The organism is Micromonospora sp. NRRL B-16802, assembly GCF_001279555.1.
Taxonomy (GTDB): domain Bacteria; phylum Actinomycetota; class Actinomycetes; order Mycobacteriales; family Micromonosporaceae; genus Micromonospora; species Micromonospora profundi.
Genome location: NZ_LGEB01000001.1, coordinates 285,435 through 398,206, shown reverse-complemented (window position 1 = coordinate 398,206; position 112,772 = coordinate 285,435). Strand labels below are relative to the sequence as shown.

The window sequence follows — 112,772 nt, the reverse complement described above, 5'->3', positions numbered from 1 at the left end:
GTCGGGGCGCTGGCTGGCACTGAGCAGATGCCGTTGCTGCTGCCCGTGCTGGTGACCGTGGTCGCCCTGGTCGCTGCGATGGCCACGACCGGGCCGCTGAACGCGCTGACCCTCGGCGAGGACGTCGCCCACGCGCTCGGTGCCCACGTGACGCGGATCCGGATCACCGTCCTGGTTCTCGTCACCGTGCTCACCGGTGTCGCTACCGCCGTCGCCGGGCCGATCGCGTTCGTCGGCCTCATGGTGCCGCACCTGGCGCGGCGGCTGGCGGTCGACTCGATTCCGTGGATCATGGCCTACTCGATGCTGCTCGGGCCGGTCCTGCTGCTCGTCGCCGATATCGGCTCCCGGATCCTGCTGCCCACCGGCGAGGTCCCGGTGTCGATCGTCACGGCGTTCCTGGGCGGCCCGGTGCTGATCTGGGCCGTCCGCCGCTACGGGGCGGCGGAGCTGTGAGCACACTGACGCTGCGGGCGGGCCCGGTCGTGGTCCAGGTCGAACGGCGTACGGCCGTCGTGTCGTCGCTGCTCGTCGTGGTCGCGGCAGGCCTCGCCCTACTGGGCCTCTGTCACGGGCAGGACTGGGCCACCCCGGCGGAGGTGTTCACAGCCCTGACCGGGGGCGGCGAATCGGGCTTCGTGATCAGGGAGTGGCGACTGCCCCGGGTGGCGGCCGCGCTGGTCTTCGGCGCTTCCCTGGGACTCGCCGGGGCGATCTTCCAGAACCTGACCCGCAACGCGTTGGGCAGCCCAGACGTCATCGGCCTCGACGCAGGCGCGTACACGGGTGCGCTGGTGGCGATCACGCTGCTGAACGGCACCGCCGGGCAACTCGCGGCGGGCTCGGTGGCGGGCGGGCTGCTGGCCGCCGCAGTCGTCTACCTGCTGTCGCTGGACTCCGGGCTCAGCGGCCTGCGATTGGTCGTCGTCGGGATCGCCGTCAACGCGATGCTCACCGCGTTCAATTCCTGGATCGTGCTGCGAGCCGAGATCGACGTGGCACTCGCCGCCACCGGGTGGAACGCCGGCTCACTCAACGGGGTCGACTGGGCCGAGGTCCGGTTGCCCTTCGCCGTCATCGGCGTGTTCGTGCTGCTGCTCCTCGTGATCTCCCACCCCGTACACCAGGCGGCGCTGGGCGACGAGATCGCCCGCACCAGCGGCGTACGGCTGGGTCGACTGCGGCTGCTGATGGTCCTGGCCGGCGTGGGCTGCACCGCCACCGTGACCGCGGTCGCCGGGCCGGTCGTGTTCGTCGCCCTCGCGGCGCCCCAGATCGGCCGGCGGCTGGCACGGGCCGCGGGCGTGCCCCTCGTGCCGGCGGCGCTGACGGGCGCGGTGCTGCTGCTCATCGCCGATCTCATCGCGCAACTGCTGCTGGCGCCGGTCGCCCTGCCGGTCGGTGTCGTCACCACGGCGATCGGCGGCTGCTATCTCATCTGGTTGTTGAGCATGGAGGTGAAACGACGGTGAGCAGCCGCCTGACCGCACAGGACGTCACGCTCAGCTACGGCGAACGGGTGGTGTCGACGCGAGTGAGCCTGGCCGTGCCGGACGGCTCGTTCACGGCCATCGTCGGACCCAACGCGTGCGGAAAGTCGACGTTGCTGAAGGCTTTCGTCCGACTGCTCACACCGTCGTCGGGAACGGTCCACCTCGACGGCCGGGACGTCGCCGACCACCGGCCGAAGCGGTTCGCCCGCCAGGTCGGGTTCCTGCCGCAGGGCCTGGTCGCCCCCGAGAACATCATCGTCCGACGGCTCGTCGCCCGGGGCCGTTACCCGCACCAGTCCCTGCTCGGCACGGGGTCGACCGCCGACGAGGACGCAGTCCGCTCGGCCATGGCCGTGGCCGGGGTCGCGGACCTTGCCGAGCGGCCCGTCGAGGAGCTGTCCGGAGGGCAGCGGCAACGGGTCTGGATCGCGATGGTGCTGGCGCAGGAGACGCCTTACCTGCTGCTCGACGAGCCCACCACGTTCCTCGACATCACCCACCAGTACGAACTGCTGGCGCTCTTCGCACGGCTGCGCGACGAGGGCCGCACGATCGTCGCGGTCCTGCACGACATCAACCAGGCGTGCCGCTTCGCCGATCACATCGTGGCGATGAAGGACGGCCGGGTCGTCACACAGGGGCCGCCCTCCGACGTGGTGGACGCGGCCCTCATGGGGGAGGTCTTCGGCCTGCCGAGCTTGGTGATGCCGAACCCGGCCACCGGCACGCCCATGGTGGTCCCGACCGTCTGAATCGGCGACCCCGTACCCCTGATCGCACCGGTCAACGGGCGGGAGTGGTTGCCCCGGGTTCAGCCGGGAATCGTGATCCGGCCGTTGAGCGCGGCGGCGGCGATGTCCGTACGGTGCTGCGAGCCGGCCAGCTCCACCCCGTCCACCAGCGCGTACGCCGCGTCCCGGGCGGCGGCCAGGTCGGTGCCGGTTGCCGTACCGCAGAGGACCCGGCCACCGGCGGACAGCAACGCGCCGTCGCTGGCCCGGCGGGTGGTCCCCGCGTGGATGATGCCCGGACGGTCCGCGCCGGTGATCACGTCACCGGTGCGCGGCGCCGCCGGGTAGCCCTGCGCGGCGACCACCACTGTGACCGCGGCGCCGTCCCGCCACCGGAGCGGCGGATGCGCGGCAAGCGTGCCGGTCGCCGCAGCGTGCAGCAGCCCGCCCAGCGGGGACTCCAGCAGCGCGAGCACCACCTGGGTCTCCGGGTCGCCGAAGCGGGCGTTGAACTCGATCACACGAGGGCCTGCGGCGGTGATCGCCAGCCCGACGTAGAGCAGACCGGCGAACGGCGTGCCCCGCCGGCGCATCTCGGCCAGGGTCGGGTGGACCACGTCGCGCATGACCTCGTCGACAAGGCCGGGCGGTGACCACGGCAGCGGTGCGTACGCGCCCATGCCGCCGGTGTTCGGGCCGGTGTCGCCGTCACCGATCCGCTTGAAGTCCTGTGCCGGCAGCAGCGGCAGAGCCGCCTCCCCGTCGGTGACCACGAAGAGGCTTACCTCCGGACCGTCGAGGAACTCCTCGACCACGACCCGGCCGCACTCCTGAGCGTGCGCCAGGGCGGCGGCCCGGTCATCGGTCACCACCACGCCCTTGCCGGCGGCGAGCCCGTCGTTCTTCACCACGTACGGTGCGCCGAACTCGTCAAGCGCGCGGCCGGTGCTCTCCGGGTCGGTGCAGGTGTACGCCCGCGCGGTGGGCACACCGGCGGCCGTCATCACGTCCTTGGCGAAGGTCTTGGAGCCCTCCAACTGGGCGGCCTCGCCCGAGGGGCCGAAAGCGGCGATGCCCTTGGCGCGTACCGCGTCGGCGACACCGGCGACCAGCGGCGCCTCCGGCCCGATCACCACCAGGTCAGCCGCGGTCTCCACGGCGAGCGCCGCCACCGCGGCCGGATCCGTCGCGGTCACCTCCCGCAGCTCAGCCACCTCAGCGATACCGGGGTTACCCGGTGCCGCGATCAGCGCGGAAACAGCCGGATCGGAAGCCAACCCGAGCGCGAGAGCGTGCTCCCGCCCACCACCACCCACCAAAAGAACGCGCACGCCCGAGATCCTACTGTCCCCCGCACCGACCTCTGTTGATCATGAGGTTGACGGGTTCCACGGTGATCCACCGGCCCGCCAACCTCATGATCAATGCAGACGATCTGTGCGGGATCAGGGCAGGAGGGGGTGGAGGAGGACGTTTTCTTCTCGGCCCGGGCCCACGCCCACCACGCTCACCCTGGTGTTGCAGAGTTCCTCTACCCGGGCGATGTAGCGGCGGGCGTTCTCCGGGAGGTCTTCGGCGGTGCGGGCCTTGGTGATGTCCTCCCACCAGCCGTCGAGCTCCTCGTACACCGGCTTGGCGTGGTGGAAGTCCGTCTGGCTCATCGGCATGTCGTCGACCCGTACGCCGTTGATCTCATAGCCGACGCAGATCGGCACCTTGGGCAGCCCGGTGAGCACGTCGAGCTTGGTGATGACCAGGTCGGTGACACCGTTGAGGCGGCACGCGTACCGGGCCACCACGGCGTCGAACCAGCCGCACCGGCGCTCCCGGCCAGTGGTGGTGCCGTACTCGCCGCCGACCTTGAGCAGGTGCTGGCCGTTCTCGTCGAAGATCTCGGTCGGGAAGGGCCCGGAGCCGACCCGGGTGGTGTACGCCTTGCTCACGGCGATCACCTTGTTGATCGCGGTGGGCGGGATGCCGGCGCCAACGCAGGCGCCGCCGGCGGTCGGGTTGGACGACGTCACGAAGGGGTACGTGCCGTGGTCCATGTCCAGCATGGTGGCCTGGGCGCCTTCCAGCAGCACCGTCTCGCCCCGGTCCAGGGCGTCCCAGAGCATGGCCCGGGTCTCGGCGATGTACGGCTTGAGTCGCTCCGCGTACTCCAGGTACTCCTCGACCGTGGCTTCCAGGTCGATCGCCTTGCGGTTGTAGACCTTGAACAGCATCTGGTTCTTCTCGCGCAGCGCGAGTTCCAGCTTCTTGCGCAGGATCCCCGGGTCGAGCAGGTCCTGGAGTCGGATGCCCATGCGGGCGACCTTGTCGCCGTACGCCGGGCCGATGCCCCGCCCGGTGGTGCCGATGCGGGACGAGCCGAGGTAACGCTCGACCACCCGGTCCAACGCCCGGTGGTGCGGCATGATGAGGTGCGCGTCACCCGAGATCCGCAGTCGGGACACGTCGACGCCGCGCTCGGCCAGGCCGTCGATCTCGGCGAGCAGCACCTTCGGATCGACCACCACACCGTTGCCGATGACGATCATCGCGTTCGGCGAGAGCGCACCGGACGGCATCAGGTGCAACGCGTACTTCTGGCCGTCCGGGGTGATCACCGTGTGGCCTGCGTTGTTGCCGCCGGAGTAGCGCACGACGTAGTCGACCCGCTCACCGAGCAGGTCGGTAACCTTGCCCTTGCCCTCGTCGCCCCACTGAGCGCCGAGGAGCACGATCGCTGGCATCTTTTCCGCCTCCAGAAGGCTCGGGTGCCAGGTGGCGACCGGTTGGCGAGCCCGGGGTGTCAGGTTAACAAGTAGTGACGGCGCGACCGGCAGGGGTCGCGGCGAGAGTCAGGAGGCCTCCGTGTACGACGTGGTGCTGCTCACCCTCGGTTCGGAGCGGGACGCTCCCGGGGGCTGCGGCAGCGGCGGAGCCTGCTGCGGTGGCACAACCGAAACCGGCGCACAATCACCAGCCGAAACCGAGGCCGGCACCGACTCGTGTGCCGACGCTCCGGCCGAGGCCGGGAATGGCAAGGGTGGGCAGGGCACCGCCGACGGGTGCTCCACGGATCGGCCGCGGGTGCCGGTGCTTGCCTGCGCGGACGCGCTGACCGCCCGAGGTGCCCGTGTGCAGACCGTCACGGCCCGCTCGGACGCCGAGATCGACGCGGTGCTGGCACAACTCGACGGTCCGGTCCGCCAGGACGGCCTCACCTGGCCCGATTCGGACAGCAAGACCCGGCTGGTCGTCGCCACGGCGAGCGACGCGCAGTTGCGCGCCGTCCTGCGCCGGATGGTTCGCCGGTACGCGCCACCGCCGAGCCGTCGCCCAGCGGACCTGCCCGGCGACCGGACGCTGCCCGACCTGCCGCCGGTTGCCGTACTCCCGCTCGACCCGGCCCGTGGTGGCACCCACCGTGACCTGGCCGCGCAGCTCGGGTTGCCCCGCGACCCGGCTGCCGTGGCCGTCGCCGTGCTGGACGGCACGCCACGCCGGCTGGACCTGCTGCGCAACGACGGCGGCTCGGTGACCCTGGACGGCGCCCTGCTCGGCGCCGCCGACGACGCGGGCCGTCCGCTGCACTGGCGGGCCCGGGTGGAGGTGGACGACGCCATCCTGTCCAACGGCGAGGAGCCGTTGCTGGCGTGCGCGATCGGCAACGCCGGCGGGTACGCGTCGCTCGACGACGTGACGTTGCTTCCCGCGCCGGACCCGGGCGACGGCCAGGTCGAGGTCGCGGTGGCCGTCCCGGTGGTCGTCCGCTCGACGTTCGGTCGCAAGCGGGTACGCCTGGAGGTGCGCCGGGCTCGCGGCCGGGCCGTGTCGGTGGTGCCCCGGGAGGGCAAGGTCCCCTACCTGGACGACGGTGTCGAGGGCGAGTTGACCCGCAAGCGTTCCTGGTGGATCGAGCCGGGCGCCTGGGCGGTCTGGGTGAGCTGACCCTGGCTGCGCCACGCGGCCGACGCGTGTCGATGGGCCTATCCTCGCAGGAGGACTGGGGAGGAACCGTAATGGACAAGAACGCCGACCGGGCTCAGGTGCCCGGCCAGCAGCCGGTGCCGGAGCGGGACATCGAACCACTCTGGCCTCCGGATCCCGCCGGCCGGGGCGCGGATGTGGTGCCACCGTGGGCGGCGGTCGCCGAAAAGCGGGGCGAACCGGCTCCCACGCCGCCGGCGGCCGTTACACCGCCTGTGGCCGCGCCACCGATCGGCCGCCCACCGGTCCCGGGGCAGCCCGGGGCCACGCCCCTGCCGCCACCGTCGCCGTCGGACTACCCGTCGCTGAGTGGCGCGGTGCCGCCGCCGACCGGCTGGGGAGCCGCCGGCCCGTCCGGCGCGGGTTCGGGCTGGGCTCCGGCGCAGCCGAGTTGGCCACCGGCAGAGCCGCCGGTGCCGCCCGTGTCGTCGACGCCGTCGTCGGGCTCACCGACGAACGCCGACACTCCGACGGGACCAGCAGCCACACATGTCGGCCCGCCGAACGGCGTGACCGTCAGCCCGACCGAAGCAGCGGGCACGGGCACGCCGGGTGCGAGCGACGCGGCGGGCACCAGCACGCCGAACGCGACCCACGCGGCGGGCACCGCGTTCGGGGCCCCGCAGCCCGGCGGCAGGGGTTCGGCGTCCGTTCCCGCCACGCCGGTCACGCCGGGCGGCGTCGACCTGGACCAGCCGTTCTCCCTGGACCGCCCCCCGGTGACCCCCACCGTTACGCCGGAAGCAACGACCGGACCCGCCGTCGCCGGGCCGACAACTCCCACGACAGGCGAACCGGCGGACGGTCCAGTGGCCGACGGCAAGCCGGCACCGCAGGCCGGATCAGGGAACGGTAGCGACGTCGGGGGGAACGGCACCGCCGTCGGGACGGCGCGGCCGGCCACCGAGTCGCCGTGGGCGTACCCGCCGCAGCGGCCTGCCAACTCGACCCCGTCGGCGCACGACGAGGCCACCACCGCGATACCTCCGATCCCCGCCCCGCCCGTCCCGCAGACACCACAGGCCGGTGGTCCGGCCGCCGGAGCTGGGCAGACGTACGCCGGTCAGGCCTACTCCGGTCAGGCGTACCCGATTCCCGGCCAGGTCGGCCCGGCGCCGGTCCCGCCGCCACCCGACCCGCAGCAGGCGGGCGCTGCGGCTGCGCCTCCGGGCCCCTTCCCGCCGTCACCGGGCTGGTATCCGCCGCCCTGGCAGCAGGGCACGGCTGCGGCTCCACCGCCGCCGCAGTCGTACCAGGAGACCGATCCGGTGGCCAGGGTCCCGGCCGCCGGCTACCAGGACGCCACCTGGACGCCGGAGACCACTGCGGCACCGACCGCCGAGGATTTCGCCCGGCGTCGGCAGGTCCGGCCCGCCGACCCGGTGGCCACAATGGGTGTACGAGCGGTGGTCAACAAGATCGGTCTGGTTCGGCTCTCGCCGGGGCGGCACGAGCAGGAACTGAAGCGGGACATCGAGATGGTGCGCCGCAACTTCGGCGGGCTGCGGCAGGTGACGGTCGTCAACCCGAAGGGCGGCGCCGGCAAGACGGTGGCCATCCTGCTGCTCGCCATGACGTTCGGTCAGAAGCGCGGCGGGTACGTGCTGGCCTGGGACAACAACGAGACCCAGGGCACCCTCGGGATGCGGGCCCAGCAGGATTTCCACTCCCGCACCGTGCGGGACATGCTGCGTGACCTCGGGCAGTTCCAGGGCGCGCACGGGCGGGTCGGTGACCTCTCGCAGTACGTCCGTTCGCAGGGCGAGGGGATGTTCGACGTGCTCGCGTCGGACGAGTCGGCGACCGGCGGCGAGATGCTCACGGCGGCGGCGTTCGCCGAGATCCGCGAGGTGGTCAGCCGGTTCTACAAGTTGATTTTCGTGGACACCGGGAACAACGTCCGGGCGCAGAACTGGCAGGCCTCGATGGATGCCACCGACCAGCTCGTGGTCACCATGTCCGCCCGTAACGACTCGGCCGAGACCGCCGCCCGGATGCTCGACCACCTGGAGCAGAGCGGCCGGCAGCGGCTGGTCCGGCAGGCGGTGACTGTCGTGTCGATGCCGCCGTCGCGCAAGGAGATCGACCTGCCGGCCATCCAGGAGCACTTCGCGGCGCGGACCCGGGCGGTGCTGCTCGCCCCGTACGAGCGGCTTATCGACAGCGGCGAGCCGATCCGGTACGGAGGGCTGTCCTCGGCCACCCGGGACGCCTGGCTGAAGATCGCCGCCGCGGTCGCCGAAGGGTTGTAGCCCACCGAAGGCCGGCCCGGTGTCGGGCCGGCCTTCGGACCTGTCAGTGGCTGGCCAGCGCGTCGGCCGCCGCCGGATCGCAGTCGCGCAGGAACTGGGCGCAGCGGGCCGCCTCGTCGGCCTCACCGATCTCGTCGGCGGCGCGGGACAGCACGTACAGGCAGCGGAGGAAGCCCCGGTTGGGCTCGTGCGACCACGGCACCGGGCCATGGCCCTTCCAGCCGCTGCGGCGCAATTGGTCGAGGCCACGGTGGTAGCCGGTGCGGGCGTACGCGTACGCCGTCACGACCTGGCCGGTCGCGAACGCCCGCGCACCGAGCTCGGCCCAGGCCGCGCTGTAGGTCGGGAATCGGGCTGCCACCTGGGCGAACGCCTCGTCGGTGCCGGCCTCCTCGGCGCCGGCCAGGGCGGCGTCGGCCTCGCCGTCCGCGGGTAGGAGGGTGGCCGGTGGCTCTGGCAAAAGGTTCTGCATCGCCCCATTCAACCCGCTGGACAGGGCGACGCGCGAGCGGGTCGGCCCACGTGTTCCGCTGAACGGCTGAGGAGTTGGTCACGCCTGAGGCCCATGCCGGCGACAGATATTTTCCGCTACAACTATTAGTCCGGAGCCTCCCCAGGAACCGGTTACGCAGGAGCCCGGTGGCCACCACCACCGGGCTCCTGTCGGTTCCACCCCGCCCGAGGTTTGGCCCGCAGCTGGCTGGGGGCAGGATGGCCGGGTGCCGACTCCACCTCCAGCGGACGTCATCGAGCCGCACCTGCACGCCAACGAGATCCAGACCCGGGACGAGTTCGACAGGCAACTGGCCACCGGCCGCCTCAGCGGGTTCACAGTGCAGGGGCTGCGCCTCGACCTCGCCCCGGCACCCGACCTGACCGGCGTCGAGGTCACCGGCACCCTCTTCGTGGGTTGCCGGTTCGCCTCCCGGGACGTCGGCGCCGACCTGGTCCGGCGTGGCGCGAACGTTGTCCCGCCGTTCTCCGGGTTGCCGTATCCGACCCAGCCGACGCATCTGTACGCGCCGGAGGAGTTGGCCGCCGGGTTCGCCGAAGGCGGCTTCGCCGGGATGTACGACACCCGGGTGTACGAGCACTACCGGGCGCACGGCGGCGCGCTGCCGGACGTGAAGGAGGCGCTCGGTCAGCGGCTGCACGACCACGGCGTCGACAATGCGCTCGCCGACGCCACCCGGGCCTGGCTGGCAGGGCACGGCCCGCAGTCGGTTGTGGGCATCATGGGCGGGCACGCGGTGCGGCGCGGCAGTCCCGCGTACCGGATGGCGGCGGTGCTGGGTTGGGAACTGGCCCGGGCCGACCGGCTGGTGGTGACCGGCGGCGGTCCCGGCGTGATGGAGGCGGCGAACCTCGGCGCCTACCTGGCGGACCGGCCGGCGACGGACCTGACGGCGGCGATCGACCTGCTGGCGACGGCCCCGGACTTCACCGACCACAAGCGGTACACGGCGGTGGCGTTGACGGTGCGCCAGCGATACGCGTGCCTGCCACGGCAGCGTTCCGACGGCACCGACGACGCGAGCTGGGCGCGGGCCGGCGGGCTGGCGATCCCCACCTGGTTGTACGGGCACGAACCGGCGAACCTGTTCGCCGGGCGGATCGCCAAGTACTTCTCCAACGCGATCCGGGAGGACACGATCCTGCGGCTCGCCCGAGGTGGCATCGTCTTCGCCCCGGGGCGGGCCGGCACTCTGCAGGAGGTGTTCCAGGCGGCCACCAAGACCTACTACGGCACCGACGGTGCCAGTGGCGCGTACGTCTTCCTGGACCGCGACTACTGGACCCGCGAGCTGCCGGTGGAGGCGTTGTTGCGTCCGCTGCTTGCCGCGTCCCCCTTCGGCGACCTGTCGTCGACGATCCACCTCACCGACGACGTACGTGAGGCCGTGCACCTGCTGACCGCCTGACGGCGACGGCCGGCTCCCCGAGGGAGAGCCGGCCGTCGGTAGGTACGTCGTTACTTGGCCATCGTGGTGCCGGTGGAGCGCAGGTGCTCGCACGCCTCGACGACCCGGGCCGCCAGGCCGGCCTCGGCGGCCTTGCCCCAGGTACGCGGGTCGTACTGCTTCTTGTTGCCGACCTCGCCGTCGATCTTCAGCACGCCGTCGTAGTTGCGGAGCATGTGGTCCGCGACGGGCCGGGTGAAGGCGTACTGGGTGTCGGTGTCGATGTTCATCTTCACCACGCCGTAGTCGAGCGCCTCGCGGATCTCGCTCAGCAGGGAGCCGGAGCCACCGTGGAAGACCAGGCTGAGGGGCTTGTCCTTGCCGTACTTGGCGCCGACGGCGTCCTGGATCTGCTTCAGGATCTCCGGACGGAGCTTGACGTTGCCCGGCTTGTAGACGCCGTGCACGTTGCCGAAGGTCAGCGCCGCCATGTAGCGGCCCTTCTCGCCGAGGCCGAGCGCCTCGACCATGGCCAGACCGTCATCGACCGTGGTGTAGAGCTTGTCGTTGATGGCGTTCTCGACGCCGTCCTCCTCGCCACCGACGACGCCGACCTCGATCTCAAGGACGATCTTGCCCTTGGCGGCCTCGTCGAGCAGTTGGGCGGCGATCTCCAGGTTCTCGGCGACCGGCACTGCCGAACCGTCCCACATGTGCGACTGGAACAGCGGCTCCTCACCGCGCTTCACCCGCTCCTGGGAGATGCCCATCAGCGGCCGGACGAACCCGTCCAGCTTGTCCTTCGGGCAGTGGTCGGTGTGCAGCGCGATGTTGACCGGGTACTTCTTGGCCACCTCGTGCGCGTACGCGGCGAACGCGACCGCGCCGGTGACCATGTCCTTGATCGAAGGACCGGAGAGGTATTCGGCGCCACCGGTGGAGACCTGGATGATGCCGTCGCTCTCCGCGTCGGCGAAGCCCTTGAGCGCCGCGTTCAGCGTCTGGGAGGAGGTCACGTTGATGGCGGGGTACGCGTACCGGCCAGCCTTGGCGCGGTCCAGCATCTCCGCGTAAGCCTCGGGGGAAGCGATGGGCATGTGATGTGCTCCTTACTTACCACTCTCGGCCGTGCTGGCCGCTGTTGTTCACGTGTGCGCCGGACCGCGCTGTCCTCCGTCCGGAAGTATCCCGTAGGCGAGGTGCGCGGGGCCAATCGACCCGGTGCCAGCCGTTCACCGCTCACCCAGGCTGTCCGGGACGATGACGCTGATCAGCCAGGTCACCACTGTCATCACGATCGCTCCCCAGAACGCCGCCCAGAAGCCGTCCACATGGAACGGCAGGTCGAGCCCTCGGGCGATCCGGTCGGTGAGCAGGAACAGCAGGGCGTTGACCACCAGCGCGAACAGGCCCAGGGTCAGCAGGTAGAACACGCAGCCGACGACCTTGATGACCGGCTTGAGCACCGCGTTGATCACACCGAAGATGAGCGCCACCACGATCAGTGTCAGCGCCGTGTTGCTGCCCGAGCGGCCATGCACGTCGACCCCGGGCACGATGAGCGTTGTCACCCACAGCGCGACAGCGGTGATCACCAGCCGGATGAGGAAGCCCACCGCCCCATCCTGGCATCGGGGCCCACCTCGACGGGTTGATTCCGCCGACTCGGCTTCCGCGCGCGCTGCCGGCGCAGCCCGTACGGTGGTGGGAGCCGTGCCCCGAGAACCTGGGAGGGACCAGCATGGGTCAGCCCGACGAGGACTTCGTCCCCGGCGACCACCTCGCAGCCGACGAACGCGACATCGAGGCCGAGCCGGCCGACGCCGTCGAGCAGGCGGCAGTGGTCGACCCCACCGACGTCGATTCGGAGCCGCACCGCGGCATGGAGGTCGGCGACTGGGACGCCATGGAACAGGCCCGGGTGGTCACCGGCGACGAGGACGACTACCGCTGATCCCGCCGCCAGCCGGCTGCCCGTTGCGGCAGAGGTGCTCAACCGTTCGGTTCGATAGACGAAGAACGATCACGCAGGGCCACCGTAGGGGCCGGTCGTCTAACTAGGTTGGACGGGCGCCACCTGTATCCCCCACGGGAGGACCCCCAATGCTCAAGCAATCGACCCGCTGGCTGGCCGCTGTCGGCGCCGCGGGCGCGTTGGTCGCCGCGGCCGCCACCCCGGCCGTGGGCGCGGCGGCCGCGATCGAGCCCTACTTCCAGGACGCCACACTGGCCGTCGGATCGACGGGAACCACCCGCAACCTGTTCCTGTACGCCGACGAGCCGACGGCCCTCACCGACGTCTCCGTGCGGTACGACTACCGCTCCCTCACCAACAAGATCACGGTGGCGCCTGACGACGGCCAGAAGTGCACGACCCCGGAGCCGGGCGTTCTCGTCTGCGCGGAGTCCGAGGATGTCTCCCTCTACGAGTTGCCACCCATTGGCAGTGGGCTCTACCGCGGCGTGACCAAGCGGGTGCGCATCACCACGACCGACGATGCGAAGGTCGGCGACTCCGGCGACGTGGCGGTCAGCTTCCAGGCGGCCGGCGGTCGGCAGGGCAGCTACACCTCGCGCGTCCGCGTCGGGGAAGGCGTCGACCTGGCCGGCGGGCCGTTCACCGAGCACGCCTCCAAGCCGGGTGGCAAGTTCACGGTGCCACTGGCCGTGGCCAACGTGGGCGACAAGGTCGTCAAGGGGTTCGCGGCGGTCTTCGATCTCGACTACTCGATCCGCACCAGGGACCGGTTCAGCAACTGCCTCTACTCCGGCGACCACCTGCTGTCCTGCCAGTTCGACGAGGAGATCCCCGTCGGCGAGGGCCTCGCCACCACGCTCGACTTCGAGCTGGCGAAGGACACCTACGCCCCGTCCAACCAATCCGGCTACGCCCAGTTCATGACCACTGCCGACTTCGAGGACCTGACCCGCGTCCGGGAAGCCGCTGGCGCACGGAGGGCCACGAGCGGCGGCGGCCCGAAGCTGACACTGGCCGAGGCGCCCAGCAGGATGCGGCAGGCCGACCAGACCGACGTCGGCCCGGGCTACGACTACACCGGGTGGACCATCAAGACCACCGGAAAGAACGGCATCGACCTCGCGGCGATCGGCGCCACGCTCAAGGGCAGAGCCGGCGACGTCGTCACGGCAACCGTCGGCTTCCGGAACAACGGGCCAGCCACGCTCGACGCGGTGAACGGGGACTTTGAGGCCCCCACCCACACGGCCGTCGAGCTGCCGCCCGGCACCAGCGCCGTCGAGGTTCCCGCTACCTGCGAACTGCAGCGGGGCACCCGGACGTACGTCTGCCCCTCGGAGATGCTGCTGGTGGCCGGCAGGACGTACACGATGGAGTTCCGGCTGCGCATTGACAAGGTCATCGCCAACGCCCGCGGTGCGGTGCAGGTGAACGCGCCCTGCGAGTGCCCGAGCGGCGGCATCTTCACCGGCGACACGAAGCCGGCGAACGACAAGGCCCCGATCGTGGTGAACGCGGGCCCGGGCGGCGGCGCGGGCGGCGGTGGCGGTGAGGATGACGGGGGCGCGCTGCCCATCACCGGCTCTCCCGTCGGCCTGCTGGCCGGCCTCGGCGGCCTGCTGCTCGTCGCCGGCGCGGGTGGCTACCTGCTCGCCCGACGCCGCAGCGCCCGTTTCGTCGCCTGATCGATCCCGCCTCACGTGGCCCCACCGTCCCAAGGACGGTGGGGCCACGTCGTGAACAGACCGAACGTAGCGATGACGCTGATCAACCGTTCGGTTGGTCTTGGCGGCCGGGCGGCGATCAGGGCAGCGGCGAACTTAATCACTTCTTAAGATCCACCCACCGTATCGATCCCCCTGTTGGAGGAATCCCCTTCATGCCCACCCACTCCACCCGGCGTTGGCTCGCCGGCCTGGGCGTAGTAGGCGCGTTCGTCGCCGCCTCCGCCAGCCCGGCCGTCGCCGCTCCCGCGGCCGAGTTCGAGCTCTACTTCGAGGACGTCACCGTCGCCGCCGATTCCTCTGGCGTCGTTCGGTCGCCGGCGCTGTACAGCAGCGAGTCCACGGTGCTCAACAAGGTCTCGGTTCGCTACGACTACCGCAGCCTCACCGGCAAGATCACGCTGGCTGGCGGGCTCGGCAACGACTGCGCCGCCGACGGCGAAGGCGTCCTGCTCTGCAATGAGTCCTTCCCGGTCAGCGTCGACGAGTTGTACGGCGGCTTCTTCGGCGAGGTCGTCATCGCGCCAACCGACAAGGCGGCAACCGGCGACGCCGGCGAGCTGAAGATCAGCCTCAAGGCCGCAGGCAAGGAAATCGCCAGCTACGCCTCCCGGATCCGGGTCGGCGAGGGCGTCGACCTGCAGGGCGGCCCGGACACCACCGCGACGGCGGCGCCTGGGGGCAAGTTCCAGGCTCCCTTGACGGTCATCAACGCCGGCACGACCGAGGTCGATGGTGTCGTGGCACTGTTCGACAGCGACTACGGCATCCGGACCAAGGAGCGGTTCGACAACTGCCTCTACGTCGATGACTTCCTCTTCGCCTGCTCGTTCGACGAGAAGATCCCCGTCGCCGGGCGTGCGACGGCGACCCTCAACTACGAGTTGGCCACCGACACCTACGCGCCGGGCCGCGAGTACAGCTACATCCGGTTCATGACCCCGGCCGACCTGGAGGATCTCCTCGGTATCCGCGAAGACGTCGGTGCCGAGAAGGCCCGTCGCGGCACCGGCAAGACGCTGTCGCTGAAGACGGTCTCCGCCCGTGCGGCCCGTGCCGCGCAGACCGACACCGACCCCAGCAACAACTTCAGTGGGCTGACGGTCAACGTCACCGGCAAGAACGGGGCCGACCTGGAGGCCATCGGTGCCACGCTCACCGGCAAGAAGGGTGCGGTTCTGAGCACCCCGCTCGGGTTCCGCAACAACGGGCCGGCAACGCTGGACTACATCCGCAGCGACTCCGCCGTGACGTACGTCGACGTGACGGTCCCGACCGGCACCACCGCCGTCGAGGTGCCGATGGAGTGTGCGCCGCGTACCGGCGACAACGCCGCGTGGGACAAGGCTGGCACCCCTGGTGCCGCGTCGTACCGGTGCTACCCGGGCCCGTTCGCGCCAGCCGGCGAGGAGTTGACCGGCGAGTTCAAGTTCCGGATCGACAAGGTCATCGCCAACGCCACGGGCACTGTGAAGGTCAATGTGCCGTGCGAGTGCGAGGGCGGCTTCTACGAGGACCTGAAGCCGGCCAACGACAGCGCCAAGATCCTGGTGAACGCGGCCAGCGGTCAGGGCGGCGGCGAAGGTGACGGGGGCGCGCTGCCGATCACCGGTCAGTCCACCGGCCTGATCGCGGGCCTCGGCGTCCTGCTGCTCGGCGTGGGCGTCGGTGGCTACCTGGTGGCGAAGCGCCGCCGGACCCGCTTCGTGGCCTGATCCATCCCGAACCACCCGGTGCCCCGCCGACCGCTTCCGGTCGGCGGGGCACCGGTCGTTTCGGCACCGTCGGGGAAAGATTCCGCAGGCGGGTGCCGGGGCCCGGTCCGGCGCACCCAGAAACGCGGACTTCGGTACCCTTTGTGGCCGTGGACACAGCCGAAAAGACCCGCGCTCTCACGGAGAGCGTCGCCCTGAACCCGCTCGACCCGAAGGATCTGCTGCAGACCTTCGGGCTGGTCGGTGTCTGGGTGATCCTCTTCGCCGAGACCGGGTTGCTTGTGGGCTTCTTCTTCCCCGGCGACTCGCTGCTCTTCCTCGCCGGGGTGGCCGCCTCGCCGGTGGCGGACGCCATCTTCGGCGGCGGCACGCGGCTCGCCCTGGCCGGTCTGCTGATCGGTGGGCCGATCTGCGCGATCGTCGGCGCGCAGCTGGGTCACTGGCTGGGCGCACGGTACGGCCGCCGGATGTTCGAGCGGCCCAACTCCCGGCTGTTCAAGAGGGAGTACGTCGAGAAGGCCGAGCACTACTTCAAGAAGTTCGGCCCGTCGAAGGCCGTGGTGCTGGCCCGCTTCATCCCGATCGTGCGGACCTTCCTCAACCCGGTCGCCGGTGCGCTCGGCATGCCGGCTCGGCAGTTCCTGCTGTGGAACGTGGTCGGCGCGGTGCTCTGGGTGGACGGCATCCTGTTGATCGGCTACCTGCTGGCCGACCGGATCTACAAAGCCATCGGCGACAAGATCGACCACTACATCCTGCCGGTGGTCGCCCTGATCATCGTGATCTCGGTGCTGCCGATCTTCTTCGAGTTCCTCCGGGACCGGCGGGCCCGCAGGCGCGGCGAAGCGGTAGCTGTGGTCGCGGCGGCAAGCGCTGCCGGTGCCGTGGAAGCGGTGCGCGAGACGTTCGACCACCACGAGCACCCGCGCACCGGCCGGGAGCACGGCCAGGAGCGCTGAGTCGGAGGTACGGCGACGGCCGGCCCCCTGGTGAGGGGGTCGGCCGTCGACCTGTCATGCCCCGCCTCCGGCGGTGCGCGACCGGGGACGAGCAGAAATCACACCGGTGGCGCCACCCCTGGCTCGCCGCCGGACATCGTCCCGGCGAGGGACGATGCGCAGTGCCTAATTCAGCGGGCCTTCTTGGTGGCCCGCTTACGCGGCGGGGTCAGCAGGTCGGCGATCGTCGCGATCGCACTCGGGACCAGCCGGTAGTACGCCCAGACACCGCGCTTCTCCCGCTCCAGCAAGCCGGCCTCGGTGAGGATACGCAGGTGGTGACTGACCGTCGGCTGAGAGAGGCCGAGCGGCGCCGTCAGGTCACAGACGCACGCCTCGCCCTCAGGGGCCGACTGGATCAGGCTGAGCAGCCGCAACCGGGCGGGATCGGCAAGGGCCTTGAGGACCCCTGCGAGACGCTCGGCATCAGCACGTTCGATCGGCTCACCGGCAAGCGGCGAGATCTGAGGCATAGTCATTTCGGCCAACGCAGTTCCCACGTATTCCATCCTTCCACCAGCAGCATCGATCCGCCTGCATATCAGCAGATCCGAATCGGCAAACTTTTACGCCACAAGGCCGAGGTCAGCCAACGTATAGGCCGCCTTGTACGGCAATCCGGCGGCTCGCACCGCGTCGCCGGCGCCTCGATCAACAATAACCGCCACGCCCACGACCTCGGCTCCGGCCTCGCGAAGCGCCTCGACAGCGGTCAACACACTTCCGCCCGTTGTGGACGTGTCCTCCACTGCCAACACCCGACGACCGGCCACCTCCGGTCCCTCGATCCGCCGCTGTAGACCGTGGGCCTTGCCCGCCTTGCGCACCACGAAGGCGTCCAGGGCACGGCCGGTCGGAGCGGCGGCGTGCAGCATCGAGAGCGCGACAGGGTCCGCGCCCAGGGTGAGCCCACCGACGGCCTCGTACTCCCAGTCGGCGGTGAGGTCGAGCATCACCCGGCCGACCAATGGAGCGGCCTGGTGATGGAGCGTGACACGCCGCAGATCGACGTACCAGTCTGCCTCGCGTCCAGAGGAGAGCACGACCCGGCCGTGGACAACAGCCAGGTCGGAAATGAATTTACGCAGGTCGTCGTGGTCCCCCATGGCGATAGAGGTTACTGCGCAAGTCTGAGCGCCGTGTGCGGGGTCCACCCTGATCAGGCCCCTGAGGGACCGATGACTGGCGATGTTCGACTACGCTCAGCAACTGGCCTGCGGTCAGCGTGGCGACGCCCGCCGATGGGGTGGACGACGCGGTTGGGTGCTGGCGGGTCAGCGCTCGTCGCGGCCGATCCGGCCCCGGGTGTCCCGGGCGACCGCCTCCAGGAGCCGACGCGGCGCGTGGCGCAGACCGGCGACAGCCACCTTGTATTTCCACGCCGGAACGCTTACCAACTTGCCTTTCCGCAGGTCACGCAGGGCTTCGTCGACGACATCCTCGGCCCGCAGCCACATCCACTCAGGCGTTTTCGACATGTCGATGCCGGCTCGTTGATGGAACTCGGTGCGGGTGTAGCCGGGGCAGAGGGCCATCACCCGGACGTCGAACGGGCGCGTCGACTGGCCGACGGACTCGCTGAAGTTGGTCACCCATGCCTTGCTGGCCGAGTATGTGGAGCCGGGCATCACCGCACCGAAGCCCGCCACGGAAGAGACATTTATCACTGCCCCGTCCCGCCTTTTGGTCATCGGACCCAGCGCCGCCAACGTCAAGCGCATGACCGCGTGCACGTTGAGCCGCAGCAGACGGGCCTCGTCCTCCGCAGTGGAGCGCAGGAACGGCTTGTTCAGGCTGATGCCGGCGTTGTTGACAAGCAGGTGCACGGGGCTTCCGGTGGTCAGCCGCTGCTCGACGATGGCGCAGCCGTCGTCGGTGGACAGGTCCGCCGAGAGCGTCTCCACCTCGCGGCCCTGCGGGGACCCCAACTCCGCGGCCAGCTCGGTCAGTCGACCCGCGTCGCGGGCGACAAGCACGAGGTGCCAACCGTCGGCTGCCAGGCGTCGAGCGAAGGCCGCGCCGATGCCAGCGGTGGCCCCGGTGACCAGGGCACGTCGCTCAACGGTCGTGGGGTCGGGCGTCACGGGCGGTCCTCACCTGGGCGGTACGGGGGCGCGGAGGGCTGGAACGGGGCGGGCAGGGAGCCCGGGTGCACGGACGGCGCCGAGCGGCGGTGTCGACCGAACCAGGCGTTCGCCGCCGGCAGGACCAACAGCGTTGCCACGACAAGGTAACCGAGGCCCTGTCCGGCCGAAAGCCCCGCGTTCAGCGGGATCCACCAGGACGGGTACGCGTCGCCGATCAGGCCCAGCAACTCGGTGGTGGCACGCTCGTCGGCGCCCAGCCGCAGCGGAGCCGAGCGCTCACCGACGAGGACCGCCACGCTGCAACAGCCGGCGAGCAGCCCGAGTCCGCAGACCACCCAGGTGGCCACCCGGGCACCGGGCCGACCGGTGAGCAACCAGAGGAACAGGCCCATGAGCACCAGGGCGGACAGCGCCGCCACAACCGCCGACAGCACCATCGACACGCGCAGCAGGGTCACCACGTCGTCGATCTGCCGCGTGGTGGCCGACGTGTCCCGGGCCGCCTGACGGAACGCGTCGACGGTTCCGCCCACCGTCGCCAGGCCGACCACGGCGTACGCGAGCGCGACGACCGCCATCACCAGCAGCACTGTCGCGGCCAGCAGGACCACGGCGGGCCGGCGGGCCGGTACCGATTCGGGGTACGACACGACGAATCCCTCCGGTAGGCATCGGGTTGCAACCTACTCGGAGGGATCGTCGGCGTCGTGCTTATCGGTCGGTCAACTCGTCGGGGGCGTCCCGGGGCGGTCGGCCGGCGGGGTGTCGTCCGGACGGTCCGTGCCGGGCGGTGCCGACGGCGGGGTGCCCGGCTGATCCGACCCGGACGCCTGGCCCGGAGTCGACGGGTAGCCCGGCTCGCCACTCGACGGATAACCCGGCTGACCCGGAGCCTGCGGGTAGCCCGGCTGACCGGACCCCTGCGGATAGCCAGGCTGGCCCGGAGCCTGCGGGTAGCCCGGCTGACCGGACGCCTGCGGGTAGCCCGGGTAGCTGGTTCCCGGGGTCGGCGGCTCCCAGCCCACGGCGGGCTTGCGGAAGAACTCGTTGGCCTTGGGCAGGGCCAGCAGGATCAGCGCCGCGAGCAGTGCTAGCAGGCTGACGATGCCGAGCAGGACGCTGACCGGCGTGATCCAGGACGGCAGAGCCTCGTCCAGACGTCGCTGGATCTCCTCGCCGCTCGGCATGTCACCGCTGGTGTCGCCGGTGGTGGTGAAGTTGCCCGCCACGCCGGTGAGCAGCGTGCCACCCACGCAGCAGACCATGATGCCGCCGACGATCCAGGTGGTGATCCGTGCGGCGTTGCGGCCCTGGTTGTTGAAGATGGCCAGGACGCCCAGCACGACCGCGAGCAGGAGCACGAGGATGCTGCTGCCGAGGCCGAAGGCGAAGAAGACATCCGCCACCTGGTCCGCGCCCTCGGCGGTACTGCCCGCGTACGCGTCGCGGAGCACGTCGCGCGACTTGCCGAGGGTGGAGAGGCTGAGGATGAGACTGATCACCTGGCACGCCAGGAACAGGAAAAGCAGATAGCTGGAAATCGTCACGACGGACGGCCGCTGGCGGGCCGGCGTGCTCTGGGAATCGACCACGATTCTCCTTCCCTTAAGATCGCGCCCACACCGTATCCACAACCAGCCACCCTGGCATGCCGGGCGGGTCACGCCGCGCCCGTGGGATACGCCTCAGCGCTCCCCGCCGGCCGGCCGGATCGCCAGGTCGGCGGGGTCGATCAGGTCGCCCCGGGCGACCCGCCAGCCCTCTTCGCCGTACGCCTCGAAGGAGAGCCGGGCGTTCGAACCGGACTGGTAGTCGTGGTAGCGCATCGTCCCGGCCGACGGCAGGCCGGTCTCCCCGATGGCTGTGTAGCGTGCCTGCCCGGTCTCGGCCCAGGTGTACCGCCGCCCGCCGAGGTCGATGGTCGGGGCGCCGGGGGTGACGGTCGCGCCCGGCTCGGCGGTCCAGAGCACCAGCTCCAGGTCGGCGCCGCCCGCACCCTCCACGGAGAGCCGCCGCGCGGGGCCTGAGTTGTCGTCGAGGAGGTACTGCACCCAACTCCAGTCCCCCTCGACGAGGCGGATGGTGCCGTTCACGACGTACTCTCGCTCGCCGATCCGCACGCGGTCGCCCACGGCCAGCCGGTGCCGGCCGCCACGCGGTGCGTCCGTGGCCCCGCCGCGCGCCGGCCGACCGTCCGGCGACGCGCCGCCGGGCCGGGTCGCGGCCCGCACGACGACCACCAGCACGACCACGACGAGTACGGCCACCACCGCTACCAGGTACGCAAGCGCCCCGTCCACGCGACCACCTCCCCAGGTACGTCGGCGCAGACGGTAACAACCGTCGGCACCCAAACGAGTCGCGTCGTGACCGAAAGCTCAGCTACCTTCGGCATCCGGCGTGTCTCCGGGAGTGGCCGGCGGCACTGTGGACGGCGTGGTGGGTGGTTCATCCGGCGTCCCGGGTGGCGTCGGGGTCAGGTGCGCGGCCGGGTCCGGGCAGATCAGGTATCCGGCCGGGACGTACTGGCCCGGTGGAAGGAAACCAGGCACGCCGGGGGCCTGCGCCACGATCGGCAGCGGCGGGTACGCGTAGCCGGCCGGAATGAACGGGGCTACTGCGTAACCGGAGGGCGGTGCCGCGTCGGCGGGCGCGGGTCGCGGCACGAACCACCCGGCGGCCGGCGGCAGCGCCAGCAGCAGGACGACGGCACCGATGAGGGCGAGAACGGCGAGCACGCTCAGGCCCGCCATCGGGAAGAACAGCTCGTCCAACGGGTCGGTGCCGGAGTAGAGCGTGTCGAGGAATTTCGACGTCTCCCACTCGTCGTCGAAGTCCGCCGACGACGGGGCCTCGATTTCCGGGGCGACCAGCATGGACACGAGGAACCCGGAGCAGCACTGGCCGAAGCAGACCAGCAGCTGGGCGCCGCTGGCGGCGAAGACGAGGATCCGTGCGATGTTCGAACCCCGGCGGAGCGGCCCGGCGGTGGCGGCGAGCCACCCCGCCAGCAGCACGGCCGGTACGCCGACGACCAGGGCCATCAGGACGTTGCCCTGGCGCTCGCTGGCCACCTCGGCCGGGTCGGCGTCGGGCACCAGCCGTGCGGCACGGGTGATCTGGCCATCGAAGTGCACTGCCTGGGCGACTGCCAACGCGGCGAGGCCGAGCAGGATCAGCGCCACGGCGAGTTGCAGCCAGAACGCGATGGTGACGGTGCCGGGGCGGGGCGGACGCGGCGCGGCGGCTGGCGGACTCATGGCTGGCAACGTACGGCGGAAGGCCGGGAATGGGCAGCACCGATCGGGCAGGCTCGATCGGCGAATGGATCATGCTGCGGTGAGTCGCTGGGTGGCGTAGTCGCCGACGGTGGAGCGCCCCATGACGCAGCCGACGAACGTGGTGAACTCGGTGGGGTCGTCCCGCAGCGACGTCCAGGCCGATCGGGCCGCCGCCGGGTCGATCCGCTCCAACAGTGTGGCCGCGTACACCCGGCCGGCAGGCGACCCCTTGTCCAACAGCCGGTCGATCTGCTGGCGTACCTCGTCGGGGTGTTCGCCGTGGGCGGCCTCGACCCGGAGGTACGCCTTGGTCACCGGCAGCAGCGTGCCGGCGAAGCCAGTGCCGCCGAAGGCGAGCGTGTCAGCCTTCATCAACTCGTCGATGGCCGCGTCGAGGTCCCGCTGCCAAGCCTTGCGCATCCCGAACATGCCCCCATCCTTTCCCCGCCGGGCCCCACTCCACCCTCCTGATCAAGAGGTTTGCGTCATCAGTGCAGAACGCCCGGCGAGTCAGTAGCCGCGCCACTCGGCTCGGGCGTAGTCAAGGACTCTGGGGTGCAACAACGTGGAGGCGGGCACGTCCAGGCGGGGACGATCGGCGGGGAAGGTCGCCGCCGACCTCAGCACCTCCGCGTCGAGGAACCGCAGCCGGGGCGCGTCGGCCGGCAACTCCAGCACCGGCGGGACGGTTCCCGGCGCCGCGAGCAGGAACCCCCAGTCACCGAAGGACGGAACGTCCACGTGGTAGGGCACCGTGGCGAAGCCGGCCTCCCGCAGCGACGCCTCGATCGACCAGTACGACCGGGGCGCGAAGTACGGCGAGCCGGACTGCACCACGAGCCGCCCCTGCTCGGCGAGCACCGACCGGATCAGCGTGTAGAACTCGACCGTGTAGAGCTTGGCGGTTGCCGTCTCGTCCGGGTCGGGCAGGTCGGCGACCACCACGTCGAAACGCTCGGCGGCGGTACGCAGCCAGCCGAAGGCGTCGGTGTTCAACACCCGTACCCGAGGGTCGTCGAGCGCGCCGCCGTTGAGCGCCCGCAGCTGCGGCTCGGTGCGGGCCAACGCCACCACCGCCGGATCGAGGTCGACCACTGTCACCCGGCGCACGTCCGGGTAACGCAGGATCTCGCGGACCGCGAGGCCGTCACCGGCACCGAGGACCAGCACCTCACCGCGCGACCCGCTCAACGCCGGATGCACGAGCGCCTCGTGGTAGCGGTACTCGTCGATCGAACTGAACTGGAGGTCGCCGTTGAGGAACAGGCGCAGGTCGGACTTGGCATGACCGGCCTCGCGCACCGACCGGGTCAGCACGATCTCCTGGTAACGGGATCGTTCGGCGTGCACCACCGGATCCCGGTAGAGCTGCTGCCGGCTGGTCACCTCGAAATCGGCGGCGGTGATCCACGCGTACCCCAGGCAGAGCGCGACCACGACGGAGCCGGCGCCGATGACGAGCCGGGCCCGGCGGCTCAGCTCCGCCCGGAACACGGTGCAGACCAGGGCGAGACCGGCCACCGCGTTCACCGCGCCGACCAGCAGGGCGCCCTTGAGCTGACCGAAGACCGGGATCAGCAGGAACGGGAAGGCGAGCCCGCCGAGCAACGCGCCCACGTAGTCGGCCGCGAACAGGTCAGCCACCGCACTGCCGGCGGCCTGCTCACGGATGCGCTGCAACATCACCATGAGCAGCGGGATCTCCGCGCCGATCAGCAGACCCAGCACGAAGGCGGTGCCGACGAGCGCGGGACCGTACAGGTCGAGCCAGGCGAAGGCGGCGTAGAGGCCGAGCACGGACAGGCCACCGAGCAGGGCGAGGGTCAACTCGATCACCGCGAACGCGGCGGCGGCCCGCGACTGCAACGGCTTGGCCGCCAGCGCCCCGACCCCCATCGCGAAGACCATCACGCCGAGCACTATCGACGCCTGCCCGACGGTGTCGCCGATCAGGTAGCTGCCGAGAGCGACCAGGGCCAGCTCGTAGACCAACCCGCAGGCCGCGCAGACGAAGACCGCGAGCAGCACGGCCGCGCGGGCGAACCGCCAGCGCGGCCGTGTCTCGGAACCACCGTCGACAGCCGCCGGCGCCTCGGTGCTCACGCCTGCCCTGGGTACGTCCGGCGGGCTTCGCCCGGTTGTGTTGCCCCGGTCATCAGATGATGGCGGCGGCGATGATCGCGCCGGTGGCCAGGTGCACCGCGGCCGACACCCACACGGCGGGGTGCGGCTCCGGGTCGACGAGCAGCTCACCCAGCCGGCCCGGGGTCACCGCGTCGAGCAGCAGGAACGCGGCGGCCATGATGACCAGGCCGACGATCCCGTACGCCGCCGCGCCGATCAGGCCGAGGGTGAAGTCGTTGTCGCTCGCCACGATCGCCGCGACCACGATGATGCCGACGCCCAGCAGGTTCGAGGTGAGCAGCAGCGCCGCGTTGCGGTTGCGCTCGGCCCAGATCAGTTCGTGAAGCTTGCCGGGGGTGGCCAGATCCACCAGCCCGTAGCCGACGCCCATCAGGACGACGCCGACCACCCCGAAGGCGAGGGTGACCAGCAGGTCGGTGACGAGATTCTGCATAGGAGTGCTCCAGGGTGAGGGGGTCGGTCGTCAGGCTTACTTGCCGCTGCCGGGGCCGCCGCCCCGGACGCTGCTGCCGCGTCCCCAGCCCCAGTACGACCCGACGGTCGAGTGGTAGCGGGGGTGTGCGGTTTTCATGTCTTCGAGCAGGATCACCGAGCCGGCGGCGAGCGGCAGGATCACCACCGAGTCGTCGTCGTAGCGCAGGTACACACCGCTGCCGTCGGTGTAGCGGTCGCTCGGCCGCCACTTGTCGGTCAGTTCCTTGGCGACCCGGGTCGGCGACTTCGACGAGGTGTACGCGATCGCTTCCCTGCCGATGTCCCGACTGGCCGCCCTGGTGTACTTGTCCTTCACGTAGCCGCGGGGCGAGAAGGTGCCGTTGACGATCGCGAAGCCGGCGACCAGCACGCCGACCACGGCGACCGCCATGCCCACCACGATCCAGCGTCGGTACGTCATCGCAGTGCCACCACCGTCTCGGTCAGGACCAGTTCGTTGGTCTGGGGGTATGCGTGCCAGGTACGCCAGCCGACCGACCCGTCCGGAGGATCGGTGCGTACAGCCAGCGCGGTGACCGCGTCCGGATCCCCGGGAAAGACCCCGACCAGGGCGTACGGGTCGGCGGCCAGGTCGGCGCGGAGCGCGGCGATACGGGCGTGCAGCTCACCGGCGGCGGGACGCAGCACGGTGGCGGTGAACCGGTAGCCGCCCGCCTCGTCGTGCAGGGAGCCAGGCAGGTGCGGTGGGCGACCGGGCAGGCAGGCGACCGTCTCGGTGAGCCCGTCACCACCTGCGGAGTCGGTGAGCACGACCTGGTGGGACGCGCCGAGCAGGCGCAGCCGCAGCCGGACGTCGCCGGGCAGTGTGAGGTCGCGGACGTGCAGCGCGGGACGCTCCGGGCCGCCGATTGCCAGGCTCAGGTCCGCCGCGCAGGTGTCCACATAAGGGGTGTCGAGGCTGACCAGCACGTCAGACCGCTCCCGGTCCGGCCTGCGGGTACACCATCACGTCAGCGCGGTGCAGTTGCTCGCCCCGGGCGACCTCCCAGCCGGCCTGCCCGTACGCCTCGAAGGAGAGCCGCTCGCCGCTCGAGGTCCGGTAGTCGTGGTAGCGGACGGTGCCGTTCGGGTCGAGTCCGGTGCTGCCGACGGCCGTGTAGCGGGCCTGGCCGGACTCCTCGGCGGCGTAGCGGCGGCCGGCGAAGTCGAGGGTGTGCGCACCCGGGGTGATCGTCGCGGCCGGCTCGGCGGTCCAGAGCACCAGCTCCAGGTCCGGGTCCTCCTCCACGGAGAGCCACCGCTTGTCACCGTCGACGGTGTCCAGCAGGTGCTCGGCCCAGCTCCAGCTGCCCTCGGCGAAGTACACCGAGCCGCGGACCGCGTACGACACGCGGCGGATCTCGACGATGTCGCCGGGCTTGAGCCTGCGCGGGTCGCCGCGAAGCGCGTCGCTGTCGGTGTCGCGGAACGGGTCCACGGGTGCCGCCGGCGGGGCCTGCTTGCGACTCTTGCGCAGAGCCACCAACGCCACCACTATGCCGGCGACTCCGACCAGACACCCAAGCGTCGTCACCACGTACGCCATGGCACCGTTCATGCCGACCACCTCCCCAAGTGCGTCGGCGCAGACGGTAACAACCCCGCGCACCTGGGGAAACTCAAGCACGAGCCGGTAATCGCCCGACTACCGAGCGTTCCATCAGGTGTCCCAGGTTCGGGGGACAGACGGAGCCGACCCCGCCGGCGGGGCGGGGTCGGCTCCGGGTGGGACGGCTCAGCCTGCGCTGACGGCCAACCCCTCCTTGCTGTCGGCGAGGTCGACCTTGACGGTGTCGCCGTCGCGGATGGTGCCGGAGAGCAGGGCCCTGGCGAGCTGGTCTCCGATCGCGGTCTGGACCAGGCGACGCAGCGGGCGAGCGCCGTAGATCGGGTCGTAGCCATGCTCGGCGAGCCACTGACGCGCGGGCTCGGTGATGTCCAGCCCCAACCGGCGGTCGGCGAGGCGGTTCCGCATCCGTTCGAGCTGGATGTCCACGATGGAGCGCAGATCCTCCCCGCGCAGCGCGGCGAAGACCACGATGTCGTCGAGACGGTTGAGGAACTCCGGCTTGAAGTGCGAGCGGACCACCGCGAGAACGCCCTCGCGGCGCTGCTCCTCGGCCAGCATCAGGTCGCTGATCACCGACGACCCGAGGTTGGAGGTGAGGATCAGGATCGCGTTGCGGAAGTCCACGGTGCGGCCCTGACCGTCGGTGAGCCGACCGTCGTCGAGGACCTGGAGCAGCACGTCGAAGACGTCCGGGTGGGCCTTCTCCACCTCGTCCAGCAGGATCACCGAGTACGGCCGGCGGCGCACCGCCTCGGTGAGCTGCCCGCCCTCCTCGTAGCCGACGTACCCGGGCGGGGCGCCGACCAGGCGGGCGACGGAGTGCTTCTCGCCGTACTCGCTCATGTCGATGCGGACCATCGCCCGCTCGTCGTCGAAGAGGAATTCGGCGAGCGCCTTGGCCAGCTCGGTCTTACCGACACCGGTCGGCCCGAGGAAGAGGAAGCTGCCGGTGGGGCGGTCGGGGTCGGCGACGCCGGCGCGTGCCCGGCGTACCGCGTCGGAGACCGCTCCGACGGCCTCGGCCTGGCCGACGACCCGGCTGCCCAGCGACTCCTCCATCCGGAGCAGCTTGGCCGTCTCACCTTCCAGCAGCCGGCCCGCGGGGATGCCGGTCCAGGAGGCGACGACTGCCGCGATGTCGTCCGCGCCGACCTCCTCCTTGAGCATCGCCCCGTCGGCCTGGAGCTGGGCGAGCTCCTCCTCGGCCTGCTTCAGCTCGACCTTGAGGGCGGGGATCCGGCCGTAGCGCAGCTCGGCGGCGCGCTCCAACTCGCCGTCCCGCTCCGCCCGCTCGGCCTCGCCGCCCAGGCGCTCCAGCTCCTCCTTGGCGGTGGACAGCTTGGTGATGTGACTCTTCTCGGTCTGCCAGCGCTCGGAGAGCACAGTGAGCTGCTCACGCTTGTCGGCCAACTCCTGACGCAGCCGGGCCAGCCGCTCGGCGGAAGCGGCATCCGGCTCCTTGGCCAGCGCCATCTCCTCGATCTCCAGCCGCCGGACCGCCCGCTCGATCTCGTCCACCTCGACCGGCCGGGAGTCGATCTCCATGCGGAGCCGGGACGCCGACTCGTCGACCAGGTCGATCGCCTTGTCGGGCAGGAACCGGTCGGTGATGTACCTGTCGGACAGCGACGCGGCGGCGACAAGCGCGGCATCGGTGATCCGGACGCCGTGGTGCACCTCGTAGCGCTCCTTGAGGCCACGCAGGATGCCGATGGTGTCCTCGATCGTCGGCTCGCCGACCAGCACCGGCTGGAAGCGGCGCTCCAACGCCGGGTCCTTCTCGATGTGCTCGCGGTACTCGTCAAGCGTGGTCGCACCGACCATCCGCAGTTCGCCGCGGGCCAGCATGGGCTTGAGCATGTTGCCGGCGTCCATCGAGCCCTCGCCCTTGCCGGCGCCGACGACCGTGTGCAGCTCGTCGAGGAACGTGATGACCTGCCCGTTGGAGTTCTTGATCTCCTCCAGGACGGACTTGAGCCGCTCCTCGAACTGGCCGCGGTACTGGGCGCCGGCGACCATGGCGCCGAGATCCAGCGATACCAACTTCTTGCCGCGCAGCGACTCGGGGACGTCGCCGGCCACGATCCGCTGGGCCAGGCCCTCCACGATCGCGGTCTTGCCGACACCGGGCTCGCCGATCAGCACCGGGTTGTTCTTGGTACGCCGGGAGAGCACCTGGATGACCCGGCGGATCTCCGAGTCCCGGCCGATGACCGGATCGATCTTGCCGTCCCGTGCGCTGGCCGTCAGGTCGACGCCGTACTTGGCGAGGGCCTGGTAGGTCTGCTCGGGGTCAGCGGTGGTGACCCGACGGTCGCCACCCCGGACGGTCGGGAACGCGGCGACAAGGGTCTCCTCGGTGACGCCTGCCGACTTCAGCGCGCTGGCCACCGCGCCACCGACCCGGGCGAGGCCGGCGAGCAGGTGCTCGGTGGAGGTGTACTCGTCGCCCAGCGGACGGGCGATCTGCTCGGCGGCGCCGATGGCGTTGACGAACTCCCGGGCCAGGGTGGGCTCGGCGAGGCTGGAGCCGCGTGCGGCCGGCAGGCCGTCGACAGCGCGCTGGGCTGCCCGACGCAGCTCGGCGGGGTCGGCCCCGACGGCGCGCAGCAGGCCGGTGGCTGTCGAACCGTCGGTGTCCAGCAGCGACAGCAGCAGGTGCCAGGGCTCGACGGTGGCGTGGCCGCGCTGGTTCGCGAGTGCGACGGCGCCGGTGATGGTCTCGCGGCTCTTGGTGGTGAGGCGTTCGGCGTTCATGGGCTCCCCCGGATCGGCGTTGTCCATTGGGTTGGACACAACCAGAGTTGAGCGTATTCCACTCAACCTTACCGCTGTGACACCCATCACTCGCGGCGACGCCACCGCCAGTCAGGGCCTTCGATTGCCGAGGGGTCACTCATCTCCGGATCTGCCGCCTGTTCCGGAAGCTGTAGCCTTGCCCGGTGCGAGTACGTGTCGAGCAAACCGCCCTGCCGGGCATCGGCGTGCGTCATGATCTGGTGACGGAGTCTGGACGCCGCCTGGGAGTCGTTTCCCACCGGAACGGCCGCCGTGATCTTGTCCTCTACGATCCGGACGATCCCGATTCCTGCCAGTCGGACATCCCGCTCACCGACGACGAGGCGGAGGCGTTGGCCGACATCCTCGGTGCGTCGCTGATGCTCGGCCAACTGTCCGGGCTGCGCGAGCAGGCCGCCGGTCTGCTCACCGAGCAGATCGCCATCCCGGCCGGCTCGCGGTACGTCAACCGGATGCTCGGTGACACCAAGGCACGCACCCGCACCAGCGCCTCCATCGTGGCGGTGCTGCGCGACGGTGAAGTCAACGTCTCACCGCTTCCCACCTTCCGCTTCGCAGCCGGCGATGTGGTGGTCGTCGTCGGGACCCGCAAAGGGCTCGACGGCGTGTCCGCCATCCTCGCCGACAGTGACCCGGACGGCTGAGGCGGATGCACGATTCCACAACCCTTCTCATCGAAGTCGGCGCGCTGCTCCTCCTCCTCGGGATCCTCGGGCGGCTCAGCCGCAGGGTGGGCCTGTCACCCATCCCGCTCTACCTGCTCGCCGGGCTCGCCTTCGGCCACGGCGGGCTGCTGCCGCTCGGCGCCAGCGAGGAGTTCTTCGCTGTCGGCGCCGAGATCGGCGTCATCCTGCTGCTGGTCATGCTCGGCCTGGAGTACTCGGCCAACGAACTCGTCGGCAACCTCCGCTCGGCTGCCCCGGCCGGCCTGATCGACGGCGTACTCAACGCGCTGCCCGGTGCGGCGTTCGCCCTGCTGCTCGGCTGGGACTGGGTGGCCGCCCTGGTGCTCGGCGGCATCACCTGGGTCTCCTCGTCCGGGGTGATCGCCAAGGTCCTCGGCGATCTGGGCCGGCTCGGTAACCGGGAGACACCGGTGATCCTCTCGGTGCTCGTCATCGAGGACCTGGCGATGGCTCTCTACCTGCCGCTGGTCACCGCCGTACTCGCCGGCACGGGCCTGATCGGCGGCGGCATAGCCCTCGCCGTCGCGGTGGGCACCGTCCTGGTGGTGCTTGTCCTCGCCATCCGGTACGGCCACCTGATCTCGGCCGCGCTGTCGGCGAAGGACCCGGAGGCGCTGCTGCTCGGCGTACTCGGTCTGACCCTGCTGGTCGCGGGCATCGCGGCGAAGCTCCAGGTGTCCGCGGCGGTCGGCGCGTTCCTGGTCGGCATCGCGCTCTCCGGGCCGGTGGCGCACCACGCCACCGAGATGCTGTCGCCGCTGCGGGACCTGTTCGCCGCAGTGTTCTTCGTCTTCTTCGGCCTGGTCACCGACCCACGGGACATCCCACCGGTGCTGCTGCCGGCGCTCGCGTTGGCCGTGATCACGATGGCGACGAAGACGCTCACCGGATACCTCGCGGCCCGCCGGGTCGGCATCGGCGAGCCGGGTCGCTGGCGGGCCGGCCTGGCACTCGTACCCCGTGGGGAGTTCTCCATCGTCATCGCCGGGCTGGCGGTGGCGGCCGGCAGCGTCGAGCCGCGGCTGGCCGCGCTGGCCACGGCGTACGTCCTGATCACCGTGGTGACCGGTCCGATGCTGGCCCGACTGCCGGACTTCCAGTGGTTCAAACGGTGGCTACGCAGCCGCGCGCTCATCCAACGAAGCGCGCCGATCCCCGTCCCCGACTGACCTCGCCGCCGCCGCTGTCGTGCCGTCGACAAGCACGACAGCGGCGGCGACGGTCAGCGGATCTTCCGTTCAGACCAGCACAGCCAACGGTTGCCGAATTGCGCCCCTGCGGGTACTACCGCAGCAACCGGCGGGCAGGTTACCGTTTCGCCCCAGCAGCCACGGTCCGCAGGTGGCCAGTGCCGACGCGGGCGAGAGCGGAAGGTTGGCCGGTGAGCGTGCAGGAGTCGACGTTCCACGGCTTTGCCAACCCCGTCGATCCGACTCCGGCGGAGTTGCGAGCCTGGGCATTCCAGCCCGATTCGGTGCCGCTTGCTTCCATGCCGCCCGACTGGGACCTCCTCGTCTCCGGCGACCGGCTGGTGCTGACGCTCTTCGACCTGGCCATGGACCCGACCTGCCCGGCTCGACGCTTCGCGCTGCACTGCCTCTACATCTACGCCGCCGACGGCATCCGGACGAAATTCCGCGCCCACCCCAAGCGGCGCTTCCGCAAGCTGGTCGAGCAGGCCGAACGCGACGGCGACGAGTTGATGAGAATCTGGGCGCACAACGGCCGGGTACTCCTCGCCCGACCGGACCTGTTCGTCTACCGGGACTGGTGCGAAGGCGGCCTGGTCCGCGAGAACCGCCGCCTCGGCTGACAGTCCGGCCCCACGCCCTGGAACTCGGACGAGGCGCGACCGCCGGCCGAACAGGCGATGAGCGACGGGCCGGGACCCCCCGTGGGTCCCGGCCCGCACATCGTTACCGGTCAGTCGTGCTTCCGGCCGGGTTCAGGCCGAACACGGTCGCCGGAGTCAGCGCGGCCACCGTGGTCAGTGCGCTCGCCGTGGTCAGCGCGCTCGCCGTGGTCGGCCTCGTCGGCGCGGTCACCGTGGTCGGCGAACCGCCCTTCGACGATCCGGTCCCGGAAGCTGCCCTCGGTCACCTTGTCGAACTTCGCGCGGACGGTGTCGGCCAACTGTTCCAACCGGTCTTCCGTCTGCTCCGCCAGCTTCTTCGTCGGCCCCGCCATCGTTCTCCCCTCATCGCGCCGATAGGCCCGAATTGAGGCGGTAGGACCCGTATTGACAGGCTAACGGAAAGGGTCCGGCCCGCGCCGAAAAATCGACACGGGCCGGGAGCCGGGAACGACGAAGGTGAGCTACGGGTCAGCGGTCCGGCGTACGGCGGGGACGCCACACCACAAGCGCCGTGGACGTGCGGTTGGTCGGCACCAGGTCACGGCCCGGGAAGCGGGCCAGCGACTCCAGCTCGGCCACCCGGCGGTACGCGGCGTCCAACTCCGCCTCCAGCCGGGCCACCCGCTGCTGCGCCTGCTCCAGCAGCCGTTCCAGCCCGATGATCCGCTTGACGCCGGCAAGGTTGATCCCGTCGTCCTGACTGAGCCGCTGCACCTCGCGCAACAGCACCACGTCCCGAACGCTGTACCGGCGTCCGCCGCCAGCGGCCCGGCCCGGCTGCACCAGCCCCAGCCGGTCGTACTGGCGCAGGGTCTGTGGGTGCATCCCCGCCATCCGTGCCGCGACCGAGATCATGAGCACCTTGGCCTCGTAGGCCGGGTCACCCGAACCGAGGAACTCGCCCGACATCCCGCTCACCTCCGCGTCCATCCCACCGGACTAACTGACCCGACGCACCCGGGCGTCGAGATGTTCCCGCGCCGCCGCCGGACTCTGCTCGGCGAACGCCTCAAGTGCCGTGCGCGCCTCGTCGGACAGGCGGGCCGGCACCACCACCTCCAGCGTGACCAGCAGGTCGCCGGCCTGCCCGTCACGGCGGACCACACCCTTGCCCCGGGCCCGCAGCACCCGCCCGCTGGGCGTACCCGGCGGAACCCGCAGGGTCACCGCACCGTCGAGCGTGGGCACCCGCAGGTCCGTGCCCAGCACGGCCTCCGCGAAGGTCACCGGCACGGTCAGAGTCAGGTCGTCTCCGGTACGCCCGAACAGCTCGTCCGGTCGAACCTTGACGTGCACGAACAGGTCACCAGCCGGTCCGCCGCGCTCACCTGGCTCACCGCGCCCGGCAAGCCGGATGCGCTGGCCGTCGGCCACTCCGGCAGGGAAGCGCACGTTAAGCGTGCGGGTCTTTGTGACACCGCCGCTGCCGTGGCACTCCGGGCACTTCTCCTCCACGACCGTGCCGACGCCCTGACAGTTGCGGCACGGCTCGGAGAAGCTGAACGACCCCTGGTCCCGAGTCGTCACGCCAGCGCCGTGGCACACCGGGCAGGTACGCGGCTGGGTGCCGGGCTTGGCACCGTTGCCGTGGCAGGTGTCGCAGACGCCCGGGGCGCGCAACGTCAGCGGCAGGGTCACCCCGCGGACCGCGTCGCCGAAGTCCAGCGCCACCTCGGTCTCCACGTCCCGGCCGCGGGCCGGACCACGCGCAGTTGCCTGCCCGCCCGCCTGCCCGCCGGAGAAGATCGAGCTGAACAGATCCTGGAAGCCGGCACCGCCGAAGCGACGGTCACCGCCACCGCCCGCACCGCCACCGAACAGGTCGGACACGTCGAACGGCACGCCGCCCGGCTGGCCGGAGCCACGGGCGTTGCGCCGGAACGCGCCCGAGCCGAACAGCGAGCGCATCTCGTCGTACTCCCGGCGACGGCCGGCGTCCGACAACACGTTGTACGCCTCGGACACGGCCTTGAACCGCTCCTCGGCCTTCGGGTCGCCCGGGTTGTGATCCGGATGCGATTCCCGGGCCAGCTTGCGGTACGCCTTCTTGATGTCATCCGCGGAGGCGGCCTTGTCCACGCCGAGCACGGCGTAGAAGTCCTTCTCGAGCCAGTCCTTCGAACTCACCGGTCCACCTCCTTTCGACCGTCGTGGCCCGGCCGTCCCGCCCACCGCTGCGCGGGGGACGGGACGGCCCGGTCACTGTCTCGCACTATTCCGGATCCGCGACCGCTACCAGCGCGGGGCGCAGCAGCCGCTCACCGAGCTGGTAGCCGCGGCGCATGACCTGCACGCAGGTCGGCTCGCTGACGTCGGCCGAGGTCTGGTGCGCGACCGCCTCGTGCCGGGTCGGGTCGAACGGGTCGCCCTGCTCGCCGAAGGCGGCCAGGCCGAACTTGCCCAGCGCGGTGGTGAGCTGCTCCGCCACTGAGCCGAACGGCCCGACCAGGTCGCCGTGCTCCCTCGCCCGGTCGAGGTCGTCGAGGATCGGCAGCAGCGCGGCCAGCACAGAGCCGGTCGCCTGCTCCTGCACCAGGCTGCGGTCCCGGTCGACCCGCTTGCGGTAGTTGGCGTACTCCGCCGACACCCGCTGCACGTCCCTGGTCCGCTCCTCCAACTCGGCCCGGAGCGCCTCCAGCTCGGCACCGAGTGACGTCCCGGTGCCGCCGCCGTCGACGGGCTGCGCCGGGGCGTCCACCACCGGCGGACCGGACGGCGTCGACCCTTCGACAGAGGTCGCCTCGATCTCGATCTCGTCGACCACTACCTCGGCATCCTCGACGAGGCCCTCGGCCGAGACGTCGCTCCCCGCGTCGGTGGCGGTGCCCTCCGGCTCCGTCGTGTCGGTGAGCTTGCGGTTGTTGCGGATGACCACCCGCTCCTCGTCACCGGTGGCTGGCTCCGTGGGCGCGGAGCCACCTCGCGTCGACCCGGCGTCGTCCGGGTCGGCGGCTCGTGACTTCTGCGTCATGCGGCTACCTCATCCCTTCGCCGTGGATACGTGCCGGAGGCCGACGGTCACTTCTTGCCGTCCTCGTCCACGATTTCCGCGTCGACCACGTCGTCGGGACCGCCGGCAGCACCCGCCTGCGGGCCGGTCGCACCGGGACCTGCCGCACCCGGGCCGGCCTCGCCGCCGGGCTGCTGGCCCTGCTCGGACTGCTGCGCGTAGAGCAACGAGCCGGCCTGCTGGGAGACCTGCGCCAGGCGCCCGTGCGCCGACTTGATCTTCTCGATGTCCTGACCGCCGAGGGCACCACGCAGCTCGCCGAGCGCCTCGTTGAGCTGCTCCCGGTTCTCGCTGGGCAGCTTGTCGCCACTCTCGGCGAGGAACTTCTCGGTCTGCCACTGGAGCGCCTCGGCCACGTTGCGGGTCTCGGCGTCGTCGCGGCGGCGCTTGTCCTCCTCCGCGTGCTCCTCGGCGTCCCGGCGCATCCGCTCGATGTCGTCCTTCGGCAGCGAGGAGCCGCCGGTGATCGTCATCTTCTGTTCCTTGCCAGTGCCCAGGTCCTTGGCGTGCACGTTGACGATGCCGTTGGCGTCGATGTCGAAGGTGACCTCGATCTGCGGCACGCCGCGCGGCGCCGGCGGAAGGCCGGTCAGCTCGAAGGTGCCGAGCTTCTTGTTGTAGGACGCGATCTCCCGCTCACCCTGGAACACCTGGATGAGCACCGACGGCTGGTTGTCGTCCGCAGTGGTGAACACCTCGGAGCGCTTGGTCGGGATTGTGGTGTTGCGCTCGATCAGCTTGGTGAAGATGCCGCCCTTGGTCTCGATGCCCAGGCTCAGCGGGGTCACGTCGAGCAGCAGGACGTCCTTGACCTCGCCCTTGAGCACGCCGGCCTGCAGAGCGGCGCCGACGGCAACGACCTCGTCCGGGTTGACGCCCTTGTTGGGGTCGCGACCGGTGAGCTGCTTGACCAGGTCGGTGACGGCCGGCATCCGGGTGGAGCCGCCGACCAGGATCACGTGGTCGACGTCGGAGACCTTGATCCCGGCGTCCTTCACGGCCTGCTCGAACGGGCCCTTGCAGCGGTCCAGCAGGTCCTGCGTCATCCGCTGGAACTCGGCGCGGCTGAGCGTCACGTCCAGGTGCAGCGGGCCGGCCGCGCCAGCGGTGATGTACGGCAGGTTGATGTTGGTGGTGGTGGCGGCGGACAGCTCGATCTTGGCCTTCTCGGCGGCCTCACGGAGCCGCTGGAGCGCCATCTTGTCCTGGCCCAGGTCGATGCCGTGCTCGCCGCGGAACGTCTTGACCAGGTGGTCGATGATCCGCTGGTCCCAGTCGTCCCCACCGAGCTGGTTGTCACCGCTTGTGGACTTGACCTCGACAACGCCCTCGGCCAGTTCGAGCAGCGACACGTCGAAGGTGCCGCCGCCGAGGTCGAAGACCAGGACGGTCTGCTCCTTGGAGCCCTTGTCCAGCCCGTACGCCAGGGCGGCCGCGGTCGGCTCGTTGACGATCCGCAGCACGTTGAAGCCGGCGATCTCACCGGCCTCCTTGGTCGACTGGCGCTGGCCGTCGTTGAAGTAGGCCGGGACGGTGATCACCGCGTCGGTGATCTGCTCACCCAGGTACGCCTCGGCGTCCCGCTTGAGCTTCATGAGCGTCCGGGCCGAGATCTCCTGCGGGGTGTACTTCTTGCCGTCGATGTCGACGGACCAGTTGGTGCCGATCTCCCGCTTGACCGAACGAATCGTCCGGTCCGGGTTGGTCACCGCCTGGCGCTTCGCGACCTCACCGACGAGCACCTCGCCGTTACGGGCGAACGCGACGATCGACGGGGTCGTCCGCGAGCCCTCAGCGTTGGCGATGACGGTGGGCTCACCGCCCTCGAGAACGCTGACGCAGGAGTTCGTCGTGCCGAGGTCGATACCGACCGCACGTGCCATCTTCGCTTCCTCGCTTCGTAAGGTTGTGCAGGTGGCGGGTGTTGCCCGCGACTGCCTGGCGGGCGCCGCCCGCAGCGGGCCCCACCACAAGTTGAGTGAACTTGACTCAATAGTGCCACGCGTTGGCGAATCGTCAAGTCGAGTTGAGCCGACCCGACGCAACCCAGACGTTATTACCGTCCGGTTGTCTTCCCTTGCATCGGTCGGGCACGCTTTAGCGGTGACGACGCACGGCGATTCCGCCACCCGTTCCGGCGCGCCCGCCGTCGCAGCCCGCACCGGCCCGCCGGACGCCGCGGAGGAGCCGCCCGCCACCACCGGGGACGACAGCCTCCCCGGCGCGCTGACGGGCCTCCGGGCCGCGATCGGTGCCGCCCGGTATCCCCTCGCGCTGCCCTCCGCCAACTCCGCCCGGCACACCGCCACGGCCCTCACCGACCAGCTCGACGACTACCTGCTGCCCCGGCTCGCCCGCCTGGACGCCCCTCTGCTCGTGGTGGTCGGCGGCTCCACCGGCGCGGGCAAGTCGACGCTTGTCAACAGCCTGGTGAAGGCCCGCGTCAGCGCCGCCGGTGTGCTCCGGCCCACCACCCGCTCGCCGGTGCTGGTCTGCAACCCGGCCGACGCCACCTGGTTCCGGCAGGGTGACCTGCTGCCCGGGCTGACCCGCACCACTGAGCCCAGCGAAGACCCCCGCGCCCTGCACCTGGTCACCGCCCCGGCCCTGCCGCCCGGCCTGGCCTTCCTCGACGCACCCGACATCGACTCGGTCGTCGACGCCAACCGGGCGCTCGCGAGCCAACTGCTCGCCGCCGCCGACCTCTGGCTCTTCGTCACCACCGCCGCCCGGTACGCCGACGCGGTGCCCTGGGAACTGCTGCGCAGCGCGCGGGCCCGGGGCGCGGTGATCGCCATGGTGCTGGACCGGGTGCCCGCCGAGGCCAGCGATGAGATCGCCGCGCACCTGACCGAAATGCTCGCCGAGCAGGATCTGGGCCGGGCACCTCTCTTCGTCCTCCCGGAGACCTGGGTCGACGGCCAGGGGCTGCTCCCGGAGGGCGTCACCGCGCCGCTCGCCGACTGGTTCGCCCGGCTGGCCGCCGACGCCGACGCCCGCGCCGCCGTGGTCCGGCAGACCCTGGACGGCGCGCTGGCCGCCCTGCACCCCGCCGTCGAGGAGCTGGCCGACGCCGCCGACGAGCAGGTCGCCGCCGCCGACGGTCTGGACGAGCGCGTCCGGGGCGCCTACCGGGGCGCCGAGCGGACTGTCGAGCAGGGCCTGCGGGACGGCCGGCTGCTCCGCGGCGAGGTGCTCGCCCGCTGGCAGGAGTTCGTCGGCACCGGCGAGTTCTTCCGCACGCTCGAAGCACGGATCGGTCGAATACGGGACCGGCTGGTGGCCGCCGTCACCGGTCGGCCTGCCCCCGCCGCCGAGCTGCGCAACGCCATCGAGTCGCAGCTCGTCACACTGCTGCGCGGGGTGGCGTCCGAGGCCGCCGAGGCCGCGTACACCGGGTGGAAGGCGCATCCGGCGGGCACCGACCTGCTTGAGCCGGGGCTCGCCCACCCGAGCGACGACCTGCCCGAACGCGCCGAGCGGATGGTCCGGGACTGGCAGCGCGGCGTGCTGGAACTCGTCCGGGTCGAGGGCGGCGACAAGCGGTTCGTGGCGCGCACCGCCGCGTACGCGGTCAACGCCACAGGGCTGGCCGTGATGATCGCCGTGTTCGCCTCCACCGCGTTCATTCCCACCGGGTTGGAGCTGGCCACCGGGGCCGGCACGACCGTCGCCGCCCAGGCCGTACTCCAGGCGATCTTCGGCGACCAGGCGGTGCGTACCCTTGCCGCGAAGGCCCGCACCGACCTGCTGGCCCGGGTACGGGCGCTGCTGGACACGGAGGCCGACCGCTTCCTGGCCCGCACCGCCGAAGCCCGGCCCGCCGCGGCGGCCGGTGACGAACTGCGCCGCGCCGCCGGCCAGGTCGAACTGGCCCGGCACCGCAGCGGCCTGGCCACAGGCAGCGACCTGCCGGCGGGCGGCGACGAGGAGGACTCCCGGTGACGAACATCGCCGGCCGGGTACGCGAGGCGTTCCGGGGTGACCAGCGCATCGACCCGGATGCGTTGATCGCCCGCGTCGACGCGGTACGCCGGTTCCTGACCGCCGTCGACGGCCTGCTGCCCGACGCCGATCTGGTGCCCGCGCACACCCTCGTCGAACGGGCCGGCACCCGGCTCGCGCTGTCCCGCGACCACACAGTTGTCGCCCTCGCAGGCGCCACCGGCAGCGGCAAGTCCAGTCTCTTCAATGCCCTGGCCCAACTGGAACTCTCGCCGGTAGGGGTCCGCCGGCCGACCACCGGCGTCACCCATGCCTGCGTGTGGGGTCCGCTGGAGGGCGCCAACCGGCTGCTCGACTGGACTGGTGTGCTGCCTCGGCACCGCTTCGTCCGCGAGAGCGCCCTCGACGGGGACGACGAGACGGCCCTGCACGGGCTGATCCTGCTCGACCTGCCCGACTTCGACTCGGTGCAGCGGTCCCACCGGCTGGAGGTGGACCGGCTGCTCGGCCTGGTCGACCAGGTGGTCTGGGTGGTCGACCCGCAGAAGTACGCCGACCGGGTGATCCACGACAGCTACCTGCGCGAGTTCCACAGGCACCGCGACGTCACCCTCGTCGTGCTCAACCAGGCCGACCGGTTGCCCCCGGCCGAGCTGCCTCGGGTCCTGGACGACCTGCGCCGGCTGCTCGACAGCGACGGGCTGACCGGAGTTCCACTGCTTGCCACCACCGCCATCGACCCGGCCGGGATGGTCGGGCTGCGCAACGCCCTGGAGCGGACCGTCGCCGAGCGGCAGGCCGCCCTGCGCCGGCTGGCCGGCGACGTCGACTCGGTGGTCGCCGGGCTCGACGAACTGGTCGGCTCGGCGCGACGCCCGGCCGGGCCGGACGACGCGGCCGTCGCCGGACTGAACCGGGCGCTGGCCGGCGCGGCAGGTGTGCCGGCGGTGGCCGAGGCGGTCGAGCAGGCGTACCGGCACCGGGCCGGCGCGGCCACCGGCTGGCCCGTGGTACGAGGCTGGCGTCGGCTCCGGCCCGACCCGCTGCGGCGCCTGCACCTACCCGGCCCGACCGGCGACCAGGCCGACCCGGCGGAGAGCCTTGTCGCGGCGACCTCGGTCCCGGACCCGACCGCCGCCCAACGCTCGGCGCTCGGCCTGGCGATCCGCGCGGTGGCCGACCGGGCCGCCGCCCACCTGCCCGCCGCCTGGCCGTCAGTTGTCACCGCGGCCGCCCGGTCCCGCCTGAACGACCTGCCCGACGCGCTGGACCGCGCCATCGCCAGCGCCGACCTCGGCCTGGACCGGCGGCCGCTCTGGTGGCGGGTCGTCGGCGCTGTGCAGTGGCTTGTCACCCTCGCCGCCGTGGTCGGGCTGGGCTGGCTGGTGCTCGGGTACGCGCTGCGGGTGCTCGGCCTGCCAGCGTTGGACAACCCGATGGTCGGCCAGGTGCCGCTGCCCACCCTGCTGCTGCTCGGCGGGCTGCTGGCCGGGCTTCTGGTGGCGGCGCTGACCCGCCCGGTGACCCGCTGGGCGGCCCGACGGGCACGCGGTCGGGCGCAGCAGCGACTGACGGTGAAGGTGGCCGACGTGGGGCACGAGTACGTGCTCGTTCCGGTGCGGACCGTGCTCGCCTCGTACGAGCAGGCACGGGAGGCGCTGGGGGACGCCGCCCACCGTTGACGCATCGCTACCGCTCTGCACAGCCCCTCCGGCGGCGTAGGGTCGGAGCATGGCCACGCCTCAGACCCCCTACGACGCGGTGCTGCACGCCGCACGCGACGTGACCAAGCTGGAGTCCGCCCTCGACGCCGAGATGCTCGGCAGTGCCCTGCTGGGCAGTGTCTACGCGATCGCGGAGACCGACCGCGACACCGCCGTACGGGAATTCGTGACCGGGTTCCTCGCCGCCACCGCCCGCCGCCGGATCGCGTCGGCGACCACCATCCGGCAGGTCTTCGCCATCCTCGTCCCGAACGCCGAGGGCGCCGAGCGGGTCCGTCCCGGCAGCCAGGCGCCCGCCTGGTCGGGTCAGCTCGGCCGGGTCCACCTCACCGGCAGCTGGGCGTACGGCGACGTGTACGGCGACCAGACCTCCTACCTCGCCACCTTCGCGTACGACGACGCGGCAGGCGGCCCGGAGCACGCGCTTGTGGCCCTCGTCGACCACAACATCGGGGTCACCAAGGACATCTTCGTCGGCGGGCCGGCGGAGCGGATCCTGGACCAGGTCCGGCAGATGTGCGCCGAGGACGAGCTGACCTGGTTCCGCACCGAGGACCCGTCCCGGCTGCGGGGCGAGGTGGCCCGCCATCTCTCGGTCACCGACGACCTGAGCGAGCTGCCCGGTGAAGGCTCGCTCGCCACCGACCGCGCGCTGGTGGGCGCCCGGCTGGCGATGCTGCCCACTGCCGCCGCCCCGACCAGCCCGGCGGAGGTCGAGCCGCTGTCCGCCGCCGAGCGCACCGACCTGGTCCGGCGTTTCCTTGCCGCTCCGGAGGCCGCGCGGTTCGGCCTCGACACCGTCGACGGCCCGGAGCTCGCCTCGCTGCACTTCTGCCTGAGCCTGCTGCTGGACCACTCGGCGACCTTCCCGGACGCCGACCCGATGCGGTGGAGCCCTGCGGTGTCCGGGCTCTTCCTGCTCGACTGGGTGCACCGCCGTGCCGTGCTCGACATGGACGACGCGGCCATGCTGCCCCGGGTGCTCCGCGCCTGGGCCCGGTACGCGTCACGCCAGCGCGGGCTGCCCGAGGCCGCCGCGACACGCACCGACGAGGCGATCGAGGAGATGGTGCCGGAGTTCGCGCGGCTCTACTCGACCGGCGAGCGGCGCAGCCCGGCCACGGCTGCGGTAGCCCAGCTGATGGCAGACGGCGTGGATCCGGACGACCCGGCCGCGCTCGACGCCTGGATCGAGGCGAACCGCCACCGCCTGGCCGACGACGGCGCCTGACGGCGCCAGCGCCGGGCGGGAGATTTCGCGCCGGGCGGCGTGAGCGTCTGACGACGCCGGGCGGCGTGTGCGTTCTGATGGGCGCCGGGCGGCGTGTGCGTCTGATGGGCGCCGGGCGGCACGGGGCTTGACGGCTCCGGGCCGGCCAGCGCGGGTTCCCGCACGCCCTGCCTCCGCACGGCTCGATACACGCAGCGGCAGGTTCGCTCAGCGCAGCAGACCGAAGGCGAGAGCGGCGATCAGCGCGCCGACCACGCCTCCGGCAAGCACCTGCGGCACGGTGTGGTCGCGCAGTCGCACCCGGGACCAGCCGACCACCGCGAGCAGCGGTGCGGCGACGAGGAAGCCGCGTCCGAAGGTCATCGCCAGGATGACCAGCGTGCCGGCCGCCACCGCCGAGTGGATCGACATCTTCCACCAGTGGCTCACCGACACCGCGACCACCAACCCCACCAGCCCGGCCACCGCCAGCGCCAGCAGCGGCCGTGGCGCACCGAGCACTGTGAGCAGGACGAGCCCTGCCGTGACCGAGCCGAGGCCGACCAGCAGCGGTACCCGCCGCTGCTCCCGACGGCCGATGTGGTGGTCGGTGAACCGGCCCCGGCGCACCCCGCCGAGGATGTAGGCGAACGGGATGCCGGTGACGAAGAGCGTGGCGAGCAGGCCCCACGCCAGGCCGCGGCCACCGCCCGGGGAGCTGTGCCAGCTCACCGCGATCATCAGCAGCGACACCAGCACAGCCGGCGCGGTCAGCTCGGTGACCAGTCGGGCGATCCGCAGCCCCGGGCCGGGCCGGACGGCGACCGGGCGGGGCTCCGCACCGCCGCCCACGCCACCCCCTCCGGTACGTGCCTACCGTGGACCGTCGCCGCCCGTGTCGGTGGCGCCTGATCGTCACCGTACCGCTGCTGGAGCGGTGGGATGCCTCGGTCCGGCCGGCTAGGAGCCGACCGTAGGCGGCGGCGCGGTCCGGGTGAGCCGGGCGCCCGACGTCAGGGAGGGCCGGGAAGCCGGCGCTGTGGGGGCGACGGTCCGGAAAGCCGGCACCGTGGGAGTGGCGGTCCGGGAGGCCGAAGCCGTGGGAGTGGCGGTCCGGGTAGGCGGCCCGGCGGGAGGTGTGCACGGCGGTGTGCCGGCCGGCACGCTGTAGGTGCTCGTCGGGACGGCCGTGGGCGTCACCGGGTCCGTGGCCGTGGGCGTCACCGGGTCCGTGGCCGTGGGCGTCACCGGGTCGGTCGCGGTAGGCGTTACCGGGTCGGTCGGCGTCGGGCTCGGCGTGGGTGTCGGGGTCGGGTCGGGGTCCGGCGGCCCGGTGGGCGACGGCACCGGCGACGGACTGGGCGGGCGCGCGGCCGGTGGGGTGCTCCGGGTCGCACGCGGTACCGGCGGCGCGGGGGCGGCCCGGTGTGCGGGCACCCTGTCGTCGGCCGTCGGCCCGGACCTTGACTCGTCCGCTGCGGGTCGGGGAGCCGCGGGCAGCCAGCCAGGGGTCGTCGTCGGATTGGCGCCGGGCGTGCCCGGTGGTGGGAGCGCCGGCTGGGCGGTCATCGGCATCGGGATGACCACCGGCCCGACCGACGGCGTCGGGATGAACGGTGTGCCGCTGTCCGGTAGGGCGGTGCTGCCCTGGGTGGCCGAGCCCGCGCTGATCGCGGCGAGGATGGGCATTGACGCGGTGCCGACGAGTAGCGCGACGGTGAGCAGGTAGCCCCGGGAAGGGCCGCCGATGCCTGGTGCGCGGTGCGCCCCGACCACCCGGCGGTATCCACCAGCGGCCCGGTGTCGGCCGAGCAGCGGTACACCGGCACCGTCACCTGGCTCGTCCACCGCGCCCCCTTGTCGTTCGTCGCTGTCGTTCGTCGCTGTCGTTCGCTGCTGTCGTTCGCTGCTGTCGTTCGTCGCTGCGGGAGAACAGGCGTCGTCGCCCGGAAGCCGGCAAACCACCCGATCAACGCGATCCTGTGGCAATCAGCCTGACTTAGTTACCGTCCGTCAGCTAGTCCCCACCGCGTGTCGACACGCAGCACTGACCGAACGGTGACGAATCATCGCCGGATCGCCCGGTGGACGCGCTACGGCACGATGAAGACAAACGGCAGCAAACCGTAGACGTTCGGAATGCGGGGCAGGCGTACTGTGGGCGCGCTCACCTGCTCTGCGAATATGGAGCACGACGGCAACGCAGCCGTGACCGCCGCGCACCCTCGCGGCAGGCGCGGCCCGGCGCCGGCGCTCCCGAACCGGGTTCAGCCAAGAATCCGGCTCACGCCGCGCGGCAACCCCCACCGGGGCTAGGCGCGGCCGCCAGGAACCGGCCCGGCAGCAGCCGGGCAGGCGCACGAGTTGCGCGGCCGGGTGACCCCCCGGTGCCGCCGCAGACACGACAGGGAGACACCGATGGCAAAGGGCGACCCCGGGGGTACCCCCACCCGCGGCAGGCGGGCTGCACCCCGCTCCAAGAAGCGCGCGACCGGCGATCCGGACCTGGTACAACTGCTCACCCCCGAAGGCGAACGGATCGACAGCGTCATCGGGCCGGACGGCATCGAGTACCGCGTCGACTTCACCGACGAGGAGTACCGCGGGCTCTACCGCGACCTGGTGCTGGTCCGCAAGCTGGACGCCGAGGCCACCGCGTTGCAGCGGCAGGGCGAGCTGGGCATCTGGGCCAGCCTGCTCGGCCAGGAGGCGGCCCAGGTCGGCTCCGGGCGGGCTCTGCGTACGCAGGACATGGCCTTCCCGACCTACCGGGAGCACGGCGTCCTCTACTGCCGGGGCATCGACCCGATCATGCCGCTCGGCCTGTTCCGCGGCGTCGACCAAGGCGGCTGGGACCCGAACGAGTTCAAGTTCAACATGTACACGATCGTGATCGGGGCGCAGACCCTGCACGCCACCGGTTACGCCATGGGCATCACCATGGACGGCAAGACCGGCACCGAGGACGGCGAAGCAGTGATCGCCTACTTCGGCGACGGGGCCACCAGCCAGGGTGACGTCAACGAGGCGTTCGTCTGGGCCGGCGTGTTCAACGCGCCGATGGTCTTCTTCTGCCAGAACAACCAGTACGCGATCTCCGAGCCGCTGGAGCGGCAGACCCGCATCCCCCTCTACCAGCGGGCCGCCGGCTTCGGCTTCCCCGGCATCCGGGTGGACGGCAACGACGTGCTCGCCACGTACGCGGTCACCCGCACGGCGCTGGACAACGCCCGGCACGGGCAGGGTCCGAGCCTGATCGAGGCGTACACCTACCGGATGGGCGCGCACACCACCTCCGACGACCCGACGCGTTACCGGATCGCCAGCGAGGTCGAGGCGTGGCAGGCCAAGGACCCGATCGCCCGGGTACGGGCGTTCCTGGAGAAGCAGCAGATCGCCGACGCCGCCTTCTTCACCGAGGTCGACGAGCAGGCCCGCCGCGAGTCGGTGCACCTGCGCGAGCGTGTGCTGGCCATGCCCAACCCGGAGCCGGTGACGATGTTCGACCACGTCTACCCCAACGGGTCTCCGCTGCTGGACGAGCAGCGTGCGCAGTTCAGCCGCTACATGGAGTCGTTCGAGGGGAGCGCGCACTGATGGCCACGGAGACGCTCACCCTCGGAAAGGCCCTCAACACCGGTCTGCGCCGCGCCCTGGAGAACGACCCCAAGGTCATCATCATGGGCGAGGACGTCGGCAAGCTCGGCGGCGTCTTCCGGATCACCGACGGGCTCCAGAAGGACTTCGGCGACCAGCGGGTGATCGACACCCCGCTCGCCGAGTCGGGCATCATCGGCACCGCCGTCGGCCTGGCCATCCGTGGCTACCGGCCGATCTGCGAGATCCAGTTCGACGGCTTCGTCTACCCCGCGTACGACCAGATCGTGTCGCAGGTGGCAAAGATGCACTACCGCTCGCGAGGCAAGCTCAGCATCCCCATGGTCATCCGCATTCCGTTCGGCGGCGGCATCGGCGCTGTCGAGCACCACTCCGAGTCGCCGGAGGCGTACTTCGCGCACACCGCCGGCCTGAAGGTGGTGTCCTGCTCCAACCCGCAGGACGCGTACGTGATGATCCAGCAGGCTGTCGCCTCGGACGACCCGATCGTCTTCCTGGAGCCCAAGCGGCGCTACTGGGAGAAGGGCCAGGTCGACCTGGACGCGCCGCTGTCCGAGGCGTACCCCCTGCACTCGGCCCGCGTGGTGCGGCCCGGCAGCGACGTGACAGTGCTGGCCTACGGGCCGATGGTGCGGACGTGCCTGGAGGCGGCGACCGTCGCCGCCGAGGACGGCCGGGAGCTTGAGGTCATCGACCTGCGGTCACTGTCCCCGCTGGACCTGACGGCCGCGTACGAGTCGGTGAAGCGCACCGGCCGCGCGGTGGTGGTGCACGAGGCGCCGTCGAACATCGGCCTCGGTGCCGAGTTGGCAGCCCGGATCACCGAGGAGTGCTTCTACTCCCTGGAGTCGCCGGTGCTGCGGGTCACGGGCTTCGACATCCCCTACCCGGCGGCCCGGGTGGAGGAGGAGTTCCTGCCCGACCTGGACCGGGTGCTCGACGCCGTCGACCGCACGTTCGGATGGTGAGCGCCATGTCCCGGATCAAGGAATTCAACCTGCCCGACCTGGGTGAGGGGTTGACCGAGGGCGAGATCCTGACCTGGCTCGTCAAGGTCGGCGACACCATCGAGCTGAACCAGCCGATCGTCGAGGTCGAGACCGCCAAGGCCGCAGTGGAGATCCCGGCGAAGTGGGCCGGGCAGGTGCAGGCGATCTTCCACCCGGAGGGCACCACTGTCGAGGTCGGCAGCCCGATCATCGCCATCGACACCGACCCGGGCGCGGGCCCGCTGGAGGCGCCGTCGACCACGGCGACCCCCACGGGCGACCTGCCCACCCCGTCGGCGGCCTCCCTGGCCGCGGTCGAGGTGGCGCCGGCGGAGGGCATGGTCGAACCCGGCCTGATCGGCGGCCCCGCCCCGGGCGGACGCACGGCGGTCCTGGTCGGCTACGGCCCCCGAACGACAACAGCAAAACGCCGCCCCCGCAAAGCCCTGCCCCCCACCCCGGCCCCGGCCCCCACCGCGGTCGATCATGGAGTTGTGGTGGGTGACAAACCCGCTGCTATCCCCATGATTCCGGCACCACAAGTCCATGATCGACGCGATGAGGTGAGTGGCGGCGGGCTTGTGCTTGCCAAGCCTCCTGTTCGCAAGCTCGCCAAGGACCTTGGCGTCGACCTGCGCGCGCTCACCGGTTCGGGGCCGCTCGGCTCGATCACCCGGGAGGACGTACAGCAGGCGGCGAGCGGTGCCACCACGGCCGCCGAGCCGGTCGCCGTCACGTCGGTGGCGACGAGCGCCGCGAGCTTCGGCGCCGACCGCGAGCAGCGCATCCCGGTCAAGGGGGTACGCAAGCTCACCGCCGAGAACATGTCCCGCTCGGCGTTCACGGCCCCGCACGTGACTGAGTTCCTGACCGTCGACGTGACCCGGGCCATGAAGGCGCTGGACCGGCTGCGTGGCCGGCGGGAGTGGCGCGACGTACGGGTCTCGCCGTTGTTGCTCGTGGCGAAGGCCGTGCTGCTGGCCGTGCAGCGGCACCCGATGGTCAACTCGACCTGGGCCGGCGACGAGATCGTGGTCAAGGAGTACGTCAACCTCGGTATCGCGGCAGCCACCGAGCGCGGCCTGATCGTGCCGAACGTGAAGGACGCCGGCCGGCTCTCGCTCCGCGAGTTGGCGGACGCGCTGAACGAGCTGGTGCAGACGGCGAAGTCCGGCCGCACCTCGCCGGCGGCCATGTCCGGCGGCACCCTGACCATCACCAACGTCGGCGTGTTCGGGGTGGACACAGGTACGCCGATCCTGCCTCCGGGCGAGTCGGCGATCCTGGCCTTCGGCGCCGTACGGGAGATGCCCTGGGTGCACAAGGGCAAGGTCAAGGCGCGTCAGGTCACCACTCTGGGGCTGAGCTTCGACCACCGGATCATCGACGGTGAGTTGGGCTCGAAGTTCCTGCGCGACGTGGGCGACTTCCTCACCGATCCGGAGGCGGCGCTGCTCGCCTGGACCTGACAGGTTCGAACGCCAGGCCACACGGCCGGTGTGCCACGGGTTAACGCCCGGCACACCGGCCGTGTCCGTTGAGCGACGAAACAGTCGGCCAGGCGCCCACTCCACCTTCGATCGTTAGGCAGGTGTCTCAGCTCACCTAACAATCGATGGATTTCCGCCTCGGCATGCGGTTAAATAGACGCATCAGGGGCCGACAATCGAATAAGCCAGGGGGACCCACCAATGAGCATGATCGAGCGAATCCGCAACCACCGCGTCGCCACCCGCCGCGCCCGTGCCATCGAGCACGCGCTGCGTTCGGCCAACTCGCCGTCGGTTCGTGACGAACTCCTCGTCATCGCCCAGCGTCACGTGAGCTGACGCTCCACGACATTCCGCACCCTCCTCCAGATCGATGGCCCACCCGGTTCCGGGTGGGCCATCGGCGTTCCACCACTACCTGGACCGGGATTCCGCCCTGCCGCAGCGCCCGGTACCGTGGGCTTCGGTCGCCGCCGGCCGGCACTGCCGACGCCGGTCCGATAGAAGCTGCTCGACACCGACCGGCAACGCGGAGTGACGACAGGTGCTCCTTGGACACCTCGTGCGGGCACCGGATACCGTGCGGGGAGCCGGCACGGCGGTACGCCGGTGACGCCGGCTGCCATGCCGAGGAGACCGATCGGTGCCGGCGGCCGACATGTGATGGAGGAGGCGCACCCATGACGTCCGAGGGCCCGCACCGCCCCGGCCAGGAGCCGGACGAGGTGTCACAGGGCGCCGGACCGGCGCCGTACGGCGACCGCCCGGCGCAGCCGGACAACGGCTACAACGCCGCCGGCCCCGATCTGGGCTGGGCGCCGCCGCCACCAGCGCGGCCCAACCCGCCCGCACCCGCGTGGGCGACCCAGTCCCCCGAGCAGCAGGCGAACCCCGCCTGGGGTGCCGCCGCCGCTCCACAGTCCAGCGACCCCCCACAGCCCGCCTGGGCCACCGGCGGTGGCGCCCCCGAGCAGGGGCAGCCCGCCCAGTGGACGGCTCCGCAGCAGGGCTGGACACCACCCGAGCAGGCCGCACCCGCGAGCGCGCCCGAGCAGCCCGAGTGGGCGCCGGCCCAGCCTGCCGCGCGAGGTGCCGCGCAGGTGCCGGCCACGACCGCCTGGCCAGCCCAGGAAGACCCGGCCCGCTCCGGCGGCTGGAGCACCGAGACCCCGCCGGACGACGCGTCCGGTTCCGGCGGCTGGGGCGGTGCCGCGCAGGCCAGCCCGCCCGCCGGCGACTGGCGCGGCGCCCAGCCCGGGCAGCCCGCCGGTTGGTCCGGAAGCAGCGCGCAGCAGGACGACCAGTCCGGTTCCGGCGGCTGGGCCGTGGGTGCCGCCGCAAGCCGGGACGACCAGCCGGTGTGGACGCCGGCCGAGCAGGCGCCCCAGACCTGGGGTCAGCCCACCGAGCAGGCCGAGCAGCCGGCCCCCGCCTGGGGGCAGGCCGAGCCGGCAGGCGCCCGTGGTGCGGCCCAACCGCCGACGACCAACTGGCCCGGTCAGGACGACCCGGCCCGCTCCGGCGGATGGGCGGCACAGCAGCAACAACAGGCGCAGCCGGGTGGATGGGGCGACGGCACCGACGTACGCCAGGACGAGCCGGCACAGCCGGCGGCCTGGGGTGGCGCCGAAGGTCGTCAGCAACAGCCCGACTGGGTGCTCTCGGCCCAGGGTCAGCCGGCCGAGCGGCAGGAACCGGCGGGTTGGCAACAGGCGGAGCAGGCCAGCCCTCCGGCCGCCCGAGCCAGCGCCAGCGTGCCCGGCAACGACGCGACGCCTGGCTGGGCCGCCGCCGACCCGGGCAATGCCGCGCAGGGTGGTGCCGCTGTCCCGCAGGTCCAGCCGTGGGCGCCTGGTGAGGTGTGGGGTCGCGCCGAGGCGGAAGCCTCCGCGCAGTCCCGCGGTGGCCGGGGCGACGACGCGCCGGTCTACCAGCCCGCCCCGGCGCCGGGGATCTCACCGGCCAACGCGGTCCCCCTGCCGCCGCAGGAGCAGCGCGTGCCAGGTGCGAGCCTGGCTGCCGCCCCGCCGGCCGACTACGCGCCCCCGGCCCAGTACCCGCCGATCCCCGAGCAGCCGGCGTACGCCGAGCGCGACACCCCGGACGCCGCCGCGCAGTACGACGCGGAGCCGGCCGGGTGGGGTCGCGCCGAGGATGCTCCCGCCGCTGGTGCCATGGTTCCCGCTCCGCGTACCTCTCCCGAGGCCGGAGCGGGTCGTGCCGCCGTACCGGTGTCGGACGCCGGATCGGCGGGCGGCGCAGCGGCCCGTGCCACGGCGAGCGCCTCGGTGCCCCTGGCGAGTCGGGTGATGCCACCGGCGGACCAGGCCATGCGACCGGCCAGCACGTCCGCGCCACAGCCCCGGGTGTACGGCCGCCCGGCCCAGGCCGATCCGGAGAACGAGCCGGACCAGTCGGCGCCGGAGGCGTTCCAGGCCGACCCGGGCTCCGAGCGCCCGAGCACGCCCGACTGGCGCAACGACTCCGACCGGCCGAGCACCCCGGACTGGCAGAACGGCCCGGAGCGTCAGTCCCCACCGGACTGGCAGAACGGCGCGGAGCGATCGGGTTTCCCCGGATGGGGCGGCGAGCCGCCGTCCGAGCAGCGCTTCGACGACCGGGACCGCTCGTCGGCGCCCGGCGGTTTCGGCGAGTCTCCTTCGGCCGCCGCCGCGCCACCGGCCTTCCCGCCGGGGGTTCCGTCCTTCGTCGACGCTCCCGGCACCAACCGGCCGGTGAACGGGGTCAAGCCGCAGTCCGGCACCGAGCGCCCGGGTGACCGCTTCGGTGGTCCGGGGGCTGCCACCGGCAGCGCCGCGGTCAACGGCGCCTCCGGCTTCGGCGGGCAGGGTTTTGGCGGTGGGCCGACCACCGAGCCTGCGCCGGGTGCGCAGTTCCCTGCCTTCCCGGCACCGCCGCAGCAGTCCGCGCCCGCCTGGGGCCAGGCGGACGGCGGATCGGACCAGGGTCGGTTCGACGCGTTCAAGCCGGACGCCGACGAGCCCAAAGCGGAGCCGCCGACGCCGAAGGTCCGCAACGGGCGGGTGCTCGCTGCGGTGCTGGTCGCGGCGGTGCTCATCCTGGCGGTGCCGCTCGGCCTGCTGATGCTGCTGGGCAAGTTCGGCGGCAACGACAACTCGCCTGCCTTCGACCCGGCGGTCGGCACCTGCGTGAAGCAGGCCGGCCAGGCCGCGTCGGCGGTGGACTGCGGCGAGGCGGACGCCTTCACGATCGTGTCCAAGGTGGACACGAAGGACAAGTGCGCCGACCCGGCCCAGCCCCACGTGGTGCTGCCCGGTGACGGCGCCAACCGAGTGCTCTGCCTCAAGCCGGCCACGAAGTAGACCGACGGACGGCGGGGTCACGGGCAACCGTGGCCCCGCCGCCGTCGTTCGTCCCCGGCTGGTTGCCCCGAATCGCCCCCGCTGGCCTGCGGGGTGCCGGTGGTCAGGCACCATGAAGACATGAGCGCACGAGTACGGGCCCCCGAACTGCGCGGTCGGGGCTGGCTGAACACCGGTGGACGCGATCTCAAGCTCGCCGACCTGCGCGGCAAGATCGTCCTTGCTGATTTCTGGACGTTCTGCTGCATCAACTGCCTGCACGTGCTCGACGAGCTGCGGCCGCTGGAGGAGAAGTACGGCGACGTACTCGTGGTGATCGGCGTGCACTCGCCGAAGTTCGAGCACGAGAAGGACGCCGACGCCCTGGCCGCCGCCGTGGAGCGGTACGGGGTGCATCACCCCGTCCTCGACGACCCCGAGCTGGACATGTGGCAGCAGTACGCCGCACGGGCCTGGCCGACGCTGTCGGTGATCGACCCCGAGGGTTACGTGGTGGCCACCATGGCCGGCGAGGGGCACGCCGAAGGGTTGGCCCGCCTCATCGACGAACTGATCGCCACCCACGAGGCCAAGGGCACCCTGCACCGGGGCGACGGCCCGTACGTCCCGCCGCCGGCGCCGGAGACGACGCTGCGCTTCCCGGGCAAGGCGGTGCTGCTGGACGGCGGCAACCTGCTGGTCTCCGACTCGGCGCGGCACTCCCTGGTCGAGTTGGCCCCGGACGGCGAGACACTGGTCCGCCGGGTCGGCTCGGGCGACAGGGGCAGGGCCGACGGGCCGGCCGACGCGGCGACCTTCTCCGAGCCGCAGGGGCTCTGCCTCCTGCCCCGGCACGTCGCCGAGGTGGCCGGCTACGACCTGGTGGTGGCTGACACGGTCAACCACCTGCTGCGCGGCGTACGGCTGGCGTCCGGTGAGGTGGTCACCGTGGCCGGCAGCGGCCGGCAGTGGCGGGCCTCGGTCGACGACCACGCGCACGACGCGCTCGCCGTGGATCTGTCCTCCCCGTGGGACCTGGCCTGGTACGACGACAAGTTGATCATTGCAATGGCCGGCATCCACCAGCTCTGGTGGTTCGACCCGATCAAGCGGACCGCCGGCATGTACGCGGGCACCACAGTCGAGGCGCTGCGCGACGGCCCGCTGACCGAGGCGTGGATGGCGCAGCCGTCAGGGCTCTCCGTGTCGGCCGACGGTGCCCGCTTGTGGATCGCCGACAGCGAGACCAGCGCGGTCCGGTACGTCGAGAACGGGGTGCTGGGCACCGCCGTCGGGCAGGGCCTGTTCGACTTCGGCCACGTGGACGGGCCGGCGGAGTCGGCGTTGCTCCAGCACCCGCTCGGGGTGTGCGCGCTGCCGGACGGCTCGGTGCTGATCGCCGACACGTACAACGGTGCCGTGCGCCGCTTCGACCCGGCCACGTCCCAGGTGTCAACGGTCGCCGACGGGCTGGCCGAGCCGAGCGACCTCGTGCTCACCCCGGCCGGTGAGGTGCTTGTGGTGGAGTCCGCCGGGCACCGGCTGACCCGGTTGGCCCCGGGTGCGCTGTCGGCGGCCGGCGCGAGCACCGTCGACGGGCCCCGGCACCGCACCGAACGCAAGCCGACCGATGTCGCGGCAGGAGCTGTCACCCTCGACATCGTCTTCACTCCCGCGCCGGGGCAGAAGCTCGACGAGACGTACGGGCCGTCGACCCGGCTGGTGGTCTCCGCGTCCCCGCCGGAGCTGCTGCTGGACGGTGGCGGCACGGGCACGGAACTGTCCCGCCGACTGGTGCTCAACGGCGAGGTCACCGCCGGGGTGTTGCAGGTGACCGCGCAGGCGGCGACGTGCGACGCGGACGTCGAGCACGCGGCCTGCCACCTGACCCGGCAGGACTGGGGCGTACCGGTCCGGGTGGTCGACGGTGCCGCTTCCCGGCTTCCGCTGGTGCTGCGCGGCCTGGACGCCTAGCTGCTCGACGGCTAGCTGTTAGGAAGGGCCCCTTGTTATGCAAAATCCGATAACAAGGTGCCCTTCCTTTCACGCGAACGGGGCGAGCGGGATTCCCGCGTCGATCAGGGCGGCCCGGACGAGTTCGGTGGCGGAGACCGCGCCCGGCGTGTCGCCGTGTACGCAGATCGACTCCATCGCGCAGGGGATGACTGTGCCGTCGACAGCCACGACGGTCCGTTCGGTGGCCATCCGTACGACCCGGGCGGCCACCTCCTCCGGATCGTTGATCACCGCGCCGGGGGTGCCGCGAGGCACCAGCGACCCGTTGGGCAGGTAGCCGCGGTCGGCGAACGCCTCGGCTACCACCGGCAGACCCGCGCCGACAGCGAGCTGGGCGAGCACCGAGCCGGGCATGCAGAGGACGGGCAGTTCGGGGTCGTAGCCGCAGATCGCGGCGACCACGGCCGCGGCCTGGGATTCGTCGGTGGCCGCCGCGTGGTACAGCGCGCCGTGTGGCTTGAGGTAGCGGACGCGGGTGCGGAAGATCCGGCAGAACGCGTCGAGCGCCCCCAACTGATAGGTCACCTCGTCGCGCAGTTCGGCGAAGTCGTACGCGATGCGCCGCCGGCCGAAGCCGGCCAGGTCCCGGTAGCCGACCTGCGCGCCCACTGCCACGCCGTGCCGTGCCGCGACCTCGCAGACCCGCCGCATGGTGGACGGATCGCCGCCGTGGAAGCCGCAGGCGACGTTGGCGGAGGTCACGAGGCCCAGTAGGGCGTCGTCGTCGCCGAGCCGCCAGATGCCGAATCCTTCGCCCAGGTCAGCGTTGAGGTCCATGGAATCTGACGGTAGTACCTGGCCGTGCCTGCGCGAGCGGGGTCACGTCGGTGACCACCCCGATGACCGGGTATCCGCCGGTGGTCGGATGGTCGGCGAGGAAGATCAGGGGTTGGCCGTCGGCCGGCACCTGCACCGCGCCGAGCACGATGCCCTCGCTTGGCAACTCGCCGGTGACCGCGCGGGGCAGCGGCGCGCCGGCGAGTCGCGCGCCGACCCGGTTGCTGACCGGGCTCACGGTGTACGCGGTGCCGAGCAGCCGGTCGAGCGCGGCGGGGGTGAACCAGTCGTCGCGTGGGCCGAGGCGCACGGTAAGGGTCAGGTCTGGTGCGGGTGCCGGGCCGACGGTCACGTCCACGGGTGCGGGTTCCCCGAGCGGCACACCGACGGGCAGCCGGTCGCCGTCGCGCAGCGGGGCGGGACCGAGTCCGGAGAGGGTGTCGGTGGCCCGGCTGCCCAGCACCGCTGGCACGTCGATCCCGCCCGCCACGGCCAGCCAACTCCGTACGCCCCGACGGGCCGGCCCGATCGTCAGCACCGTTCCCGCCGGCAGGGCGAGAGGGCGTCCGGTGTCTCCGGGGCGCTCTCCGGCGCGGACGGCAACCTCGGCGCCGGTGATAGCCACGGTGGTGGCCCGGGTCAGTCGGACCGTGCAGCCGGTCAGGGTGATCTCCAGGCCGGCGGCTTCCTCGGGGTTGCCGACCAGCCGGTTGGCGAGCCGCAGGGCGGTCGGGTCGAGAGCACCGGAGCGAGGTACGCCGAGGTGCGCCCAGCCCGGCCGACCCAGGTCCTGCACGGTGGTGAGTGCGCCGGCCCGGAGCACCTCGATCTCGGTGATGTGGGTCATGCCGCCGCCAGCCGGACCGAGGTGCCGGGGCTGAGCCGGGCCGGCGGGTCGTCGTGCACGTCGAAGAGGGTCAGGTCGGTCCGGCCGACGAGCAGCCAACCGCCGGGGGACGCGCTTGGGTAGATACCGGCGTACGGGCCGGCGAGAGCCACGGAGCCGGCCGGAACCCGGGGACGGGGGGTGGACAGCCGGGGCAGCGCCAGTTCGGCGGGGAGCCCGGTCAGGTAGGGAAACCCGGGAGCGAAGCCGCAGAAGGCCACCCGGAACCGGGTGCCGGTCAGGCGGCGCAGCACTGTCGGCACGTCGACCGACCACTGTTCGGCGACGACGGCCAGGTCCGGCCCGTCGAACTCGACCGGAACGACAACCTCGGCACCACCGGACGGGTCGCCGTCGGGCCGGTCTCCGCCGGGCTGGTCGCCGCTGGGCCGATCCGTGGCGGTGCTGGCCGTGGCGGTGCTGGCCGTGGCGGCGACCGTTGCCGCCCACCTGGCCAGCAGGGCGGCCGTGGCTGCGGGGTCGCGCAGGCCGTCGAGCAGGAGGGTGCTGGCCGCCGGCACGATCTCGACGGCATCCAGGTCGCCCTGCTCGCGGCGACGCCACAACTCGGCCCGCCATGCCTCCACGAGAGTTGCTTCCCCGAGGGCTGCGGCGGGGACAGGGGCGGGCGGGAGGGCCGGGGCGGTGCAATCGAGCAGCAGGGCGTGTTCCCCGACGGGTCGGATCCGCATCGGCCCATCCTCGCCGACGCCCTGCCGGGGAGGAATTCATCGGGACGGTGCCTGGCGTCACCGAGCGTTACTACTTGCAGGTAACCTACGGTGGCGTAACCTGATCTGGTGACCACCTCCGCCCCGCTTCGCCTGAAGCCGGTCGACATCGGCAAACCCCGGATGCGCGGCTGGCTGCACACGTACGCCTTCTTCGTCGCCGTTGCCAGCGGCATCGTGCTCTGCTCGATCGCCGCCACCCGACCAGGGTGGGCGCCGCTGGTGAGCTGCGTCATCTACAGCCTGACGGTCTGCGGCCTCTTCGGCACCAGCGCGCTCTACCACCGTCGCGTGTGGTCGGAGCGCGGCTACCAGCTGATGCGCCGGATGGACCACTCGATGATCTTCGTGTTCATCGCGGGGACGTACACGCCGCTCTGCGTCATGCTGCTCGAACCGCGACAGGCGACCGTGATGCTGTCCCTGGTCTGGGGTGGCGCGCTGGCCGGCGTGGCGGTCAAGATGGCCTGGCCGCACGCACCGCGCTGGGTCTCCGCGCCGCTCTACCTGGCGCTCGGCTGGGTGGCGGTGGCCATGCTTCCCGAGATCCTGCGCGGCGGCGGCGTCACCGCGCTGGTGCTGCTGATCGTCGGCGGCGTCATGTACAGCGTCGGCGCGGTCTTCTACGCGCTGCGCCGCCCCAACCCGTGGCCCAGCGTCTTCGGCCACCACGAGTTCTTCCACGCCTGCACGCTGCTCGCGGCGCTGTGCCACCACATCGCGATCTACTTCGCGCTGTTCGCCTGACCCACGAGCGGGCCGGCGCGAGGCGCAGCTCGGTCACGGTCGACTCGGGTCCCTTGAAATCGGGGTATCCGACGCGGTGGGACACCGCGATTTGCAGGAAGGCGAGTCGATCACCTGCATCGGCGCCTGATCTGCGGACTTAGGGCGCACACACGCGAGCCGGGGCCCCGCGACGCTGCGGGACCCCGGAGTTCGCGGGCGAGGATCAGACCGGGCGACCCGGCCGGCGCACCTCGCGGTACTCCTCGACGACCCGGTCGTCCTGCACCGGCACCACCCGGTCGGCCACCACGCGGTCCTGGCGGACGGGTGCGGCGACCACCGTGCGGCGGCGGCTGTTCCAGAAGTAGAGGGTGACGAGCAGGCCGGCGACACCGGCCAGCATGAGCACCCAGCCGACCACGGCCAGGTCCAGCCAGCCCAGATCGGCCTCCACGGCGAATGCGAAGATCGCGCCCAATGCGATCAGGAAAATGCTGCCACCAATGCCCATGTCTCGCTCCTCGGCTCTAACCTGGCGTACGGCCCGTCGCGGCCGTTGGTAGGGGTCGCGGCATCCATCGACTTACCCCGGCGGGGAGATCGCCAATCGGGCAAGCTGGTGGCATGACGGACAGCCGAGTCGAGACGCGGACACTTGTGCTGCTCCGGCACGCGAAGGCCGAGGCGGGCGCCGAGGGCACGGACGACAACGACCGTCCACTCAGCGCACGCGGGGAGGCCGACGCGGCGGCGGCCGGCGCCTGGCTGGCCCGGCACGATCTGCTGCCCGACGTGGTGATCTGTTCGACCACCCGGCGTACCCGGCAGACCTGGCACGGGGTCGCGATGGGGATGACCGGTGCGCCGCCGGAGGGCGGGCCGACCGGCCCTCGGCCGACAGTCCGTTATGAGCCCGGCGCGTACGACGCCCACCCCGAGGAGCTGTTGGCGCTGGTCCGCACCGCAGATCCGTCGGCCCGAAGCGTGCTGCTGGTCGCCCACAACCCGGGTGTCTCGTTGTTGTCGGCGTTCCTCGACCCGGACGGGGCGGCCGACGAGGGCCTGCGGACAGCCGAGCTGGTGGTGCACCGCAGCACGCTCGCCTGGCCGGAGTTGGCGCGCGCCGGAGCACCGATCGTCGAACGGCACACCGCACGCGACTGAACCACCCGCCGAATGTCGACGGGTGGTTCAGGGCGTACTCGGGTCAGGAAGGTGGCGCGGTCGGCGGCGGCGGGTCGGGCGGCGGCGGCATCATCGCCGTCGGATGAGACAGCCGGTTCTCCTCCACGATGAGGGTCCGGGCCCGCTTGCGCCGGTCCTGCCAGAACCACAGCGTGGTGAGCAGCACGGCAAGCCCGGCCAGGATGAACACCCAGCCGACTGCGCGTAGGTCGATCCACCAGACATTGGCTCTGATCGCGAAAGTCATGATCGCGCCGAGCGCGATGAGAAATATGCCGCTTCCTACACCCATGTGCGCTGCACTCCCCCGTGCGGTGGCTCTGGGCGTTCCCTTTCCTGGTCACGCGCCGGTTACCCGCCAGGGGGCCGGCCTACCCGGCGCGGCTCGATCAATCGACGTACCCCGGCGGCCGGCACGGCCGGTCCGACATTCGCCGCGGCCGTGCGTCCGGGGACGACAACGGCCGGCAGGGCACTTGCCCCGCCGGCCGTTGTCGGTTCCGGGTGGTGCGGCCCGGAAACCGTCAAGCGTGCCGTGGCACGGTCAGAAGGCCTCCTCCGGGAGGTCCATGATGTCGAGGTCGGTGCCCTCGATGATCCGCCGGTCGGCGCCGATGCGCGGCAGCACCTCGCGGGCGAAGAACCGAGCGGCGGCCACCTTGCCGGTGTAGAACGCCTTGTCGCTGGCGGAGACGTCTCCGGCCAGCGCCTTGAGCGCGACGTCGGCCTGCTTCTGGAGCAGCCAGCCGACCACCAGGTCGCCGATCGCCAGCAGGAACCGCCGGCTGCTCAGCCCGACCTTGTAGAGCGCGCGGGTTTCGCCGCCCTGCGCCTCGCCCAGCCAGCCGGTCATGACGCCGAGGATGTTCTGGACCTCGCCGAGCGCCTTGCCGAGCGCCTGCCGCTCCTCCTTGAGCTGGCCGTTGCCCGCCTCGGAGGAGATGAACTCCTGGATCTCGCTGGCGACCGCCATGAGCGCCTTGCCGTTGTCCCGCACGATCTTGCGGAAGATCAGGTCGAGGCTCTGGATGGCGGTGGTGCCCTCGTACAGGGTGTCGATCTTGGCGTCCCGGACGTACTGCTCCAGGGGGTAGTCCTGGAGGAAGCCGGAACCACCGAAGGTCTGCAGGGCCTCGTGCCCGAGCAGCTCGTACGCCCGCTCCGAGCCGACGCCCTTGACAAGCGGCAGCAGCAGGTCGTTAACCCGCTTGGCCAGCTTGGTGGCCTTCTCGTCGCCGGCCGCCTCGGCGATGGCGACCTTGTCCTGCCAGGTGGCGGTGTAGAGAACAAGAGCGCGAAGACCCTCGGCGTACGACTTCTGCAGCAGCAGCGAGCGCCGGACGTCCGGGTGGTGGGTGATGGTGACCCGGGGAGCGGTCTTGTCGGTCTGCTGGACCAGGTCGGCGCCCTGCACCCGGTTCTTCGCGTACTCCAGGGCGTTGAGGTAGCCGGTGGAGAGGGTGGCGATGGCCTTGGTGCCGACGAGCATCCGGGCGTACTCGATGATCATGAACATCTGCCGGATGCCGTCGTGCTTGTCGCCAAGCAGCCAGCCCTTGGCCGGTACGCCATGCTCGCCGAAGGTCAGCTCGCAGGTGTTGGAGACCTTCAGGCCCATCTTGTGCTCGACGTTCGTGGCGTAGACGCCGTTGCGCTCGCCCAACTCGCCGGTGGTCTCGTCGAAGTGGAACTTCGGCACCACGAAGAGCGACAGACCCTTGGTGCCGGGGCCGCCGTGGCCCTCCACGCCCACCGGGCGGGCGAGCACGTAGTGCACGATGTTGTCGCTCAGGTCGTGCTCACCCGAGGTGATGAAGCGCTTGACGCCCTCGATGTGCCACGAGCCGTCGGGCTGCTGGATGGCGCGGGCGCGGCCGGCGCCGACGTCCGAGCCGGCGTCCGGCTCGGTGAGCACCATCGTGGAGCCCCACTGCTTGTCGATGAAGAGCTTGGCCCACCGCTTCTGCTGCTCGGTGCCCTCGACCTCCAGGACGTGCGCGAAAGACGGGCCGGAGGCGTACATCCAGATGGGGGCGTTCGAGCCGAGCACCAGCTCGGCGAGGGCCCACCAGAGGGCGCGCGGCGCGGTGGTGCCGCCCAGGTGCGGCGGCAGGTCCAGGCGCCAGAACTCGGAGTCCATGAATGCCTGGTAGGACCTCTTGAACGACGCCGGCAGCGGCGCGGTGTGCGTGGCCGGGTCGAACACCGGCGGGTTGCGGTCGCTGTCCGTGTAGCTGGCGGCCAGGTCCTCGCGGGCGAGCCGGTCGAGCTCCGCGAGGAAGGTGCGGGCGGTGTCGGCGTCGAGCTCCGAGTACGGCGCCTGGCCGAACGCCTGGTCCGCCCCGAAGACCTCGAAGAGGTTGAACTCAAGGTCCCGCAGGTTGCTCTTGTAGTGGGTCATGCTCACTGGCCCCGCTTCCGGACAGGTGTTACCGATCAGTAACTCACACTGTATTACTCGCGGGTAGGCAGCGACAAGCCGATCTCCGAAGTGACAGCGATTACACACTTTGCTGTGGCAACGGCCGGCTCAGCTCTCGGCGGCGCCGACCTCCCAGCTCGGCACGGCCGACGCCACACCTGTGGGCGTGCCCGCGTACTCCATGAGCACCAGAGCGATGTCGTCGTCCAGCCGGCCATGCACCCACTCGACGAGGGCCGTCTCCAGCGAGGCGAGCCCGTCCGCGACCGTGCCGTGGCCGAGCAGCCGCCACGCCCGGTCGGCGGTGGGGAAGAATTCGCCGTCCCGCCGGGCCTCACCGAGGCCGTCGGTGAACAGCAACAGCCGATCACCGGGCTCCAGGCGCTCCACGCGAGGGCGGACCACAGGCATGAACCCGAGTGGAGGTGCCGGTGCCGGCGGCTCCAGCGGGATCACCGCGCCCCTGCGCAACAACAGCGGCGGCGGGTGGCCGCAGTTGACGATGGTGAGCGTGCCACCCCGCTCCTCCACCAGAGCGGCGGTCACGAAGTCCTCGTCGCCGACGTTGCGGGCCACCGCCCGGTCCAGGTCGGCGACGACGGCGCGCAGGTCGGCCCGCTCGTACGCCACGTGCCGGTAGGAGCCGAGGACGATGCTTGCCAGCCGGACCGCGTCGAGCCCCTTGCCGCGTACGTCGCCGATGATCATGCGTACGCCGTAGGGCGTGTCGATCGCCTCGTACAGGTCGCCGCCGATCTCGGCCGTGGCGGTGGAGGAGATGTAGCGGCCGGCGACCGACAGCGTGCCCACCTGCGGGCCGAGCGGACGCAGCACCGCCTGCTGGGCCACCGAGGCGAGCTTGGTCAACTCGCCGATCTGCTCAGCCTGCCGCTGCCGTACAGACGCCACCGCCACCGCCAGCCCGGTCGCGAGCGCCACCCCGACAACGTTGACCGAGGTGACCAGCAACATCTTCGGATCGACGAGGGCGAAGCCCACCCCGGTCAGCGTCGCCACGGCGCCGACGCCGAGCACCACCCGCCAGGACGCCAGAGCGGCAGCCAGCAGCGGAACCGTCATCAGGATGGCGATGTAGTGCGCCCGCCGACCGTCGGCCAACTCCACAGCCGAGACGATCACGAGCAGAGTAAGGGCCGCGCCGAGGCCGGCGCGGGATCCGGGGCTCAGCGGGCGGTGGCCCGACTGGAGGAGTCGTGTGCGTACGAGGGACAGCATGCCTGATCCACGTGAGCCCGTGTATGAACCTGGCCCGTCGTCTGAGGAGGTTCTGTCCGGCCGGCGCAGGTGTCCGACCGGATCGGCCTCGTCAACTCCACTCAGCCGAGCACCTCGTACCGCACCGTGAACGCGCCGACGTCCAGCGAGGCGATGGTGGCGAAGGCCGCGCGGGACAGGTCGAGGCAACGGCCGTCGATGAACGGGCCACGGTCGTTGATCCGCACCACCACCGACTTGCCGCTGCTCGGGTTGGTCACGCGGACCTTCGTGTTGAACGGCAGCGTCTTGTGCGCCGCCGTCAGCTCGCTCGGGTTGAACGACTCGCCGTTGGCCGTGAGCTGCCCGTCGGAGTAGAAGGACGCGCCGCACGAACCGCTCTGCAGCACCTTGGCGGCCGGTGTGGTCTTCTTCGCGGTCGCGCTCGGCTTCGGCGTACTCGTGCGGGCCTTGGCCCGGGAGGCGGCCTGCGGCGAGCGGCTCGCCGACGGACTCGCGGACGCGCTCGGGGAGGCGCTGGCGCTCGCGCTCGGGGAGGCGCTCGGGGAACTGGTGGCCGGGCTGCTGGGGACGGTGGTCGGCGTGAGGTCGAGAGCCACCTGCTCCGATCCCGTGGAGCCGGAGGTCAGCTGGACGGCACCGAAGGTGCCGCCGACGGCGACAGCGACGCCGACCGCCGCGGTGGCCACGATGCCCGCGGGGGAGGAGAACATGCGGGTACGGGAGTGCCTACCAGCCACGGCCCGGTCCTTTCGTCGACTGAACAAACCGGGTCGGACCGTAACGAGAGAAGCACTTCCGAAGTCAACGTGATCATAGTGCTATGCCCGTATTTGCACGGGTACGTGTAGCCGATCATCCGAGCCCGCATGGGTCGACCAGCCCAGGTGCCGACCCTACGAACGCGCGTACCGCAGGATGGACCGATGCCCGGTGAGCTGACCGAACGCCTCGTCGACAGGTTCCGGTGGATCGACCCGGGGCCGGCCACCAGCCACCTCGTCAGCGACATCTCCGGTTGGTGGCGTGACCCGGCGGTGCTCGCCGAACTCGGTCCGGCCCTGGTCGCGCCGTACCGGGCCGCCCGGCCGACAGTGGTGCTCGCCCCGGCGGTCACCGGACTGCTTCTCGGCCCGCTGGCCGCCACCGCCCTCGGGGTCGGGTTCGTGGCCGCACACAAGGCCGACGACGGGCGCCTACCGCCCGGGCCGCTCACCTGGGCGAAGAGTCCGCCGGACTACCGGGGCCGGCAGGTCGACCTGGCCGTCCGCGACCGGCACCTCGGCCCCGGTGACCGGGTCCTGGTTGTGGACGACTGGGTACGCACCGGCGCGCAACTCCACGCCCTCTACGACATCTGCGCGGCGCGCGGCGCCGAGGTGCTGGGCACGGCCGTGGCCGTCGTCGACTGCCCGCCCGAGGTCGCGGCCGAACTACGGATCACCGGCCTGTTGGCCGGCAACGACCTGCCGGCTTGACCTCAACCGCACTTCATCTTCGACGATCGACCGATGGGCGACGGGATCCTCGACGAAGCGTACGAACGGCTGCACCGCACCGGCCCCGAATACGAGGGCTGGCTCTCCAACCACGGACCGATGGCCGTCGAGGCGCTGGCCCGGCACGGGTACCCGCAACACGTGCACCGCTGGCTCGACGACTACCTCACCCGCCTCGACGAGCTGCCCCGAGGGCTACGTCCCATCGACGACTGGCGGGCGGCGCTCGGCGACCCGAAGCGAGCCGGTGACTGGCTGGCGTACTTCGACCGGCAACTGCGCGAACACCCGTGGCGGGACGTCCTCGGCACCTGGTGGCCCCGGCTGCTGCCCGGCATCGCCGCCGGCGCCACCCACGGCGTGATCCGCGTCGGGCACGCCGTCCGCGCCCTCGACACGAACGACGCGAACCCCCGGCGGCTCACCGAACTCGGCCAGGCCCTCGGCTACTGGGCGGCCCGCTGGCAGCCCGTCCCCGGCACCGACCGCCTGCTCGACCGGGCCACGCCGGACCGGGCCGGCACCGTCGACGCGCGAGGACCGGACACCGCCGACCTCGACGTGGCCGCCGCGCTGGCCGGGCTGCCCCGGATCGACGATCAGACCGGGGGCATCCGGGGACGGCTCGGGCAGCTTCCGGGCGTACCCCACTGGGAGGCGGCAGTCGCGGCACTGCGCCCCGCACGGACCCCGGCCGAGGCGGAGCGGGGCCTCACCACGCTGGTGCACCGCGCCGGCTTGGACTACCTGCGCTTCGGGCACGCCGCGCCGGTCATGCTGGTGCACGCGGTCACGGCACCGACCGCGGTACTGCGTACCCTGCCCGCCCTCGACCGGGCGCTCTGGGCGCCGAGCCTCGCCGCCGCCTGGGCCGCGACGGCGGCAGTGACCTCGGTGTACGCGCCGACCGACGGGATCACGCCGCCGACCTCGACCGCCGCAACCCCGGCGGAGGTCTTCGCCCGCGCGGCCCGCAACGGCGACGCCCACGTGGTCAAGCTGGCCGATGCGGTGCTGGACGCGTACGCGGCCACCGGCGACGAACGGCTGCTCGCCGCCGCCGGCTACGCGGGGCATCTGATCTGACCGTGGCCCGGCGAATTGCGACGACGACGGCACAGCACTCGCCTAGCCTCGGCAGGATGTGGCCTCGGATCGGTGAACTGCGCGCCCTCGCCCTCGGCACCCCCGGCGAACTGCGGACGACCCTGAACACCCTCGTGCTCGCCGGCGTGAAGACCGCCACGGCCGGCCGGCTGGCCGAGTACGCCGACGAGGGCGAGGAGTTGGAGCACGTCGGCGAACGGCTGGCCCTGGTCGACGACAACGACATGCTTGTCGGCGTCGTGGAGATCACCGGCGTCGAGGTGGTCCGCTTCGCCGACGTACCGTGGGATTTTGCCCGTGCCGAAGGCGAGGGTGACCGCTCGATCGAGGAGTGGCGAGCCGGGCACGCGACCTACTGGGCGCGGCTCGGCACCCCCGTGGACGACGACACCCCGATCGTCTGCCTACGCCTGCGACTGGTGTCCGGCGGCGAGGGCGGCGTGGCCAGTGGCGACCTCAGCACCTGACGGCGGCTCAACCGCGTAGCTGAGGCAGCAGCCGGGTCGCCACGTCCACAAGGACGGCCTCGTCGCCGGCGTACCAGCTGCTCTCGCGCGGCCAGTGCGTCACCACGTCGGTGAAGCCCAACCCGGCGGCCCGGCCGACCTGGTCGGCGAAGAACTGCGCGCTGCTCAGGGAGAACACGGGGGCCGCGTCCATCGAGAGATAGCGGTCCAGGGTCGCGGGGTCGCGGCCGGCCTCGTCCAACGTCCGGTCCATCCGCGCGGACAGCGCCGACACGGTGCCCCACCAACCCTCCACGTCGTCGGCGTCGGTGCCGGTGGTCACCCAACCCTGACCGAACCGGGCCACCAGCCGCATCGACCGCGGCCCGTTCGCGGCGACCACGAACGGCACCCGAGGCTGCTGCACGCAGCCGGGGTTGTTGCGGGCGTCCACCGCCGAGAACCAGTCCCCACGCCAGGTGGTGCCGTCCTCCCGCAGGATCAGGTCGAGCAGTTCGGTGAACTCGGCGAACCTGTCGACCCGCTGCCGCGGCGGCAACGTCTCGCCGCCCAGCACCGCCGAGTCGAAGCCGATGCCGCCCGCGCCCAGGCCAAGCAGCAGCCGGCCGTCCGCGATGTCGTCCGCCGTGGTGATCTGCCGTGCGAACGCGGCCGGGTGCCGGAAGTTCGGCGACGCGACGAGCGTGCCAAGCCGGATCTGGGAGGTCACCGTGGCGGCGGCCGTCAGCGTGGCCATCGAGTCGAACCACGGGCCGTCCACCAGATCACGCCAACCCAGGTGGTCGTACGTCCAGGCGTGGTCGAAGCCCCACTCGTCGGCCTGCCGCCAGCGGCGCTGCGCCTCGGACCAGCGCTGGTCGGGCAGGATCACGATGCCAATTCGCATGATCGCCAGCCTAGTTCGCCTCCCCGGTGCCGCGGCGGTCGACGAGCGTCCGGTCAGTAGTGGTCCTCGATCGGCCGCCGGGCCTCGGCGAACAGGGCCGGGCCGTCGTACCGGACCGGCGCCGGAGCCGGCGTGGGCGGCTTGACGCTCTCGAACTGCTCGGCGGACAGGGCGAACACGACCCGGCCCAGGCCGGACCGGTCGATGGCGGTGGCGCACATCGGGCACGGCTGGCAACTTGTGTACATGGTGGTGCCGGCGGCTACATCCGCATCGAGTTCCCGAGCCGCCCAGCGGGCCAGCTTCAGCTCCGGGTGGGCGGTGATGTCGGCCTCGGACACCACAGTGTTGTGGTCCTCGACCAGGACGTCACCGTCCGGGCCGACAAGCAGCGAACCGAACGGTCGTTCGCCGGCCGCGCCGGCCCGGTTGGCGATGTCGATCGCTCGCCGGAGGAACCTCTCGTCGTCGGGCGTCATCGGTCCTCCATGGATCGTTGCTCGGTAATGGTGTGGCGCACTGCCGCGACGTACGCCAACGCTATCGAGGCCGAGCCCGCACTGTGCACGGGACATCGCTGGTGATGATTGACTCGTCGGCAGCCACCGAGCAGATGAGGCCGTAAGGCTCAGTGCGAGCACGAGCTTCTGGGACCTACCCTCCGGGGCATGTCCGTCGATCCTCTCGCCGCCCGCGCGCCCTTGGGGCGGCGCGCACGCACCTGTGTCGCGGCGGTGATCGTGCTGGCGGCGGTCGTGCCGGCACTTCTCGTCCGCGCGCTGATCGAGGTCCGGTACGGCGACGGTCCGGTGGCCGATTTCAGTTTCCTCGTGGTACCGGCGGTGTTGACTGCCTGGCTCGCCCCGTACGCCTCCTACCGGCGACGTGACGCCCTTCTCTGGCTGATCGGGCCCGGTGCGTGGATCTTCGCGGTGATCGCCTGGCGGGTGGCGTACGCCCCGTACCGCGACTGGCGGCCCCGCCCGGAGGAGGTGCCCCGGATGCACTGGCTGAAGGGTCCGGAGCACGCCGGCCTGTGGTACGCGACGAAGGCTGAGAGCACCTCGGCATAGGATCCTGTGGTCCACATCACATCGGCGCGCTGTCGGGTGATGCCTGTTGGCTCCGACCCTTCGCCGAGCAGGTGCCCGCACGGGTGTCTCCGATGAAGGGATCGATGCGAGATGACAAAGGTGACCGCACAACTGTCGGTGTCGCTGGACGGCTTCTATGCCGGCCCCCGCTTCGACGGCGACGGTGACTGGATGGAGTCGGCCGAGAGCGCCGCCTTCTTCCGCGTCACCCGGTGGGCGACAGAGGCGTCGGCGTGGCGCGAACGACAGGGCTTCGCCGGCGGCGAGCAGGACGTCAACTCCGAGGTGATCGCCGAGTCGTTCGGGGCCGCCGGGGCGTACGTGATGGGCCGTCGGATGGCCGACGGGGGTGAGATCCCCTGGGGTGACGAGCCCCCGTTCCGCGCGCCGGTCTTCGTCGTCACCCACCGCCCGCGCCAGACCTTGCTGCGCGCGGGCGGCACCAGCTTCACCTACGTCACCGATGGAGTCGCCAGCGCCGTCGAGCAGGCGCGCGCCGCAGCCGGCGGCAAGGACGTCGCCGTTGCCGGCGGCGGCAGCCTCGTACGGCAGGTACTCAAGGCCGGCCTGCTCGACGAGTTGGAGCTGCACGTCGTACCCGTCGTGGTCGGCACCGGCCTGCGGCTGTTCGACGCGGACCTCGACCTCGCCGACAAGGAGGCGATCGAACTGACGCCGACCCGCGTCATCCCCACGCCGCAGGTCACCCACATCCGGTACGCGGTGCGCGGCCGGGCCCCGCTCGTACTCGACGATCGGGGACGCGGCGGCGGCCCGACGGTGACGCAGTGACCCGCCGTGACGCGGTGACCCGTCGGTGATGCGGTGACCGTCGGCGATCGGGCTTCTAGAGGCGGGACAGCACGAGCATGCGATTGCCGTCGGGGTCCGTGACCCGGGCGGACCGCTCACCCCACGGCTGGTCGACGGGCGCCTCGGTGACGGTCGCGCCGCCGGTACGCAGTGCCTCCACGGCCGAGTCGCAGTCGTCGGCGTACACGCACAACTCCCAACGGCGCGAGAGCGCGGGATCACCGGCGTGCGGGTCGGCGGCCAGGCCCAACTCGCTGCTGCCCAACCGGAGGGCCACGAACTCCGGCTCGCCGTCCTCGGGAAAACGATAGGTCAGCTCGAAGCCGACCACATCCCGGTAGAACGCGATCAGTCGTGGCAGGTCTGTCGTCGTCACGATGGGGAACGCCTCGGTGAACACGCGCGACCACCTCCTGACCGGACACTAACCGGTACGAGCGGGGTCGCAGGCCGCCCGACGGCCGGGTCATGGCCGCCGCTGAATTTCGTTGGAGGCTAGAGGATCGGGTGCACATTCCCTTGGATCTCGAGCAACCCGTCGTCGACGAAGCAGATCCTGCCGGGGAACGGGTCGGACAGCCTTCCGTCCGGGGAGAATGCCCAGCACGTGTCGGTCTTCGCTCCGGTGAAGTCGCGGGTCGCACCCGAGAGTCCTATCCAGCCGGAGGACACGTCGACGTTGCCGACACGGATCGTGACAGCCTCGGGGATCTTGACGGTCCGACCGGTTCCGGGATTCCACAGGGCGGCTCCGGAGTCGACATCGAGCAGTGCCCAAACGTCGGGTGTCCGTTGCTCCCCGCTGACCAGCTGCACCTTGCGGGTGCCAGGGGGAGGTGCGATGCGGCTGCTCCGCCCCGTCGTGACGTCGATCCCGACGACCTCGGCACGATCGGTGGGAGTGAAAACCGTCGAGCCGCTGCCGTCGACGTGCCAGGGCTGCTCCACCGACGTCGACCAGAGGGGCCGACCGTCGGCCGGCGAGCGTCCGGCGAGCTTCTTGCCGTCCGCTTGCAGCAGCACCTCACCCACGATCCGGGCCGCCACCGAGCAGTCGACGTCGGCGATGGTGGTGCGCCCCTCTACCAGGTCGATCAACTCGACGTTCCCTTTGCGCTTCTCATCCCTGACGAGAAGCACGTGCGACTGCTCACGTGCTGGTGAGAAGCGGTCGACGGGGCCGAGGTCGCACTCCATAACGGCCCGGCCGCTCTGCCGCCAGAGCGTCGCTCCAGTGGCGAGGTCGAGAGCCGTCGCCTCGGCTCCGTCCCTGGCAGCGACGACCAGAACCTTCCCGTCGTGCGCGATGCCACGACCCGCCACCGTTGACCGCCAGATCTCACGACCTGTGGCCGGGTCGACGCCGATCGAGCCGTCTTTCGTGCCGATGACGACCAGGCGGTCGTCGACGAGCAGCGGTGTCGCATCAGGTCCTTCATGCGCCCAGGCAACCGCCCCGGTCTCGGCGTGTCGGGCGGTGCCACCAATGATGATCAGGTCACCCGTCCTGGCTGACTCGCCATTCGGTCTCTGCGCGTCAGCGGGCATCTTCCACCGCGGCGGCGACTGCGGGAAGCCGGTGACGGCCACGACGGCGCCGGCGACGATGACGACGGCCGCCCCCGTGCTCAACGCGATCCTTGAGGCGGTGCCACGTGCCACCAGTGCGACGGTCCAGACGACACCGACCACCACGGCGGCGACACCGATTCCGTACGCGAGGTGACCCCATCTCCAAGCGATCGTCGCCATGATCAGGCCTGCGCCCGCAAGCACGACGAGGCTGGCGCCAGCGGTGTAGTGGCGAGGACGGTTCACATCATCAGCGTATGCGAATGGATCAGGGGTGCCGATCGACGGATCCTGGCGGCGACGTCGAGTTGCTTCCGTCGAGGACCTGGGCATCATGCTCGGGCAAGAGATCGGCGTGCCGGCTCTGCTGCCTCTCGCGGTAAAAGTCCTGCTCCGCGACCCTGTGGCCGAGGGCGACCACTACCCGGGCGGCGACCTGCTCTCCAGTGTTTCTGTGGCCCACTGCGGTCCCGACGGCCACTGGCGGTACGTCATCGACAACCCGTTTGGCACTGCCGAGCCGGCGATTAACCACGGTGAGCGACAGGACGCGTAAGTCCTGCCCCTGGTGCCAGCGGTGCCGCTGACCGCAGCCGCCGCGTGCTCGTGGCCCGACATGGTGGGTACCCCAACGATATGGGAATTGTCGATGAACGGCGGGCCGCTGTGGAGGCCGAGGCGGGGTTTCGAGGGCGCTCCCGGGCTCGTTCAGCGGCGGATACGCTGAACGACAAGGGCCAGCACGTATGCCAATCCGGCGATCGCACCGAGTGCCGCGTAGGGCATCCCGTCCTGTCCCCGCGCGATCTCAACAACGAACCCGATCAACACCGCGCATGTCAACGTCACACCGGAAAATACGGTCGCGTCTTTGTCGATCTGGTTGATGCGTTCGTCTCGGCGCTCAAGCAGGCCCGTGACCGTCTCGCTCTTGCGGCTCAAGACGAGGAGCGCCACCGCGAGGGCCAGCATGATACCGAAGCCCTGGAGGCCGAACCTGCGGTCACCGCCAATCCACCCCGCCACGAAATAGGTCAGACCACACAGGACCGCGAAGCCCGGGATTCCCCACCTGCTCCATGACCCCGTCTTACGGATCGTCCTGTCACTGCTCGACATGAAAGACCTCCTCCACAGACGTCTCGAAGAAGCGCGCCAACCCGATCGCGAGCGGAAGGGAAGGCAGGTACTTCCCTGTCTCGATGGAGTTGATCGTTTGCCGCGATACTCCCATCGCCGTCGCAAGCTCGCCCTGCGACAGGCCACGACGCGTCCGCAGCGCCCGTACCGTGTTGCGCATGTGTCAAGGATGCTTGTCAGGCTTGCCGCTGTCAAGCAAGCTTTACAAGCAGGGGACGCTGAGCGCGACTTCCAGACACGGCCCAAGGGCCCGCCTCCGTTACGCCACCGCCGGGAGGCCGACAAGGGCATCGCCGACGCGATCGACAAGGCGGTCAAGGCTGCCCGGCGCAAGGCGAACAAGCGCAAGGTCAAGTGTGTTGCCGAGGGCTACGGACCGGCCGCCGAGGCGAGCCAATGGCCCATCCCTGTTTCAGCAAGACCTAGAACCACGGAAACCCTGGTGGGACGTCTGTCCTGACCAGGGCTTCTGTGTGTGGAGCGGGTGACGGGAATCGAACCCGCACTGTCAGCTTGGGAAGCTGATGTTCTGCCATTGAACTACACCCGCGAGCGGCACCACTGTACCCGAGTCGCCCAGCCGGTGCACCCAGGCACCCCCGAGCGCCGGCCGGCGACCCCGCCCTGCAAGAAGTTTCCTCACGGCAACATATAGCCGTTCTCAAATGCATCGATGGGTTGTAACGTCAGCCACACGTTCTCAGCCCTGGCGTGACACACCCCCTGCCGCGCCGCCAGAAAGAGGTGGGCCCATGGGACCCCGTCCCAACCTGCTGACCCGGCGTGCCGCCGGTGTCGCATCGACAACCCTCGCGCTGCTGCTCAGCACCGCTGCGGTGGGTGTCGTTCCGGCCGCTTCGGCCTTCTCGGCGGCGCCCGACGGCGCCTGCGTGGAGCAGGCCGACAGCCACGCCGACGCCCGGATGAAGCCCGGTGGCGCAGCCAAGCACGACCCGAACGAGTTGACCGTCAACCAGGTCCGCGAGCGGGAAGCCGACATGGCTGCGGCGCTGCGGGAGCGCGCCAACTATCGGACAGGTGCTGGCGCTACGGCGCTGGCCACCGTCACCATCCCGGTGGTGGTGCACGTGATCCAGGAGAACACCACCCGCGCGGGCGGCAACATCCCGGACTCGATGATCACCTCGCAGATCAATGTCCTCAACCAGGCGTACGCCGGTGCGACGGGCGGCGCGGTCACCGCGTTCGCCTTCCGGCTCGACAGGATCAACCGGGTGACGAACCCGTCGTGGTACCCGATCGTGCAGGGCTCGTCGGCGGAGCGGTCGATGAAGTCCTCGCTGCGGACCGGCGGCAAGAACACGCTCAACATCTACCTCGGCGAGTTGAGCAACAACCTGCTGGGCTGGGCGACCTTCCCGCAGCGCAACCTGAGCAGCATGGACGGCGTGGTCGTGCTGAGCGAGTCGCTGCCGGGCGGCACCTCGACCAACTACAACCAGGGCGACACCGGCACCCACGAGGTGGGGCACTGGCTGAACCTCTACCACACCTTCCAGGGCGGCTGCGGCGGCTCGGGTGACAGCGTCAGCGACACCCCGGCCGAGGCTTCGCCGGCCTACCAGTGCCCGACCGGGCGGAACACCTGCTCGGCGACCGGGCTGGACCCGATCACCAACTTCATGGACTACACCTACGACTCGTGCATGTACCAGTTCACCCCGGGCCAGGCCAGCCGCATGCTGACCGCCTGGAACGCGTACCGCGCGGCGTAGCTGTCCCGCGTACACCTGGTGCCGGCTCCGCCACGACGGAGCCGGCACCAGCGTTTCTGGGCCGTGGTCAGGCGGCGGCCGTCGTGCACTTGACGTCGCGGCTGAGGCGGGTCGGGCGAGCCTGGGGTACGCCGAGCGGCGCGGCCGCCGGGGCTCGCGGGTCGAGCCAGACCCGAACGGCCGGACGGCTCGGCGGGAGACCAGGAATGCCGGTGATCTGGTGCTCACGGCGGGTCAGCATCGCCACGTCGACGGTGAACTCGAAGAGCCGCCAGTCGACCTGCGGCTCGGCTCGGGCGGTCTGCGCCAGCCGGGCCACCCGGGCCGGGTCGGTAACCGGCGAGGCGTGCCCCGCCACGTACGCCTCGTCGTCGCTCTCCTCCGGTGGGAACGAGTGCAGGGCGTAACGGCCGTCGCGTTCGAGATCGCGGCGCTTCGGCGAGTCGATGATGAAGCAGAACAGGCCCTCGTCGGTGATGACCGGGGACACCGGATGGACGCGGGGACCGCCGTCGGCGCGGACCGTGGCCAGATAGCCGAAGCCCGGCCCGTACTGCTGCAGGAGAACGCGGATCCCGTCGGCGAGGCGGGGCTCGTCGGCGGCAAAATCGGACCAGGAAGCCATGAGGGCATTCTATCGAACAAATGTACGAGAGGCGACCTCGACACGCTGGTCACCGGCTGCCTCGCTATGGTGGTCCGATGCTGCTCTCCGACCGCGACCTGGTCACCGAGATCAAGGCCGGCACGCTGGGCCTGGAGCCTTTCGAGCCCACTCTGGTTCAACCGTCCAGCATCGACGTAAGACTCGACAGGCTGTTCCGGGTCTTCAACAACCACCTCTACACGCACATCGATCCGGCCATGCAGCAGGACGACCTGACCTCGGTGGTCGAGGTGCCCGACGGCGAGCCGTTCGTGCTGCACCCGGGCGAGTTCGTACTTGCCTCGACGCTTGAGGTGATCTCCCTCGGCGAGCAGCTCGCCGGCCGTCTGGAGGGCAAGTCCAGCCTGGGCCGTCTCGGACTGCTCACCCACTCCACCGCCGGCTTCATCGACCCGGGTTTCTCCGGTCACGTGACGCTGGAGCTGTCAAACGTGGCGAACCTGCCGATCACCCTCTGGCCGGGCATGAAGATCGGGCAGCTGTGCATCTTCCGGCTCTCCTCGCCGGCCGAGCACCCGTACGGCTCGGTGGTCTACGGCTCGCGCTACCAGGGCCAGCGGGGGCCGACGCCGAGCCGCTCCTGGCAGAACTGGCGCGCCTGGCCGACCCGTTGAGCCGCACGCCCGTCCGGTGTTAGTAAGGGGCCCCTTCTCTACACGAGGCGTTAGGAAGGGGCCCCTCCTTACACCTCAGCCGGGACGGCCGTAACTGTGGATCGGGCCGTCGTCGACCTTCTTCATCTTGACGGGTTGACCGGCCTGGGAGGCGTGCACCACCCAGCCGTCACCGACGTACATGCCCACGTGGTGGATGTCGCTGTAGTAGAAGACCAGGTCACCGGGGCGGAGGTCGGCGCGGCTGACGTCCTTTGTCACCCGGCTCTGCTGCGCGGCGTTGTGCGGCAGTGACACGCCGGCCTTGGCCCACGCGGCAAGCATCAGCCCCGAGCAGTCGTACGAGTTCGGGCCCTCGGCGCCCCACACGTAGGGCTTGCCGATCTGGGCGCAGGCGAACTTGACCGCCGTGCCCGCCCCGCCTCCGGGGTAGCTGGCCGGGCAGGGCGCCGGACGCAGCGGACCCCCGCCGCCGTTGCCGTACACCTTGAGGCGCAGCTTCTGTAGCTTGTCGATCTCGGCGTTGATCTGCTTCTTCTTCGCCGCCAACTGCGCCTCGGTCAGGGTCAGCTCGGCGACCAACTCGTCCAGCGGCGCCTTCTGCCGGGCCAACTCGTCGCGCAGGTCGGCCACCTGCTTCACGTCCTGCTGCTGGTTGTGGGCGAACCGGTCGAGCATTTCGAGCTGGCCGACCATCTCGCTTGGCGAGCGGCTGCCGAGCATCGCGTTGACAGTGGAGACGTTCTCACCCATGTACGCGCGGACGGCCAGGGCGCTGACCTTGTCCATGGCGGCGTCGACCTGGCGCTCCAGCGGGGCGATCCTGGCGGCCAGCGCGCTTGCCTGCTTACGCTTGGCGGCCAGCTCGGTGCGGGTGGAGTTGTGCCGTTCGATGATCGGTTCGAGCTTGTTCCAGTCGGCGTCGATCTGGCGTTCGATCTCGGCGACGGACGGGTCCGCGTGCGCGGCCGTGGCGCTGCCGGTCAGGACGACGGCGACGCCGACCATGGCGGCGAGAGCTGTGGTGAAGCGGGACCAGCGTTGACGCGGCACGATCGACAGGGGGTCGGCTGAGGCCGACCGCTCGGACGACGGCCGCGGGGCATGGAGTGCCACCGGGGTTCCGTACTCCTTCTTCCTGACCGCCTACCGGGTTAGCTGACGGGTTCGGGCGGGAAGTCGACGCCCTACCGCACGATCTGCGGATTCACCCCGAGGGAACCTGGGTCCCCGGCTCACTCGTCGAGCGACTCGGCGGTGCCGGTCCGTTACCGCCCGGGATGGGCAGACCTGCTACCGGGCCGACGATTGACCAGAGTAGAGATGACCGTTACCGATCCGCAACCCGTGCGGCAGTGACACTCCGTGGCGATTCTGCGGGGTCACGGACCGTGCGCGAAGGTTTTTTTCTGCCTGTATCCGAATATGGAAAGGTATTGACGGGAGCTCCCGGCCGGCGGGAGGGTGACCTCACAGTTACCCACGCAATCTAGGGGGTTCGATGCACCGTCCAACCCTGCCGTCCCGTCGGCGCACATTGCTGGTCACCGCCGTGGTCGCCGTGACCGTGGTGCCACTGCCCGCCGGTCCGGTCGCCGCCGCACCAACGGCCGACCGCCAGCAGCAGTACGCTGCCGCAGCGAGCGAGTACGGCGTACCGACCGACGTGCTGCTCGGGGTCTCCTATCTGGAGTCCCGCTGGGACAGCAACGCCGGCACGCCCAGCACCAGCGGCGGCTACGGCCCGATGCACCTGACCGACGCCCGGCACGTGACCGCCCTGCCCGGGCGCGGGCACCACGACACCGGCACCGAGGACCCGCGCGGCGACGACTCGCGTACCGCGCTGGCACCCCGCGAAGCCTCGGAGCCCGCGCCGCCCAGCGCCGCCCTGCAAACGGTCGACGCCGCCGCCGCGCTGACCGGCGTGGCCCCGGAGTCGCTGCGCACCGACCCGAACGCGAACATCCGGGGCGGGGCGGCGCTGCTGGCGTCGTACCAGCGGGAGCTTGGCGCACCGATCGGCACCGGCACCGACCCGGCTGCCTGGTACGGCGCGGTTGCCCGTTACGCAGGCGCGGACAGCGCCGACGCCGCGGCGGCCTTCGCCGACGAGGTCTTCACCACCATCGGCGCCGGCGAGTCCCGGGTGACCGACGACGGCCAGCGGGTCACCCTGCCGGCCCGCACGGTACGGCCGGATCGAACCTGGCTGGACCGGCTGGGCCTGCGCAAGCTCGCCCGCCCGGACGGGCTGGAGTGCCCCCGCACCATCTCCTGTGAGTGGATCCCGGCGCCGTACGAGGCGTTCGGCGACGGGGACTACGGCAACCACGACCTCTCCGACCGGCCCAAGCGGCAGAAGATCGAGTACATCGTCATCCACGACACCGAGGCGAGCTGGGCCACCACCCTGAAGCTCGTCCAAGATCCGACCTACGTGAGCTGGCACTACTCGCTGCGCTCGGTGGACGGGCACATCGCCCAGCACGTCAAGACCAAGGACGTCGCCTGGCACGCCGGCAACTGGTACGTCAACGCCAAGTCGATCGGGCTCGAACACGAGGGCTTCGCGGCGCAGGGCACCTGGTACACCGAGGCGATGTACCGGACGTCCGCGAAGCTCGTCCGGCACCTCGCGCTGCGACTTGGCATCCCGCTGGACCGTCAGCACATCATCGGCCACGACAACGTGCCCGGCACCACCGCGGCGACAGTGCGCGGGATGCACTGGGACCCGGGCCCGTACTGGGACTGGACGCACTACTTCGACCTGCTGCACGCGCCGCGACTCGACACCGGCACCCCGGCCACCGGCCTGGTCCGGATCGACCCGGACTACGCCACCAACAGGCCGGCGTTCGTCGGCTGCGTCACGCCAGGCGTTCCGTGCCCGTCGCGCGGTTCGTCGTCGGTGGTGCTGCGCTCCGCGCCGTCGGCCGACGCGCCGCTTGTCAACGACATCGCGCTGCGCCCCGACGGCACCCCGAACACGATGGAGGTGTCCGACCACGGCGCCCGGGCCTCCGCCGGCCAGACGTACGCGCTGGCCGGTCGGCAGGGCGACTGGACGGCCATCTGGTACCTCGGGCAACGGGCCTGGTTCCACAACCCGGCCTCCGCACCCACCGCCACCTGGACCGTGGGGATGGTGGTCACCCCCAAGCCCGGCCGCGCCACCATTCCGGTGTACGGGCGGGCGTACCCGGAGCAGGCCGCCTACCCCGCCGGGGTGCCCTACCAGGCGATCTCGCCGTTGCAGTACACATTGGCCGCCGGCCAGCGGTACGCCGTCGGCGCGGTGCTGCCCGGCGAGTACTACCGGGCCAGCACCTTCGACGGCTCGTCACCCGGCGACTGGACGGTGATCCGCGGCGACAACAGGTACGTGCAGATCCAGTTCGGCCACCGCATCATGTACGTAAACCTGGCCGACGTGCAGGTGCTGCCGTCCCCGGTGGGCGCACCCCGCTGACCCACTGACGAAGATGGCGACGGCCCCCGGTCGGTGACCGGGGGCCGTCGTCGTACGTGCTGTGGATCAGGGTCTGCGGAACCCGGCCACAGGCATGTGGTTGATGCTGGCCACCTGCACCGGTTTACCGGCGCGTGGGGCGTGCACCATCTGGTCGTTGCCCAGATAAAGGCCGACATGGTGCAGGTCGCTGAAGAAGAAGACCAGGTCACCGGGGCGTGCGTCGGCCCGCGAGATGGCCTTGCCCTCGTTCCACTGGTTGCCGGTGTGGTGGGTGAGGCTGACCCCGGCCGCCTTGTACGCGTACTGGGTCAGACCCGAGCAGTCGAACGAGTTCGGGCCGGTGGCACCCCAGACGTACGGCTTGCCGATCTTGCCGCAGGCCGTCTTGATCGCGATACGGGCCTTCTCGCTGACCACACCGTTGATGGTCGGGCAGCCCGCGGTCTTGACAGTGGTCTTCGGCAGCGACGCCTCGAGCTTCTTGATCTCGGCGTCGATCTGCTTCTTCTTGGCCGCCAGGTCGTTCTGCTGCTTGGTCTGGGTGGCGATCAGCGCGTCGAGCTTCTCTTTCTCGCCGTCGTACTTGGCCCGGACGGCCAGCACGCCCTCGACCTCCTTGCGCTCCCGCGCGGCGAGCCGGTCGAGGATGGTGAGCTGCTCGGTGAGCGTGTCCGGCTTGGCGCTGATCAGCAGCGCGCCGATCTCCTGCGACGGGCCCGACATGTAGTAGCGGGAGGCGAGGTCACCGACCCGGTTGAGCGCCAGCTCACTCTGCAGGGCCAGGGGCTCGATCTTCTTCTGGAGGTCGGCCGACTTCTTGCGGTTGACCTTCAGCTGCGCCCGCACCTTGTTGTACTGCTCGATTGTGGGCTCCAACTGCTCCCACTTCTTGTCGATCTGCGCCTCGATCTCGTCGACAGTGGGCTCGGCCTGCGCCGGGGCGGCGAGCATGCCGGCACCGACGGCCGCCGCGGCGACCAGCACGAGCAGACGACGGGCGACCCGGCGTAGACCGCCCGGTCGAACGGGCGACCCCGGGGCGTGACGATGAGGGGGCATGGTTGCCACCGGCATCGACTCCTTTGCAACCGACCGTCGGGCGCCTCGCGTGAGGGAAGGGCCGAGGCAGACGACCCACAGCGGTCGGTGCCCAACATTAGGGAAGCGCCGGACCGGAATCAAGGCGGGCCTCGTCACCATCACTGTCGCGCAACCACTTGCACACCAAGGGTATTGCTTCATTAGCCAACGATTGCGGTCAATACGTCGTCGAGCGTGACCACGCCGAGCGGGCGCCGGCCGTCGCTGACCAGCACCATGTGCCGCCGTTCGCGGCGCATGGCCAGCAGCAGATCAGCAAGCGTACGCTCCGGCGGCACCACGGCCAGCGGCCGGTACACCTCCGCCGGCACCGCCGCCCGGCGCCCCTGCCCGGCGTACCCGAGGACGTCCTTGACGTGCACGAAGCCCAGCACACGGCGGGTTGAGCGCTGCACCACGGGAAACCGGGAGCGGCCGGTCCGGGTCGCCAGCACCTCCAACGACGCGGGCGACACGTCCTCGGCCACCGTCACCACCGTCGACCATGGCTGCAACGCGTCCGCAGCGGTCCGTGAGTGCAGGGCCAGGGCACCGGTGATCCGGGCGTGCTCCTCGGCGTCGAGCAGTCCCTCGGTACGCGCCTGCGACACCAGCCCGGCCAACTCCTCGGCGGTGAACACCGTCTTCACGGCCTCGCTCGCCTCGATCCGCCAGAGCGCCAACACCTGGCGGGCCGCCCACTTCATCGCCAGCAGCAGCGGCTTGGTGGCCACACAGAACGCCAGCATCGCCGGGCCGAGCCACAGCGCTGACACCTCCGGGCCGGCCAGCGTGATGTTCTTCGGCACCATCTCGCCGACCACCGTGTGCAGGAAGACCACGAGGCCCAGCGCCAGCACGAACGCCACCGGGTGCACCGCCCGCTCGGGCATCCCGACGGCCTGCAACGGCGACTCCAGCAGGTGCGCCAACGCCGGCTCCGCTATCGCGCCGAGACCCAGTGAGCAGACAGTGATGCCGAGCTGCGCGCCAGCGATCATCAGCGGGATCTGGTTCATCGCGGACAACGCCAAGCGAGCCCGCTTCGACCCGACGGCCAACGGCTCGATCACCGTCCGCCGGGACGCGATGAGCGCGAACTCGCTGCCCACGAAGAACCCGTTGCCGACCAGCAGCAGCACTGTCACCAGCAGCTCAGCCATCGTTCTCCGGCTCCGCCGGGCGCAACACCCGGACCTGCTCGATCCGGTGTCGCTCCACCTCCACCACCGTGAACTCCCAGCCGCCCTCGGCGATCGTCTCGCCGGCCAACGGGATGTGCCCGAGCCGGGCCAGCAGGAACCCGGCCAACGTCTCGTACGGGCCCTCAGGCAGCCGGAAGCCCGTCTGTTCGGCCAGCTCGTCGGAGCGCAGCACGCCGTCGACGAGCACAGTGCGCTCCCCACCCGGCACGGTCAGCCGTACCGGACCGGGCTCGTCCACACTGGCCGGATCGAACTCGTCGGCGATCTCACCGACCAGCTCCTCGACCAGGTCCTCGATCGTCACCACACCGTCGGTGCCGCCGTACTCGTCGACGACGATGGCCAGGTCGGCCCCGGCGGCCTTCAACGCCGCGAGCACGCCGTCCAGGTCCAGGCTCTCCGGCACGAACACCGGCTCACGGGCCACCGACCCGACAGCTGTCGACGCCCGGGCCGACAGCGGTACGCCCAGCGCGTCCGGCACACCCGCTACGCCGATGACGAGGTCAAGCGTCTCCTCGTACACCGGGAAGCGGGTCCGTCCGGTCCGCCGTGACTCCTCCAGCAGCTCGGCGACCGTAGCTGTGGCGCGCAACGCGACCACGTCGACCCGAGGGGTCATCGCCTCGGCGGCCCGCTTGTCGCCGAAGCGGATGGTCCGGCGCAGCAGCATCGCTGTGTCCGGCGGCAGCGCGCCCGCCCGGGCCGAGATGGCGGCCAGCAGACCCAGTTCCTCCGGAGAACGGGCACTCGCCAACTCCTCCTGCGGCTCGACCCCGAGCGCCCGGACCAGCCCGTTCGCCGAGCCGTTCAGGCCGCGGATCAACCACCCGAAGGCCCGGGAGAACGCGTGCATCGGCCCGGCGGTGGCCAGCGCCGCCGGCATCGGACGGGCCAGCGCCGCGTTCTTGGGCACCAACTCGCCGAACAGCATGGAGATGAGCGTGGCAAGGGCAAGAGCGAGGTAAGGGGTGAATCGCTCGGTGCTGTCACCGGCGACGGGACGCAGCAACGGAGTGAAGATCCGGGCCAGGGCCGGCTCGGCCAGGTAGCCGGTCAGCAGCGCGGTGATGGTGATTCCGAGCTGCGCGCCGGACAGCTGGAACGACAGCTCACGCAGCGCGACGCGTACCGTCCGGGCCGCCTCGTCACCAGCGGCGGCCCGCCGGTCGATCTCGGCCCGATCGACGGTGACCAGGGCGAACTCGGCCGCCACGAAGAACGCGTTGCCGACGGTCAGCAGCACGAAACCGATAAGCGGCAGCAGCGCTAGAACAAGAAGTCCGTCGATGCGCGTGATTGTGGCACGGGAGTGCCCGCGGCGGGTCCCCGCTAGCGTGGTGGCATGGACAGTCTGCTGCTCACCGACGAACTGGTCCTGCTCGCGTACGACGACGACGGCGCCAACCGGCTCGGACGCCCACACCTCGACTACGGCCTCGCCGGTGCGGTGTTGCTGGAACTGGCGCTCGCCGGCCGGGTGGAGGTGACGGACAAGCACCTCGTGGTGACCGATCCCGCCCCGACCGGCGTGCCGCTACTGGACGACGCCCTGGCCATGCTGGCCGCCGCCGGGCGGCCCCGCAAGCCGAAGAACTGGATCGGCAAGCTGGCCAAGGGCCTTCCGGAGCGGGTCCTCGACGGGCTGGTGGACACCGGGGTGCTGCGCCGGGAGTCCGACAAGGTGCTGCTGATCTTCCCGCGTACCCGCTATCCCTCGCCGACCGGCGCCCAGCCGGCGGTGGAGACGGAGGCCCGGGAGCGGATGGCGGCGGCGCTGACCGGCAACGGCCCGGTCGACGCCCGGACGGCGGCGCTGCTCACGCTGACCCGGGCGGTCGGCCTGGACCGCAAGCTCTTCCGCGAGCTGCCGAAGGAGCGGGTGAAGGCCCGGATGGACGAGATCTCCGCGGGCGACTGGGCCTCGGCCGCCGCCAAGAAGGCCATCGACGAGATGCAGGCCGCGCTGATGGTCGCGACCACCGCGGCCATCGTCACCACAACTACCAGCTGAACGAGCGGCGGCGGCACCGCAGGGTGCCGCCGCCGTCGTGGTCCAGCTTCCGCCGGGGGTACGCCTCAGCCTGCGGTCGGCACGACCTCCGGCTCACCGGCCGGGGTCTCCGGCTTGACCGAGCGCAGCAGGACGGTAGCCACGTCGATCACCTCGACCTGCTCGCCGGCGCCCTTGCCGTTGACGCCGTCGCTGAGCATCGTCGAGCAGAAGGGACAACCGACGGCGACCGTCTTCGCCCCGGTGGCCATGGCCTCCTCGACGCGGTCCACGTTGATCCGCTTGCCGATCTTCTCCTCCATCCACATCCGGGCGCCACCGGCGCCGCAGCAGAAGGAGCGCTCGCTGTTGCGCGGCATCTCGGCGATCTCGCCTTCGATGGCGTCACCGAGAACCTCACGGGGAGCCGCGAAGATGCGGTTGTGCCGACCCAGGTAGCAGGGGTCGTGGTAGGTGACGCCGCCGTCGACAGGCTGCACCGGGGTGAGCTTGCCGGTGGACACCAGGTGGGCCAGCAGCTGGGTGTGGTGGACCACCTCGAACTCGCCGCCGAGCTGGCCGTACTCGTTGCCCAGTGTGTTGAAGCAGTGCGGGCAGGTCGCGACGATCTTGCGCTTGGCCTTCTCGCGGCCCTCGAACGCCTCGTTCAGCGTCTCCACGTTCTGCTGGGCGAGCATCTGGAAGACGAACTCGTTGCCGATCCGTCGCGCCGGGTCGCCGGAGCAGGTTTCGCCCTCGCCGAGGATCGCGAACTTCACGCCCGCCTCGTTGAGCAGGGTCGCCACTGCCCGCGTGGTCTTCTTGGCCCGGTCCTCGAAGGCGCCGGCGCAGCCGACCCAGAACAGGTACTCGAAGTCGTCGACCTCACCCACCCGGGGCACCTCGAAGTCGAGACCCTTGGTCCAGTCCTCGCGGGTGTTCTGCGGGGCGCCCCACGGGTTGCCCTTGTTCTCCAGGTTGCGCAGCATCACGCCGGCCTCGGACGGGAAGCTCGACTCGATCAGCACCTGGTAGCGACGCATGTCGACGATGTGGTCCACGTGCTCGATGTCCACCGGGCACTGCTCGACGCAGGCGCCGCAGGTGGTGCACGACCACAGCACGTCCGGGTCGATGACCCCGCCCTCCTCGGCGGTGCCGATCAACGGCTTGTCGCCCTCGGCCAGGGCCAGGACGTCCAGGTGGGCGAGCTGCGCCTGGGTGGCCTTCTCCTCGCCGGTGAGGTCCTTGCCGCCGCCGGCCAGCAGGTAGGGCGCCTTGGCGTACGCGTGGTCGCGCAGGCTCAGCACGAGCAGCTTGGGCGACAGGGGCTTGCCGGTGTTCCAGGCCGGGCACTGCGACTGGCAGCGACCGCACTCGGTGCAGGTGCTGAAGTCCAGCAGGCCCTTCCAGGTGAACTGCTCGACCTGGGCGACGCCGAACTGGTCCTTCTCCGGGTCGGCCTCCTCGAAGTCGAGCGGCTTGCCCTGGCTCGTCATCGGGCGCAGCGCGCCGAGGCCGGAACCGGCAGGCTTGGCCGGCTCACGCTTGAAGAAGATGTTGGGGAAAGCCAGGAACCGGTGCCAGGCGACACCCATCGTGACGTTCAGCGAGATGACGATCAGCCAGGTCATCGAGATCATGATCTTGATGGCCGCGGCGACGCTGACGCCGTCCTGCCAGTCGGGGAGCACCGCGCCGACCGCGTGGCTGACCGGTGTGGCCCAGAACGGGAACTCGAAGTGGTCCGTGGCGACCTTGAAGCCGCGGATCACGAACCCGAAGACCAGGACCAGCAGCACGACCCACTCGACGAAGTAGCCCTGCCACATCGTGGAGCCGGTGAACCGGGACCGGCCGCCCGGCCGGTTGGGTCGGTTGCGCAGCCGGATCGCCATCAGCACCACGATGCCGACCAGGCCCAGCACGCCGATGACCTCGGTGACCAGGCCGAAGATCGTCCAGTTCCCGATGATCGGCAGACCGCCGTCGGTGGTGGCGACCTCGAAGTACGCCTCCAACACGAGCAGCGACAGCACGATGAAGCCGACCATCACGAACCAGTGGGCCGCGCCCACCACACCCCACTTGAACATCCGGGTGTGGCCGGCGGTCTCCACAAGCATGGTCTTGGTGCGGGCACCCTTGTCGCCGAACCGCTCCGGAGCGGGTTGCCCCAGCCGGATGACGGCCGTCATCTTCATGACCGCACGCACCGCCAGCCACACCGCCACGGCGGTGATGCCGGCCGCGAGGATCGTGGTGACGATCTGGACGCTGCCCATCGAGTTGGCCTCCCCGGTGTGCTTGCGGTCGAGCAGTTCAGCGACCGGGGGCCGGTGTCAGGACGAAGCCGGCGTCGCGCCGCTGCCGTACCTGCGACCGGACCGGTCGATGACCTCGCTCCGCTCGGTCATGCAGTGCAGCCTACGCGCAAGGTTACCCAGCAGTAACGTGAGTCATCTCGCAGTAGGCCACGCCGCCTGCGGACACCATAGGGTGCCCGACCACCGCCTGCCGGACAGGGGCGCGTCGGGGTGACCTGATCGTCTGCGAAAACGCAGCGACGAGCCGGCTCAGCGCCAGCGGGAGAGCAGCGCCAACGAGGCGACCATCGCGCCGAAGCCGACGGCGAGGTTCCAGTACTGCCACGAGGCGACCGGGTACTGCTGCTCGGACAGGTAGTAGACCACCAGCCAGCCGATGCCCGCGACGATCAGAGCGACAGCCGTGATCGGCAGCCACACCGGGCTAGGCTTGCGCGTCGACGCCGCAGTCGTCGGACGGACATCCGTCGGCGGCGTGTACACCTTCTTCTTACGGACCTGAGACTTGGGCACGACGCTCTCCAGAGGGGTGACGACCTCGTCCGGCCTGACAACCGGGCGCGGAGGCGACGGTTCATGGCCAATAATGTTCGACAGCTAGCGTAGTCCCGATCGGCCGCTTGGACCACGAATGGGGTCAGGCCGATGCGCGGAGTGACCGAAAAATGCGGGACTGTTCGCATCCCCGGCCCAGCCGGCGCGGGCCGGTCCCCGACACGCGGAAGGAACGCTCGGTGGAGTACACATCCGGCGGGGCCTCCTGGCAGAAGGTCCTCCGACGGGCCGTCGTCGGGCTGCTGCCCCGGCGGCAACGGCAACGTCGGTCCGGCTGGTCGATCGGCGTACCGCTGATCGCTGCCGCGGCGGGGCTGCTCTTCACCACCACCGCGACCACTGCCGGCGGCACCGCACTGCGGGAGGACCGGCGCCCCCAGCTCAACCAGCTCATCGAGGAACGCCGGGAGCAGGTAGTGGCTAGCGAGCGCCGAGCAGCCACGCTGCGCAACGAGGTCGAGGACCGTACGAACACACTTGCCGGCTCCGACGCCCCGATCCAGGCCCAGCAGACCCGCGCCCAGCGCAGCCTCCAGTCGGCCGGGTTCACCGCGCTCACCGGCACCGGCGTCACCGTCGAGCTGAACGACGCGCCCCAGCACAACGACGAGGCTCACTCGGACGCCAGCAACGACGACCTTGTGGTGCACCAGGGTGACGTACAGGCGGTGGTCAACGCGCTGTGGGCCGGCGGAGCGGAGGCCATGTCAATCATGAACGTCCGCGTGCTCGCCACCAGCGCGGTACGCTGCGTCGGTAACACCCTGCTGCTGCACGGGCGGGTGTACTCCCCACCGTTCAAGATCGTAGCAATCGGCGATCCCGCTGCCCTCCAGCAGGCCCTCGCCAGCTCTGAGGGAGTCCGGTTGTTCAAGGACGCGGTCGACGACTACCAGCTCGGCTACAAGGAGTCCGTCTCCACGGTGACGGTCCCGGCCTTCGAGGACTCCACCGCCCTGCGCTCGGCGACGGTGCCCCGATGAGCGGCCCGGACGAGCGGCGCGACGGGCGACACCGCGACCAGGCCGACGAACCGACCGACTTTCTGCCCAAGGTCAACCGACCCGCGACTCCCGGCCGACCCGAGGCGACTCCCGACCGACCTGCGGCTCCCGGCCTCCCTGAGCCCACTCCCCGCCGCCCTGACGCGGCTGCCGGTCGACCTGGGCCGCCTCCCGCTCGGCCGAGTCCGGCCGGCAACTGGCCCGAACCGGTGCTGCCCACCCGCCCCGGCGCGACCCGTCCACCGACCGCTCCCCGGCCGCCGGAAGCCGGCCCGACGGGCCCCTCGGACCGCCCCGCCGTAGCCGCACCGCCGCCCTGGCCCGGTGCCGCAGCGGCCAGCACCAGCCCGCACAGCGGGCCTACTGGCCCCGGCCCACGCGGCGCGCCCACCGGCCCCGGCCCGCACGGCGGGTCCACCGGTCCCGGCCCGCATGGCGGCGGGTCCACCGCGCCCGGCCCGTACGGCGGATCCGGCCGTCCCACTGCCGGTGCTGACCGGCCGAGCGCTTCCGCCGACCCAGGGCCGGTCCGGCCGACAGGTCCCATCCGCCCGCCTGCACCGGGCGTCGCGCCGACCAGCCCGCCGGCCGCCAGCGGCCCGTCCGGCGTACCCACCGGGCTGGCTCCTGCCGGCGGCGGGCCGGCTCTGTCCGGCGGCGGTCCGAGCCGGGCCGTGGGCGACGAGCCGACCGCGTACCTTCCGAAGGTCGGCCCCCGATCCCCCCGCCCGACCGGGTCTCCGGGGAGCGCACCTCAGGCCGGGTCCGGTCGCGGCCCGGACCCCGCCGCCGACCCGGGCGCCACCGCGCTCATCCCCGCCGTGTCCGCAAGGCCCACGCCCCGGCCCCCGGCCATGGATTCCACGGCGCTGATGGGCGCGGTGCCCCGCACCCCGACCACCGACGACCCGGCCGGTACGGACGACGGCCCCGCCGAGCCGCCCCGCCCTCGCCGCGGCGAACGGGTGGTCCAGCTCCGGCCGCACCAGACCGGCGAGGGCTACAAGAGCGTCTACTCGGAACTCACCCGCCCGTCGCTCGGGTCCCGGATCCGTACCGGCATCCGGGTCACCGGCGAGGTACTGATCACCTTCGGCCTCGTGGTGCTGCTCTTCGCCGGCTACGAGATCTGGGGCAAGTCGGCCATCGTCGACGCCCACCAGAACGACCTCAGCAACGAGCTCGCCCAGGTGTGGGCCCCTACCGACGACCCGACTGTCGCTCCGTCCGCCGGCCCGAGCGCCAAGCCGTCCCCTCCGGTCCGCGGCAAGCCGCTCGCCGGCCTCTACATCCCCAAGCTCGACAAGAGCTGGGTGGTGGTCGAAGGTGTCACCCAGGCCGACATCAGGTACGCCCCGGGCCACTATCCGGCCAGCGCGCTGCCCGGCCAGGTCGGCAACTTCTCCGTCGCCGGCCACCGCAACCGGGCCACGTTCTGGCGGCTGGACGAGCTGAACGAGGGCGACGCGATTGTCGTCGAGGGCAAGACCGAGTGGTACGTCTATCTGGTTTCGCAGTCCCGGATCGTCAAGCCGACGCAGGTCGAGGTGGTGGCTCCGGTGCCCGGCGATCCGGACAAGAAGCCGACCAAGCGGATGCTCACGCTCACCACCTGCAATCCGAAGTTCGACAACTACCAGCGCCTGATCGTCCACGCCGAACTGGACCGTACCCAACCCAAGACGGCGGGCCGTCCCGCCGAGCTGGGGGGCTGACCGATGTACGCGTTCATCTGGCGCAAGCTCCCCTTCGGCCTGGTCGGCAAGCTGACCGGCTCGGTGCTGCTGGTGGCCGCCACTGTGGCCCTGCTCTGGTTCGTGGCCTTCCCCTGGGCCGAGCCGCTGCTGCCCTTCGACGACGTGCAGGTCGAGTCCGGCGTGCCTGCGGAGACGGGCGGCGAGGACGCGGTGACCGGGGAGACCCCGGCCGGCGACGAGCACGACCTGCCGTACGACACCGAGCAGAACAATCCCGCGCCGTCCTCCCCGAGCAGGTGATCATGCGCGTCCTGGTGATCGACAACTACGACTCGTTCGTCTTCAACCTCGTGCAATATCTGGGCCAGCTCGGCGTGGACTGCGAGGTCCGCCGCAACGACGAGATCGACGTGGCCGAGGTCGGCCGGGTGGGCGCGGCGGGCATCCTGCTCTCACCCGGGCCGGGCAGCCCTGATCGCGCCGGCATCTGCCTTGACGTCATCCGGGAGTACGCGGGCGAGCTGCCGATCTTCGGCGTCTGCCTCGGTCACCAGGCCATCGGCGAGGCGTTCGGTGCGACAGTGACCCGGGCCCCCGAGCTGCTGCACGGCAAGACCTCCGACGTACGGCACCGGTCGGTTGGCGTGCTCGCCGGCCTGCCCGACCCGTTCACCGCCACCCGCTACCACTCGCTGGCCGTGCTGCCCGAGACACTTCCCGACGAGCTTGAGGTGACCGGCTGGACGGGCTCCGGCGTGGTGATGGCGATGCGGCACCGCACACTGCCGATCGAGGGCGTGCAGTTCCACCCGGAGTCGGTGCTCACCGAGGGCGGTCACCTGATGCTCGCCAACTGGCTGGCCAGCTGCGGTCACCCGGAGGCGCTGGAACGGGCACCCGCGCTGGCCGCCGAGGTCGACGCCCGCCGCCTGGCGGCGTTCGCCACCACCTGAGCCGCCGGAGTCGACTCGCGGGGCAGGTCAGGGCCGTAGTGCGTTCTGGACCGCCGGGTCCGCGGGCGAGCTGACCGCTGGCGCCCGGCCCCGGACCGCGTCCCACGCCGCCTTGCCACTGGCGAAGTAGTCCCGAACCGATTTCTCCGCGAGCAGGGCAGCGCCGCAGCCGTCGCAGCGGGCGGTCACGCCGTCGACGTCGAGGCCGATCTGCCGGCACAGCGTCACCGCTCGGGACAGGTGGTAGGACTGGGTGACGATAAGTGCCCGCTCGACGCCGTACACCTCGCGTGCTCGCAGGCAACTGTCGTACGTGTCGAGGCCGAACGGGTCGGCCACCACACGCCGCGGATCGACACCGAGCCCGGCGAGGTACGACGTCATCACCGCCGGCTCGTCACCCGAGGTGCCACCGCCGTCGCCCGACACGAGGACGACCTTGGCCCGCCCACTGGTCACCAGCGCCGCGGCGGTCTCCAGGCGGCCGGCGAGCCGGTCCCCCGGACGTTGCCGATCAGCCGCCACGGCGGTGCCCAGGACGATCACCACGTCGGCGGCCGGCGCGTCGGCCTCCGAGTGCAGATGGCCGCGTGCGGCGAGCGTCGTCCACAGCCACGGAAGGCTGGCGAGCAGCAGCACGACGACGCCCAGGATGGCCGCGCGTCTGAGGCGTCGAGGCCAGCGGCGCACCGGCCCGGCCGCTGTCGCTTCTGAGTCGGTCATGCCGATGCCCAGGTGTGCCTAGTCCTGGGGAAGTCGGGTCGGCGGAGGCGGGAACGGCAGGCCGCCGCCGCCTCCGCTGCCAGGCGTGGTCGGCGTACCGGTCGGTGTGCCCGTCGGTGTGCCCGACGGCGTCGGGTCGGTCTCCGGTTCCGGCTGGCTCACCTTGATGGTCACCCTCGTGCCTGTCGGCTTCTTGTCCTTGGCGTTCGGGCTCTGGTCGGTGACCTTGCCGGCCTCAGCCGCCGGCACCTCCGGCCCGTTCTGGGAACTCACAGTGAAGCCCGCGTTGCGAAGGACACGGGTGGCCTCGTTCTCGCTCAACCCGACCACGTCCGGCACCTCACGGACCTTGCCGTTGGACACCGTCAGCGTCACCTGCGTGCCCTCGGGAACGCGCTGGCCCTCCGGCGGGTCGACGCTGAGGACCTCGTTCTGGGGCGCCTCGTTGTCCACCGTCTTGACCTCGTACTTGAGCTTCGCCTCGGTGAGCCGGGCGATCGCGCTCTCCCGCTTGCTGCCCTTGAGCCCTGCCGGAACCGCTACCTCGGGCTTGCCACCACAGACCTGGATCGTCACCGAGGCGTTCTGCTTCAGCCGACCGCCCGGCCCTGGGTCCTGTCGGACCACGCTGCCCTCCGTGCAGTCGCTGGCGAACACCGGATCGCCCACCACCGGCTGGAACCCGGCATTGCGGATCTCGGTGATCGCGGCTGTCTGACTCTTGCCAGTAAGGGTCGGCACCGGCTTCAGCGCCTCGTCCTGCTGCTGGCTCCAGAGCAGGGCCGCCACCAGGGCGATCACCGCCAGCACACCGACCGCGCTGAACAGGGCGATCAGCCAGGAGGACGCCTTGCGCTGACGCGGGTCGCCGACCCGGGCCGGGATCTGCCGGGTCTGCGCCCCGCCGCCGGCAGCCGGGTAGCCGCCTCCGCCGCCGGCCGGAGCCATCGCCACCGTCTCGGCCTCACGCAGCACCGGAGTGGCGAGCACCGGTCGACCGGCGGCGGCGCGCAGCAGGTCGGCCCGCATCTCCCCGGCACTCTGGTAACGGTTGAGCGGGTTCTTCGACAGCGCCTTGAGCACGATCGCGTCGACAGCCGGGTTGACGTCCGGGTTGATGTCGCTCGGCGTCGGCGGCGTCTCGCGTACGTGCTGGTAGGCGACGCTCACCGGGCTGTCACCGACGAACGGCGGGTGCCCGCATACCAGCTCGAAGAGCACGCAGCCGCCCGCATACACGTCGGAACGGGCGTCGACGGCCTCACCGCGCGCCTGCTCCGGGGAAAGGTACTGCGCCGTGCCGATGACCGCGCTTGTCTGCGTCATCGTGGTCGCGCCGCTGGCCAGAGCCCGGGCGATGCCGAAGTCCATCACCTTGACCTGGCCGGTCTGGGTGAGCATGACGTTGCCCGGTTTGATGTCCCGGTGGATGATGCCGTGCCGGTGGCTGAACTCCAGCGCCGCGCACATGTCGGCGCAGATCTCCAGCGCTCGACGTGGCTGAAGTCGCCCTTCGGCGCCGAGCACCTCCTTCAACGTCCGGCCGTTGACGAACTCCATGACGATGAACGGCAACGTCTCACCGGTCGGCGCGGTCTCCTCGCCGGTGTCGTAGACAGCCACGATCGCCGGGTGGTTGAGCGAGGCGGCATTCTGCGCCTCCCGACGGAACCGCATCTGGAACGTCGCGTCCCGGGCGAGGTCGGTTCGGAGCATCTTGATCGCGACGTCCCGACCGAGCCGGAGGTCGCGACCGCGGTGCACCTCGGCCATGCCGCCATAGCCGAGCAGCTCGCCGACCTGGTACCTGCCACCGAGCAGGCGGGCCTGCGCTGTCATCGCGTCTGTCGTCCTTCGCTCGTCGTCGTCCCGCCGTCGTCCGGCTGGATTCGTACCTCACGACGGTACGACGTCCGGGTCGCATCGTCGCGTCCGTCGAGCCCCAGCGCGCCGGCCGTCACGGTCTGTGAGGCCAGCGCGCCGGCGGCACCGTCCTGCGACTGCTTCCGCAGGCTGTAGGAAATCACGCCGGAGCAGATGAGGACCAGTACGGCCAGCAGGATGGCGAGGAGCACCATTCCGGGCCGCGACCGGTGGGAGTCCGGCCCGGGCGGCACCGGGCCGGCCTGGTGGACGTACGCCGGGGGGTGTTCCTGGCGGACCTGTGGCGGTGGCACCGCCGCGGCGCCACGGGGATAGCCGGCCGGGGCGGCCGGCGGTCGGGCGTAGGGAACGGCCGGCGCGACGGTGGTGGGGCGCAGTGGCTGGGCCGGCGGGACGGAGGTGGGGCGAAGCTGCTGGGCCGGCGGTACCGACATGGGGCGCGGCTGCTGAGCCGGCGGAACCGAATTCGGCCGCTGCCCGGCGGGCGCCGGGCGGTGCGGGGCACCTGGCGAGCGCATCTGGTGCGCCTGTGGCACCTGCGCGCGGCCGGGTGCGGCAGGTGAGGCCGGCGCTGCGGAGACCGGCCCGGGGTTGCCACCGGCCCGGGCCTGCTGGGAGAGCGCGGCCTTGAGCTGGCGGGCGACACCGGCGAGGGCTGCTGCGCTGGGCCACCGGGCAGCCGGGTCCTTCGCCAACGCGCGCTCCACGACGGCCCGGACCTGCGGCGGGATGTCGGCGGGCAGCGGCCGGGGCGTCTCCCGGACGTGCCGCATGGCGATGTCGAGCGGGTTGTCGCCCTCGAACGGCCGCCGTCCGGCGAGGCACTGGTAGGCGACGACGCCGAGCGCGTACACGTCGGAGGCGGGGGTGGCAACGCCGCCGGTGGCCTGCTCCGGCGAGATGTACGAGGCGGTGCCGAGTACCGAACCGGCGGCGGTGAGCTGGCCGACCATGTCGGAGCGGGCGATGCCGAAGTCGGTGAGCACAAGTGTGCCGTTCGGCCGGACCAGCAGGTTGCCCGGCTTGACGTCGCGGTGCACGATGCCCTTCTCGTGCGCGGCGTGCAACGCGTCGGCGGCCTGCGCGACGAGGGCCATCGTCCGGGCCGGGGTGAGCCGACCGACCCGGCTCAGCGTGGACGACAGGGCGTCGCCCTCGACGTACTCCATGACCAGGAAGGCGATCTGCTGGTCGTTGCCGAAGTCGTAGACGTCCACCACGCCGGGGTGGTTGATGGTGGCCATCGTGCGGGCCTCACCGCGGAACCGCTCGGCGAAGTCCGGGTCGTCGAGCAGCGCGGGGAGCAGGCTCTTCACGGCGACCGTACGGCCGAGCACCTGGTCGGTGCCGCGCCACACGTCGCCCATGCCGCCGCTGGCGATCCGCTCGTCGAGACGGTAGCGGTTGCCGAGCTGGACGCCGGGGCTGAGCATGTCAGCGACCCCCGGGGTCGGCGATGGCGGCTCGCATTATCTGGCCGCCGATGCGTGCGGCCTCGGCGCTCCCGCCACTGCCGGCCTGCTCCAGCACCACACACACCGCGGAGACCGGGTTGCCGTTCTTGTCCAGGGCGAAGCCGATGAACCAACCGTGGTCGGGGCGGTCCGGGGCGGACTGGGCGGTGCCGGTCTTGCCACCGACGGTGTAGCCGCTGATGGCTGCCTTCCGGCCGGTGCCGTTCTGCACCACGCTGACCATCATCTCGCGCAGGTCGGTCGCGACCTGACCGCTGACCGGCTGGCGCAGCTCCCGGGGCTTGGCGGTGTAGTAGCTGGTGGTCCGGTCCGGAGCGAGCAACTGCCGGACCAGGTACGGCCGCATCTGGCTGCCGTTGTTGGCGACCGCGCTGGCGATCAGGGCGCCTTCCAGCGGGGTCATCCGGACGTTGTTCTGCCCGATCGAGGACTGGGCGAGCGCGGCCGGGTCGGTGCTGCCGTCGGGGTTCTGCATGTCCCCGGTCCGGCTGGCCGCCGTGGGCAGGCCGCCCTCGCCGAGGTGACCCACTGTGAGGTCTTCCTGCTCGAACCCGAACTGCCGCGCCTTCTCCTTCACGGTGTCGGCGCCGAGGCGCACCCCGAGCTGGGCGAAGCCGGTGTTGCAGGATTCGGTGACCGCGTCCATCAGGGTGACCTGCGACTCGGGGCAGATCGACGGAGCGGCGTTGCGGATCTGGCTGCCGGAGGTGGGCGGCGTGTAGCTCGACCCGGCCGGGATCTGGGTGGTCTTGGTGACGCCGTTCTCCAGGGCTGCGGCGGCGATCACGATCTTGAAGGTGGAGCCCGGCGGCAGCGTCTCGCCGAGCGCGCGGTTCTTCAGCGGACCCTCCGGGTCCTGCTCCAGCTTGTTGAACGCCGCGGTCGCCTCATTGGTGTTGTGGCTGACCAGCGGGTTCGGGTCGAAGCTTGGCATCGAGACCAGCGCCTGTACCGCCCCGGTACGCGGGTCGATGGCGATCGCCGCGCCCTTCTTCGCCCCCACCTGGTTGTTGCGCAGCTGGTCGTACGCCACGTCCTGCGCCCGCTTGGAGAGCGTGAGCAGCACGTTGCCACCACCGGTCTCGTCACCGGTGAACAGGTCCTTGAACCGGTCGCCGATCAACTGGTCGCTGGTGCCGGCCAGGAAGTCGTTCTCCACCTGCTCGATGCCCTTGTCGGCCAGGTTGACAGGCTTGTAGCCGAGCACGTGGGCGTACTTGGCACCGCCCGGGTAGGAGCGCTGGAACTTCAGCTTGCCGGTGGTCTCCTTGCTGGTGGCCAGCGCGGTGCCGCCGGCCTCGATGTTGCCGCGCTTGCGCTTGTAGTCGGCAACCTGGACCCGACCGTTGTAGTCGCTGGTGCGGTATTCATCGGCCTTGTACGCCTGGATCCAGTTGAGGTTCGCGAAGAGCAGGCCGAACAGGACAATGACGACGACGCCGACGCGGCGCAGGGGTGCGTTCACGGCTTGATCACCTCCGTGGGAGCACCGTGCAACTGCTCGGGCGGGCCACCCGTCGGTCGGGCCGCCTTGCCACCACCGGTCACCGGACGGCGTGCGCCGTCGGAGACCCGCAGCAGCACCGCGATGAGCAGCCAGTTGGCCATCAGCGACGAACCACCGGCGGACAGGAACGGCGTGGTCTGACCGGTGAGCGGGATGAGCTTGCTGATGCCGCCGACGATCACGAAGACCTGGAGGCCCAGGGTGAACGCGAGACCGCCGGCGAGCAGCTTGCCGAACGAGTCACGCACCGCGAGCGCGGCGCGCAGGCCCCGCTCCACGATCAGCAGGTAGACCACGAGCAGCGCGGAGAGGCCGAAGAGGCCGATCTCCTCACCGATGCCGGCGAAGATGAAGTCGTTCTGCACCTCGGGCAGGATGTCCGGTTGGCCGCCGCCCGGCCCGGCGCCGAACAGCCCGCCCGTGCCGAGGGCGAGCAGGCCCTGGACGAGTTGGTAGCCCTTGCCGTGCGGATCGGCGAACGGGTCCAGCCAGATCTCCGCGCGCACGTAGAAGTTGGCGAACGGCCCACCGACCGTCGAGCCGAGGATGTAGGCGAGGTAGGCGCCCCCGAAGAAGAGGATCAGACCGATCAGCAGCCAACTGACCCGTTCGGTGGCGATGTAGAGCGTCACCACGAACATGCCGAAGTAGAGCAGCGAGGTGCCGAGGTCCTTCTCGAAGACCAGCACCAGGACGCTGATCAGCCAGACCACCACGACCGGGCCGAGGTCGCGTCCGCGCGGGAAGTCGATGCCGAGAAAACGCCGGCTGGCCAGCGACAACACCTCGCGCTTGCGCACCAGGTAGTAGGCGAAGAAGACAAGCAGCGCCAGCTTGGCGAACTCGCCTGGCTGGATGGAGAAGCCACCGACCCGGATCCACAGCTTCGCGCCGTTGATCTCGGAGATGCTGCTGGGCAGCACCGCCGGGAGCATCACCAGCACGATGCCGGCAAGCCCCAGGGTGTACGCGTACCGGGAGATCGAACGGTGGTCGCGCATGATGGCCAGCAGGACGGCGGCGAGGATCACCGAGGCGAGCGTCCAGGCCAACTGCCGGCCGCCGATACCGGCGAAGGTGGCCAGGCCCTCCCGGTCGGCAGGTGCCGCCTCGCCCAGGTCGATCCGGCGCAGGAAGCCCACCCCGAGGCCGTTGAGCAGGGCCACCGCAGGCAGCAGCGCCGGGTCGGCGTACGGGGCGAGGAACCGGATCACCAGGTGCAGGCCGAGGAAGACCGCGCCGACTGCGGCAGCGGGCATCCAGAAGTCCGGGGTGACAGTGTCCAGCAGGTTCGCCTCGACGGTCGCCATGTACGCGGCCACGATCACCATGGCCAACAGCAGCAGGGACAGCTCGGCGTTGCGACGTGACCGGGCCAGGCGTACGCCGGAATCCCCGCCCGTGGTGGCGGGCGAGGGTGCCGGTGTGGCCGCTACGGTCACGGGTGGGGTCCTTGTGATCTCAGCCGACGCTCACTCAGGAGACCGGCAGCCGGCCGGGTCGAGCCCCGGCGCTGTCGAATCGGAGGGCGTGGCGTCGGATGGGGAGGTCAGATCGGTGGCCGCGAGGGTCGGGCTTGCGCTGACGACCCCGTTGGGGGTCACCGGCGCCCCGGCGCTGGGGCTGCCGTTCGGCTCCGGGGTCGTCCCGGGAAGGGCGGTTGTCGGCGAGGCCGACGGCGTGCCGCCCACCGCCGTCGGGTCGGGCGGGCAGATCGGCTTCAGGTTCGGGTTGGTCGGGGTGTCGCTCGTCAGCTCGGCGAGCTGACGTTCGGCGTCCGGCTCGCTCTTGGCCCGGATGCCCACCTTGACGGTGTCCTGAGCGGCGACGGTGAGGTCGTCCAGCCGGGTGCTGCTGGTGCGGTGCACGGTGGAGAGGTCAACTCCGGCGATCTGCCCCTGGATCCCCCGGAAGACAGCGACCTGCCCTTCGTCGGTGGCACCCACGTAGTACTGGCGCTGCGTGTACGTCCAGCCGGCGAAGAGACCACCGCCGATGATCACCAGGATGGCCAGCGCCATCGCGGTGGCCCGCACCGGTCGGTGCCTCCGCTGCTCCGGCTCGTCGTCCGAGGACGTCGGCTCCTCCGGCACAGCCGGGCGCGGCGCGGAGAGCGCCGAGGCCCGGGCGGCAGGGGTCGAGTTGTCGGCGGAGGTGGCCATGCCCCGGTCCCGGGCGGCGGCGCCGCCCACGATCGGGGTCGCCTCGACGATGTCGTGGTCGGTGGCGTCGGCGATGATCACAGTGATGTTGTCCGGGCCGCCACCGCGCAGGGCGAGCTGAACCAGGCGCTCGACGCACTGCTGCGGGTCGGTGTACTCCCGCAGGGAATCACCGATCGTCTCGGCGCTGACCACACCCGACAGGCCGTCGCTGCAGATCAGGTAACGGTCACCGGGCAGCACCTGACGCACCGAATATTCGGGGTCGATGTCCCGGCCGTCCAGGGCGCGGGTCAGCAGCGAACGCTGCGGGTGGCTGCTCGCCTCCTCGGCGCTGATCCGGCCCTCGTCGACGAGCATCTGGACGTACGTGTCGTCCTTGGTGATCTGGGAGAACTCACCGTTGCGCAGCAGATAGGCCCGCGAGTCGCCGATGTGGACCATCCCCAGCTTGCTGCCGGAGAAGAGGGTCGCCGTCAGCGTGGTGCCCATCCCCTCCAACTGCGGGTTGGCGTCCACCGTGTCGCGGAGCTGTTGGTTGGCGGTGCCCACGGCCGAACGCAACGCGTCGACGAGGGCGTCCCCTGGGACGTCCTCGTCGAGCGGCGCCATGGCACCGATGACGATGTTGCTGGCGACGTCACCGGCGGCCATACCGCCCATGCCGTCGGCAACGGCGAGTAGCCGCGGCCCGGCGTAGACGGAGTCTTGATTGCCGTCACGGATCAGACCGCGGTCGCTGTGGGCCGCATAGCGCAGGGTCAGAGTCATGGCCGTAATTCGAGGGAAGTGCGGCCGATCCGGATCGGCACGCCGAGGGGGACGGGGGTTGGTCCGGTGACCTTAGCGCGATCGAGGTATGTCCCGTTAGTCGAGCCGAGGTCCTCGACGAACCACTGCCCCTCGCGCGGCATGAGCCGGGCATGCCGCGCGGAGGCGTAGTCGTCGGTGATGACAAGCGTGGAATCCTCGGCCCGCCCGATGGTGATCTGCGCTTCACCGAGGGTGATCCGGGTGCCGGCCAGTTGACCGGCGGTCACCACCAGTTGATGGGCCGCCCGCCCCCGCTTCACCTTTGCTGGTTTGGCCGCCTGCTGCCCCGTCGAGGCGCCGACCGCTCGTGGTGCCGCCACCAGGCGACCGGACCGGGCTCCCGCGAAGAGGTCCCGACGGATCACACCGACCACCGTGAACACGAAGATCCACAGGAGGATCAGGAACCCGAACCGGGCGACGGTGATGACCAGTGCCGGCAAGGCGGCTCAGCCGTCCACGCGGAAGGTCAGCGTCGTGGTGCCGAGCTGGACCATGTCACCAGGGTTCAGGGCGACGGCGGAAACCCGCTGCCCGTTGACCATGGTGCCGTTCGTGGAGCCCAGGTCGGTCAGCACGACCTGGCCGCCGTCGAAATCCAGCCGGGCGTGTCGCCGGGAGATGCCGACGTCGGGCAGGCGCAGGTTGGCCTGGTCACCGCGACCGATCACCGTCGACCCCATCTGGAGGGGGTAGGTGCGGCCGTCACCGGAGACCAGCCGCACGTTGCGGCCACCACCGTGCCCGGGCGGCGGGCCGTAGCCCCCACCCTGGTCGTACGCGGGGTAGGCGGGCGGACCGGCGTCGTAGCCGGGTGCCGACACCGGGGCGACCTCGCCACCGGTGTAGACCTCGGCGGTGACGCGGAACATTCCCGTGTCCAGCCCCTCGCCCCGCTCGATCTCGACGATCACGTCGCCGTAGACCGTCCAGGCCTGCTCGCCGATGAACTCCGCCTGCGACTGGGCCAGTTCCTGGGCCAGCGCAGCGGCGTACGGGGCCAGCCGACTGTGGTCGAACGGCGAGAGATCGATCACGTAGCGGTTGGGCACCAGCGTCCGCCCACCGGCGAGGATCGCCTTGTGCGCCTCAGCCTCCCGCTGCATGGCATTGAGGATCTCCACGGGGTGGACCACCCCTTTGAAGACCTTGGCGAAGGCCCCTTCGACCAGGCCTTCCAGACGCTTCTCGAAGCGTTGCAGCACGCTCACCGGCTCCTCCTCGGGTCCCGAGGACATGATGGTATCCGGCCGGCGCGCGCGCAGCTCACACGCCGCTCGGCCCGCCTGCTACCGGCCTGTTCGGAAGGGCCGGGACTGCCGTGCTACTCTTTCGTCCGCCACGAACGGTAACCGGTCGAGGCGAGCACCCGGAACAGCCTAGTATCTCCGGGGTCCTGTTGGAGACAGCGGGCTCAGGGCAGCTAGAGTGGTCCGGGTTGTGCCACGGGGATGTGGCGGAATGGCAGACGCGCACGGTTCAGGTCCGTGTGCCCGAAAGGGCGTGGGGGTTCAACTCCCCCCATCCCCACCAGAGACGAGGGCTCCGCGGAATGCGGGGCCCTTCCGTCGTATCGGGGCGTGCCGGACATCACGCTATGCTCCGATGGATTCTGCCTCCGATGGACCAGGAGTGGCGTGTGACTGTCGCGTTGGTGACCGGCTCGGGTGGTCTGATCGGCTCCGAGGCGGTCCGGCACTTCGCCGGTCTCGGCCTGGACGTCGTCGGCATCGACAACGACATGCGCCGGTACTTCTTCGGCGAGGACGGCTCCACCTCGTGGAGCCTGGAGCGGCTGAGCCGGGACCTGGGTGACTCGTACACCCACTTCGCCGTGGACATCCGGGACCGCGACGGCCTTGAGCAGGTCTTCAAGAAGTACGGCCCGGACATCGCCGTGGTGATCCACAGCGCGGCGCAGCCGAGTCACGACTGGGCGGCCAAGGAGCCGTACACGGACTTCGACGTGAACGCCGGCGGCACGCTCAACATGCTGGAGAACACGCGGCGGCACGCCATCGACGCGCCGTTCATCCACTGCTCGACGAACAAGGTCTACGGCGACCGGCCCAACAACCTGCCGCTTGTCGAGCTGGACACCCGGTACGAGCTGCCCGAGGACCACCGCTGGTACGAGGGCATCACCGAGGACATGTCGATCGACCACTCGCTGCACTCGGTCTTCGGCGCCTCGAAGGTCGCCGCGGACGTGATGGTTCAGGAGTACGGCCGCTACTTCGACATGAAGACCGCCTGTTTCCGGGGCGGCACGCTCACCGGCCCGGCGCACTCGGCCGCCGAACTGCACGGGTTCCTGGCGTACCTGATGCGCTGCGTCATGGAGGGCCGGACGTACAACCTGTTCGGCTACAAGGGCAAGATGGTCCGCGACGCGATCCACTCGCACGACGTGTTGACCGCGTTCGAGGCGTTCTTCCGGGCGCCCCGGTCGGCCGAGGTCTACAACCTGGGCGGCGGCCGGCACTCCAACACGTCGCACATTGAGGCGTTCCGCGTCGCCGAGGAGATCACCGGCCGCGAGGCGCGGATCAACTACGTCGAGCAGGCCCGCACCGGCGACCACCAGTGGTACGTGAGCAGCATGGGCCGCTTCGAGGGGCACTACCCGGACTGGAAGATCACGTACGACGTGCCGATGATCCTGCGGGAGATCTACGAGGCCAACGTGGACAAGTGGGTGCCGCAGTCATGACCGCACAGAGCAAGCGCAACGTGCTCGGCGTCCTGGTCGACGCCACCGACTACACCTCGGCCACCGACGCGGTGGTGACCGCGGCGCACGAGCGGCGCCCGTTCGCGCTCACCGCGCTGGCCGTGCACGGCGTGATGACTGGCGTACTGGACCGGCCGCACAACGCGCGGCTCAACTCCTTCGACGTGGTCACCCCGGATGGGCAGCCGGTGCGCTGGGCGCTCAACCTGCTGCACGACGCCGGGCTCACCGATCGGGTCTACGGGCCGACACTGACCCTGCACGTGCTCTCCCGCTTCGCCGACGAGGGACTGCCGGTCTACCTGTACGGCTCGACCGAGGAGACGCTTGCCAAGCTGATCCCCGCGTTGGAGCGGATGTTCCCGGCGCTGAAGATCGCCGGAGTGGAGCCGTCGAAGTTCCGTGCCGTCCAGCCGGGCGAGGACGCCGAGATCGCCGACCGCATCCGGTCCAGTGGCGCCCGGCTCGTCCTGGTCGGGCTCGGCTGCCCGCGCCAGGAGGTCTTCGCGTACGCCATGCGGCCGCTGCTGGACATGCCGCTGATGGCGGTCGGCGCGGCCTTCGACTACCACGCCGGGCTGCTGCGCCAGCCTCCGCCGTGGATGCAGCGCGCCGGCCTGGAATGGTTCTGGCGGCTCGGTCTGGAGCCGAAGCGCCTCTGGAAGCGTTACGTGATCCTCAACCCCGCCTACCTGACCCGGCTGGCCGGGCAGAAGACCGGCCTGTGGAAGGCCCGCCCGCCGGCCCCGGCCACCGAGCGACCGGCGACCTTCGCGGTCTGACCCCTTCCCGATTTCGCGTACGGCGCGAGGCCCCACCCGCTTCGGGTGGGGCCTCGTGTCGTACGGGGACCGGTCAGACAGTCAGGGTCCAGCTGTTGATGTAGCCGGTGTCGGCCGAGTACACGTCACGAACCTGGAGCCGCCACGTGCCGTCGGCGGCCTCGCTGGACAGGTTGACCGTGTACGTGGCGATCACGTTGTCGGCGCTGTCCGAGCCCGAGTTCTTCAACCGGTACGAGCTACCGTCCGGGGCGAGCAGGTCGATGACCAGGTCACCGCGGTACGTGTGCACGATGTTCACCGCCACAGTGGAGGCCGACGACGCGCTACGGCCGCACCCGGAGATGGTGATCGCGCTGGTGACGGCCGACCCGGCGTCCGGGATCGTCACGTCGGTGGCGTTGGTGCCGGTGCAGCCGGTGGGCGGGGGCGGAGTGGTGCCGCCGCTGCCGACGTAGAGCAGCCGGTTCGGTGAGCCGGTGCCGGGGCTGGTCACGACGTTGGGGGTCGCGTTGGCGACAAGCTGGTCCCGGACCTGCTGCGGGCTCCAGCTCGGGTTTGCGCTGGCTACCAGGGCAGCCGCGCCGACCACGTGCGGGGTGGCCATCGAGGTGCCGCTGATCGTGTTGGTCGCGGTGTTGCTGGTGTGCCAGGCCGACGTGATCGACGACCCGGGCGCGAAGATGTCCAGGCAGGTGCCGATGTTGGAGAACGACGAACGGGCGTCGGTGTTCGTCGTCGAGCCCACGGTGATGGCCTCGGCGGTGCGGGCCGGCGAGGTGTTGCAGGCGTTGGCGCCGCTGTCGTTGCCTGCCGCGAGGCCGTACGTCACACCCGACGCGATCGAGTTGCGAACCGCTGTGTCCAGGGAGCTGTTCGCGCCACCGCCGAGGCTCATGTTCGCCACGGCCGGCTTGATCGCGTTCTGGGTGACCCAGTCGACGCCGGCGATCACACCGGCGTTGGTGCCGCTGCCGGAGCAGTTCAGCACCCGTACGCCGACGAGTTGAACTCCCTTGGCGACGCCGTACGCGGAACCGCCGACGGTGCCGGCGACGTGCGTGCCGTGCCCGTTGCAGTCGTCGGCCGCTCCGCCGTCGACAGCGTCGAAGCCGGAGGTCGCCCGGCCGCCGAAGTCGCTGTGGGCGAAGCGGATGCCGGTGTCGATGATGTAAGCGTGCACGTTGCTCGCCGTGTTCGGGTAGGTGTAGGAGCTGTCCAGCGGCCGGTTGCGCTGATCGATCCGGTCGAGACCCCAGGAGGGCGGGTTGGCCTGCGTTCCGGAGATCGACACGGTGTGGTTCTGCTCGACGTACGCCACATCCGGGTCGGCGGCGATCCGGGCCGCCGCCTTCGCGCTGACGGTGACCTCGAAGCCACGCAGCGCCGTACCGTAGGTGCGGGCGATCGACCCTCCGTGCCTGCCGGTCAGCCGCTTCGCGGCGTCGCCGACCCGGCTGCGGGTGACGGCGCTGTCCTTGAGGACGACGATGTAGCTGTCCTGCACGGCGGTGGCTCCGCCGGCCTCCCGGACCACGCCGACGGGCTCGGCGGCCAGGGCGGGGGTACCGACGGCCAGCACTGTCGCCGTTGCCACCCCGACCAGTACGGACCTGCGTGGAAGACCCATTTCCCTACCTCCCTCCGACCGGCGGCGAAACGCGGCCACCGATCAACTCAATCGACACTTGCCGATCGAGCTGAGGGTAGATCGGCACGGTCGGCCAAGAAACATGTCGAAACGTCCATCACCTTGATGGGATGACCCCCTACGGGGCGGGCTTCCGGGGCGAACCGGGGACCGGCCCGGATTCGCTGAGCGTCGAATCGGGAAAGACTCTCCGACATGGAAAGTCAGCTCGCCATCCTGTTGCCGGTAGCCGCCGTCTGGCTGGCCGCCGGGGTCCTGGCCGACCGACTGCCCCGGCTGCGCGACGCGAGCGCGCTGCGACGGCGTACCGGATTGTTGCTGGCACTGGCACTGACCGGCGTGACGCTCGTCGCGGCGGTGGCCGTCGGCGGGCTGTTCAGCGCCGGCACCGCGCCTGTCGACCGGGCCGCCGCCGCCCTCGCCCTCGCCACCGGGCCGGCGCTCGTGGTGGCAATCTGCTCCCTGCGGCGGATCCGCCGACTCCGGGCCGGGGCCGGCGCGTTCGATACGGCACCCGGCACGCCCGCCCCGCACGGGCTGCGCGCTGCTGCGGCGCACCCGCTCGTCGGGTTGCCGTTGCAGGTGACCGCCCTGGCGACAATGCCCGCGGTGATCGCGGCGGCCGGCGCGGACCTCGGCGCGGAGCCCGGGGTCGCCGGGCCGGCGATCACCGTCGGCGCACTCGCGGTGGCGGCCATCGGCGTCCGGCACGCACTTCGGCACAACCGGCTCGCCGAGCGGACCCAGCAGGCCGCGCCACGCTCAGCGCGGGCGACCGGACCCCTGCACGTATAGCAACTCCAGGATCGCCCGGGTCGCCTCGAACCAGCGGTCCAGCCAACCCGGCGGCGGCACGCTGCCCTTCGGGGGCAACTCCATGAGCAGGCCACGCAGCAGCGGGTGGTCGGCCAGCGACGCGGTGGGCTCCACCGGCCAGCCGGTCGGCGGGAACGACGGCTCGACTAGCGGGTTCGGGTCCAGCGAGGGCAGCGAGAGCGGTGCATCGCCCGCCTCGGAGTCCGTCGACTCCCGGCCGTTCAACTCCTGCTCGGTCGAGACCACCTCGGTCAGTACGGTGTCCCGACGTGCCCCGCGGTACTTGCCACCGAACCGCTCCGGCTTACCCGGACCGTTGGTGAGGTTGTCTGAACCGATCGTCGTCATCCGTCTCGCCTACCTCGTTCGGGTGCGGTCGGTGCGGCGGTCGTGATCAGCGCCGTACCGACCGGTTCAACGAGGCGGACCCGCTGTGGCGACGGGAATCCCGGCGGAACCTCACCCGCACCTGTCGATCCGGCGGCCCGGCAGCCCGCAATCGGGGACGCGGAAGGTCCCCGCCCGGTCGGGGCCGGACGGGGACCTCAGCTGACCTCCGGGTCAGGACGCGCTCAACACACCACCCCTGGCGCCGGCGACGAAGGCGTGCCAGTCACCGGGAGCGAAGACCAGCGCCGGTCCGGCCTTGTCCTTCGAATCCCGAACTCCGACAGCCCCGGTCACGTACGCCACCTCCACGCAGTTGTCACAGTTCGGCCCGCTCTTCGAGCTCTTGAACCACGTTGCCTGCGTCAGGTCCACGGGGAACCCCTTGGTCGCCATCTCGGCTCCTCTGCCAGTTTTGCGATGTGTGCGACGGACTCCTCCGGACGAATGGCCGCAGCACGGATGTGATCGAAGATGAAGCTGTACTTCTGCAGTTCGTCGCTCTTCTCGAGGAAGAGCCCACCCGTGGCGTTCTCCGCGTACACCACATCCGGATCACCGGGCTCGGGGAAGCTGAGGATCGTGAAGGTCCCGTCCATGCCGGCGTGCGCTCCCACCTCGAAGGGCAGGATCTGTAGCGTCACGTTCGGCAACTCGGCCACTTCGACCAACCGCCTGAGCTGGCCACGCATCACCTCGTCCCCGCCCACCGGCCTGCTTACCACCGCCTCATCGAGCACCACCCACAGATCGACCGGATCGTCCTGGGTCAATAACGACTGGCGGCCGAGACGGACACGCACCCGCTGGTGCACCTGGTCGGCGGTGAAGTCCGGGCGGGCGGCGCGGATCATCGCACCGGCGTACTCCTCGGTCTCCAACAGACCGGGGACCACCTGCTGCTCGTACGCCCGGATCGAACTCGCGGCGGCCTCCAGCCCGACGTACGCCCCGACGAGCACGGTGCTGTACGGATGCCACCAGCCCTTCTGCCGGGCCTCCCGGGCGATCTGCACGAGTTCGTCGCTCTCGGCGCCCACCACGCCGTAGATCCGCAGCATGTCCCGCACGTCGCGCGGGGTGGCAGTGGTGTGCCCGGTCTCGATCCGGGAGACCTTGGACGCCGAGCACTCCAACTGCTCGGCGACGACCTCGATGGTGATGCCCGCCGACTCCCGCTGCCGGCGCAACTCCGCACCGAGCCTCCGCCGCCTGATGGTCGGGCTGCGCCGCTCACTCATCGCGCGACCTCTGCGTCCGAGGCTTCCGCTGGTTGCTCGACCCCACTCGGGCTACCTCCGGTCGACGCGCCACTGGCTGCCGCCCGCCGGAGGCGCGACCGTCGACCGGCGGGCGTTCGCGGCGAGGGGTGTGGTGCCCGGCATCGGACGGCCGCGACGGCGAAACCGGCCCCCAGTGTGACGCCAGCACGCGTATGCCTTCAAGCAGCGGTTTGCGTGTCGGACTCACGTATTGGCAAAAGTCGACGTGCAACTTGCATGAAGCACGTCACTGATGCACTCTGTCCGTATGGCACGGATCACTCAGCGTTCCGATCCGCTCTCCGGGTGTGGTGACCCGGGGCGCTGCTCGGGGCACGGGCCGGGCCAGCGACACACGGATCTGCCCCCAGGGTAAAGACCCCACCGCTGCAAGCCAGCCGGCTGTGGCGGTGGGCGCGGTTCCCGGAGGCGGTCAGGTGATGGTCGGGTGGCGGCACGCCACCAGCGGGTACGGCCCGACCACCGCCATCCCGCACCACCGGCCCACGAGGCGCGACCCCGTCACCGGGCCATGACGTCCCCGACAGTCACCGCCGGCACCCCGCCGGCCGACCCTCCCAGGAGCCCATGTGCTTCCCCGCTCCGGTGACGTACTGCATGTGACTCGCGCGGCGAGTGTCCAGTTCCTCAGGCCCATCATGTTCCGGGTGATCCGGGTGCTCGAGTGGCCGACCTACGATGGCTGGCTCTGGCTCGACGGCTACGAACTCAACACCGCTGGCGACGCGGTCAACCGACGGTCGATCTTCGTTCAGCGGGACGGGCTGCACCAGGTGCAGGCCGCACCGCAGCCCCGCCCGCACACCGTACGGGCCCGCCGGTCGGTGGCCCGTACCCCGGTTGCAGTTGGCTGACCAGCCCGATCCGCCGCCGGTGGGCGTGCCGTCGCCATAGAATTGGTACGCCCACCCCGGCACCGTTCCACCCGCACGTCCAGGACCCTGAGCCTGGGATGGTTCATGGTCAATCAGCCCGCCATGCGGCGGCACCACCGCTCCCGTATCACCTGTGCTCTCGGACTTCTCGCCCTGCTCGGGGCCGTGACCATCCTCGTGGTCCTGGCCCGCGACCCGGCGCTGTCGTCCACACGCCTGGTCACTCCGGTGCCGGCTCCCGAGATCACCGTGGTCGACTCCGACCCGGCTGACGACGCAGCCGGCTGGATCGGCGCCGAACCACCGGAGGAACAGCCCGAAACGACCGGCCCGGCCGCCGGCTCCGGTGCCGGCGGTCAGTCCAACGGCCAGCAGGAGACCACCGACGCGGCCCCGGCCAGGCACACCGCTACGGACGTCCGCCGCTCACTGTTCTGGTCCGGCCTCTTCGGCCTCACCATCTCGCTGGCCGGTCTCGGTCTGGTCGGCACCCGCCGCCGGATGTGGTGAGCGCCGGTCACGGCATGCCGGTCCCGGCGGTCACGGCGTGCCCGTCGGGCTCGGGCTGGCCGAGCCGGTACCCGTCGACGGCCGCCCCTGCGAGATCACCAGCAGCACCTCCTCGTCGGTCGACACGGACGTGCCGGCCTCCGGCTCGGTGCTCACCACAGTGCCCGGCGGCAACTCCGACTGTCGGTACACCACCCGGTAGGCCAGGCCGAGCCGGTCCAGCAGCCCTTCCGCCGTGGCCTGTGTCAGGCCGGTCAGCGGCGGCACCGGCACCTGCTCCGGCGGGGCGCTCGTCGGTGGGCTGCTCGGCGTCGCACTTGTCGGTGCCGCCGATGTGGGCGCGGCGCTGGTCGGCGCTGCCGAGGTAGCAGTGGCCGACGGCAGCGACGGAGTCGGCCCGGGGTTGTCGGGGTCGTCATCCCGCGCGTCGAGCAGGACCCACACCGCCGCGCCGAGCAGTCCGGCGAGGAGTAGGGCGAGCACACCCCAGAGGATGGGCAGCCACCAGCGCCGGCCACCCTGCTCCTCGACGTACCAGTCTCCGGTGGGCTCGGCCGGCCGGGGCGCCTGCACCTCGGCGCGCCCGGACCACGGCGGCGTCGTCGACCGCTCGACAGGCATCCGCGCCGTCCGGTCGCCCGCCGGCCCCGCCCGGTCGAACGGCACGGTCTGCTCCGGCGACGCTTCACGCCCAGCGGCTGCGGTCCGGTCGATCGGCATCGTCTCGTCCGGCGACCCGGAACGCCCAGCCGCCGCAGTGCGGTCGAACGGCACGGTCTCGTCCGGCGACGCTTCGGGCTTCGGGGGCGGTAGGGCGTGCGTCCGGTCGTCGTCGGGCTCCCCGGTGGGCGGCTCCTGGCGGTCGTCGCTCATCGCACGTCCTTTCCCGAACCGGGCGGGCGGCACGGCCCTCGACCGCCAACCTAACCGCCCAGGTCGACCTGGGCCGGGATCAGCGACGTGAACCGCGTGCCGCAGGACGGTCGGCCGCGCTCGCCTGGCCGAGCGGGTACGCCGGTGGGCCGGCCGGTCAGGGGGTGGGTTTTGTCGTCGGCTGGCCCGGTGCCGCCCCGCACCAGATGCTGACCTCGTCGTTCCAGCGGGCCGGGCCGTCCTCGGCCGGGTCCTGCCGGCTGACCTCACCGCTGCGCCCACTGCGGTAGCGCGGGTAGAGACCCGCGTCGACCAGGTCGTCGGCCGCTTCGGCGCACTCGTCGCCGACCACGTCGGGCACCTCGGCGGCCGGTGCAGGGCCGGCCACCTGAAGTTGCACTGTGGTGCCCCGGGTCACCTGGGTGCCGACGGCCGGCGAGGTGCTCTCGACTGTGCGGCCGCTGCCGGTGCCGAAGACAAGTCTCCAGCCCAGCCGCTGCTTGCGCAGCGTTTCCCGTGCCTGCTCGAAGTCGGTACCGATGACCGGTGGCACTGTCAGCCCCGCCGCCTTGGTGGTGGCGGACGTCCGAGGTGCGGCGGGAGTGGTCCGGCCCGCGGCCGGTCGGGACGGGGTGACCCGGTCCGTCGGCGTGGGGGTCGCGCTCGCCGCCGCCTGCCGATCAGCCTGGGACGTGTCGCCCTCGCCGGCCAGCAGCCAACCGCCTGTCGCACCGACAGCCACGAGGAGTACGGCGACCAGCCCGCCGCCGAGCAGCACGCTGGCCCGGCCACCGCCGCCGCTTCCGGTGGAATCCTGCCGACCCGTGTCCGCGTCCGTCATACCGCCCACCGCCTCATCACCGGCGACCGTACCGTCTGCCGCCCAACCCGTTGTGCTGACAGTACAAACCGGCGGGTCGCTGCGACTCGCCGCGTCGACGACGGGACGTTACGCTGCCCGGCATGGCCAGACGGGGCTGGGGAGTATCGATCGTGACAGCGGTCGGGGTCGCTGCCGGCGCGGGCGCGGCGCAGCTGGGCTTCGGCTACGGACTGGGCGTCATCACCTGGACACCCACCGACGCCGGAGCCAACGACACGGCCTGGGCGGACGGCCTCGCCTGGGCAAGTTGGCTCGCCGCCAGCTCGACAGTGCTCGGTGCGGTCTGCGCACAGCGGCTGCACCACCGTTCCGTACCCGCGCCTGCGACAAGCGCTGAGCCGACCCCGACGGCCGAGCCCGACCGTGCGGAGTCGACGGCGGTCGAGGCAGGTCGGACGCCACCGGTCGAAGGCACCGACAAGGTTCAGGACACGACGGCAGGTCGGTCGACGCGGGAGGCAGACCCGCAGCGCGGCGAACGGGACGGTCTGCTCCGCAGCCTTGCGTTGGCGCTCGCCGCAGGGCTGGGTGGGCTGGTCACCGTTCTGCTTGTCGCCGTGCCGGCCCGGGTCGCGGTGGGTGCCGACACCAGCGTGCCGCAGCGGGTGGCCGCCCTGCACGCGACGCTGGGCATCCTGATCGGCGTCCTCGTCGCGCTGTGGGCGCTGCGCTCGCGTACCGCCGCCTTGAACGTCACCGTCACGGCCGCCTGGCTCTGGCTGCTCGCGGTGGTGTCGGTGGTCGACGGAGTACGCGTCGGACGCGGGCTGACCGGCGCCCAACTCGGCACCTGGCAGCTCGACCCGGACCACGCGCGGTACTGGATCGGGGGGCAGCTCTACTGGCCCGGCGCGCTGCTGGCGCTCATTCCCGCTCTGCTGATCGGTGCGCTCGCCGCACGCCGCGCCGCACGCGCGGGCGGGCATCGGGTCGGCGCGGCGGCCTCCGGCGCGGCCGGCCCGCTCCTCGTGGCGCTCGCCTACCTGACCACCGTGCCGCGCTGGGCGACGCTGGGCCCCGCGCAGTTCTCCACGCAGCTCATCGCCCCCTACGCGGTGATCGCCGGCATCGGCGGTTCGGTGCTGGTCGCCGTCTTGGCCGAGCGCGCCGACCGGCGTCGGGCAGCCAGCCGGGAGGCGACCACATCGGAACCGGCGGCGGTGGACCCGGCAGCAGATGCCGGTCCGCCCCCGGCCACCGGCACAGCTCCGGGGGCCGACCCTCGGTCGACGTCGACGGTCGGGGCGCTTTCGGCCGAGCCGTCGGACGGGCTCACCGCCGCGCAGGACGCCACCGCCTCCGCCCCGCCGACGAGCCGGGCGACGCGATCCCGGAGCCGGGACGCCGCAGTGCCCCGGCCACGCGACGCCGACGCATCCCCGACCCGGGGCAGCGCCGTTCCTCCGCGCCGCGACGGCGTACCCCAGGTGCCGGCACCACGCACGGACCCGGATCTATCGGATCCGGCCGACGCCATCGGCGGCGAGCCGGCCGAGAGTTCCGCCCCGAGCAGCCGGCGTCGCCGGCCGAGCCGCCCCGGCACCGACTGACCCTGCCTGCGCCGATCACCAGCGGTGGGCGGCCTTCTCCCGGTACGCGTGCGCCACGACCGGGCGGTCGGGTCAGTCGACGGGCCAGGTGTGGACCGGTTCGTTGCTGTGCTGGAGTTCGGCGTAGCGCTGGACCATGTGGTGCAGCGCCGCTGTCCGGTCCATCCCCCGGCGTCGCTCCGCCGCCCAGACCGCCTCGGTCTGCCACACGGCGCCGTTGCGGCCGGTCCGGCAGCGCTGCTCGATGATGCCGAGCAGCCGGTCCCGCTGCGCCGGGTCGACACCGAACCCGTCCAGGCCTGTGGCCGCTGTGGGCAGCAACTGGTCCAGCACCAGCTTGGTGACCGGTACGTCGCCGAGGCGGGGCCAGTGCAGCACCGCGTCCAGGCCGCGCCGGGCCGCCGCGTGGAAGTTCTCCTCGGCGGAGCTGAACGTGAGCTGACTCCAGATCGGCCGGTCCGACTCGGCCAGGCCGCGGGCCAGCCCGAAGTAGAAGGCCGCGTTGGCCAACATGTCGACAACCGTCGGGCCGGCCGGCAGCACCCGGTTCTCCACCCGCAGGTGTGGGCGGCCGTTCATGATGTCGTAGATCGGGCGGTTCCACCGGTAGACAGTGCCGTTGTGCAGCCGCAGCTCACCCAGCTCGGGCACCCCACCTGCGTGCAGCACCTCCACCGGGTCCTCGTCCTCACAGATCGGCAGCAGTGGCGGGAAGTAGCGGACGTTCTCCTCGAAGAGGTCGAAAATCGAGGTGATCCAGCGCTCGCCGAACCACACCCGGGGGCGTACTCCCTGGGCCTTCAGCTCGTCCGGACGGGTGTCGGTTGCCTGTTTGAACAGGGCGATCCGGGTCTCGGCCCAGAGTTGGCGGCCGTACAGGAACGGCGAGTTGGCGCCGACGGCCACCTGCACCCCGGCGATGGCCTGGGACGCGTTCCAGTAGTCGGCGAAGCTGTCCGGCGCGACCTGGAGGTGGAACTGGAGACTGGTGCAGGCCGCCTCGGGGGCGATCGAGTCGGTGTGCGTCTGCAACTGCTCGACGCCACGGATGTCGAGCTCGATGGCCTCACCTCGGGCACCGACGATCTGGTCGTTGAGCACCCGGTAGCGCTCGTTTGTGGACAGGTTGTCCTCCACCAGGTGGCCCTCGGTGAGAGTGGGCAGGATGCCGACCAGGACGATCTTCGCGTCGGACTTGGCGGCCCGCTCGTCGGCTCGGGAGAGGCTGCTGCGCAGGTCGTGTTCGTAGTCGGCGAAGCCGGTGCCCTCGATCAGCCGGGGTTCGGCGTTGAGTTCCAGGTTGAACTGCCCCAGCTCGGTCTGGAAGAGCGGATCGGCGATGTCGGCGAGGATCTCCTCGTTACGCATCGCCGGCTCGGCCGCCGAGTCGACAAGGTTGAGCTCGATCTCCAGGCCGGTCATCGGCCGGTCGGCGTCGAACCCGAAGTCGTCGAGCATCAGGGCGAAGACGTCCAGGCACCGCCGGACCTTCTGCCGGTAGCGGACGCGGTCCTCCCGGGTGAAGGCGCCCTGCGAGACGTCCCTGCCCATTGTGTCCTCCCGACGCCGGCGCGGTCGGGATCCTGCCGTCCCGGAAAGCGCATTGTGAACCACCACGTTAGGAGCGCTCGCCTGGCCAGGGCCAGGGGCCTACGGCGGTGATCCGACGCCGACCGGAGCGAGCACGCTCGTGGCGCCATCTGTACCCCGCCGAGACCTGTCCGACCCGATGACGATGCGAACAGCTCGTGACAATTCACACGGACCCGAGACGACGCCGGGCCCACGCCGAACGTACGGCGTGGGCCCGGCGTACCGGTGATCCGGGGGGATCAGGCCTGGCGGATGGCCTCGCCCTCGATCTCGATCTTGATCTTCTTGCCGACCAGCACGCCACCGGTCTCCAGGGCGACGTTCCAGGTCAGGCCGAACTCCTCGCGGTCGATCTCGGTGCTCGCGGAGAAGCCGAAGATGTCCTGCCCGAACGGGCTGCGGCCGACGCCCTCGAACTCCACCTCAAGCTCGACCGGACGCGTGACGTCCTTGATGGTCAACTCACCGTTGAGGACGAATTCGTTGCCACGGCGGGACTTGACGCCGGTGCTGCGGAACTCCAGGGTCGGGTACTTCTCGACCTCCAGGAACTCGGGGCTGCGCAGGTGCGCGTCCCGGTCGGCCTGAGTGGTGTCGATGCTGGCACCCTGGATGGTCGCGACGACCGAGGACTGCAACGGGTCCTCGGCGACGGTGATGGTGGCGGTTGCCTCGTTGAACTCACCGCGGACCCTGCTCACCATCATGTGCCGGACGACGAAGCCGACCCGCTTGTGCGCCGCGTCCAGCACGTAGGTGCCGGGCGCCGGGATGGTAAGGCCGTCCCAGTCGCGGGTAACCGCATCGGTGCTGCTGGTCATGCTGGAGCCTCCAGGAAGATTTCGTTCAGTAGCCTAATGACTGCCTGAGCAACTATACCTCTAACAATATTCCCCGTGTCAATAACTGGTAGGATGAGCGAGTGACAAACGTGTTCGACGATCCTCGGATCACTGCCGTCGGCCTGCTCTACGAGGCGCATGCTGGGCTGTCGGCCCGGTTCTCCGCCCAACTGGAAGAGCACGGCCTGTCCGCTGTCGAGTTCGAGGTGATCACCCGACTGGCCCGCTCGCCGGGCAACCAACTACGGATGACCGACCTGGCCGCCCAGACCTCCCTGTCCACAAGCGGGGTGACCCGGGTGGTGGACAGGATGGAACGCGACGGGTTACTCACCCGCCGCGCCTGCCCCAACGATCGACGCAGCTCGTACGCGGTGGTCACTGCGGCCGGCATGCAGCGGCTCGACGAGACGATGCCCGGACACCTGCTGATCATCGAGCAGTGGTTCACCGGTCAACTCGACCCCGACGCCCTTGCGGCACTGCTCGACGGCCTGCGCCGCGTACGGGACGCCGTACATCCCGGTGCCACCGCCGGCAGTGACGACGTCACGCCGGAGCACGAGCTGGTCGACATCGAGGAGCCCGACGGTACGGCCTGACCCGCCGGCCACTCCCGCCGTATGAAACCACCCGGGAGTGGTGCCGGCACCGGCAGAAAGACCGGCAGAACTGGTCTTGACCACCGGACAAACCTCACGAAGAGCACCTTTACGCCCGGGTGGCGGTGGCAGGCTGGCAGACACCGGGGATTCACCGGGGGGTGACGGCGCGGGCGGACAGCGAGGGGTAGCACCAAGGGGGCTTTCGCCCGCGCCACTCCCGCCCGACGGACGTCACAACCCGCGCCGGAAACGATCCACCGCCGACCCTTGCCCCGTCGGCTACTGGCCCGGCGGCCCGCTCCGTCCAGCCGTCAGCGCGTAGAGCAAGCCCGACTCCTGCGGCAACAACCGGATGCCGCTCTCCTCACAGGCCCGGTCGAGGCGATCGAGAACAACCGGGTCCCCCGTGCTCGCAGCAAGCCCCACCAGCGCCTCCACGACGTCCCGCCGATCGTGACCGGCCTCGGCAGCGGCGGCGAACCACTCGGCCGCCAACTCCCGGTCACCCCGGTGCAGGGCCAGATTGCCCTCGATCAACGCGCAGATGCCCGCCTCCGGCCCGCCCCACGACAGCACCGCGTCATCCGAGCGTGGTCGCGGCGGCCCGGCCCGCCGCCCCCACCGTCGACCAGGTGCGGCAAGCGTCGCCTCGGAGACCCCGGTACGCAGCTCGGCGAGCACCTCGGCCGCCTCCACGACACGCCCGTCCTGGGCGAGCGCCAGCCCGACAGTCCCCAGCACACGACGCCGCTGACCCGGATCACCCAACTCGAACAGCGCCGCCACCGCCCGCCGCCCCTGGTCCACGGCATCGGCGTACCGGCCCTCAAGGCGGGCGACCTCGGCCCTGTTGGCCCAGGCGAGCACCCGCAACCGTGGCTCACCGCCCTCGGCGGCGAGCCGGACCACGGCCGCCAGCCGACGGTGCGCCGCAGCCAGATCACCAATCCGGATCTCATGCCAGGCAAGGCTGTTCTGCGCCACCGCCACGTCCCGGGTACGCCCGTTGCGCGTGGCCAGCCGGAGCAGCGACTCCGCCTGCTCGCGGGCTTCGTCGTGCGCGCCGACGCTCGTCAGCAGCGCGCCCAGCACACTCCGGGCCTCCAGCTCGCCGGTCACGTCGCCCGCCTGCCGGAACAGGTCCAGCGCGGTCCGTGCCGTGGGCAACTCGTCGGCCTCCGCGCCATGCTCGGCAGCGAGCCGCGCCACCCCGAGACTCGCCCAACCGCGCAGGATCGGGTCCGCGTCGACAGTCCGCGGGTCGGCCAGCAGACGCCGCAGCCACTGCCGGCCGGTCACGTCGCGCCCCCGGAACCGCCACCAGCGGGTCAGGCAGGCCGCCAGTCGCAGAGCGGTAAGCGGATCGTCGGTGGCCGCGTGCGTCAGCGCCGAACTGATGTCGCTTGCCGCCTCGTCCAGCCGGTGCACCGCGTCGAGCAGTCGAGGGCCAGCCAGGTCGCCGGCGGTACGCGCCACCAGACGGGCGATCACCTCCGCGTGCCGGCGCCGGAGGCAGGCCAACTCGCCGGCGCCGACCGCCTGCTCGACAGCGAACTCACGGACGGCGTCGAGCAGCCGAAACCGGAACGGCCCGGTGCCACGTACGCTCAACAGGCCGAGTTCGGCGAGCCGGTCCAGCAAAGGAACCGGGTCGATCGCCACAGTTCCTTCCTGGTCGCCCGCGTCGGCAAGCATCTCCTCGGCCAACTCCACCGACCACCGGTTGCCGAACATGGCGAGCCGCCGCAACGCGTCCCGCTCATCGGGCGCGAGCAGCCGGTAACTGCTCGCCACGGCATCCCGCAGGGTGACCGCCACAGGCGTACGGATGGCATCGGTGCCGTACTGGCGGTTGGTTGTCGACTCGGGCGCGTCCCATCCGGGGTGGGCAGCCGGATCGGCGGGGGTGGTCAGGTCGAGCACCCGGTCGCCGTACCGGTCGAGCAGCTCGGTGAGGTCGAGCAGCCGGCCCCGGGCGGCCA

The 112,772-nt window shown here is 71.1% G+C and carries 109 protein-coding genes, 2 tRNA genes, 1 pseudogene and 1 riboswitch (2 of these 113 cut by a window edge); of the genes and pseudogenes, 48 read left to right on the top strand and 64 right to left on the bottom strand.

Annotation, left to right across the window (positions count from 1 at the left end):
- The 3 genes in view from ADK66_RS01885 to ADK66_RS01875 are tightly spaced (each overlapping or abutting the next) and all read left to right on the top strand, a layout consistent with a single transcriptional unit that may run on beyond the window.
- Positions 1-456, top strand: the final stretch of a protein-coding gene (locus tag ADK66_RS01885; RefSeq protein ID WP_053651954.1) for an iron ABC transporter permease. It extends 534 nt beyond the left edge of the window; the window shows 456 of its 990 coding nt (coding positions 535-990); its start codon lies off the left edge, out of view; the stop codon is at positions 454-456.
- Positions 453-1,472: an iron chelate uptake ABC transporter family permease subunit gene (locus tag ADK66_RS01880; RefSeq protein WP_197281389.1), complete on the top strand. Its 1,020-nt coding sequence runs from the start codon at positions 453-455 to the stop codon at positions 1,470-1,472. Before ADK66_RS01885 ends, ADK66_RS01880 begins: the two co-directional genes overlap by 4 nt.
- Positions 1,469-2,245, top strand: a complete 777-nt coding sequence (locus tag ADK66_RS01875) for an ABC transporter ATP-binding protein (RefSeq protein WP_053651951.1) — start codon at positions 1,469-1,471, stop codon at positions 2,243-2,245. Before ADK66_RS01880 ends, ADK66_RS01875 begins: the two co-directional genes overlap by 4 nt.
- Positions 2,246-2,304: 59 nt before the next feature.
- Here ADK66_RS01875 and purD read toward each other — a convergent pair whose 3' ends face one another.
- Positions 2,305-3,555 carry a phosphoribosylamine--glycine ligase gene (gene purD, locus ADK66_RS01870; protein ID WP_053651949.1) on the bottom strand — a complete coding sequence of 417 codons (1,251 nt, stop codon included), beginning with the start codon at positions 3,553-3,555 and terminating at the stop codon, positions 2,305-2,307.
- A 114-nt stretch (positions 3,556-3,669) separates the two neighbouring features.
- Positions 3,670-4,959 carry an adenylosuccinate synthase gene (locus tag ADK66_RS01865; protein ID WP_053651947.1) on the bottom strand — a complete coding sequence of 430 codons (1,290 nt, stop codon included), beginning with the start codon at positions 4,957-4,959 and terminating at the stop codon, positions 3,670-3,672.
- A gap of 334 nt (positions 4,960-5,293) precedes the next feature.
- On the opposite strand from ADK66_RS01865, the pseudogene ADK66_RS01860 reads away from it, so the two are divergent.
- Together ADK66_RS01860 and ADK66_RS01855 are read left to right on the top strand one after the other, a co-directional pair.
- A pseudogene (locus tag ADK66_RS01860) lies at positions 5,294-6,160 on the top strand (hypothetical protein); the annotation flags it as partial.
- A 452-nt stretch (positions 6,161-6,612) separates the two neighbouring features.
- On the top strand, positions 6,613-8,451 hold the full coding sequence (locus tag ADK66_RS01855) for a chromosome partitioning protein (protein WP_369814751.1): 1,839 nt from the start codon (positions 6,613-6,615) through the stop codon (positions 8,449-8,451).
- Between the two features lie 43 nt (positions 8,452-8,494).
- Here ADK66_RS01855 and ADK66_RS01850 read toward each other — a convergent pair whose 3' ends face one another.
- The gene (locus ADK66_RS01850; protein WP_053651942.1) at positions 8,495-8,923 is read right to left on the bottom strand and encodes a DUF3151 domain-containing protein; all 429 of its coding nucleotides are present in this window, start codon (positions 8,921-8,923) and stop codon (positions 8,495-8,497) included.
- 247 nt (positions 8,924-9,170) lie between these two features.
- On the opposite strand from ADK66_RS01850, the gene ADK66_RS01845 reads away from it, so the two are divergent.
- Positions 9,171-10,373, top strand: a complete 1,203-nt coding sequence (locus ADK66_RS01845; protein ID WP_053651940.1) for an LOG family protein — start codon at positions 9,171-9,173, stop codon at positions 10,371-10,373.
- Between the two features lie 50 nt (positions 10,374-10,423).
- Here ADK66_RS01845 and fbaA read toward each other — a convergent pair whose 3' ends face one another.
- On the bottom strand, positions 10,424-11,449 hold the full coding sequence (fbaA, locus tag ADK66_RS01840; RefSeq protein WP_053651938.1) for a class II fructose-bisphosphate aldolase: 1,026 nt from the start codon (positions 11,447-11,449) through the stop codon (positions 10,424-10,426).
- Positions 11,450-11,584: 135 nt separating this feature from the next.
- Entirely contained in the window at positions 11,585-11,968 is a 384-nt protein-coding gene (locus ADK66_RS01835) for a phage holin family protein (RefSeq protein ID WP_053651937.1), read from the bottom strand.
- Positions 11,969-12,093: 125 nt separating this feature from the next.
- On the opposite strand from ADK66_RS01835, the gene ADK66_RS01830 reads away from it, so the two are divergent.
- The 4 genes from ADK66_RS01830 (at position 12,094) to ADK66_RS01815 (ending at position 16,728) form a co-directional block, all read left to right on the top strand.
- Positions 12,094-12,306: a hypothetical protein gene (locus ADK66_RS01830; RefSeq protein WP_053651935.1), complete on the top strand. Its 213-nt coding sequence runs from the start codon at positions 12,094-12,096 to the stop codon at positions 12,304-12,306.
- 149 nt (positions 12,307-12,455) lie between these two features.
- A complete protein-coding gene (locus ADK66_RS01825) occupies positions 12,456-14,015 on the top strand; it encodes a hypothetical protein (RefSeq protein WP_053651933.1) in 1,560 nt (519 codons plus the stop codon).
- 194 nt (positions 14,016-14,209) lie between these two features.
- On the top strand, positions 14,210-15,769 hold the full coding sequence (locus ADK66_RS01820) for an LPXTG cell wall anchor domain-containing protein (protein ID WP_053651930.1): 1,560 nt from the start codon (positions 14,210-14,212) through the stop codon (positions 15,767-15,769).
- A 143-nt stretch (positions 15,770-15,912) separates the two neighbouring features.
- Positions 15,913-16,728: a DedA family protein gene (locus ADK66_RS01815; RefSeq protein WP_053651929.1), complete on the top strand. Its 816-nt coding sequence runs from the start codon at positions 15,913-15,915 to the stop codon at positions 16,726-16,728.
- Between the two features lie 170 nt (positions 16,729-16,898).
- Here ADK66_RS01815 and ADK66_RS01810 read toward each other — a convergent pair whose 3' ends face one another.
- The 14 genes from ADK66_RS01810 to clpB form a co-directional block, all read right to left on the bottom strand.
- Positions 16,899-17,276, bottom strand: coding sequence for a helix-turn-helix transcriptional regulator (locus tag ADK66_RS01810; protein WP_007454255.1), 378 nt, complete (start codon positions 17,274-17,276; stop codon positions 16,899-16,901).
- Positions 17,277-17,333: 57 nt separating this feature from the next.
- Complete coding sequence (gene pyrE, locus ADK66_RS01805; protein WP_053651927.1) at positions 17,334-17,873, bottom strand: orotate phosphoribosyltransferase; 540 nt, start codon at positions 17,871-17,873, stop codon at positions 17,334-17,336.
- Between the two features lie 168 nt (positions 17,874-18,041).
- Positions 18,042-18,851, bottom strand: coding sequence for an SDR family oxidoreductase (locus ADK66_RS01800; RefSeq protein WP_053651925.1), 810 nt, complete (start codon positions 18,849-18,851; stop codon positions 18,042-18,044).
- Complete coding sequence (locus tag ADK66_RS01795) at positions 18,848-19,504, bottom strand: hypothetical protein (protein ID WP_053651923.1); 657 nt, start codon at positions 19,502-19,504, stop codon at positions 18,848-18,850. The genes ADK66_RS01800 and ADK66_RS01795 overlap by 4 nt, the downstream gene beginning before the upstream one ends.
- Before the next feature lie 72 nt (positions 19,505-19,576).
- A complete protein-coding gene (locus tag ADK66_RS01790) occupies positions 19,577-20,446 on the bottom strand; it encodes a hypothetical protein (RefSeq protein WP_053651921.1) in 870 nt (289 codons plus the stop codon).
- Between the two features lie 93 nt (positions 20,447-20,539).
- A complete protein-coding gene (locus ADK66_RS01785) occupies positions 20,540-21,154 on the bottom strand; it encodes a DUF4178 domain-containing protein (protein WP_053651919.1) in 615 nt (204 codons plus the stop codon).
- A 78-nt stretch (positions 21,155-21,232) separates the two neighbouring features.
- A complete protein-coding gene (locus ADK66_RS01780; protein ID WP_053651917.1) occupies positions 21,233-22,114 on the bottom strand; it encodes a hypothetical protein in 882 nt (293 codons plus the stop codon).
- Between the two features lie 69 nt (positions 22,115-22,183).
- Positions 22,184-22,564 (bottom strand): hypothetical protein, encoded by a 381-nt coding sequence (locus ADK66_RS01775; RefSeq protein ID WP_082377120.1) that lies wholly within the window; start codon positions 22,562-22,564, stop codon positions 22,184-22,186.
- Between the two features lie 81 nt (positions 22,565-22,645).
- The gene (locus tag ADK66_RS01770; RefSeq protein WP_053651914.1) at positions 22,646-24,238 is read right to left on the bottom strand and encodes a polyamine aminopropyltransferase; all 1,593 of its coding nucleotides are present in this window, start codon (positions 24,236-24,238) and stop codon (positions 22,646-22,648) included.
- A gap of 52 nt (positions 24,239-24,290) precedes the next feature.
- The gene (locus ADK66_RS01765) at positions 24,291-24,713 is read right to left on the bottom strand and encodes a DUF350 domain-containing protein (RefSeq protein ID WP_053651913.1); all 423 of its coding nucleotides are present in this window, start codon (positions 24,711-24,713) and stop codon (positions 24,291-24,293) included.
- A 36-nt stretch (positions 24,714-24,749) separates the two neighbouring features.
- Positions 24,750-25,175, bottom strand: coding sequence for a DUF4247 domain-containing protein (locus ADK66_RS01760; RefSeq protein WP_053651911.1), 426 nt, complete (start codon positions 25,173-25,175; stop codon positions 24,750-24,752).
- The gene (locus ADK66_RS01755) at positions 25,172-25,684 is read right to left on the bottom strand and encodes a DUF2617 family protein (RefSeq protein ID WP_053651909.1); all 513 of its coding nucleotides are present in this window, start codon (positions 25,682-25,684) and stop codon (positions 25,172-25,174) included. The genes ADK66_RS01760 and ADK66_RS01755 overlap by 4 nt, the downstream gene beginning before the upstream one ends.
- Position 25,685: 1 nt before the next feature.
- The gene (locus ADK66_RS01750; protein ID WP_053652343.1) at positions 25,686-26,312 is read right to left on the bottom strand and encodes a DUF4178 domain-containing protein; all 627 of its coding nucleotides are present in this window, start codon (positions 26,310-26,312) and stop codon (positions 25,686-25,688) included.
- A gap of 177 nt (positions 26,313-26,489) precedes the next feature.
- Entirely contained in the window at positions 26,490-29,081 is a 2,592-nt protein-coding gene (gene clpB, locus ADK66_RS01745; protein WP_053652342.1) for an ATP-dependent chaperone ClpB, read from the bottom strand.
- Positions 29,082-29,266: 185 nt separating this feature from the next.
- Here clpB and ADK66_RS01740 point away from each other — a divergent pair, with 185 nt between their 5' ends.
- From ADK66_RS01740 to ADK66_RS01730, 3 genes are all read left to right on the top strand, one after another.
- A complete protein-coding gene (locus tag ADK66_RS01740; protein ID WP_053651907.1) occupies positions 29,267-29,767 on the top strand; it encodes a cation:proton antiporter regulatory subunit in 501 nt (166 codons plus the stop codon).
- 5 nt (positions 29,768-29,772) lie between these two features.
- Positions 29,773-30,978 carry a cation:proton antiporter gene (locus tag ADK66_RS01735; RefSeq protein ID WP_053651906.1) on the top strand — a complete coding sequence of 402 codons (1,206 nt, stop codon included), beginning with the start codon at positions 29,773-29,775 and terminating at the stop codon, positions 30,976-30,978.
- Between the two features lie 212 nt (positions 30,979-31,190).
- Complete coding sequence (locus ADK66_RS01730; RefSeq protein ID WP_053651904.1) at positions 31,191-31,622, top strand: hypothetical protein; 432 nt, start codon at positions 31,191-31,193, stop codon at positions 31,620-31,622.
- Between the two features lie 110 nt (positions 31,623-31,732).
- Here the strand turns inward: ADK66_RS01730 and ADK66_RS01725 are convergent, their stop codons facing one another.
- From ADK66_RS01725 to dnaK, 5 genes are all read right to left on the bottom strand, one after another.
- The gene (locus tag ADK66_RS01725) at positions 31,733-31,996 is read right to left on the bottom strand and encodes a hypothetical protein (RefSeq protein ID WP_053651902.1); all 264 of its coding nucleotides are present in this window, start codon (positions 31,994-31,996) and stop codon (positions 31,733-31,735) included.
- 136 nt (positions 31,997-32,132) lie between these two features.
- On the bottom strand, positions 32,133-32,573 hold the full coding sequence (locus ADK66_RS01720) for a heat shock protein transcriptional repressor HspR (RefSeq protein WP_030332087.1): 441 nt from the start codon (positions 32,571-32,573) through the stop codon (positions 32,133-32,135).
- A gap of 30 nt (positions 32,574-32,603) precedes the next feature.
- Positions 32,604-33,791, bottom strand: coding sequence for a molecular chaperone DnaJ (gene dnaJ, locus ADK66_RS01715; protein ID WP_053651900.1), 1,188 nt, complete (start codon positions 33,789-33,791; stop codon positions 32,604-32,606).
- 85 nt (positions 33,792-33,876) lie between these two features.
- Positions 33,877-34,635: a nucleotide exchange factor GrpE gene (grpE, locus tag ADK66_RS01710; protein ID WP_053651898.1), complete on the bottom strand. Its 759-nt coding sequence runs from the start codon at positions 34,633-34,635 to the stop codon at positions 33,877-33,879.
- Positions 34,636-34,682: 47 nt separating this feature from the next.
- Positions 34,683-36,557, bottom strand: a complete 1,875-nt coding sequence (gene dnaK, locus ADK66_RS01705; protein ID WP_053651896.1) for a molecular chaperone DnaK — start codon at positions 36,555-36,557, stop codon at positions 34,683-34,685.
- 220 nt (positions 36,558-36,777) lie between these two features.
- Between dnaK and ADK66_RS01700 the strand changes: the two genes are divergently transcribed.
- Genes ADK66_RS01700 through ADK66_RS01690 form a run of 3 tightly spaced genes read left to right on the top strand, consistent with a single transcriptional unit; the run spans position 36,778 to position 41,574 of the window.
- Positions 36,778-38,619, top strand: a complete 1,842-nt coding sequence (locus ADK66_RS01700) for a GTPase domain-containing protein (protein WP_053651894.1) — start codon at positions 36,778-36,780, stop codon at positions 38,617-38,619.
- A complete protein-coding gene (locus ADK66_RS01695) occupies positions 38,616-40,301 on the top strand; it encodes a GTPase (RefSeq protein WP_053651892.1) in 1,686 nt (561 codons plus the stop codon). Before ADK66_RS01700 ends, ADK66_RS01695 begins: the two co-directional genes overlap by 4 nt.
- 49 nt (positions 40,302-40,350) lie before the next feature.
- Complete coding sequence (locus tag ADK66_RS01690) at positions 40,351-41,574, top strand: hypothetical protein (protein ID WP_053651890.1); 1,224 nt, start codon at positions 40,351-40,353, stop codon at positions 41,572-41,574.
- Between the two features lie 207 nt (positions 41,575-41,781).
- On the opposite strand, the gene ADK66_RS01685 is transcribed toward ADK66_RS01690, so the two are convergent.
- Entirely contained in the window at positions 41,782-42,405 is a 624-nt protein-coding gene (locus tag ADK66_RS01685; protein ID WP_053651888.1) for a phosphatase PAP2 family protein, read from the bottom strand.
- A gap of 319 nt (positions 42,406-42,724) precedes the next feature.
- On the opposite strand from ADK66_RS01685, the gene ADK66_RS01680 reads away from it, so the two are divergent.
- The 7 genes from ADK66_RS01680 to ADK66_RS01655 all read left to right on the top strand — a co-directional run bounded on the left by ADK66_RS01680 (position 42,725) and on the right by ADK66_RS01655 (position 52,947).
- Positions 42,725-43,282, top strand: coding sequence for a hypothetical protein (locus tag ADK66_RS01680; RefSeq protein WP_053651886.1), 558 nt, complete (start codon positions 42,725-42,727; stop codon positions 43,280-43,282).
- 689 nt (positions 43,283-43,971) lie between these two features.
- Positions 43,972-45,150, top strand: coding sequence for a pyruvate dehydrogenase (acetyl-transferring) E1 component subunit alpha (gene pdhA / locus ADK66_RS01675; protein ID WP_053651884.1), 1,179 nt, complete (start codon positions 43,972-43,974; stop codon positions 45,148-45,150).
- Positions 45,150-46,139 carry an alpha-ketoacid dehydrogenase subunit beta gene (locus tag ADK66_RS01670; RefSeq protein ID WP_053651882.1) on the top strand — a complete coding sequence of 330 codons (990 nt, stop codon included), beginning with the start codon at positions 45,150-45,152 and terminating at the stop codon, positions 46,137-46,139. The genes pdhA and ADK66_RS01670 overlap by 1 nt, the downstream gene beginning before the upstream one ends.
- A 5-nt stretch (positions 46,140-46,144) precedes the next feature.
- The gene (locus tag ADK66_RS01665; RefSeq protein ID WP_053652341.1) at positions 46,145-47,629 is read left to right on the top strand and encodes a dihydrolipoamide acetyltransferase family protein; all 1,485 of its coding nucleotides are present in this window, start codon (positions 46,145-46,147) and stop codon (positions 47,627-47,629) included.
- Positions 47,630-47,851: 222 nt separating this feature from the next.
- Positions 47,852-47,989 carry a hypothetical protein gene (locus tag ADK66_RS31755; RefSeq protein WP_167946334.1) on the top strand — a complete coding sequence of 46 codons (138 nt, stop codon included), beginning with the start codon at positions 47,852-47,854 and terminating at the stop codon, positions 47,987-47,989.
- Positions 47,990-48,330: 341 nt separating this feature from the next.
- A complete protein-coding gene (locus ADK66_RS01660; protein ID WP_053651879.1) occupies positions 48,331-50,994 on the top strand; it encodes a hypothetical protein in 2,664 nt (887 codons plus the stop codon).
- Positions 50,995-51,114: 120 nt separating this feature from the next.
- Entirely contained in the window at positions 51,115-52,947 is a 1,833-nt protein-coding gene (locus ADK66_RS01655; RefSeq protein ID WP_053651877.1) for an NHL domain-containing thioredoxin family protein, read from the top strand.
- A gap of 69 nt (positions 52,948-53,016) precedes the next feature.
- On the opposite strand, the gene ADK66_RS01650 is transcribed toward ADK66_RS01655, so the two are convergent.
- Genes ADK66_RS01650 through ADK66_RS01640 form a run of 3 tightly spaced genes read right to left on the bottom strand, consistent with a single transcriptional unit; the run spans position 53,017 to position 55,344 of the window.
- Positions 53,017-53,766, bottom strand: coding sequence for a LamB/YcsF family protein (locus ADK66_RS01650; RefSeq protein WP_053651874.1), 750 nt, complete (start codon positions 53,764-53,766; stop codon positions 53,017-53,019).
- Entirely contained in the window at positions 53,750-54,613 is an 864-nt protein-coding gene (locus ADK66_RS01645; RefSeq protein WP_082377119.1) for a biotin-dependent carboxyltransferase family protein, read from the bottom strand. Before ADK66_RS01645 ends, ADK66_RS01650 begins: the two co-directional genes overlap by 17 nt.
- Positions 54,610-55,344, bottom strand: a complete 735-nt coding sequence (locus ADK66_RS01640) for an allophanate hydrolase subunit 1 (protein WP_053651870.1) — start codon at positions 55,342-55,344, stop codon at positions 54,610-54,612. Before ADK66_RS01640 ends, ADK66_RS01645 begins: the two co-directional genes overlap by 4 nt.
- Positions 55,345-55,452: 108 nt before the next feature.
- On the opposite strand from ADK66_RS01640, the gene ADK66_RS01635 reads away from it, so the two are divergent.
- Entirely contained in the window at positions 55,453-56,130 is a 678-nt protein-coding gene (locus tag ADK66_RS01635; RefSeq protein ID WP_053651868.1) for a hemolysin III family protein, read from the top strand.
- Between the two features lie 205 nt (positions 56,131-56,335).
- On the opposite strand, the gene ADK66_RS01630 is transcribed toward ADK66_RS01635, so the two are convergent.
- Positions 56,336-56,623: a DUF6458 family protein gene (locus tag ADK66_RS01630; RefSeq protein ID WP_053651866.1), complete on the bottom strand. Its 288-nt coding sequence runs from the start codon at positions 56,621-56,623 to the stop codon at positions 56,336-56,338.
- Positions 56,624-56,736: 113 nt separating this feature from the next.
- On the opposite strand from ADK66_RS01630, the gene ADK66_RS01625 reads away from it, so the two are divergent.
- The gene (locus tag ADK66_RS01625; RefSeq protein ID WP_053651864.1) at positions 56,737-57,276 is read left to right on the top strand and encodes a histidine phosphatase family protein; all 540 of its coding nucleotides are present in this window, start codon (positions 56,737-56,739) and stop codon (positions 57,274-57,276) included.
- 43 nt (positions 57,277-57,319) lie between these two features.
- Here ADK66_RS01625 and ADK66_RS01620 read toward each other — a convergent pair whose 3' ends face one another.
- From ADK66_RS01620 to ADK66_RS01605, 4 genes are all read right to left on the bottom strand, one after another.
- A complete protein-coding gene (locus tag ADK66_RS01620; RefSeq protein WP_007454197.1) occupies positions 57,320-57,589 on the bottom strand; it encodes a DUF6458 family protein in 270 nt (89 codons plus the stop codon).
- Between the two features lie 252 nt (positions 57,590-57,841).
- Positions 57,842-59,698 carry an acyl-CoA dehydrogenase gene (locus ADK66_RS01615; protein WP_053651863.1) on the bottom strand — a complete coding sequence of 619 codons (1,857 nt, stop codon included), beginning with the start codon at positions 59,696-59,698 and terminating at the stop codon, positions 57,842-57,844.
- A 129-nt stretch (positions 59,699-59,827) separates the two neighbouring features.
- On the bottom strand, positions 59,828-60,955 hold the full coding sequence (locus ADK66_RS01610) for a PP2C family protein-serine/threonine phosphatase (RefSeq protein ID WP_053651862.1): 1,128 nt from the start codon (positions 60,953-60,955) through the stop codon (positions 59,828-59,830).
- A 101-nt stretch (positions 60,956-61,056) separates the two neighbouring features.
- Positions 61,057-61,695 carry a septal ring lytic transglycosylase RlpA family protein gene (locus tag ADK66_RS01605; protein WP_053651861.1) on the bottom strand — a complete coding sequence of 213 codons (639 nt, stop codon included), beginning with the start codon at positions 61,693-61,695 and terminating at the stop codon, positions 61,057-61,059.
- A gap of 186 nt (positions 61,696-61,881) precedes the next feature.
- Here ADK66_RS01605 and ADK66_RS01600 point away from each other — a divergent pair, with 186 nt between their 5' ends.
- From ADK66_RS01600 to ADK66_RS01590, 3 genes are read left to right on the top strand one after another with little or no spacing between them, the layout of a single operon-like run.
- Positions 61,882-62,433, top strand: coding sequence for a phosphoribosyltransferase family protein (locus ADK66_RS01600; RefSeq protein ID WP_053651859.1), 552 nt, complete (start codon positions 61,882-61,884; stop codon positions 62,431-62,433).
- Positions 62,434-62,466: 33 nt separating this feature from the next.
- On the top strand, positions 62,467-63,540 hold the full coding sequence (locus tag ADK66_RS01595; protein ID WP_053651857.1) for a questin oxidase family protein: 1,074 nt from the start codon (positions 62,467-62,469) through the stop codon (positions 63,538-63,540).
- Between the two features lie 56 nt (positions 63,541-63,596).
- A complete protein-coding gene (locus ADK66_RS01590; RefSeq protein WP_053651854.1) occupies positions 63,597-64,028 on the top strand; it encodes an ASCH domain-containing protein in 432 nt (143 codons plus the stop codon).
- Positions 64,029-64,035: 7 nt separating this feature from the next.
- Here the strand turns inward: ADK66_RS01590 and ADK66_RS01585 are convergent, their stop codons facing one another.
- Positions 64,036-64,914 (bottom strand): LLM class flavin-dependent oxidoreductase, encoded by an 879-nt coding sequence (locus tag ADK66_RS01585; protein ID WP_053651853.1) that lies wholly within the window; start codon positions 64,912-64,914, stop codon positions 64,036-64,038.
- Positions 64,915-64,967: 53 nt separating this feature from the next.
- On the bottom strand, positions 64,968-65,393 hold the full coding sequence (locus ADK66_RS01580) for a nucleoside deaminase (protein WP_053651851.1): 426 nt from the start codon (positions 65,391-65,393) through the stop codon (positions 64,968-64,970).
- 189 nt (positions 65,394-65,582) lie between these two features.
- On the opposite strand from ADK66_RS01580, the gene ADK66_RS01575 reads away from it, so the two are divergent.
- Both ADK66_RS01575 and ADK66_RS01570 read left to right on the top strand, forming a co-directional pair.
- A complete protein-coding gene (locus ADK66_RS01575) occupies positions 65,583-65,987 on the top strand; it encodes a hypothetical protein (protein WP_157552133.1) in 405 nt (134 codons plus the stop codon).
- Positions 65,988-66,098: 111 nt separating this feature from the next.
- A complete protein-coding gene (locus ADK66_RS01570; protein WP_053651847.1) occupies positions 66,099-66,800 on the top strand; it encodes a dihydrofolate reductase family protein in 702 nt (233 codons plus the stop codon).
- Between the two features lie 55 nt (positions 66,801-66,855).
- On the opposite strand, the gene ADK66_RS01565 is transcribed toward ADK66_RS01570, so the two are convergent.
- Together ADK66_RS01565 and ADK66_RS01560 are read right to left on the bottom strand one after the other, a co-directional pair.
- Positions 66,856-67,221 (bottom strand): glyoxalase/bleomycin resistance/extradiol dioxygenase family protein, encoded by a 366-nt coding sequence (locus tag ADK66_RS01565; protein WP_053651845.1) that lies wholly within the window; start codon positions 67,219-67,221, stop codon positions 66,856-66,858.
- A gap of 95 nt (positions 67,222-67,316) precedes the next feature.
- Positions 67,317-68,639 (bottom strand): PQQ-binding-like beta-propeller repeat protein, encoded by a 1,323-nt coding sequence (locus tag ADK66_RS01560; protein WP_053651842.1) that lies wholly within the window; start codon positions 68,637-68,639, stop codon positions 67,317-67,319.
- 28 nt (positions 68,640-68,667) lie between these two features.
- Here ADK66_RS01560 and ADK66_RS01555 point away from each other — a divergent pair, with 28 nt between their 5' ends.
- Positions 68,668-68,949 carry a contact-dependent growth inhibition system immunity protein gene (locus ADK66_RS01555; RefSeq protein ID WP_053651840.1) on the top strand — a complete coding sequence of 94 codons (282 nt, stop codon included), beginning with the start codon at positions 68,668-68,670 and terminating at the stop codon, positions 68,947-68,949.
- Positions 68,950-69,101: 152 nt separating this feature from the next.
- Here ADK66_RS01555 and ADK66_RS01550 read toward each other — a convergent pair whose 3' ends face one another.
- Positions 69,102-69,512 carry a hypothetical protein gene (locus ADK66_RS01550; RefSeq protein ID WP_053651838.1) on the bottom strand — a complete coding sequence of 137 codons (411 nt, stop codon included), beginning with the start codon at positions 69,510-69,512 and terminating at the stop codon, positions 69,102-69,104.
- Positions 69,499-69,693: a helix-turn-helix transcriptional regulator gene (locus tag ADK66_RS01545; RefSeq protein WP_053651836.1), complete on the bottom strand. Its 195-nt coding sequence runs from the start codon at positions 69,691-69,693 to the stop codon at positions 69,499-69,501. Before ADK66_RS01545 ends, ADK66_RS01550 begins: the two co-directional genes overlap by 14 nt.
- 9 nt (positions 69,694-69,702) lie before the next feature.
- Here ADK66_RS01545 and ADK66_RS32105 point away from each other — a divergent pair, with 9 nt between their 5' ends.
- Positions 69,703-69,993, top strand: a complete 291-nt coding sequence (locus ADK66_RS32105) for a hypothetical protein (protein WP_231639866.1) — start codon at positions 69,703-69,705, stop codon at positions 69,991-69,993.
- Positions 69,994-70,009: 16 nt separating this feature from the next.
- On the opposite strand, the gene ADK66_RS01540 is transcribed toward ADK66_RS32105, so the two are convergent.
- Positions 70,010-70,083, bottom strand: a tRNA-Gly gene (locus ADK66_RS01540).
- A gap of 202 nt (positions 70,084-70,285) precedes the next feature.
- Between ADK66_RS01540 and ADK66_RS01535 the strand changes: the two genes are divergently transcribed.
- Positions 70,286-71,269 (top strand): zinc metalloprotease, encoded by a 984-nt coding sequence (locus ADK66_RS01535; protein WP_053651834.1) that lies wholly within the window; start codon positions 70,286-70,288, stop codon positions 71,267-71,269.
- A 67-nt stretch (positions 71,270-71,336) separates the two neighbouring features.
- On the opposite strand, the gene ADK66_RS01530 is transcribed toward ADK66_RS01535, so the two are convergent.
- On the bottom strand, positions 71,337-71,894 hold the full coding sequence (locus ADK66_RS01530) for a pyridoxamine 5'-phosphate oxidase family protein (RefSeq protein WP_053651832.1): 558 nt from the start codon (positions 71,892-71,894) through the stop codon (positions 71,337-71,339).
- A gap of 77 nt (positions 71,895-71,971) precedes the next feature.
- Here ADK66_RS01530 and dcd point away from each other — a divergent pair, with 77 nt between their 5' ends.
- Entirely contained in the window at positions 71,972-72,550 is a 579-nt protein-coding gene (dcd, locus tag ADK66_RS01525; protein ID WP_053651830.1) for a dCTP deaminase, read from the top strand.
- A gap of 75 nt (positions 72,551-72,625) precedes the next feature.
- Here the strand turns inward: dcd and ADK66_RS01520 are convergent, their stop codons facing one another.
- Positions 72,626-73,666 carry an NlpC/P60 family protein gene (locus ADK66_RS01520; protein WP_053651828.1) on the bottom strand — a complete coding sequence of 347 codons (1,041 nt, stop codon included), beginning with the start codon at positions 73,664-73,666 and terminating at the stop codon, positions 72,626-72,628.
- A 13-nt stretch (positions 73,667-73,679) separates the two neighbouring features.
- A riboswitch (cyclic di-AMP (ydaO/yuaA leader) is annotated at positions 73,680-73,817 on the bottom strand.
- Between the two features lie 234 nt (positions 73,818-74,051).
- On the opposite strand from ADK66_RS01520, the gene ADK66_RS01515 reads away from it, so the two are divergent.
- The gene (locus ADK66_RS01515) at positions 74,052-76,025 is read left to right on the top strand and encodes an N-acetylmuramoyl-L-alanine amidase (RefSeq protein WP_053651826.1); all 1,974 of its coding nucleotides are present in this window, start codon (positions 74,052-74,054) and stop codon (positions 76,023-76,025) included.
- Positions 76,026-76,091: 66 nt separating this feature from the next.
- On the opposite strand, the gene ADK66_RS01510 is transcribed toward ADK66_RS01515, so the two are convergent.
- The 3 genes from ADK66_RS01510 to ADK66_RS01500 form a co-directional block, all read right to left on the bottom strand.
- Positions 76,092-77,102, bottom strand: a complete 1,011-nt coding sequence (locus ADK66_RS01510) for an NlpC/P60 family protein (RefSeq protein WP_053651824.1) — start codon at positions 77,100-77,102, stop codon at positions 76,092-76,094.
- 167 nt (positions 77,103-77,269) lie between these two features.
- On the bottom strand, positions 77,270-78,271 hold the full coding sequence (locus ADK66_RS01505; RefSeq protein WP_053651823.1) for a hemolysin family protein: 1,002 nt from the start codon (positions 78,269-78,271) through the stop codon (positions 77,270-77,272).
- Positions 78,264-79,577 carry a hemolysin family protein gene (locus tag ADK66_RS01500; protein ID WP_053652340.1) on the bottom strand — a complete coding sequence of 438 codons (1,314 nt, stop codon included), beginning with the start codon at positions 79,575-79,577 and terminating at the stop codon, positions 78,264-78,266. The genes ADK66_RS01505 and ADK66_RS01500 overlap by 8 nt, the downstream gene beginning before the upstream one ends.
- A gap of 81 nt (positions 79,578-79,658) precedes the next feature.
- Between ADK66_RS01500 and ADK66_RS01495 the strand changes: the two genes are divergently transcribed.
- Positions 79,659-80,327 carry a GPP34 family phosphoprotein gene (locus ADK66_RS01495; RefSeq protein ID WP_053651821.1) on the top strand — a complete coding sequence of 223 codons (669 nt, stop codon included), beginning with the start codon at positions 79,659-79,661 and terminating at the stop codon, positions 80,325-80,327.
- Between the two features lie 65 nt (positions 80,328-80,392).
- Here the strand turns inward: ADK66_RS01495 and ADK66_RS01490 are convergent, their stop codons facing one another.
- Together ADK66_RS01490 and ADK66_RS01485 are read right to left on the bottom strand one after the other, a co-directional pair.
- Complete coding sequence (locus ADK66_RS01490) at positions 80,393-82,591, bottom strand: (Fe-S)-binding protein (protein ID WP_053651819.1); 2,199 nt, start codon at positions 82,589-82,591, stop codon at positions 80,393-80,395.
- 291 nt (positions 82,592-82,882) lie between these two features.
- A complete protein-coding gene (locus ADK66_RS01485; RefSeq protein ID WP_053651817.1) occupies positions 82,883-83,146 on the bottom strand; it encodes a cell division protein CrgA in 264 nt (87 codons plus the stop codon).
- Between the two features lie 221 nt (positions 83,147-83,367).
- On the opposite strand from ADK66_RS01485, the gene ADK66_RS01480 reads away from it, so the two are divergent.
- From ADK66_RS01480 to ADK66_RS01465, 4 genes are all read left to right on the top strand, one after another.
- Positions 83,368-84,171 (top strand): DUF881 domain-containing protein, encoded by an 804-nt coding sequence (locus ADK66_RS01480; RefSeq protein WP_053651815.1) that lies wholly within the window; start codon positions 83,368-83,370, stop codon positions 84,169-84,171.
- Between the two features lie 875 nt (positions 84,172-85,046).
- Entirely contained in the window at positions 85,047-85,907 is an 861-nt protein-coding gene (locus ADK66_RS32100) for a class E sortase (RefSeq protein ID WP_082377114.1), read from the top strand.
- Positions 85,908-85,910: 3 nt separating this feature from the next.
- Entirely contained in the window at positions 85,911-86,189 is a 279-nt protein-coding gene (locus ADK66_RS01470; RefSeq protein WP_053651811.1) for a hypothetical protein, read from the top strand.
- 2 nt (positions 86,190-86,191) lie between these two features.
- Positions 86,192-86,842 (top strand): aminodeoxychorismate/anthranilate synthase component II, encoded by a 651-nt coding sequence (locus tag ADK66_RS01465; protein WP_053651810.1) that lies wholly within the window; start codon positions 86,192-86,194, stop codon positions 86,840-86,842.
- Positions 86,843-86,869: 27 nt separating this feature from the next.
- Here ADK66_RS01465 and ADK66_RS01460 read toward each other — a convergent pair whose 3' ends face one another.
- From ADK66_RS01460 to ADK66_RS01425, 8 genes are read right to left on the bottom strand one after another with little or no spacing between them, the layout of a single operon-like run.
- Positions 86,870-87,565, bottom strand: a complete 696-nt coding sequence (locus ADK66_RS01460) for a vancomycin high temperature exclusion protein (protein WP_053651808.1) — start codon at positions 87,563-87,565, stop codon at positions 86,870-86,872.
- Positions 87,566-87,583: 18 nt separating this feature from the next.
- Positions 87,584-89,404, bottom strand: coding sequence for a Stk1 family PASTA domain-containing Ser/Thr kinase (gene pknB / locus ADK66_RS01455; RefSeq protein WP_053651807.1), 1,821 nt, complete (start codon positions 89,402-89,404; stop codon positions 87,584-87,586).
- Positions 89,401-90,882: a serine/threonine-protein kinase gene (locus ADK66_RS01450; protein ID WP_053651804.1), complete on the bottom strand. Its 1,482-nt coding sequence runs from the start codon at positions 90,880-90,882 to the stop codon at positions 89,401-89,403. The genes pknB and ADK66_RS01450 overlap by 4 nt, the downstream gene beginning before the upstream one ends.
- Before the next feature lies 1 nt (position 90,883).
- The gene (locus ADK66_RS01445) at positions 90,884-92,389 is read right to left on the bottom strand and encodes a penicillin-binding protein 2 (RefSeq protein WP_053651803.1); all 1,506 of its coding nucleotides are present in this window, start codon (positions 92,387-92,389) and stop codon (positions 90,884-90,886) included.
- Positions 92,386-93,873 carry an FtsW/RodA/SpoVE family cell cycle protein gene (locus ADK66_RS01440; protein ID WP_053651801.1) on the bottom strand — a complete coding sequence of 496 codons (1,488 nt, stop codon included), beginning with the start codon at positions 93,871-93,873 and terminating at the stop codon, positions 92,386-92,388. Before ADK66_RS01440 ends, ADK66_RS01445 begins: the two co-directional genes overlap by 4 nt.
- Positions 93,874-93,903: 30 nt before the next feature.
- Entirely contained in the window at positions 93,904-95,364 is a 1,461-nt protein-coding gene (locus ADK66_RS01435) for a protein phosphatase 2C domain-containing protein (RefSeq protein WP_053651799.1), read from the bottom strand.
- Positions 95,361-95,849, bottom strand: a complete 489-nt coding sequence (locus ADK66_RS01430; RefSeq protein ID WP_053651797.1) for an FHA domain-containing protein — start codon at positions 95,847-95,849, stop codon at positions 95,361-95,363. The genes ADK66_RS01435 and ADK66_RS01430 overlap by 4 nt, the downstream gene beginning before the upstream one ends.
- 6 nt (positions 95,850-95,855) lie before the next feature.
- Positions 95,856-96,644 (bottom strand): DUF3662 and FHA domain-containing protein, encoded by a 789-nt coding sequence (locus ADK66_RS01425; protein ID WP_007454122.1) that lies wholly within the window; start codon positions 96,642-96,644, stop codon positions 95,856-95,858.
- A gap of 209 nt (positions 96,645-96,853) precedes the next feature.
- Between ADK66_RS01425 and ADK66_RS01420 the strand changes: the two genes are divergently transcribed.
- The 3 genes from ADK66_RS01420 (at position 96,854) to ADK66_RS01410 (ending at position 98,922) form a co-directional block, all read left to right on the top strand.
- A tRNA-Leu gene (locus ADK66_RS01420) sits at positions 96,854-96,939 on the top strand.
- A gap of 64 nt (positions 96,940-97,003) precedes the next feature.
- The gene (locus ADK66_RS01415; RefSeq protein WP_053651795.1) at positions 97,004-98,119 is read left to right on the top strand and encodes an NAD-dependent epimerase/dehydratase family protein; all 1,116 of its coding nucleotides are present in this window, start codon (positions 97,004-97,006) and stop codon (positions 98,117-98,119) included.
- Entirely contained in the window at positions 98,116-98,922 is an 807-nt protein-coding gene (locus tag ADK66_RS01410; protein ID WP_053652339.1) for a WecB/TagA/CpsF family glycosyltransferase, read from the top strand. Before ADK66_RS01415 ends, ADK66_RS01410 begins: the two co-directional genes overlap by 4 nt.
- Before the next feature lie 73 nt (positions 98,923-98,995).
- Here ADK66_RS01410 and ADK66_RS01405 read toward each other — a convergent pair whose 3' ends face one another.
- The gene (locus ADK66_RS01405; RefSeq protein ID WP_053651793.1) at positions 98,996-100,552 is read right to left on the bottom strand and encodes a S8 family serine peptidase; all 1,557 of its coding nucleotides are present in this window, start codon (positions 100,550-100,552) and stop codon (positions 98,996-98,998) included.
- 216 nt (positions 100,553-100,768) lie between these two features.
- Here ADK66_RS01405 and ADK66_RS01400 point away from each other — a divergent pair, with 216 nt between their 5' ends.
- On the top strand, positions 100,769-101,368 hold the full coding sequence (locus ADK66_RS01400; protein ID WP_053651791.1) for a hypothetical protein: 600 nt from the start codon (positions 100,769-100,771) through the stop codon (positions 101,366-101,368).
- Here the strand turns inward: ADK66_RS01400 and ADK66_RS01395 are convergent.
- From ADK66_RS01395 to ADK66_RS01385, 3 genes are all read right to left on the bottom strand, one after another.
- A complete protein-coding gene (locus ADK66_RS01395) occupies positions 101,336-101,737 on the bottom strand; it encodes a hypothetical protein (protein WP_053651789.1) in 402 nt (133 codons plus the stop codon). The genes ADK66_RS01400 and ADK66_RS01395 overlap by 33 nt on opposite strands.
- 213 nt (positions 101,738-101,950) lie before the next feature.
- Positions 101,951-102,172 carry a DUF397 domain-containing protein gene (locus ADK66_RS01390; protein ID WP_053651787.1) on the bottom strand — a complete coding sequence of 74 codons (222 nt, stop codon included), beginning with the start codon at positions 102,170-102,172 and terminating at the stop codon, positions 101,951-101,953.
- On the bottom strand, positions 102,142-103,017 hold the full coding sequence (locus ADK66_RS01385; protein ID WP_053651784.1) for a helix-turn-helix transcriptional regulator: 876 nt from the start codon (positions 103,015-103,017) through the stop codon (positions 102,142-102,144). The genes ADK66_RS01390 and ADK66_RS01385 overlap by 31 nt, the downstream gene beginning before the upstream one ends.
- A 611-nt stretch (positions 103,018-103,628) precedes the next feature.
- Here ADK66_RS01385 and ADK66_RS01380 point away from each other — a divergent pair.
- Complete coding sequence (locus tag ADK66_RS01380) at positions 103,629-103,913, top strand: hypothetical protein (RefSeq protein ID WP_053651782.1); 285 nt, start codon at positions 103,629-103,631, stop codon at positions 103,911-103,913.
- Between the two features lie 105 nt (positions 103,914-104,018).
- Positions 104,019-104,444: a hypothetical protein gene (locus ADK66_RS01375; protein ID WP_053651780.1), complete on the top strand. Its 426-nt coding sequence runs from the start codon at positions 104,019-104,021 to the stop codon at positions 104,442-104,444.
- 30 nt (positions 104,445-104,474) lie between these two features.
- Here ADK66_RS01375 and ADK66_RS01370 read toward each other — a convergent pair whose 3' ends face one another.
- Together ADK66_RS01370 and ADK66_RS01365 are read right to left on the bottom strand one after the other, a co-directional pair.
- Positions 104,475-105,317, bottom strand: coding sequence for a PASTA domain-containing protein (locus tag ADK66_RS01370; protein ID WP_053651778.1), 843 nt, complete (start codon positions 105,315-105,317; stop codon positions 104,475-104,477).
- A gap of 157 nt (positions 105,318-105,474) precedes the next feature.
- Positions 105,475-106,158: a PASTA domain-containing protein gene (locus tag ADK66_RS01365; protein WP_053651775.1), complete on the bottom strand. Its 684-nt coding sequence runs from the start codon at positions 106,156-106,158 to the stop codon at positions 105,475-105,477.
- 122 nt (positions 106,159-106,280) lie between these two features.
- Between ADK66_RS01365 and ADK66_RS01360 the strand changes: the two genes are divergently transcribed.
- On the top strand, positions 106,281-107,750 hold the full coding sequence (locus ADK66_RS01360; RefSeq protein ID WP_231639865.1) for a hypothetical protein: 1,470 nt from the start codon (positions 106,281-106,283) through the stop codon (positions 107,748-107,750).
- Between the two features lie 72 nt (positions 107,751-107,822).
- Here the strand turns inward: ADK66_RS01360 and ADK66_RS01355 are convergent, their stop codons facing one another.
- Both ADK66_RS01355 and ADK66_RS01350 read right to left on the bottom strand, forming a co-directional pair.
- Positions 107,823-109,301 (bottom strand): hypothetical protein, encoded by a 1,479-nt coding sequence (locus ADK66_RS01355; RefSeq protein WP_053651771.1) that lies wholly within the window; start codon positions 109,299-109,301, stop codon positions 107,823-107,825.
- Positions 109,302-109,582: 281 nt separating this feature from the next.
- Positions 109,583-110,164 (bottom strand): YceI family protein, encoded by a 582-nt coding sequence (locus ADK66_RS01350; RefSeq protein ID WP_053651769.1) that lies wholly within the window; start codon positions 110,162-110,164, stop codon positions 109,583-109,585.
- 101 nt (positions 110,165-110,265) lie between these two features.
- Between ADK66_RS01350 and ADK66_RS01345 the strand changes: the two genes are divergently transcribed.
- On the top strand, positions 110,266-110,787 hold the full coding sequence (locus tag ADK66_RS01345; RefSeq protein WP_053651767.1) for a MarR family winged helix-turn-helix transcriptional regulator: 522 nt from the start codon (positions 110,266-110,268) through the stop codon (positions 110,785-110,787).
- Positions 110,788-111,069: 282 nt separating this feature from the next.
- On the opposite strand, the gene ADK66_RS01340 is transcribed toward ADK66_RS01345, so the two are convergent.
- Positions 111,070-112,772, bottom strand: the 3' portion of a protein-coding gene (locus tag ADK66_RS01340; RefSeq protein WP_053651765.1) for a helix-turn-helix domain-containing protein. The gene runs 961 nt beyond the window's last position; 1,703 of the gene's 2,664 nt are visible here — the last part of the coding sequence; its start codon lies beyond the right edge, outside the window; the stop codon is at positions 111,070-111,072.

Bases quoted from the DNA above. Each gene is read 5' to 3' on its own strand.
- ADK66_RS01865 (WP_053651947.1), bottom strand. From the start codon at position 4,959: ATGCCAGCGATCGTGCTCCTCGGCGCTCAGTGGGGCGACGAGGGCAAG.
- ADK66_RS01850 (WP_053651942.1), bottom strand. From the start codon at position 8,923: ATGCAGAACCTTTTGCCAGAGCCACCGGCCACCCTCCTACCCGCGGAC.
- fbaA (WP_053651938.1), bottom strand. From the start codon at position 11,449: ATGCCCATCGCTTCCCCCGAGGCTTACGCGGAGATGCTGGACCGCGCC.
- ADK66_RS01830 (WP_053651935.1), top strand. From the start codon at position 12,094: ATGGGTCAGCCCGACGAGGACTTCGTCCCCGGCGACCACCTCGCAGCC.
- ADK66_RS01825 (WP_053651933.1), top strand. From the start codon at position 12,456: ATGCTCAAGCAATCGACCCGCTGGCTGGCCGCTGTCGGCGCCGCGGGC.
- ADK66_RS01820 (WP_053651930.1), top strand. From the start codon at position 14,210: ATGCCCACCCACTCCACCCGGCGTTGGCTCGCCGGCCTGGGCGTAGTA.
- ADK66_RS01810 (WP_007454255.1), bottom strand. From the start codon at position 17,276: ATGGAATACGTGGGAACTGCGTTGGCCGAAATGACTATGCCTCAGATC.
- pyrE (WP_053651927.1), bottom strand. From the start codon at position 17,873: ATGGGGGACCACGACGACCTGCGTAAATTCATTTCCGACCTGGCTGTT.
- ADK66_RS01780 (WP_053651917.1), bottom strand. From the start codon at position 22,114: ATGAGTCCGCCAGCCGCCGCGCCGCGTCCGCCCCGCCCCGGCACCGTC.
- ADK66_RS01775 (WP_082377120.1), bottom strand. From the start codon at position 22,564: ATGTTCGGGATGCGCAAGGCTTGGCAGCGGGACCTCGACGCGGCCATC.
- ADK66_RS01765 (WP_053651913.1), bottom strand. From the start codon at position 24,713: ATGCAGAATCTCGTCACCGACCTGCTGGTCACCCTCGCCTTCGGGGTG.
- ADK66_RS01760 (WP_053651911.1), bottom strand. From the start codon at position 25,175: ATGACGTACCGACGCTGGATCGTGGTGGGCATGGCGGTCGCCGTGGTC.
- ADK66_RS01750 (WP_053652343.1), bottom strand. From the start codon at position 26,312: ATGAACGGTGCCATGGCGTACGTGGTGACGACGCTTGGGTGTCTGGTC.
- clpB (WP_053652342.1), bottom strand. From the start codon at position 29,081: ATGAACGCCGAACGCCTCACCACCAAGAGCCGCGAGACCATCACCGGC.
- ADK66_RS01735 (WP_053651906.1), top strand. From the start codon at position 29,773: ATGCACGATTCCACAACCCTTCTCATCGAAGTCGGCGCGCTGCTCCTC.
- ADK66_RS01725 (WP_053651902.1), bottom strand. From the start codon at position 31,996: ATGGCGGGGCCGACGAAGAAGCTGGCGGAGCAGACGGAAGACCGGTTG.
- ADK66_RS01720 (WP_030332087.1), bottom strand. From the start codon at position 32,573: ATGTCGGGCGAGTTCCTCGGTTCGGGTGACCCGGCCTACGAGGCCAAG.
- grpE (WP_053651898.1), bottom strand. From the start codon at position 34,635: ATGACGCAGAAGTCACGAGCCGCCGACCCGGACGACGCCGGGTCGACG.
- dnaK (WP_053651896.1), bottom strand. From the start codon at position 36,557: ATGGCACGTGCGGTCGGTATCGACCTCGGCACGACGAACTCCTGCGTC.
- ADK66_RS01690 (WP_053651890.1), top strand. From the start codon at position 40,351: ATGGCCACGCCTCAGACCCCCTACGACGCGGTGCTGCACGCCGCACGC.
- pdhA (WP_053651884.1), top strand. From the start codon at position 43,972: ATGGCAAAGGGCGACCCCGGGGGTACCCCCACCCGCGGCAGGCGGGCT.
- ADK66_RS01670 (WP_053651882.1), top strand. From the start codon at position 45,150: ATGGCCACGGAGACGCTCACCCTCGGAAAGGCCCTCAACACCGGTCTG.
- ADK66_RS01665 (WP_053652341.1), top strand. From the start codon at position 46,145: ATGTCCCGGATCAAGGAATTCAACCTGCCCGACCTGGGTGAGGGGTTG.
- ADK66_RS31755 (WP_167946334.1), top strand. From the start codon at position 47,852: ATGAGCATGATCGAGCGAATCCGCAACCACCGCGTCGCCACCCGCCGC.
- ADK66_RS01660 (WP_053651879.1), top strand. From the start codon at position 48,331: ATGACGTCCGAGGGCCCGCACCGCCCCGGCCAGGAGCCGGACGAGGTG.
- ADK66_RS01655 (WP_053651877.1), top strand. From the start codon at position 51,115: ATGAGCGCACGAGTACGGGCCCCCGAACTGCGCGGTCGGGGCTGGCTG.
- ADK66_RS01650 (WP_053651874.1), bottom strand. From the start codon at position 53,766: ATGGACCTCAACGCTGACCTGGGCGAAGGATTCGGCATCTGGCGGCTC.
- ADK66_RS01645 (WP_082377119.1), bottom strand. From the start codon at position 54,613: ATGACCCACATCACCGAGATCGAGGTGCTCCGGGCCGGCGCACTCACC.
- ADK66_RS01640 (WP_053651870.1), bottom strand. From the start codon at position 55,344: ATGCGGATCCGACCCGTCGGGGAACACGCCCTGCTGCTCGATTGCACC.
- ADK66_RS01630 (WP_053651866.1), bottom strand. From the start codon at position 56,623: ATGGGCATTGGTGGCAGCATTTTCCTGATCGCATTGGGCGCGATCTTC.
- ADK66_RS01625 (WP_053651864.1), top strand. From the start codon at position 56,737: ATGACGGACAGCCGAGTCGAGACGCGGACACTTGTGCTGCTCCGGCAC.
- ADK66_RS01620 (WP_007454197.1), bottom strand. From the start codon at position 57,589: ATGGGTGTAGGAAGCGGCATATTTCTCATCGCGCTCGGCGCGATCATG.
- ADK66_RS01615 (WP_053651863.1), bottom strand. From the start codon at position 59,698: ATGACCCACTACAAGAGCAACCTGCGGGACCTTGAGTTCAACCTCTTC.
- ADK66_RS01610 (WP_053651862.1), bottom strand. From the start codon at position 60,955: ATGCTGTCCCTCGTACGCACACGACTCCTCCAGTCGGGCCACCGCCCG.
- ADK66_RS01600 (WP_053651859.1), top strand. From the start codon at position 61,882: ATGCCCGGTGAGCTGACCGAACGCCTCGTCGACAGGTTCCGGTGGATC.
- ADK66_RS01595 (WP_053651857.1), top strand. From the start codon at position 62,467: ATGGGCGACGGGATCCTCGACGAAGCGTACGAACGGCTGCACCGCACC.
- ADK66_RS01590 (WP_053651854.1), top strand. From the start codon at position 63,597: ATGTGGCCTCGGATCGGTGAACTGCGCGCCCTCGCCCTCGGCACCCCC.
- ADK66_RS01585 (WP_053651853.1), bottom strand. From the start codon at position 64,914: ATGCGAATTGGCATCGTGATCCTGCCCGACCAGCGCTGGTCCGAGGCG.
- ADK66_RS01580 (WP_053651851.1), bottom strand. From the start codon at position 65,393: ATGACGCCCGACGACGAGAGGTTCCTCCGGCGAGCGATCGACATCGCC.
- ADK66_RS01575 (WP_157552133.1), top strand. From the start codon at position 65,583: ATGTCCGTCGATCCTCTCGCCGCCCGCGCGCCCTTGGGGCGGCGCGCA.
- ADK66_RS01570 (WP_053651847.1), top strand. From the start codon at position 66,099: ATGACAAAGGTGACCGCACAACTGTCGGTGTCGCTGGACGGCTTCTAT.
- ADK66_RS01550 (WP_053651838.1), bottom strand. From the start codon at position 69,512: ATGTCGAGCAGTGACAGGACGATCCGTAAGACGGGGTCATGGAGCAGG.
- ADK66_RS01545 (WP_053651836.1), bottom strand. From the start codon at position 69,693: ATGCGCAACACGGTACGGGCGCTGCGGACGCGTCGTGGCCTGTCGCAG.
- ADK66_RS32105 (WP_231639866.1), top strand. From the start codon at position 69,703: ATGCTTGTCAGGCTTGCCGCTGTCAAGCAAGCTTTACAAGCAGGGGAC.
- ADK66_RS01535 (WP_053651834.1), top strand. From the start codon at position 70,286: ATGGGACCCCGTCCCAACCTGCTGACCCGGCGTGCCGCCGGTGTCGCA.
- ADK66_RS01530 (WP_053651832.1), bottom strand. From the start codon at position 71,894: ATGGCTTCCTGGTCCGATTTTGCCGCCGACGAGCCCCGCCTCGCCGAC.
- dcd (WP_053651830.1), top strand. From the start codon at position 71,972: ATGCTGCTCTCCGACCGCGACCTGGTCACCGAGATCAAGGCCGGCACG.
- ADK66_RS01515 (WP_053651826.1), top strand. From the start codon at position 74,052: ATGCACCGTCCAACCCTGCCGTCCCGTCGGCGCACATTGCTGGTCACC.
- ADK66_RS01510 (WP_053651824.1), bottom strand. From the start codon at position 77,102: ATGCCGGTGGCAACCATGCCCCCTCATCGTCACGCCCCGGGGTCGCCC.
- ADK66_RS01505 (WP_053651823.1), bottom strand. From the start codon at position 78,271: ATGGCTGAGCTGCTGGTGACAGTGCTGCTGCTGGTCGGCAACGGGTTC.
- ADK66_RS01495 (WP_053651821.1), top strand. From the start codon at position 79,659: ATGGACAGTCTGCTGCTCACCGACGAACTGGTCCTGCTCGCGTACGAC.
- ADK66_RS01490 (WP_053651819.1), bottom strand. From the start codon at position 82,591: ATGGGCAGCGTCCAGATCGTCACCACGATCCTCGCGGCCGGCATCACC.
- ADK66_RS32100 (WP_082377114.1), top strand. From the start codon at position 85,047: ATGGATTCCACGGCGCTGATGGGCGCGGTGCCCCGCACCCCGACCACC.
- ADK66_RS01470 (WP_053651811.1), top strand. From the start codon at position 85,911: ATGTACGCGTTCATCTGGCGCAAGCTCCCCTTCGGCCTGGTCGGCAAG.
- ADK66_RS01465 (WP_053651810.1), top strand. From the start codon at position 86,192: ATGCGCGTCCTGGTGATCGACAACTACGACTCGTTCGTCTTCAACCTC.
- ADK66_RS01460 (WP_053651808.1), bottom strand. From the start codon at position 87,565: ATGACCGACTCAGAAGCGACAGCGGCCGGGCCGGTGCGCCGCTGGCCT.
- pknB (WP_053651807.1), bottom strand. From the start codon at position 89,404: ATGACAGCGCAGGCCCGCCTGCTCGGTGGCAGGTACCAGGTCGGCGAG.
- ADK66_RS01450 (WP_053651804.1), bottom strand. From the start codon at position 90,882: ATGCTCAGCCCCGGCGTCCAGCTCGGCAACCGCTACCGTCTCGACGAG.
- ADK66_RS01435 (WP_053651799.1), bottom strand. From the start codon at position 95,364: ATGACTCTGACCCTGCGCTATGCGGCCCACAGCGACCGCGGTCTGATC.
- ADK66_RS01425 (WP_007454122.1), bottom strand. From the start codon at position 96,644: ATGTCCTCGGGACCCGAGGAGGAGCCGGTGAGCGTGCTGCAACGCTTC.
- ADK66_RS01415 (WP_053651795.1), top strand. From the start codon at position 97,004: ATGCTCCGATGGATTCTGCCTCCGATGGACCAGGAGTGGCGTGTGACT.
- ADK66_RS01410 (WP_053652339.1), top strand. From the start codon at position 98,116: ATGACCGCACAGAGCAAGCGCAACGTGCTCGGCGTCCTGGTCGACGCC.
- ADK66_RS01405 (WP_053651793.1), bottom strand. From the start codon at position 100,552: ATGGGTCTTCCACGCAGGTCCGTACTGGTCGGGGTGGCAACGGCGACA.
- ADK66_RS01400 (WP_053651791.1), top strand. From the start codon at position 100,769: ATGGAAAGTCAGCTCGCCATCCTGTTGCCGGTAGCCGCCGTCTGGCTG.
- ADK66_RS01395 (WP_053651789.1), bottom strand. From the start codon at position 101,737: ATGACGACGATCGGTTCAGACAACCTCACCAACGGTCCGGGTAAGCCG.
- ADK66_RS01390 (WP_053651787.1), bottom strand. From the start codon at position 102,172: ATGGCGACCAAGGGGTTCCCCGTGGACCTGACGCAGGCAACGTGGTTC.
- ADK66_RS01385 (WP_053651784.1), bottom strand. From the start codon at position 103,017: ATGAGTGAGCGGCGCAGCCCGACCATCAGGCGGCGGAGGCTCGGTGCG.
- ADK66_RS01375 (WP_053651780.1), top strand. From the start codon at position 104,019: ATGGTCAATCAGCCCGCCATGCGGCGGCACCACCGCTCCCGTATCACC.
- ADK66_RS01370 (WP_053651778.1), bottom strand. From the start codon at position 105,317: ATGAGCGACGACCGCCAGGAGCCGCCCACCGGGGAGCCCGACGACGAC.
- ADK66_RS01365 (WP_053651775.1), bottom strand. From the start codon at position 106,158: ATGACGGACGCGGACACGGGTCGGCAGGATTCCACCGGAAGCGGCGGC.
- ADK66_RS01360 (WP_231639865.1), top strand. From the start codon at position 106,281: ATGGCCAGACGGGGCTGGGGAGTATCGATCGTGACAGCGGTCGGGGTC.
- ADK66_RS01355 (WP_053651771.1), bottom strand. From the start codon at position 109,301: ATGGGCAGGGACGTCTCGCAGGGCGCCTTCACCCGGGAGGACCGCGTC.
- ADK66_RS01350 (WP_053651769.1), bottom strand. From the start codon at position 110,164: ATGACCAGCAGCACCGATGCGGTTACCCGCGACTGGGACGGCCTTACC.